The sequence below is a fragment of the Desertimonas flava genome (assembly GCF_003426815.1).
GTDB classification, from domain to species: domain Bacteria; phylum Actinomycetota; class Acidimicrobiia; order Acidimicrobiales; family Ilumatobacteraceae; genus Desertimonas; species Desertimonas flava.
The window spans coordinates 1-109,941 of the sequence record NZ_QKYK01000008.1 but is presented as its reverse complement, the minus strand read 5'-3'; the positions used below and the strand labels follow the sequence as shown (position 1 = coordinate 109,941).

The window sequence follows — 109,941 nt, the reverse complement described above, 5'->3', positions numbered from 1 at the left end:
ACCGGCGTCGGACTCGGTCTGGCCATCGTCAAGAGCATCACCCAGGCGCACGACGGGACCCTCACGCTCGCCGCCCGGCCGTCCGGTGGCTTGCGGGTGACCGTGCGTCTGCCAGCGGCGACAGCCAGTGGTTGACAGGGATCAGCTCACGGGCGCGCCGTTGACGGTGATCGTCGTCGTCTGGGGGATCACCATCGGCTGCTCACGGGTGGCGATCCGGTAGCCGTCGGCGGGGTCCTCGATCTGGCCGGTGATCTCGAACGTCAGCGTGGTGGACGCCCCGGGGGCGAGCGTCACCTGCTGGCGAGCGGTCGACCACTCACCGTCGAGGCCCGCGTCGTAGGACACCGGCGCGCCGTCGCGGGTGGCCGCGCCGATCGTCAGCCCGGAGTACAGCGACACCAACGAGCGGCTCGTGCCGAGAGGAAGCTCCAGTGCGTTGCCGAGGACGACGTCGGGCAGGCCCCCTGCCGGGGCGGTGTTGGTGAGCACGACCGTCGCCGTGCCCGTCACCTGGCCGGTCGCCGGGTCGAACGTGACGTCGTAGGTGACCGACCGATCGAGGTACACGTCGAGCTTGTTGGCGGCCGCGTTGTTGACCACCAGGGCGAGCCCGTCGCCGCCGTTCAGTTCGGGCAGTCCGCCGGCGAGCCCGATCTGCGTGAACAACGCCTGCTCGTCGTCGTTCGCCGCCCAGCCGACGAGGCGACCCTGCTCGACCACGGGACCCAGACCGCTGGCCATCTGCACCGGACTGGGTAGACCACCCGACAGCAGGCGGTCGATCGTCACCTGGGAGACGGCGGCGAGGAGGTCGACGCGCTCCGCTCGATCGTCGATCTCGTACTGCGACTCGAGGAGGAACTCGACGACGTTGTCGGCATTCAGCTCCGTGGCGGTCGCGTCGATGCTCACCGGTCCCGTGAAGCCGAGCAGCACCGACAGCACGTAGGGGTCCATGGCGAACACCCCGTCGATCGGACGGCCGCCGCTCTGCGGGTAGAGCTCGGCGACCACCTGCGCCGTCGCCGGGAAGTCGGGCGACATCGTGATGTTCGACCACGGCACCGATCCGGTGGTGCCGGCGTCGTCGACGAAGCCGTAGCGGCCCCACTGGGCCACCCAGTCCTCGGGGCCGGTGATGCGGCGGGCGGTCGGGTCGGCGCCGCCGAGGTTGAGCTCGGTGGTGCGGCCGAAGCGGCTCACGGTGAGGCGGCCGTCGTCGACGGTGAGCTCGGCGAAGTTGCCCATGAAGCCACCCAGGCCGCGGGCCTCGGCGGGGGTGGTGAACATGATGAGGTAGTGGCGCGTGCCGTCGCCGCCGAGCAGCTGCGGGGCGAGGCGCGCCGTGGTGACTGCGTTGTCGAGCTGCTCGGCGTTCTCGTCGATGTCCTCGCCCAGCAGGCTGAGGCGGTCGCGGACCGGGGCCACCAACCACGGGGAGTCGGAGCCGTCGATCGTCGCGTCGAGCTCGTCGATGCTGGCCTGCACCGCCTCGAGCGGCGCGGCCACGGCCTCGATGGCGGCCAAGTCGAAACGTCCGTCGACGAGGCGCAGCTGTTCGGGGTCGATCTCGGCCAACGCCTCGCCCAGTTGCGTCGACGTGCGCCCGGCAACCTCAGCCAGGTCCGAGACCGCGCCGGCGTTCTGAGCGACGACGGGCACCACCTGGGACGGTCGGGCCCACGGGCGGTCCAGCTCGTTGCTGGCCCTGGTGAACACCTCGCCGGCGGTGGTGAAGCTGACCGCCGCCTCCGCGAACTCGCCCCGGCCCAACTGGTCGATGCCGTCGCGAGCGAGACGTTCGCCGTCGGTCAGCATCGCCCTGGCCCGCACGGCGCCGAGGCCGAAGCCGATGATCGCCAGCGTGGCGAGCACGGCGGCGCCGCCGACGATGCCCCACGCCAGCTTGCGGGTCTGGCGCCTGCGCCGGCGGATGCCGAAGACGAACAGCGCGCAGCCCGTGGCGATGCCGATGACGGCCGACGCCCCGTGGAAGCCTTCGAGCTCGGAGCGGGCCAGGAGGTTGAGCGCCAGCGCGGCGCAGCCGGCGCGAACCACGGCGAGGTCCCGCTTGCGGACCCCCACCCACAGGGAGGCGACGAAACCGACGGCGCCGATGATGGTGAGTGTCGGGTCGATGACTGCGACAGCGGCGATCCCGGTGGCACCGGCCACCGCCCACCAGGGCGCCGACGCCGCGGCCCACGACACGGTGGCCACGGCAAGGCCGACGAGGATGCGGCCGACGACGCGGTCACCCGTGGGATCGACGTCGGAGAAGGCGGCAACGATGCCGCCGGCGAGGGCCACGGCGATGGCCGAGCGCTCGTCGAGCCGCACGGCCCGGCGTACACGTCGTCCCCCCTGCGATGCCATGGTCGATCGATCCTAGATGCACCATGGGCTGTTTCCGGTGATTCCCGATGGCTTCCGAACCCCTACTCCACGCGGGTGGTCGTCCGGGTGCCAGCCTGGGCAACACGTCCGGCGGGGGCTCCACGCGGCAACGGTCGCTGGTCCTGAGGGTCTCGGTCCCGGCGAAACTAGTGGAGCGCTGCCGAGATAGTGCCAGGCACTATCTCGGAAGCCGCCTGCCCGACACTGGCGAGGGTGCGGGCTCGTTCGGCGACGACTGCCAGATCCGGCTCTGACTCGATGCGACGCAGGACCCGTTCGACCGCAGCCTCGCGGACGTCGGGGCGGGCGAAGGCCAACTCCTGCTCGAGCTGCGCCTGCAGCGCACCGGACGCCAGGGCCAGCATCGCGACCTGCAGCGTGCGGCGGGCGTGGGGGCGAGCGATGAACGGGGCGTCGCCGCATTCCATCATGGCCACGTCAATCGCCCAGCCGATCGACGGCGTCGCACCGGCGTCGCCCTCGACCAGTCTTCGATACTCAGGCCGGCTGCCGCTGGTAGCTGCCAGCAACTCGCTGGTCGACAGCCAGCGCGGTGGCAGGGCCCGCCCGACGTACTGCTGGTAGCTCGACCAGCGATACGTGTCGAGCGCGACTTGGGGACGGATGTCGAGGGGGTTGCGATGGATGTACCGCCCGGCGCAAATCATGTACTCCTCGGAGTCCACGTGGAGCGAGTGGAAGCGAGCCCGGAGTAGGGGTCCGTCTCGTCCGACGGCGTCGTTGAAGTGCCGCGTGTACCGAGACCCGACGAGGTGCATGAACGCCGAGAGCACGCCGTCGGGGACGCGGAGCAGCAAGTGGTAGTGGTTCGTCATCAGGCAGTAGGCGAGGACGCTCACCTCGAACCGCTCGGAGGCCTGGTCGACGAGGGCGAGGAAGCGGTGGCCGTCGTTCCTGGTGTTGAAGATGGTCTGGCGGGCGGCTCCCCGGTTCATCACGTGGTACACGCCGGCCGCGTCGAGGCGAGGTGGACGGGGCATGCCGCCATCATGACGATGGGGTGTGACGGCCCGAGATAGTGCCTGGCACTATCTCGGGCGTCAGGCGACGCGGTGTTCGGGCTCCTGGCCGCGGGCGACGAGGCGGGCGTTGGCCACGCCGAGGCGGATGGATCGCGCGAGCGTGTCGGCGGTGAGCCAGGCCACGTGGGGGCTGAGCACGACGTTGTCGAGGCCGACGAGCGGGTTGGTCGGGATGTCGATCGGCTCCTGCTCGAACACGTCGATGCCGGCACCGGCGAGATGGCCCGAACGAAGCAGATCGGCCAACGCCTGCTCGTCGACGACGCCGCCGCGGCCGGTGTTGAGAAGGACGGCGCCGGGACGCATCACGCCGAGGCGGCGGGCGTCGAGCAGGTTGCGTGTCTCGTCGGTGAGCGGCAGGTGCACCGACACCACATCGGCCACGGCGAGCAGCTCGTCGAGCGAGACCGAGTCCGGGCCTTCCGAGCGACGGTGGTGCACGACCGTGGCGCCCATCGCCGCCACATAGCTGCCGAAGCGCTGGGCGATCGCCCCGTAGCCGACGAGGCCGACCACCCGGCCGGCCACCTCGCCGAGACCGTCGGGGATCTCCGCAGCGAGCGGCCAACCGGTGCCGGCGCGCACCTCGCGGTCGAACGCCGGCACCCGGCGCAGGACGGCGAGCAGCAGGCCGAGCGTGTGCTCGGCCACGGCGATGGCGTTCGACCCGGGCAGGTTGGCCACGGCGATGCCGCGGGCCCGGGCGGCGTCGAGGTCGATGGTGTTCACGCCCACGCCGAGCTTCTGGATCAGCTGCAGGTTGGGTGCGGCGTCCATCGCCTCGGCCGTCACCGGCTCGAGCACGTGCAGCAGCGTCTCGGCCGTCGCCATCGCCCGGAACCATGCGTCGTCGTCACCCTCGGGCGTCCACGTCACCCGCACGCCGTCCGTCGACTCCTCGTCGAGCACGTCTCGCAGTCGGGGACCGGCGTTGTAGTGGAGCAGCACGTTCACCGGGCGGACCATATCGAAGGTGTTCGGCCGGAGCAGCGTGTACCATTTGGTACATGAGGTTCGAAGCAGTCCAGGACGTGGCGGCGCCGGCGGCGACCGCCTGGTCGATCTACCGGGACGTCGAGCGATGGCCGGAGTGGACGGACACCGTGACGAGCGTGGAGCTGCTGGACGGGCCGCTCCGCATGGGGGCCCGGGCGCGCATCAGGCAGCCCCGACTGCCGGTGGCCGAGTGGGAGGTGACCGAGCTGGACGAGGGCCGGCGGTTCGAGTGGGTGAGCAGGGCGCCGGGCGTGCGGACCACGGGCATCCACGTGGTGGAAGAGACCGGTCCGGACTCGTGCCGCGTCACGGCGGCGCTCGATCAGCGAGGCCCACTCGGCGTGCTGATCGGCCTGGTCACCTCGCGGCTCACTAAGCGCTACCTCGCGACCGAGGCCGCCGGCCTCAAACGCCGCGCCGAGTCGGCCACGTGACCACGGCTCGCGAGCGGTTGCTCGCGAAGGTCGTCGATCACCTGGCTGCCAACGGCGTGGCCGACGCCAGCCTGCGCGAGATCGCCGCCGCGGTCGGCACGAGCCATCGGATGCTGCTGCACCACTTCGGTTCCCGCGAGGGCTTGCTCGCCGAGGTCGTGCGGGCGGTGGAGGCGTCCCAACGCGCCGCCCTCGCCGAGGTGTTCGCCGGCGCCGACGCCGGCGGGCCCGTCGATGCCCGGCAGCTCTCGGCCCGCTACTGGGACACCCTCGTCGAGGTCGCCCAGCGGTTCGGGGTGCTGTTCTTCGAGCTGTCGGCCCACGCAGCCGTCGGCCGGGCGTACGCCACCACGCTGCGCGAGGACCTCGTCGACGGCTGGCTGCCCGGTGTGACCGAGCTGCTCGGGCGCCTCGGCGTGAAGCCCGACGACGCACCCGCGGCCGCCCGCCTCGCCGTGGCGGCGAGCCGTGGTCTGTTGCTCGACGTGCTCGTCACCGGCGACCGCCAGGCCGTCGACGAGGCTGCCCGGTTGTTCGACCGCCTGTTGTTCAGCCTCACGTGAGCCGCGGGTGGCAGGCTCGGGAGCGATGAGCCACACACCGGATGCCGCCGCTCTGATCGAACTGCTCGGACTCGAGCCGCACCCCGAGGGTGGCTGGTACGCGGAGACGTGGCGAGACGAGGCGAGCACGGCGATCTGGTTCCTGCTCGAGTCCGGCGAGCGATCGCACTGGCACCGCGTGCACGGCGGCGTGGAGATCTGGCACTTCTCTCTCGGCGACCCGCTCGAGCTGGCGATCTCCGACGACGGGGTCGGCGTGCGACGGGACGTCCTCGGCACCGACGTGGCGGCGGGGGAGCGGCCGCAGCTCATCGTGCCGGCGAGCGCCTGGCAGGCGGCCACGCCGCTCCCCGGGGGCGCGGCGGGGTTCTCGCTGGTCGGCTGCACGGTGGCGCCGCCGTTCCGCTTCGAGTCGTTCGAACTGGCGCCGCCAGGATGGGCGCCGGGCGACGAGGAGGACTGATGGGCGACAGCGAGCAACGGACACGGACGATCGCCACGAACGGCGTCGAGCTGTTCGTGCGCGAGGCCGGGCCGGCCGACGGACCGCTGGTGGTGCTCGTGCACGGCTTCCCCGAACTGAGCTACTCGTGGCGGCACCAGATCGCCCCGCTGGCCGCCGCCGGCTACCACGTCGTCGCCCCCGACATGCGTGGCTACGGGGAATCGAGCCGCCCCGAGGCGATCGCCGACTACGACATCTTCCACCTCACCGACGACCTCGTCGGCCTCGTCGACGCCATCGACGGCCCCGACGCCCAGGCCGTGTTCATCGGCCACGACTGGGGCGCCATGGTCGTCTGGCAGTTGAGCCTGCTGCATCCCTCGCGGCTGCGTGGGGTGGCCGCGCTGAGCGTGCCGTTCCAGCGGCGGGCGCTGGCGCCGCCGATCGGCCTGATGCGTGAACGCTTCGCCGGCTCGTTCTTCTACATCGTGTACTTCCAGGAACCGGGTGTGGCCGACGCCGACCTCGACGCCGATCCGGCCACGACGATGCGGCGGCTGTTCGCCCCGAGCGGTGTGCAGCGGGCGGCGTCAGCGCCCGAGGGGGAGTCGTTCGATCCGTCGGCCGACGACGGTCGCGGCTTCGTGGAGCGGATGATCGAGCCCGACGAGTTGCCGGACTGGATCACCGAGGAGGAGGTCGCCGTGTATGCCGACACGTTCCGGCGCACCGGGTTCACCGGCGGCCTCAACTGGTATCGCAACTTCGACCGCAACTGGGAGCTCACGCCGCATCTCGCCGGCGTCGGCGTGTCGGTGCCGTCGTTCTTCATCGGCGGAACGGCCGACCCCGTACTCACCATCACGCCGGTGCGCAAGATGGACGGCTGGCTCGCCGACCATCGCGGGTCGGTGCTGCTCGACGGCGCCGGCCACTGGGTCCAGCAGGAGTGCCCGGCCGAGGTGAACGCCGCCCTGCTCGAGTTCCTCGCCGGGCTGTAGGGCGCCGGCGGATCCCGCCCGGGCCGATCAGTCGGCGATCGGTCGTCGTCGATCAGTCGTCCCCACCCTCGGATGACAGGCCGTAGAACGTGTCGAAGGCGAGCGCCGATGCCTTGGCGGCGTCACCTGCCGCGCAGAGGCGGATCAGCTCGGCGTGGCGCACGACGGACTCGCGTGCGTGGCTCGACGCGAAGCGCAGACGCTCGGCCCGGCGCACCAGGGGAGAGAACTGGTCGAGCACGGCGCTCAACGCCCGGTTGGCGGCGATCGTCACCGGCACGGCGTGCAGCTCGTCGTCGGCGCGCAGGGCGGCATCGACGTCGCCGCGCTCGATGGCCCGCTCGAAGCGCTCGTTGGCGGCGCGCATCTCGTCGACGTCGGCCGTGGTCATCGACGGCACGGCTTCGTGCACGGCGAGCTCGTGCATCGCGGCGACCACGTCGCGGGCTTCACGGCAGGCCCGCTGATCGAGCGGGGCGACGATGGTGGAGCGGCCCGGCTGGGCGATGACGAGCCCGGCCTGGGCGAGGCGCAGCAGCGCCTCGCGAACGGGCGTGCGGCTGACGCCGAGCCACTCGGCCACCTCCAGGTCGCGCAGCTGCTCGCCAGGGCCGAACGTACCGTCGATGATGGCGTCACGCAGGCGCCGGTAGACGTCGTCGCGCAGCAGGCCGCGGTCCAGGGCGGGGGAGTCCGTGGGGATCGGCATCGCCCCCATCTTGCCCGCCGCCGTCTTGTCTCACGCACTCCGGTATGCAATATATTGCACCCGATGGAACTGTCTGACTTCCCGCGCCACCCGTTGCTGTTCGGCCCGTCGCCCGTCCACCCCTTGCCGCGGCTGTCGGCGGCCCTCGGCGGCGGCGTCGAGATCTGGGCCAAGCGGGAGGACTGCAACTCGGGCATCGCCTTCGGGGGCAACAAGGTCCGCAAGCTCGAGTACCTCGTCGCCGAGGCGCTGGCCACGGGCTGCGACACGCTCGTCTCCATCGGCGGCATCCAGTCCAACCACACCCGGCAGGTCACCGGCGTCGCCCGCCACCTCGGCCTCGGCTGCGTGACCGTCCAGGAGCACTGGGTCGAGTGGCCCGACCCTTTGTACGACCAGGTCGGCAACATCCAGCTGACGCGCATCATGGGCGGCGACGTACGCATCGACAGCTCCGGGTTCGACATCGGCATCCGTGACAGCTGGAAGGCGGCCATCGCATCGGTCGAGGACGCCGGCGGCAAGCCGTACGCCATCCCCGCCGGCGCCTCCGACCATCCGCTGGGCGGCCTCGGCTTTGCCAACTGGGCCGTCGAGGTCGCCGAGCAGGAGGCGCAGCTCGGCGTCTTCTTCGACCACGTGATCGTGTGCACCGTGACCGGGTCGAGCCACGCCGGGATGATCGCCGGCTTCGCCCTCGAGGACCGCCGCGACGGGCGCGATCGCCGCGTGATCGGCATCGACGCGTCGGCGACACTCGAGCAGACGACGGAGCAGGTGGCGCGCATCGCCCGTTCGACGGCCGACACGATCGGCGTGGGCCGCCAGCTCGAAACCGGCGAGATCGTGGTGGTGCCGGGATACGCCGGGCCGGCGTACGGGATCCCCGACGACACGACGATCGAGGCGATCCATCTCGCCGCCCGCACCGAGGGGATGCTCACCGACCCGGTGTACGAAGGCAAGTCGATGGCCGGGCTGATCGGCATGGTGCGCAGCGGCGAGATCCCGGCGGGCAGCCGGGTCCTCTACTGCCATCTCGGCGGCCAGCCGGCGCTGCCCGCCTACGCCGGCGCCGCCGGACTCGGCTGACATCGGCTGAACCGAGGACCTCACGGTTGGTAACGGTTGGTGCCGGGCACCAACCGTGAGTCGCGTCGGCGCGCCCTGGGAGTCGATTCTGCGAGGCCCGTGTAGTACCTTCGAGCCCAGAATGAGTTTCCCGACAGCAGAACTTGCCGGGTCGTGGCCGTCCTCGCTGACGACCCGCGTCCCGTACTGGGTGTACACCGACGCCGATCTCTACCAGCGCGAGCTCGACCTCATCTTCTCCGGGCCGTCGTGGAACTACGTGGCCCTCAGCGCCGAGATCCCCGAGCCGGGTGACTTCGTCCGCACGAGCGTCGGCGAGCTCCCGGTGATCGTCACGCGATCGCGTCGCGGGGAGATCCACGTGCTCGTCAACCGGTGCGCCCATCGCGGCGTCGCCTTCTGCCATCAGGCCGCCGGCAACGCCACGACGTTCACCTGCCCGTACCACCAGTGGAGCTACGCATCGGACGGCCGGTTGCTCGGCATCCCCTTCAAGAAGGGCGTCGGTGGCCACGGTGGCATGCCCGCCGACTTCGACAACAGCGCCCACGGGCTCGAACAGCTGCGGGTCACGGAACGCCACGGCGTGGTCTTCGCCACCCGAAGCGCGGAGACGCCGCCGTTCGAGGAGTACCTCGGCACGACGAACATCGGTTGGTTCGACCGCGTCTTCGACGGCCGACCGCTGCGCGTGCTCGGCTACCAGCGCCAGACCGTGCCGGCGAACTGGAAGCTGATGTTCGAGAACATCAAGGACCCGTACCACGCCAGCCTGCTGCACGTCTTCCTCGTCACGTTCGGTCTGTTCCGCGCCGACAACCCGTCGAAGACGCAGATGGACCCCACCGGCCAGCACTCGGTGCTGGTGTCGCAGCGGTCCGAACAGCGCGCCGTCGTCGGCACCGACGACATCGCCCGCGTCCAGCACGACCTCGAGCTACGCGACCCCAGACTCCTCGACCCGGTGCGCGAGTTCCCCGGCAGCGCCACGGTCGTGATGCAGACGGTCTGGCCCAACCTCATCGTGCAGCAGCAGTCCAACACACTGGCGATGCGTCAGCTCGTGCCGCGCGGCGTCGGCAACTTCGAGCTGCACTGGACGTACTTCGGCTACGCCGACGACGACGAGGCCATGCACACCCGCCGCCTGCGCCAGGCCAACCTGATGGGGCCGGCCGGGCTGGTGTCGATCGACGACAGCGAGGTGATGCGGCTGGCCCAGATCGGCGCCGAGGCCGGCGAGGATCACGACGCCCTGCTCGACATGGGCGGCGCCGACCTCGACGACACCGAACACATGGTGACCGAGGTGGCGATCCGGGCCTTCTACGCTCACTACCGGCACGTGATGGGACTGTGATCGACGTGAGCGGGAAGGTGCGGGCGAGGGTGCCCTGGGGGACGTTCGACGCCGAGGAGGTGCGCGCCCTCTACGACGACTACGCCGCCGCGCTCGACGCCGGTGATCACGCCGCCTGGCTCGACCTGTTCATCGACGACGCCAGCTACGTGGTGGTGCCCCTCGAGAACGTCGAACGCGGCCTGCCCCTGGCCACGATCCGCTGCGAGAGCCGCGGCATGCTCGCCGACCGCGTGGACGCCCTCGTCACCACGCAGTTCCTCGCCCGGCGGATCACTCGCCACGTGATCACCGCCGTGCGACCCGTCGGTGGCGGCACTGGTGACCGGCTCGAGACGACGGCGAGCTTCCTGCTCCTCGAGACGATCGAGGGCGCCGACACGCGCGTCCAATGCGCCGGCACCTACGACGACATCGTCGTCGTCACCGCGGCCGGGCTGCGCTTCGCCGGCAAGCGGGCGATCTACGACGCCGGGCTCGTTCCCACGTCGATGGCGGCGCTGCTGTGACCATCACACCGATCGCCTTCGACGACCTGGCCGAGCCCCTCCAGGACGCGCTGCGGGCCCGGTACGAGCGCCTCGGGTATCTGGGCGGCTTCTTCACCCACATGGCGCACCAGCCCGAGGCGCTCGTCCACTTCGATGCCTTCACGGAGTCGCTGAAGCGGTCGCTCGGCCCCGAGCTGGCCGAGACGGTGGCCCTCACCGCCGCCACGCGTCTCGACAACACCTACGAGCGGCACCAGCACGAACGGCTCGCCGTCGCCCTCGGCCTCGGCGCCGAGTGGGTGGCGGCGATCGAACGCCTCGACCCCGAGACGCTCGACGCCCCGCCGGTGGTCGTCGCCACACAGCGCTTCGTGCTCGCCGCCTGCGACGCGCTACGGGGTGCTCCCGAGATAGTGCCTGGCACTATCTCGGGACCGCAGGACCTCGCGGCCGAAGCCCTCGACGCGCTCGTTGCCGCGTCCGACGACGCCACCGCATCCGGCGTCGCCCTGCTCACCGGCCGCTTCGTCGCCCACGCCGTCGTCTCGGCCGCCTGCCGCCTGCAGCCACCCGTCCCGTCGATCTTCGCTGACGAAGGAGTCTCCCAACGATGAGCGATCCTCTCTGGATCACCGAGGCCGACGTCGCTGCCGCGGTCGATCTCACCGACACCCGCGCCGCCGTGCACGCGGCGTTCGCCGCACCCGAAGCCGTGACGCTGGAGAAGACGGCCGTCACGTACGGCGTCGACGGTGCGGCCGGCGGGGGAGAGGCCACCCTGCACGCGCTCGGCGGCGTGACCGGTGGCATCACCGGCACCAAGACGTGGGCCCACACCCCGGGCGGGGCGTCCCCGCTGCTCGTGCTCTGGGATTCCGCGGCCGGCACGCTGCTCGCCGTCGTCGAGGCCTTCGCCCTCGGCCAGTTGCGCACGGCGTCGGTGTCCGCCGTCGCCACCGACGCCATGGCCCCGCCGTCGGCCGACGTGCTGGCCATCGTCGGGACCGGCAAGCAGGCCCTGGCCCAGGTGGCCGCCGTCGCCGCGGTGCGGCCGCTCCGCGAGGTGCGCGCGTTCAGCCCCACGGCCGAGAACCGCCAGCGCTTCTGCCACACCGTCGCCGAACGCCTGCCCGGCGTGCACGTCGTGGACTGCCGCTCGGTCGCCGAGGCCGCCGACGGCGCCGGCGTCGTCACGACCGCCACGCGGGCCACCGACGCGGTACTCGACAACTCGGTGCTCATCGCCGACGCCCACGTCAACGCCATCGGCGCGATCACCCCGGAACGGCGTGAGCTCGCCCCGTCGGTGGTGAAGGTGGCGTCGCTCGTCGTGTCCGACAGCCCGGCGGCCGCCACCACGCTGTCGGCCGAGCTCGATTTCGCCGACGACGTCGTGCCGCTGTCGGCCGTCGTCGCGAGCGGCGCCGCCCGGCCGGCCGGCGTGTCGGTGTTCAAGGCGATGGGCTCGGGCCTGGCTGACGTGGCTGTCGGCGCGCTGGTGCTGGAGCGGGTGCGAGCCGCCGGTGGCGGGCGACCGTTCCCGTCGCCGGTCAAGGCCGCGCCACGACTGTTCCAGCAGCTCGTCGGAGGCGCGGCATGAGCGACCCCCGCCCGTTCTTCACCGACGTCAGCGGCGCGCCCGCACCGGGCGAGCCCGACTACTGGCAGCCGGTCATCTTCCGCGGCGACGAGATCGCCGCCGAGATCGCCCGGCTCTGCGACATCGAGCGCCCCGCCGACGGGCGCCGCTCGTCACTGTTCACCCATCCCCGGGCACCCGAGTCGTCGCCCTCACTGGCCCCCGGCATCCGCGTCTCGCTCGACGTGTTGCTCCCCGGCGAGTCCACCACGCCGAGGCGCCACACGTCGACGCAGGTGGGGTTCGCCATCGCCGGCACCGGCCGTGTGCGCATCGGCGACACCGTCCACGACGTCGGCCGCTACGACGCGTGGAACCACCCGTCGTGGCGGCCCTACACGGTGACCAACACCGGCGACGAGCCGTTCGTGCGCTTCACCTATTCCAACGCCCCGCTGCTCGAGAAGATGAACGTGCATCTCGTCGAGGACCTCGCCGAGATGCCCGAGGCGCGGCCCGACGCATTTCCGGACGGCGCGTCGGAGGACGACGCGGCCGACGCGGCCGACGAGGCTGGCGATGCTCGGCGCACTAGCCCGTTCGGCACGTTCGAGCTCGCCGACCGGGCGATGCTGATGCCCTACGAGACACTGATCAACCCGCCGTCGCTGCCGTCACCTGCGCTGGTGTGGCCCTGGGAGGGCGTGAAGTCCCACCTCGACCAGCTCGAGGCGCTCGGCGACACCTACATCGGACGCCGCCTGTACCTCCTGTACAACCCGCTGACCGGACGCACCAACGGCACCACGCCGTCGTTCTTCGCCACCATCACCATCCGCCCGCCGAGCATCGTCGACCGGCCCCACCGGCACGTGTCGGCGGCGATCAACTACTTCTTCCACGGCAGCGGCTGGAGCCGCGTCGGCGGCAAGCGCTACGAGTGGGGCGCCGGTGACCTGATGCTCACCGCACCGGGCTGGATGATCCACCACCACGCCTCCGACGACGGCGACCGTGTCTACGAGCTGACCATCCAGGACCAGCCGCTCAACATCGCCATGGAGTCGCTGCTCTGGCAGGAGAACCTCAAGCACCCGCCACGCGTGCTGGGCAGCGAGGACGGCTTCGCCACCAATCGCGCGCTTCGGCCGGCGACCGTCGGAACGGCCGGCGGATGATCCCGCTCGCTCCTGCCGCGCTGCGCGGTTCGCTGCCTCCACTCGTCACGCCCTTCCGCGACGGCGCCGTCGACCTCGACACGTACGGCCGCCTCGTCGAGTGGCACGTCGACGCCGGCAGCCACGGCGTCGTCGTGTGCGGTACCACCGGCGAACCGAGCGTCCTCACCCTCGACGAACGCAAGGCCCTCGCCGAGACCGCCATCGCCGCGGCCGCCGGTCGCTGCCAGGTGGTGGTCGCCACCGGCAACCAGTCGCACGCCGAGACCGTCGAGCTCACCACGCACGCCGCGGCCGCCGGTGCCGACGCCGTGCTCGTCGTGACGCCCTACTACATCCGCCCGCCGGCGCGCGGCCTCGTCGCCTACTTCACCGACGTCGCCGGACGCGTCGACATCCCGGTGCTCGTGTACCACATCCCCGGCCGCGCCGCCGTCGGTGTCGACATCGACACGCTCGCCGCCATCGTCGACGCCGCCCCGAACCTCGTCGGCATGAAGCACGCCGTCGCCGACCTCGGCCTGGTCACCGAAGCGCTCGTGCGGTTCGGCCCGGAGTTCCGGGTGCACGTTGGCCTCGAGGAGCTCAGCTACCCGATGCTCGCCCTCGGTGCCAGCGGCATGGTCAACGCCGTCGCCAACATCGTGCCGCACAAGATCGTCGCCCTCTACGAGAGCGTCGTGTCCGGCACGTTCGCCGAGGCCCGTAAGCTGCACCAGGAGCTGTTCGAGCTGAACCGGGCGGTGTTCTACGACACCAACCCGATCCCGGTGAAGTACATGATGTGCCGCCTCGGCGTGCTGCCCAACAACGAGCACCGCCTCCCGATGATGCCGGCGACCGACGACGTCGCTCGCCGCCTCGACGCCGTCCTCGACCGCGCCGGCCTCCTCTGACCGGTCGGATCGCGTCAGGGGTCAGACGGTGACGCCGGCGCCGGCTTTGAGGAGGGCGAGGGCCGTGTTGATCTGGCCGGTCATCGTGTCGGTGGCGTTCTCGTCGCCGCCGATGTGGCTGACGAGGGCCATCTGGAAGATGCCGTCGAACAGGGCGTAGGCGAACGGCGGCGACACGGCCAGGGTCATGCCGTCGAGCTCGGCGTAGCGCGTGAGGATCTTCCAGATCATCTGCTCGAGGGCGGCGTCGATCTCGACGATCGCGTCGCGGAACGACGGGTCGAACAGGCTCTGCGTGCGCAGATCGATCCACAAGCGGTGCTGTTCGGTCTCGTTGAGGAGCGTGTCGGCCATGCGCAGGGCGAAGCCCTCGCGCAGCTCGTCGGCGGTGGTGGCGGTGGCCAGGATGTCGTCGTAACGGGTGACGCACCGCTCGTTGTACTGGCGCACGCCCTGGGCGATCAGGTCGGCCTTGTCCCGGAAGTAGTAGTGCAGGACGCCGTGGGTGAAGCCCGAGTGATAGGCGATGTCGCGCAGGCTCGTGCGGGCATAGCCCAGCTCGGACAGCGTGGCGAGCGCCGACTCGGCCAGCTGGCGCCGGCGTTCGGCGAACTTGTCGGCCTGGCGCCGGGGAACTCGCTCGCCGTCGGTACGTGTCGAGGTGTCGGTGGTCATGGCGCGCCCTCCACGACCGACGCTAGCCGGGTTTCGACGGTATGACGAGCGGGGGGTCGGGATCAGGTGAGCTGGGCGCGCAGGCCGTCGGGGGAGTCCTGGGGCGCCTGGCACGTGAAGTGCTCGCACACGTAGGCCAAGCCGTCGGTGCGGTTCTCCCACAGCGGCGAGTCGTAGCGCTCGCCCCACGCCAGCACGACGTTCGGCCGCCACCGTTCGCGGACCACGGCCACCAGGTCGGGCCGATCGCCGACGACGGCGACCTCCTTGATGCCGCGCGTGCGCAGGGCCAGCGCAGCGAGGGCGTTGCAGAACGCGCTCGCCCCACGCGGCACCATCGGGCCGATCAGCTGCAGGATGCGGTCGGCGTGGTTGGCGTAACGCTGCTCGTCGGTGAGCGCGGCGAGGCGCACGAGGGCCACCGCCGCGGTCGAGTTGGCCGACGGCGTGGCGTTGTCGAACAGATCCTTCTGACGGGCGATCAGGCGCTCACCATCGTCGGGCGTGGTGTAGAGGCCGCCTTCACCCGGATCCCAGAAATGGTCGAGCAGGGTGTCGGCCATGTCCATCGCTTCGTAGATCCAGTTCGCCTCGCCGGTCGCCTCGCCCAGCCTGGTGAAGGCGTCGAGCAGCGTGGCGTGGTCGGCGGCGAGCGCCTGGTGGCGGGCGCGGGGTTGCCCGTCGGCATGCCACACGCGGAACCACCGCCGGTCGCCGTCGCGCAGGTTGTCGAGCAGGAAGCGCCCGGCCTTGGCCGCCGCGTCGATCCACGACTGCTCGCCGAAGAGCGCCCCGGCCTCGGCCAGCGCGGCGATCATCAGCCCGTTCCACTCCGTGAGCACCTTGTCGTCGAGCCCCGGATGCGGACGATGCCAGCGGGCCTCGTAGAGCCGGGCCCGGGCCGCCTCGATGTGCGGCGGGCGGAGGAACTGCCCGCGCTGTTCGAGCCGGGTAGGGATCGATCGGCTGGGCTTGCCCGGTTCGGCGAAGTTGCCCTCGTCGGTGATGCCGTACCAGTCGAGCACGGCGTCGGTGTCGGGGCCGTCCCCGAGCACGGCGCGCACCTCGTCGGGCGTCCAGGTGTGGAACAAGCCCTCGTGGCCGTGGCCGTCGGGGCCGGGTGAATCGGCGTCCTGCGCCGACGAGAACCCGCCGTCGGGCTGGGTCATCTCGCGCAGCACGTAGCCCACGGTCTCGGTGACCACCTGCTTCCAGCGCGACGTGTCGAACCGATCGGCCAGCGCCGACGCCGCCCGGGCGTAGAGGCGCACGAGGAGGGCCTGGTCGTAGAGCATCTTCTCGAAGTGGGGCACGAGCCACTTCTCGTCCACCGAGTAGCGGGCGAAGCCGCCGCCGATGTGGTCGTACATCCCGCCCGACGCCATCGCGTCGAGCGACGTGGTGAGCACGGTGGTGAGCGGGGCGACGGCCGCGTCGGTGGGCGCCCGGTACAGCAGCTCGGTGAGCACCAGGTCGAGGCTCATCGTCGACGGGAACTTCGGCGCCTGGCCGAAGCCGCCCCACGTCTGGTCGAACGCCTTGGCCAGCCCGGCGACGGTCGCCGGGATCAGCTGCTCGGGCGGGTCCTTGTCGCCGGCCTTGGCGCGGGCGCTGCGCGAGATCGTCTCGCGCAGCTTGCCGGTGTTCTTCAGCAGGTCGTCGCGCTTGGTGCGCCATGCCGACGACACCGCGGCGAGCAGCTTCACGAACGTGTCGCGCGGGAAGTACGTGCCGCCGTAGAACGGCTCGCCGGTGGGGGACAGGAAAACGGTCATCGGCCAGCCGCCGCGGCCGGTCATCGCCTGCACGGCATCCATGTAGATGGCGTCGACGTCGGGACGCTCCTCGCGGTCGACCTTGACGTTGACGAACGCGACGTTCATCAGGTTGGCGACCTCGGCGTCCTCGAAGCTCTCGTGGGCCATCACGTGGCACCAGTGACAGGCCGAGTAGCCCACCGACAGCAGGATCGGCACGTCACGCTCGCGCGCCGCGGCGAAGGCCTCGTCGCCCCACGGGTACCAGTCGACGGGGTTGTCGCGATGCTGGCGGAGGTAGGGCGACGTCTCGGTCGCGAGTCGATTCATCGCCGCACGTCTCGTCGGTTCACGTGTTCAGGATGCCGCGGAGTCGCCCGCGGCGGCGGAATCGGCCGCGTGGGCGGCCAGATCGGCGACGGCGGCAGGTGTCCCGGCGGCGCCCGTCGAGTGGAAGCCGCCGTCGACGTGGACGATCTCGCCGGTCGTGGCCGGGAACCAGTCCGACAGCAGTGCCACGCAGGCCTTGCCGACCGGCGTCGGGTCGTTGATGTCCCAGCCGAGCGGCGCCCGGCCGTCCCAGATGTCCTCGAACAGCGAGAATCCAGGGATGCTCTTGGCCGCCATCGTGCGGATCGGCCCGGCGGCGACGAGGTTGCAGCGGATGCCCTTGGGACCGAGCTCGCGAGCGAGGTAGCGGCTGAGGCTCTGCAGCGCCGACTTGGCCACGCCCATCCAGTTGTAGGCGGGGAACGTGACCGAGTTGTCGAAGTCGAGGCCGACGAACGAACCACCCTCGGTCATCAGCGGCACGAAGGCATCGGCCAGCGCCTTGAGCGAGTAGGTGGAGATGTGCAGGGCGACCGACACGTCCTCCCACGTCGCGCCCATGAAGTCGTCACCGAGCAGCGACTGCGGCGCGAAGCCGATCGAGTGCAGCACGCCGTCGACGCGGCCCCAGCGCGACGCCAGATCCTCGCGGACCGCGGTGAGGTGCTCGGGCACGGTGACGTCGAGCTCGAGCACCGGGATGTCGGCGCCGCCCGGCAGCTTGCGGGCCGTGCGCTGGGTGAGGCTGAGGGCCCGCCCGGCCCCGGTGAGCACGACGTCGGCGCCCTCCTCGATGGCGATGCGCGCCGTCGAGAAGGCGATCGAGGCGTCGGTGAGCACCCCGGTGATCACGATCTTCTTGCCAGCCAGCAGCCCGGTCATGGGCGCCGACGCTAGTCGCCGGCCCACCGCTCCGAGATAGTGCCTGGCACTATCTCGGAGTACCTGGACGGCACCTGACCAAGACGATCGGGATTCGGGTCCTTGCGTCTGCAAAGCTCAGCCCATGCGCATCGGCATTCTTGGTGGCACCGGTCCGGCCGGCAGCGGGCTCGCCGCTCGTCTGGCGAGCATCGGCTACGACGCGGTCATCGGCTCTCGATCGAAGTACCGCGCCATGGAGGCCGTCGACTCGCTGGTCGAGCGCTTCCCGACGCTCAGCGACAAGCTGCACTTCGGCGACAACGTGGCGGCCGCCGACTGCGACATCGTCGTCATCGCCACACCCTGGGACTCGGCGGCCACCACCGCCCAGGAGCACGAATCGGCGCTGCGGGGCAAGATCGTCGTGTCGATGGCCAACGCCCTCGTCCGGGTGGGCCACGAGTTCCAGCCGCTCGTCCCGCCGCGCGGGTCGGTCGCGGCCCACGTGCAGGCGGCGGTGCCCGGCTGCCGGGTGGTCGCCGCGTTCCACCATCTGCCGGCCAAGGAGCTCGGCAACCTCGGCGAGCCGATCGACTCCGACGTGCTGATCTGCGGCGACGACGCGGACGCCGTCGAGCGGATCTCGGCCATCGTCTCGGACATCCCGGGCTGCCGCCCGCTCGACGCCGGCGAGCTGTCGAACGCCACGGCCATCGAGGCGTTCACCGCCGTGCTGTTGCAACTGAACGTGCGGTACAAGGCCCGCGTGGCACCCAAGCTCACCGGCATCAAGCGTGACCCGCGGGCCAAGACGCCGCCGCCTGAGACCGCGCCGCAGCCGGCGGACGCCGCCGACAAGGTCGCCGACGACAAGGCCGTTGCGACGTCGGACCCGTCACCGGCCTCGGCCTGACATCGCCCCCGATGATCCACCTCTACGACACCGCCCGCCTGGCAGTCGTCCCGTTCGACCCGCCCGAACACGTCCTGATGTACACGTGCGGCATCACGCCGTACGACGCCACGCACCTCGGCCACGCCGCGACGTTCCTCGCCTACGACGTCCTGCAGCGGCGGCTCATCGACCTCGGCCACCGCGTCACGTGCGTGCGCAACGTCACCGACATCGACGACCCGCTGTTCGCCAAGGCCCGTGAGCTCGGCATCCACTACCTCGATCTGGCCGCCACCGAGGAGGCCCGTTTCGATGCCGACATGGAGGCGCTCAACGCCCTCCCGATCGCCGCCCGCCCCCGGGCATCGTCGGCCATCCCCGACATCCGCGGCTTCATCGGCATGGTGATGGATCGCGGCTACGCCTACCAGGCCGGCGGCTCGGTGTACTTCGACGTCTCGAAGTTCCAGTCGTTCGGCAGCGTCAGCCACTACAGCCGCGACGAGATGCTGGCGTTCGCCCGCGAGCGCGGCGGCGACGTCGACAACCCGAACAAGCGCGACCCGCTCGACTTCGTCCTCTGGCAGCCGTCGGCCCCCGACGAGCCGTCGTGGGACACGCTGTGGGGGCCGGGCCGGCCGGGCTGGCACATCGAGTGCAGCGCCCTCGCCCTGCGCGAGCTGGGCTCCACCATCCACCTCCACGGCGGTGGGGCCGACTTGATCTTCCCCCACCACGAGTCCGAGCGGGCGCAGTCCGAGGCCGCCACCGGCGAGCCGTTCGTGCAGCACTGGATGCACACCGCGCTCATCTCCAAGGACGGCGAAAAGATGTCGAAGAGCCTCGGCAACCTCGTGTTCATCGACGCCCTCCGCAAGGAGTGGGATCCGGCGGCGATCCGCCTCGGCATCATCGGGCACCACTACCGCACCGAGTGGGAGTGGGACGACGACCTGATGGACCGGTCGCTCTCCCAGCTCGAACGGTGGCGGGCGGCGGCCAAGGCCGGCGGCTCGGGCGACGCCGTCGTCGAGGCCGTGCGCGCCCGTCTCGACGACGACCTCGACACGCCGGGCGCCTTCGCCGTCATCGACGAGGCGGCGGCGTCGGGCAACGCCGGCGACGGGGTCGCCGCCGCCGCCGCCCTGCTCGGCATCGTCCTCTGACGATCCGTCGGCATCGTCCTCTGACGATCCGTCGGCGAAGCCTCGAACAGGGTGTTGACACCGTCCGGAACTGGACCGAGTATGGAAGTCGTGACCGTCGACCCGGTTGGCCTCCTCCGACGCCACGGTGTGCACGTGACGGCGCAGCGACTCGCTGTCCTGCGCTCCGTCTCGCGACGCCCCCACGGCACCGCCGAGGACATCGCCGACGACGCCCGGGGTGAGCTCGGGGCGATCTCGCGCCAGGCGGTCTACGACGCCCTCAACGTCCTCGCCGACAACGGCCTGATCCGGCGCATCCAGCCCGCCGGATCGCCCGCACGCTACGAGGACCGCGTTGGCGACAACCACCATCACCTCATCTGCCGCGACTGCGGCCGCACCGTCGACGTCGACTGCGCCGTCGGCAGCGCGCCATGCCTCGACCCCGGTGACGCCTCGGGCTTCATCGTCGACGAGGCCGAGGTCATCTACTGGGGGCGCTGTCCCGACTGCGCCCAGGCCCTGGAAGCCGCACGTCCGTGACCCGTCACGGGCTCGACCACCACGCAACGACGCCACGTTCCGCAACCACACCACCTTGGGGGTAAGCAAATGTCCGAGAGCGAGAACCCAGCCATCGAGGCACCGACGCCGAAGGCGACCCGTCCACACACCATCAAGGACTGGTGGCCCGAACGGCTCGACCTCAACGTGCTCCGCCAACACTCCGAGCGGGGCAACCCGCTCGGAGCCGACTTCGACTACAAGGAGGCGTTGCAGTCGCTCGACTTCGACGCCTTGAAGGCCGATCTGACGGCGGTCATGACCGACTCCCAGGACTGGTGGCCCGCCGACTACGGCCACTACGGCCCGCTCTTCATCCGGCTCAGCTGGCACGCCGCCGGCACCTATCGCATCGCCGACGGTCGGGGCGGCGCGAGCGACGGGTCGCAGCGCTTCGCCCCGCTCAACAGCTGGCCCGACAACGCCAGCCTCGACAAGGCACGCCGCCTCCTGTGGCCGGTCAAGCAGAAGTACGGTCAGAAGGTCTCCTGGGCCGACCTGCTCGTGCTCGCCGGCAACGTCGCCATCGAATCGATGGGACTGCCGACGTTCGGATTCGCCTTCGGGCGTGAGGACGTGTGGGAACCCGAGGAGATCTTCTGGGGGCCTGAGGACACGTGGCTCGGCGACGAGCGCTACAGCGGCGACCGCGAGCTGTCGGGTCCACTCGGCGCTGTGCAGATGGGCCTCATCTACGTCAACCCCGAAGGCCCCAACGGCAACCCCGATCCGCTGGCCTCGGCCCGCGACATCCGCGAGACGTTCGCCCGCATGGCGATGAACGACGAGGAGACCGTCGCCCTCATCGTCGGCGGGCACACGTTCGGCAAGGCCCACGGCGCCCACTCCGCCGACCACATCGGTCCCGAGCCCGAGGGCGCGCCGATCGAGGCCCAGGGCCTCGGCTGGGCCAACCCGTCGGGCACGGGCATCGGTGCCGACGCCGTCACCAGCGGCCTCGAGGGGGCCTGGACCAACGAGCCGACGAAATGGGACAACGGCTTCTTGGACAACCTCTACGGCTACGAGTGGGAGCTCACCGAGAGTCCGGCGGGCGCCAAGCAGTGGACGCCGGTGAACCCCGAGGCCCAGGGGACGGTGCCCGACGCCCACGACCCCGACAAGCGCCACGCGCCGATGATGCTCACCAGCGACATCGCGCTGCGCGTCGACCCGATCTACGCCGAGATCACCAAGCGCTTCCACGAGAACCCCGACCAGCTCGCCGATGCCTTCTCACGGGCCTGGTTCAAGCTGCTGCACCGTGACATGGGCCCGGTCACCCGCTACCTCGGACCGTGGGTGCCCTCCGAGGTCCAGGTGTGGCAGGACCCCGTCCCGGCGGTGGACCACGACCTGATCGGCGACGCCGACATCGCCTCGCTCAAGTCGCGGATCCTCGACTCCGGCCTGACCGTCGCCCAGCTGGTCTCGACGGCCTGGGCAGCCGCGGCGAGCTTCCGCGGCACGGACGGGCGCGGCGGCGCCAACGGCGGACGTCTCCGTCTCGCCCCGCAGAAGGATTGGGAGGTGAACGAGCCGGCCGAGTTGGCCACCGTGCTGTCGGCCCTGGAATCGATCCAGCAGGAGTTCAACGGTGCCCAGTCCGGCAACGTCAAGGTGTCGCTCGCCGACCTGATCGTGCTCGGTGGCTGCGCAGCGGTCGAGAAGGCGGCCAAGGACGCCGGCCACGACGTCACCGTGCCGTTCTCGCCGGGTCGCACCGACGCCTCGCAGGAGCAGACCGACGTCGAATCGTTCGCCGTGCTCGAACCGCGGGCCGACGGCTTCCGCAACTACGTCCGGGCCGGCGAGAAGTTGCCGCCCGAGACGCTGATGCTCGACCGGGCCAACCTCCTCACGCTCACGCCGCCGGAGATGACCGTGCTCGTCGGCGGTCTGCGTGCCCTCGGCGCCAACCACGGCAAGACCGCCCACGGAGTGCTCACCGACCGTCCCGGCCAGCTCACCAACGACTTCTTCGTCAATCTGCTCGACATGGGCACCGTCTGGTCCACGTCGAACACCGAGCACGTCTACGAAGGTCGGAGCCGGGCCTCCGGGGAGGTCACCAGGACGGCGACGGCCGTCGACCTCGTCTTCGGGTCGCACTCCGAGCTCCGTGCGCTCGCCGAGGTGTACGCGTGCGCCGACGCCGGCGACAAGTTCGTCGCCGACTTCGTGAAGGCGTGGACGAAGGTGATGAACCTCGACCGGTTCGACCTGGACTGAACGATCAGACCCCGCATCTGACGGGAGGTGCCAGGCACCTCCCGTCAGACGCAGCCGTCAGCGGGCCGAGCGACATTTCACAAACGCTTCATCCGCCCGACGCAGAGGCGGTCCGAACGGCACTCGGCGCTGGCGTACCATGGCGCGCATGCAGAGGGCGTCGTGAGGGCGTGGTGAGAACGCGATGAAGGCGGAGGGCGCAGGTCTGGCCCAGCAGCGGACCCGTCGCGTCCTCGGGCCGGTCGCCCGCCGCCTCTGGGACATCCAGACCGAGGGCTTCGATCGGCTGCCGGGCGAGGGTCCGGCGATCCTCTGTCCGAACCACATCTCGTTCCTCGACTCCGCCTTCTTGATGCTCAGCGTCCCGCGCAACATCAGCTTCGTCGGCAAGGCCGAGTACATGGACTCGTGGAAGACCAAGTACGTCTTCCCAGCGATGGGCATGATCCCCATCGACCGCAGCGGTGGGTCCCGCTCGCGCGCCGCTCTCGACACCGCCGCCCAGGTGTTGCGCCGCGGCGAGCTGTTCGGCATCTTTCCCGAAGGCACGCGCAGCCGTGACGGCGTGCTGCACAAGGGCCGCACCGGCGCCGCCCGCCTCGCCGTGGAGGAGGGCGTGCCGATCTTCCCGGTGGGCATCGTCGGCACCGACGCCATCCAGCCGCCCGACGCCAAGGCCCCCAAGCTCTTCCGCTCGTGTTCGATCACCGTGGGTCGCCCCATCAAGCCCGAGCGCTACGCCAAGAGCCCCGAGCGCCACCGTGCGCTGCGGTCGATGATCGACGAGGTGATGTTCGAGATCCGCGAGCTCACCGGCCAGGAGTACGTGAACACGTACGCCGGCAAGTCGTCGGACGCCGCCGCCGAGACCCGGCCCACGGCGCAGCCGGCCACGTCGACCGACGTCGCCGAGGCCGAGGCGGCTGGGAGCGACCCGGCGCCGGCGCCGGCGTCGCTCGTCAGCGCCTAGACCACTAGGAGACGTCGTCGAGTCGACAGACCACTAGCGTTCGCCACGGCGCACCCGTTCGTAGACTTCCGGGCGTATGCCTTCGACGATCACGATCACGCTGCCCGACGGAACGGCTCGCGAGTACCCCGAGGGAACCACCGCCGCCGATGTCGCGTCGTCGATCGGCAAGCGCCTCGCCAAGGCGGCGGTCGCCGCGATCGACAACGGTGACGAGATCGACCTCGGCCGCCCCCTTCACGACGGCGATCAGGTCGCCATCGTCACCGAGGACACCGAGGCCGGCCGCCATGTGCTGCGCCACTCCACGGCGCACGTGCTCGCCCAGGCCGTCACCCAGCTGTTCCCGGGCGCCAAGTTCTCGATCGGCCCGGCCATCGAGAACGGCTTCTACTACGACTTCGACCTTCCCGGTGGCAAGACGTTCTCCGAGGACGACCTGGCGGTGATCGAGGCCCGCATGCGCGAGATCATCGCCGCCGACCAGCCGTTCACGCGGTCTGAGGTGAGCCCCGACGAAGCCCTGCGCATCTTCGCCGATCAGCCCTACAAGGTGGAGATCATCGAGCGCGTGAGCAGCGGTGGCGACGAGCTCGACTCGGGCGAGGTCGACGGCTCCTCGGGAGCGATCAGCGTGTACCGCAACACCGGGTCTGGGCAGGGCCCAGGGGGCCCGGTCGACTTCGTCGACCTGTGTCGCGGACCGCACGTGCCGTCCACCGGCCGGCTCGGCCACTTCGCCCTGCAGAAGGTCGCCGGTGCCTACTGGCGCGGCAACGAGAAGGGCCCGATGCTGCAGCGCATCTACGGCACGGCGTGGGAGTCCGATGCGGCCCTCAAGGCCCATCTCGAACAGCTCGCCGAGGCCGAGAAGCGCGACCACCGCAAGCTCGCCACCGAGCTCGACCTGCTCAGCTTCCCGTCCGAGCTGGGCGGCGGCCTCGCCGTCTGGCACCCCAAGGGCGGCATCGTCCGCAAGCTCATCGAGGACTACAGCCGCATGCGCCACGAGCGCGGCGGCTACGAGTTCGTCTTCACGCCGCACCTCACCAAGTCCACGCTCTACGAGACCAGCGGTCACCTCGCCTGGTACGCCGACGGCATGTACCCGCCGATGGAGATGGACAACGGCACGTACTACATGAAGCCGATGAACTGCCCGATGCACTGCTTGATCTTCCGGTCGCGCCAGCGCAGCTACCGGGAGCTGCCGTTGCGGCTGTTCGAGCTCGGCACCGTGTACCGCTACGAGCGCGCCGGCACGCTGCACGGCCTGCTGCGCATCCGCGGCTTCACCCAGGACGACTCGCACATCTACTGCACGGCCGAGCAGCTTCCCGGCGAGATCGGCTCGCTGCTCGACTTCGTGCTGTCGGTGCTGCGGGCCTTCGGCTTCGAGGACTTCACGTTCAACCTGTCCACCAAGGATCCCGACAAGTACGTCGGCAGCGACGAGATCTGGGAGACGGCCACCGACGCCCTGCGGTCGGTGCTCGACGACCGCGGCTTCGAGTACTCCATCAAGGAGGGCGACGCCGCGTTCTACGGTCCCAAGATCGACGTCGACGTCCGCGACGCGATCGGCCGGTCGTGGCAGCTGTCCACCATCCAGTGCGACTTCAACCATCCCGAGCGGTTCGAGCTCGAGTACGTCGGCTCCGACAACCAGCGTCACCGGCCGATCATGGTGCACCGGGCGCTGTTCGGGTCGATCGAGCGCTTCTTCGGTGTGCTGCTCGAGCACTTCGCCGGTGCCTTCCCCACGTGGCTCGCCCCCGTGCAGGTGCGCGTCCTGCCGGTGTCGTCGGCCCATGAGGGCTACGCCGACCAGGTGGCCCGCAGCATCACGGCGGTCGGGGGGCGCGCCGACGTGATTCGCGCCGTCGACCCGCTGGGCAAGCGCATCCGCGCCGCCAAGCTCGAGAAGCTGCCGTACGTGCTCGTGGTCGGCGACGACGACGTCGCCGCGACCACCGTTGGTGTGAACCCGCGCGGGGGAGAGGTCGAGCGCGGCGTCGCGCTCGACGTGTTCGTCAAGCGGTTCGCCGACGAGGTGGCCGAGGCCACCGCCCTGGCCCTCGACGCCGACAACGCCCCCGCCCCCGACGCTCTGCCGGCGTGACGCTCGATCGACTCTGGAACGGGTGGCGGGCGGCCTACGTCGCCGGCCACGGCGTCGACCGCACCCTCGCCGATGCCCTCGACGCGGGCGATGCCGATCTCGCCGCGGCAAGCGTGTTCACGAGGATCCTGCACTCGGGAATGTCCGACGAGGAGGCCAACATCGTGCATCGGGGGGAGCACTGCTTCGTGATCATGAACGCCTTCCCGTACACGTCAGGTCATCTCCTCGTGCTGCCGTACCGTGAGGTTCCCGACCTCGAGGACCTCGACGGCGCCGAGTCGGCCGAGCTGTGGGCGACGGTCACCGATGCCGTCCGCGTCCTCAAGGCGACCTACCGGCCCGAGGGCCTGAACGTGGGGATCAACCTCGGCCAGCCCGCCGGCGGCAGCGTCAGCCAGCACCTCCACGTGCACGTCGTGCCCCGCTGGAGCGGCGACGCCAACTTCATGAGCGCCGTCGCCGACACCCGCACGCTGCCCGAGGCCATCGGGCACAGCGCGGCCCGTGTCCGCGACGCCTGGATAGCGTTCAAGAAGCCATGAGCGAGAGCGAATCAGTCGCACGGAGTGAGAGCGAATCAGTCGCACGGAGCGAGAGCGAATCAGTCGCACGGAGCGAGAGCGAATCAGTCGCACGGAGCGAGAGCGAATCACCTCGACCGGACGCCGGCGTCGACCATCGCGACGCCCTGCCCGAGGACCTCGACGTCTCGGCCTACGTGGGGCCGTACCAGTTCCCCGACAACTCTCGCCGCCGCATCCCGGGACTGCTCTACCTGATCATCGCGGCGGGCTGCGTGCTGTTGTACGTGTTGGCCAACGACACCTGGGCCTTCGTCAACGAGGGCTGGCTGTGGGCCGCGGCCGCCCTTACGGTGACCGCCGTGATCTGCTTCACCTCTGGGTGGAGGATGACGGTGAAGGAGGTCGACGCCCTCGTCGCCGCCCAGCAGGCGCTGGGGTTCCCCGTCGGGCACGCCTCCGCCCAGCAGGTGTGGCGCGGGCTGCGCAGCCGTCCCACGTGGCGGGTGCTGTGCTACTCGATCGAGGATCCGCCGCAGCGGCGAGGCCTGGTGCTCGTCGACGCCGTCGACGGTCGCGTGGTGGAGCAGCTCGTCGAGGACAACCCAGAGACCTGGGGCTGACGCCTCCCGGGGGGGACCGGACGACTGGCTCGTTGAGTGAAAAGGTCAACGAGCCGGGCACGCCCCCCGGCGGAATGGGGTGCGCGCCCGGCTCGGACACAACCGGCCTGGCGGAAGTAGGCCGTGTCGACAACGTCGTGCGTTATCAACAGATGCAAGGTTACCACTTCATCAAGCAGAGCGACCAGTCTTCTTTCCACTTGTCATGAGAATGTCGTACTCGGGGTCAGGAATCGCGCTCCGAGATCCTCCGGATGAGTGAGCCGGCGGAAACGCCCAGGTCACGGAGGGTGTCGAGCGTGGCGATGTCCCATTGGGACGATGGCCGGGCCTCGATGGCGTCGGCCACGGCGGTGGCGTCGGGGGCGCTGCCCACCAGCGTGGCGGCCTGCGCCACCAGTGCATCGAGCTCGCCGACGAGCGATCCGGGTGGCGATTCGGCGGCATCGACGGCTTCGCGGAGCCGGCGGGAGAGGGACCGGAAGGCCACGGCGAGGTCGGCGGGCGTCGTTTTCGGCATGGATCCATCCTGACACTCCCGGCGGAGGGTGGTCGCCGGCCACTATCCTCTTGCCGATGTTCGACGGCAGCTTCCGTGCGCCGATCGAGAAGGCCGTGCGGCCCATCGGCAACGCACTTCGCCGGACCGGTCTCACCCCCGATCACCTGACGATCGTCGGACTCGTCATCGGTGTCGGTGCGGCGCTCGCCGTCGGCTCGGGCCGCCTCCTGCTCGGTCTCATCCTCGTCATCCTCGCCGCCCTGCCCGACCTGCTCGACGGCGCCCTGGCCAAGGCGTCACAGACGTCGAGCCAGCGCGGCGCCTTCTTCGACTCCACCGTCGACCGGGTCACCGACACCGTCCTGCTCGGAGGCGTCGCCTACTACCTGGCCGCCCACCACCAGACGCCCGAGCTCGCCGTGCTGGCGTTCGCCGTCATGGGCTCTTCGTCGCTCATCTCGTACCAGCGGGCCAAGGCCGAGTCGCTCGGGCTCGACGCCAAGGGCGGACTCATGGAGCGGGCCGAGCGGGTCGTGCTGCTCTGCATCGGCCTGCTGTGGGAGCCGCTGCTCGTACCGGTGCTCTGGGTGATGCTCGTGCTCACCGTCATCACGGCCGGCCAGCGGTTCGTCAAGGTGTGGAAGCAGGCGGCGGTCGCTCCGGTGACCCAGGAGCGCATCGACCAGCGCCGCTCGCGCCGCCAGAGCCGGCGGTCGGCGCGCATCGAGGGTCGACACACGCGCGTGCCTCGTCGCCGTGGCTGAAGCGTCGGCCGACGCGTCCGAGCTGTCCGTGCGGTCAGAAGTGAGCGACGAGCGGGACCTGCGCGAACGCCTGGCTGCGGCGATGACCGTCGGCGGCTTTCGTGCCGGCGCCCTCCTGGCCCGGTTCACGCCGGGGTTGTTCGCCGAGGGCCTGGCCGCGCCGATCGGGTTCGGTGCGAGCTTCGCCAACCGAGAGCGCCGGGCGATGCTCGAACGGCACCTCCGCCGGATCAATCCGCAGTGGTCGTCGTGGCGCTTGCGCAACGCCGTGCAGGAGTCGTTCGACTCCTATGCGCGCTACTGGATCGAGAGCCTGCGCCTGCCCAATCTGCCGGCGCGCACGGTCATCGCCGGCCTGGAGGTGGATGGTTACGAAACGTTGGTCGTGCCGGCGCTGGAGCAGGGCAAGGGCGTGATCCTCGCCCTGCCGCACCTCGGCGGTTGGGAATGGGCAGGTCGCTGGCTCGCCGAGCGCGGGCACCGCACCACGGTCGTTGTCGAGAAGGTCGAGCCGCCCGAGCTGTTCGACTGGTTCCGGGACCTGCGCTCGAAGCTCGGCATGACCGTGGTGCCCCTCGGCCCCGACGCCGGCAAGGCGATCCTGCGGGCGCTCGGCGACAACGAGATCGTCTGCCTGCTGAGCGACCGCGACATCTCCGGCGGTGGCGTCGAGGTCGAGTTCTTCGGCGAGCGCACCACGCTGCCCGGCGGCCCCGCCACCCTGGCCGTCCGCACCGGCGCCCCGCTTCTGCCGTGTGCCGTGTACTTCACGCGGCGCTACAACGGCCACTTCGGCCTGGTCCGCCCGCCGATCCCCGTCGAACGCCGCGGCAAGCTGCGCGAGGACGTCGCCCGCATCACCCAGTACCTCGCCGACGAGCTCGAGTACCTCATCCGCCGGGCACCGGAGCAATGGCATCTCTTCCAGCCCAACTGGCCGAGCGACCCGGGTTACGCGGACCGTCACGCCGATGCCTGAGCGATCCACATCCCCAGGGCTCGGCGCACCGGATTTTGTATACGGAGTGCCGTTCGGTCATGGGCTCGTGTGGTTACGCTCTCTGATGTGACCACGAGCCGGTTGGGAGAGTCGCACCAGACGCTGCGTGAGGTGGTGGCCGCCGAGATCCGCGCCATGATCCGCAACGGCGACCTCGCTCCCGGTGAGCGGCTCGTCGAGGATCGTCTTGCCGAACAGCTCGGCGTGTCGCGCAACCCGGTCCGCGAGGCGCTGCGTGCGCTCGAGAGCACGGGCCTCGTCGAGATGCGTCCCCGGCGGGGAGCCCACGTCGTGGCGTTCGAGCCCGAGCGGGCCATCGAGCTGCTCGAGCTGCGCGCCGTGCTCGAGGCGTTCGCCGCCCAGCTGGCCGCCAAGCAGCGCACGGACGAGCAGCTCGCCGAGATCCGCCACTGGTTCGAGACCGGACGCGAGGCCACCGCCGCCAACGACATCGTCAAGGCCGCCCAGGCCCATCGCAGTTTCCACCTCGCCGTCGAGCACGCTGCGGGCAACAGCTACCTCGGCCCGACCGTCGAGCCGCTGCGGGCCCAGACCGAGCTGGTGTTCAGCCGGCTCGTCGATCGCCGCGGCCTCGTCGGCTGGCACGAGCACATCGACATCCTGGCCGCCATCGAGGCCGGTGACGCCGAGGCGGCCGAGCAGGCGACGCGCCGGCACATGAACTCGGTGCTTCACGACCTGCGCACCGCCACCGCCGACATGGACGACGCCGTGCCGGCGCCGCCCGCCGTCACGATCACCGCTGCTCCCACCGACGCCTGACGTCGATGCGGGTCGCGATCGTCGGGGGCGGGATCGCCGGAACGTCGGCGGCCTGGGCGCTGGCCGCCGATCACGACGTCACCCTGCTCGAGTCCGAGGCCGACCTCGGCGCCCACGCCACCGGCCGCTCGGCCGCCACGCTGTCGGAGACGTCGGGCACCCGCGTGATGTGCGCACTGGCCCGAGCCAGCCGGCGGTTCCTCGAGTCGCCACCGGATGGGTTTGCCGAGCACCCGCTCACCGGGCCCCGCGGGCTGCTGTGGATCGGGCGGGACGGCGACGAGGCGGCGCTCGACGAGATCGCCGCAATCGCCGCGTCGGGTGTGGCGCCGACCGCCCGGCGGGTGGACGACGCGGGATGCCTGGAGGTCCTGGCCGAGCTGCGGCCCGGTGCGGTGACCGCCGGGGGAGTGTGGGAACCCGATGCCCGGTCACTCGACGTGGCGGCGCTGCTCGCCGCCTACGCCGCCGGGGCGCGGCAGCGCGGCGCGAACATCCGCCGCCGCGCCGAGGTCGAGTCCCTCCGGCGAACAGCTTCCGGTTGGCAGCTCACCGCCGGTGGCGACACCGTCGAGGCGGACGTGGTGGTGAATGCGGCGGGGGCCTGGGGCGACGTCGTCGCCGCCCGCGCCGGGGTGGCTCCCCTCGGCCTGTGCCCGTTGCGCCGCACGGCGGCCCTGGTGCCCGCGCCCGAGTCGGTGGCGGCCTGGCCGCTGGTGATGGACGTGGCGTCGCGCTGCTACTTCGAGCCCGAGGCCGGCGGGTTGCTCATCTCGCCCGCCGACGAACACCCGAGCGAGCCTGTCGACGCCAGGGCCGAGATGGAGGACGTGGCCTGGGCGCTCGAGATGCTCGCCGAGACCACCACGCTCGAGGTCCGGCACGTGCGCCACGAGTGGGCCGGACTGCGCACGTTCACCGCCGACCGGGCGCCGGCGGTCGGATGGGATCCCGACGCGCCGGGGTTCTTCTGGCTCGTCGGTCAGGGCGGCGCCGGCATCAAGACGGCGCCGGCGCTCGCGGCGGCGGCGGCGGCCGTCGTCGGCGACACCAGCTGGCCCGCCGAGCTCACCGCCCTCGGCGTGACCCCCGACGACCTGTCACCCGCCCGCCTTGGCTGACCTGCGGCCAGCGCGTAACGGTTGGTGCCAGGCACCAACCGTTACGTGGCGGCGTCGACGAGGAGGATCACGGCGGCGGCGGCCGACATCGCCAGCACGGTCGGCCGTGTCCAGCCGTGGTCGAGCCAGCGGTGCGCGAAGCGGCTGACGACCAGCCCGCCGACCAGCCCGGGCAACAGCATCAGCCCGCCGACGAGCTCCGTGCCGCCGAACTCGCCGCTCACGAAGAGGGTGAAGATGCCGAGCGAGGCGCCGAACAGGAAGAACCCGGCGAGCGTCGAGCGCAGCTTGGCTGCCTCCTCGCGCTGGTAGACGAGCGCCATCGGCGGGCCGCCGACGGACGTGAGCGTGCCCATCACCCCCGACAGCGCCCCGGCGCTCACCAACGTCGACGGCGATGGCCGGACGTGCCATCCCGACACGCTGATCGCCACGGCGACGAGCACGATCAGGCTGAGCACGACGGCCAGGGCGTTGTGCGAGAGTCGTGACACGGCGTAGGCACCGGCGATGGAGCCGATCACACGGCCGACCAATGCCCACCGTATGCCGAACCAGTCGAGTGCGCCCCGCTCCGACCATGCCACGTACGCGGCGACCGTGAAGCCGAGCACGAGCACCGAGCCCGGCACGAGATCCTCGTCGAGGATGGCGAGCACCGGGGCGGCGAGCGTGCCGAAGCCGAACCCGATCGACCCCTGAGCGAGCGCGCCGACGGCGACAGCGAGGATGGCGACGACGAACTCGGCCGTCGTCACCTCGGACCGTCGCCGATCAGCTCGCCGACCACGTCGCCGACGTCACTTCGCCGGCGCGGCAGCGGCGCTGCGACTGCGGTAGAGCTGCCACAGCAGGCGGATGGCCACGATGGTCAAGAGCGTGGCGAACAGGATGTTCGACACGTCGTCGCTCATCTTGTCGGCGATCACGCCGCCGATCGCCGCCGTCACGATGCCGGCCAAACCGATGACAAGCGCCGCTTTGAGGTGCGTGTTGCGCTTCGCTCGGTTGCGCCACGTGCCCATGATCGCGGTGGGGATGATCACGAACGCCGAGGTGCCCTTGGCGATCGCCGGTGGCACCTTGAACAGCAGGATCATCGCCGGCACCATCACGATGCCGCCGCCCACACCGAGCAGCCCCGCGAGGATGCCGGTCACGAGACCGACGAGCACGAGCGACAACGCCATGGCGACCGTCATGCCGGTGCGGCCGTCGGCATCGGTGGCGATGAACAGCCGCACGGCCGAGGCCAGCAAGACGATGGCGAACAGCACGCCGAGCGTGCGGTGCGGAAGGATGTCGAGCAGCTTGGTTCCGATCACCGCGCCGGCGATGGCGCCGATCGCCAACCAGATGCCGACGTTCCAGTCGACGTTGTCGTTGACCGCGTAGCTGGCGAGCGACGCGATCGAGATCGGCACGACCGCGGCGAGCGACGTGCCGTGGGCGAGGCGTTGGCTCATGCGCGCGCCCATCACCAGACCGGGGACGATGAGGATGCCGCCGCCCACGCCGAACATGCCGGCCAGGAACCCGGCGAGCACACCGACGACGGCAATCACGCCGAGCCGGATCGGGGCCTCGTCAGCGCTCGGCTCGGCCACGCCGCCGACGCCCGCGCTGGTGGAGGTCGGTCTGGCGGTGGTCATCGGTTGGTACTCCTGGCAGTGGGGGATTCAGCGAACGTGGCAGGCGGCCCAATGACCGGGTGCCTTCTCGACGAACGGCGGCGTTTCGTGCCGACAGACATCTTGCACGAGGGGGCAGCGGGTCTGGAAACGACAGCCCGGCGGCGGATCGATCGGGTTGGGGATCTCACCCTGCAGCACGATGCGTTGACGAGCCCGCTGAATCGGCGGGTCGGGGATCGGCACACTCGACAGAAGCGCCTCTGTATAGGGGTGACGCGGTTCGTCGTACACCGCGTCGGCCGGGGCCAGCTCGACGAGCCGGCCCGCGTAGAGGATGGCGATGCGGTGCGAGATGTGACGGACGACCGACAGATCGTGGGCGATGAAGAGGTAGGCCAGCCCGAACTCGCCTTGCAGATCCTGCAGCAGGTTGACGACCTGGGCCCGCACCGACACGTCGAGTGCCGACACCGGTTCGTCGGCGACGATGAAGTCGGGGTGCAGGGCCAGGGCCCGGGCGATGCCGATGCGCTGACGCTGGCCGCCGGAGAAGGCGTGCGGGTGCCGGTCGGCGGTGTCGACGGGAAGCCCACACCGCTCGAGGAGGGCACCCACCTCCTCGCGTGCCGCGTCGACCGACGAGGCGAGCCCGTGCACCACGAGGGGCTCGGCGACGAGTTGCAGCACCGACATACGCGGGTTCAGCGAGGCGTAGGGATCCTGGAAGACGAGCTGCATGTGCCGCCGGAGGCGCCGGAGCTCCTCGCCACCGACGGTGGTGATGTCGGCGCCGCGGAAGCGGATGCGCCCGGACGTCACCGGGATGCGCCGCAGCACGGTGCGGCCGATGGTCGTCTTGCCCGAGCCGGACTCGCCGACCAGGCCGAGCGTCTCGCCCCGCCGGATGGCGAACGAGACGTCTTCGACGGCGTGCACCCAACGGGTCTGACGCCCCCAGAATCCGCTGCGCCCGACGGGGTACCGCACGGTGAGGTCGTCCACTTCGACAACGGCAGGCGCGTCGTCGTGATCGACGGGAACGCCGGTGCCGATGGTCGCGGTCACGACGCCACCGTCGTCTCGGCCGTGGCGGCGGGATCCTCGGCACCGGTGACGTCGACTGCCTGAGCGGCGTTGCGACCCGCCTCGACGAGGTCGGCGGCGCGGAAGCAGGCGACGGAACGGTCGACATCGCCGGGCGAGGCCTCGGGGCTCTCCGCCGGACGGAAGATCTCGAGCGCCGGCTGCTCGGCGCGGCACCGGGCCTCGACGAGCGTGCACCGGGCGGCGAAGCCACAGCCCTTCGGGGGGCGGCGAAGGTCGGGTGGTGCGCCCTCGATGGCGACGAGGCGATCGAGCAGCACGTCGACACGCGGGGTCGAGCGCAACAGGCCGGCCGAGTACGGATGGGCCGGTTCGGCGTAGAGATCGGCCGCCGACGCGTCCTCGATGATCTTGCCGGCGTACATCACCGCGACGCGGTCGCACACCCCGGCGACGACGCCGAGATCGTGGGTGATCAGCAGCACGGCCAGCTTCAGCCGCTGCTGGAGCTCGGCGACGAGCTCGAGGATCTGGGCCTGGATCGTCACGTCGAGCGCGGTCGTCGGCTCGTCGGCGACGAGCAGTTCGGGCTCGCACGCCAGCGCCATGGCGATGAGCACGCGCTGGCGCATGCCGCCCGACATCTCGAACGGGTACTGGGCGACACGCTGGCGAGGGTTGGCGATGCCCACCATGTCGAGCAGCTCGACCGAGCGCTCGCGTGCTTCCTTGCGGCTCATCGACCGGTGCCGCCGGAGCACCTCGACCATCTGGCTGCCGATCGTGAACACCGGGTCGAGCGACGTCATCGGGTCCTGGAACACCATGGCGATCTCGCTGCCCCGGACCCGCTCGATCGTCTGGCGCACGTCGGGACCGTTGACGAGCGACTGACCCTTCCACCGGACGTCGCCGCCGGCGATCTTGCCGGGCAGCTCGATCATGCCGAGGATCGCCTGGGCCGTGACGCTCTTGCCGGAACCCGACTCGCCGACGAGCCCGACCGTCTCGCCCCTGGCGATGTTCAGGCTGACGTCCCGTACGGCGTGCACGGTGCCGAGCCGGGAGTGGAAGTCGACGCGCAGGTGGTCGATCTCGAGCAACGGCTCACTGCGGTCGATGTCGTTCATCACGCGTCTCCTGCCGTGGCGGCGGCCGACGACACCACGCCGGCGGCGTGGCGCTTCTCGCGCTCGACCGGGTCGGACACGACCCGCAGCCACGAGGCGAGGAAGTTGACGGCGAGCACGATCAGCGTGATGGCGATGCCAGGGATGATGGCGAGGCGGGGAAGTGAGAAGAAGGCGTCGCGCCCGCTGTTGGCCATCACGCCGAGCGACACCGCGGGGAACTGCAGACCGAGGCCGAGGAACGACAGCGTGGCCTCGGCGAGGATGATGCGGGCGAACTCGAGCACCGCCAGCGTGACGAGCGAGGACGTGAGGTTCGGGAGGATGTGCCGGAACATCACCCGCCGGGGCTTGCAGCCGATCATCTCGGCGGCCTCCACGTAGAGACGCTCCTTGGCCGACAGCACGACACCCCGCGTCATGCGGGCGTAGACCATCCAGCCGTTGAAGGCGAGCACGAAGATCAGCGACGACATGCTCGGGCCGAGCACGGCGATCATGATCAGGGCGATGAGGAGGCCGGGAAAGGCCACCTGCACGTCGACCCAGCGCATCAGCCAGCGGTCGACGCGGCCGCCCTTGTACCCGGCGAGCATGCCGAGGGCGACGCCGAAGATGCCGGCGATGGCCACGACGCCGAGGCCGATGAGCAGCGTGGTCCGCGATCCGTACATGAGCCGGGAGAGCACGTCGTAGCCCTGCATGTCGGTGCCGAGCACGTGCGACCACGAGCCGCCGTCCCACACCGGCGGGATGTTCGACGTCGATGGGTTGCCTTCGACCGGCCCGTACGGGGCGAGCAGAGGAGCACTGAAGCCGGCGATGACGACGATGAGGAGGAACACGGCCGACAGCAGTCCGGCCCGGTCGGCTCGCAGCTCGGCGAACAGACCGCGGGTCGCCGCCTGCAATTCGTACGGGCGCCCCTCGAGGGTCTCCTCCTCCTGCACCGCCTCGTCGACGTCGTGCTGATGGGCGGAGTATTCGTCGGTGGCGGTCATCCGAGCCCCCTCATGCCAGCCGGACCCTGGGGTCGATGAGTTTGTAGACGAGGTCGACGGCGATGTTGACGATCACGACCATCACGGCGACGACGAAGACGATCGTCTGGATCAGGTAGAAGTCGCGCTCCTTGATGGCGAGGATCGCGAGGTCGCCGAGCCCGGGCCAGTCGAACACCGCCTCGACGACGAGCGTGTAGCCGGCGAGCGCCCGGATCAGCTCCCAGCCGTACAGCGTGACGAACGGGATCGCCGAGTTGCGCAGGGCGTGCACGCCCACGATGCGCGTGCGGCTCACACCCTTGGCCGTCGCGGCCTTCACGTACTGGCTGTTGAGCTCGTCGATCATCGCCGAGCGCACCACCATCGTGAGGCGGCCGATGCTCGGCAGGGCGAGCGTGAGGGCCGGGAAGATCAGGTGCGTCCAGGGGCCGTTACCGAACTGGACGAGGTTGAAGCGCACGCTCGTCAGCAGCAGGATCACCTGGCCGAGGAAGAACTGCGGCGACGCCAGCCCGATGAGGCTGAGTGTGACGAGCGCCTTGTCGAGCAGCTTGCCGGGCCGCAGGGCGGCGATCGCGCCCAGCGGCACCGACACCAGGAGGGCCACCACCATGCCGGCGCCGACCAGTTGCAGCGTCTTGGGCAAGAACCGGAACACGATGTCGAGGGCGTCGGTGTTGCGGAAGTAGGTGGAGTCGCCGAAGTCGAGCCGCACGGCATCGGCGATGAAGGATCCGAACTGCGAGAAGATCGAGCGGTCGAAGCCGAGGGCGGTGCGCAGTTCGTCGCGCTGCTCCTGCGACGCCGAGAGCGGCAGGATGAAGTTCACCGGGTCGCCGATCATCCGCGTGATCACGAACACGAGCGTGCTCACGCCGATGATCACGATGATCCCCTGGAGGAGGCGTTCGCCCAAGTACCTACCCATGACTCCGTCCCATCAGCTCGTTCCCCGCGAGCACGGCCGTGGTCCCGCAGGGGCGCGCCCTGCCGCCTGCGGGACCACGATCCGAATCACTCGACGACAGCCATCTCCACGACGAGGAGCTTGGCGTCCACCCGTGGCGTCCACGAGATGTTGTCGGCGAGGCCGTAGATGTCCTCGTTGTTCACCAGCCACACGAACAGCGCCTGGTCGTAGGCGAGCTGCATCGCCTCCTCGTAGATGGCCTCACGAGCGTCGGGGTCGAGCTCGGCCCGACCGTCGGCGATCAACGCAGCGAGGGCCTCGTCGCTGTTGGACGAGCCGACTCCACCGGCCTCGTAGTAGGTGGCCAGCTGGCGGTCGGGGTCGAGCAGGTCGTTGGAGCTCGACACGTAGATCGAGTCGGCCCGGTTCTCCCGATCGAACAGCACGTCGAGGTAGGCGCCGAACTCGAGGATCTCGAGCTGGACGTCGAGACCGACGGCGGTCCAGTAGCCGGCGATCGCCTCGAGCAGTTCACGGTCCTTGAGCCAACGCCCCGACTCGCCGACGAGCTCGATCGTCTCACCGGCGACTCCGGCCTCCTCGAGGAGGCGCTTGGCCTCGTCGGGGTCGTAGGGGATCACCTCGAGATTCTCGTTGTGACCGACGATCGACGGCGACAGCAGCTGTCCGTTGTCGGGAGTGGCGAACCCGCCGAACGTGTTCTCGGCGATCGCCTCGCGGTCGACGGCGAGGTTGAGCGCAAGCCGCACGTTGGGATCGGCCGTGATGCCCTCGTCGGCGTCGAGGATGAGGACCGGGTGCTCCTGGCCCTGCACCGAGGCGTACGCCGGCGCTTGTTCGACGTCCTGCGGGGCGAGGTTGGTGATCAGGTCGTAGCGGCCCGACTTGAGGCCGGCGAGGCGCGTGGCGCTGTCGTCGACGAACTCGTAGGTGACCTTGGCGATCGTGCCCGGCTCTCCCCAGTAGTCCTCGTTGACGACGATGGTGATGTCGACGCCCTGGTTGCGGCCGTCGAACTTGTAGGGCCCGGTGCCGATCGGTTCGTCGCTGAGGTCGGCGACCTCGGCCGCGCTGGCCGGGATCTGCTTGAGCCAGTACATGCGGGCGGGCAGCACGCCGTCGGGCCCGTCGGTGGTGATGCGCACCGTCAGCTCGTCGACGGCCTCGGCCCCGGTGATCGTGGCGTAGAAGCCGCTGTTGTCGGTCTCGCCGCGCTCGACGAGGCCGACCATGCGCTCGATCGTCGCCACGACGGAGTCGGCGTTGAACGGTTCGCCGTTGTGGAACGTGACGCCTTCGCGCAACGTGAACTCCCACGTGACGTCGTCGATCTGCGTCGGCAGCGCCGTGGCCAGGCCGGGGGAGAGCTCGCCCTCCGGGGTGCGGGTCAGCAGCGTCTCGTAGATGTTGTCGTTGATCGCCCGCTCGCCGCCGTCGTCGACGATGTGCGGGTCGAGGCTGGTCGGCTCGGAGCCGAGGGCGATCGTGATCTCGGCACCCTCGACCGCTGCCTGGACGTGTGTCGGCGCCGCTCCCGCAGCCCCGATTCCCACCGATGTGACCGTGGTTGCCCCCACTGCGGCCACCGCCGCGAGTACGGTCCGAACTCTCCAACGTGAGCGCATGCGCCCCTCCCTCATGTGTTGATGCTCGCTGCCGCCGCGAATGACGGGACGGCGGGCGAGATGCCCGCCGCACGACCCCCAGAGCGTCCCACGACCGTGTTTCCGTAGCTTTTCGGCCGGGTGAATACTGTATACAGTACACAAGAGTGGTGAGTCAATGGTGAGCGAACGGTGAGGGCGCGGTGAGCACACGGTGAGCACGGGGTCTGCGGGGCCGGCCGACGGCAGTGCCGGTTGGCGCCGTGACACCATCGGGTCGCGGCACCTCAACCTCGGTCAGGCGGTGCTCGACGAGCTCCGCACGGCGATCATCGGCGGGCTGTACCCGCAGGGCGCGCGACTGGTCGAGGAGGAGATCGCCGCCCGCTTCGACGTCTCGCGCAACCCGATCCGCGACGCCCTGCGGACGCTGTCGACCGAGGGCTTCGTCGTCATCGAGCCGCGGCGCGGAGCGCGGGTGGCCACTGTCGACGCCCGCAACGCCCGCGACCTGTTCGAGGTGCGCCGACCGCTCGAAGGACTGGTGGCCGGACTGGCTGCCCTCCGGGCCACGCCCGCCGACGTCGACGCGCTGCGCGACGTGGTGCGCCGCGGTGCGGCGGCCGTCGAAGCCGGGCGCCTGGAGACGTTGCCGGCGCTCAACACCGAGTTCCACGGCGCGCTCGCCGTGGCAGCCGACAACCAACTGCTGGCGGCGATGCTCGGGCGGCTGTCCGACATCATCCGCTGGATCTACGCCTCGCGTATCCGCGAGCGGTCACACCAGTCGTGGGCCGAGCACGCCGACATCGTCGAGGCGATCGCCGCGGGTGACGCGACCACGGCCGAACGCCTCGGCATCGAACACATCACCAGGGCGCTCGGCGCCTACGAGACCGCCGCCGACCGGAGCGCGGCGGCCGAGGAGGCCGCGCCGACGTGACCGAGCCCGTGTACGCCGTGTTCGAGGTGGAGGTCGACGCCGACGCCGGCCCCGACGCCGTCGCCGACTACGACCGCTACCGGGCAGCCGTGCCCGCCTTGATCGAACGCTTCGGCGGTCGCTACCTCGCCCGGGCCGTCCCCGGCCGGGCCCTCGAGGGGGCACCGACACACGGCCGCTGGCACCTCGTCGAGTTCCCGTCGGCCGCCGACGCCGAGGCGTTCTGGACGTGCCCCGACTACCTGGCGCTCAAGCCGCTCCGCGAGGGCGCCGCCTCCGTGCGCGCCGTCCTCCTCGCCCGGTAACAGATGGTGCCCGGCACCATCTGTTACCCATCTGATCAGAAGCCGCGGACGGCGCCGCCGTCGACGCGCACCACGCTGCCCGTCACGAACGAGCTGCGCGCCGAGCACAAGAACGCCACGACGTCGGCGAACTCGGCGGCCGTGCCGAGCCGACCCAGCGGCGTCGCCGCCACGTGCTCGGCCCGCACCTCCTCAGGGGTGAGCCCGGTCGCCGCAGCCTTCGCCGACTCGAAGCGCTCGAGGGCCGGAGTGTCGAACTGACCGGTGACGACGACGTTGACGAGCACCTGCGGCGCCAGCTCGATGGCGAGCGATCTCGCCGCCGCGGCGACGCCGCTGCGCATCACCGACGACAGGGCGAGGTCCGGCGACGCCTCGACGACGGAACGGGCGGTGAGGAAGACGAGTCGTCCCCCGCCTCCTGCGGCGAGATGGGGCGCCGCCGCCCTCGCCACCTCGAGCGCCGGGCGGAGCATCGAGTGGTAGGCCGCATCGTCGCGACCGGCCGTGTCCATGATGCCGCCGGGCGTCCCGCCGCCCGTGTTGACCACGCACACGTCGAGACCACCGAGCGCCGCTACCGCATCGGCGACGAAGCGCTCGCCGGCGCCGGGCTCGGTGAGATCGCCGACCAGCGCGGCCGTTGCGCCAGCGGTGTTGCGCGCCGCAGCCGCCCGCTCGACGGTGCGGCTGGTGACGGCGACCGCCGCCCCCTCCGCCGCCAGCGTGCCGGCCACGGCGAGCCCGAGACCCGACGACGAGCCGAGCACGAGGCAACGTGCCCCGGTGAGTCCGAGATCCATCGATCAGCCTCCGAGCCAGACGGTCCGGCTGACCGTGTAGAAGTCCATCACCGTCGGGCCGAGCTGTTCCCGGTGCGTCGCCGTCCCCGACTGCTTGATGCCGCCGAACGGGGCATTGAACGCGGCGCCGACCGTCGGCCGGTTGACGCGCACCATGCCCGCCTCCACCTCGGCGGCGAAGCGCTGCGCGGCCGTGAGCGATCGGGTGCAGATCGCCGCCGACAGGCCGTACTCGACAGCGTTGGCCGATGCGATCGCCTCGTCGAGCGAGCCGATCCGCTCGACGCCGATCACCGGCCCGAAGACCTCCTGCGTCGCCAGAGCCGAGCCGGGGGCGACGTCGACGAGCACGGTGGGTGGGAAGAACCAGCCGTCGTCGAGGCCCGTCCCTGCCGCCCGCTGCCCACCGGTGACGACGGTCGCGCCGTCGCCCACGGCAGTGGACACCGCGGCACCCATGGCGTCGAGCGCGCTCTCGTCGATGAGCGGGCCCATCGTCACGCCCTCGGTCTCCCCGGCGCCGAGCACGTGGCGCTCGGCCCTGGCGATGACGGCGTCGACGAGCTGGTCGTGGATCGACTCGTGCACGAGGATCCGTCCGGCGCCCGTGCAGGCCTGACCGGTGAGCGAGAACGACGACCGTGCCACCACGTCGGCCGCGGCATCGATGTCGGCGTCCTCGAGCACGACCACGGGGTTCTTGCCGCCGAGCTCCAACTGGAGGCGCTGGCCGAGGCGCGCCGTGTCGTGGATGCGCCGGCCGACGGCGGTCGAGCCGGTGAACGTGATCGCGCCGACGCGCTGGTCGGCCACGAGGTGGGCACCCGCATCGAAGCCGTGCACCACGTTGAGCACGCCGGGTGGCAGGCCGGCGTCGAGGAACGCCGTGGCGAGTCGTTCGCCCATCCACGGCGTCATCGGCGAGGGCTTGAAGACGACGGCGTTGCCGGCGGCGAGCGCCGGGGCGATCTTGCGCGACGCCATGTTGAGCGGGAAGTTCCACGGCGTGATCACGGCGACCACACCGACCGGATCGAGCACCGAGTACACGAGCGGCGTGTCGTCGCTCGGGAACGTCGCCCCCGTCAGGCGATAGGCCTCGCCGGCGTAGAGCTCGAGGTTCTTCGGGGTCCGGCTGGCCTCGTTGCGGGCGTCGGCGAGGGGCTTGCCCTCCTCGGCCACCATCTCGGCGGCGATGTCGCCGGTCCGCTCGGCGAGCAGACGCGAGGCCCGCGTCAGCACATCGGCGCGCGCCGTCGGGGTCGAGCGACGCCACGTGGCGAGGCCGTCGAGCGCGGCATCGACCGCGGCCCGGACATCCTCGGCAGTGCTGGCCGGGGCGACCGATACCAGCTCACTGGATCGGGCCGGGTTGCGGCGTTCGAACGTGGCCCCACCGGTCGCGCCGACGCGCTCGCCGCCGATGATGTTGCTCGCCTCGAACGTCGCCGGCAGGGTGGTCGGCGTCGTCATGCGGGGGGCGCCCAGTTGTCCCACTTGGCGAAGTCTGGCGTGCGGCCGAGGTGCTCCATGAGCGCGGTGATGCCGGCCTGGCAGCAGGCGATGTCCTGGGGCGTGTGGCCGCCCGACACGCCGATCCCGCCGACCACCTCGCCGTCGACCTCGATCGGCCATCCGCCGACGAAGATCGAGAAGCGGCCCTGGTGCATGTTCATGATGCCGAACGCTTCCTGGCCGGGCTGGGCGTTGGTGTAGGTGTGCGTCGGCCGCCGGTGACACGCCGCCGTGAACGCCTTGTTGATGGCGATCTCCACGCTGGTCACCTTGCCGTTGTCGGGCCGCTTGATGGCGATCGGCCAGCCCGCCGCATCGGAGACGCAGATGACGGACGCGACGCCGAGCTCGTCGGCCTTGGCGAGCGCGGCGTCGACGGCGATCTCGGCCTCGGCGAGCGACAGCCGGTGCGACGTGATCATGTGGTGACCTCCCTGGTCGGTGTGGTGGTGTCGATGGTGGTGGTGTCGATGGTGGTGGTGTCGATGGTGGTGGTGTCGACGGTGGTGGTGTCGATGGTCGGGAACGTGGGGATGGTCGTGTGGGGTCCCGGCGTCCCGTTGTGGACCGAGCCGGCGACCAGGCGGTCGTAGGCGTAGCCGCTCACGGCGATGTCGGCGACGGCGACGCCCTGGCTCTCGAAGAGCACCGGCGCGTCGCCCGCCCGGGGGAGGGTGACCGTGCCGGCGGCCACGGCGTGCAGCTCGACGGCGTCCGCCCAGTCGAAGTGACCGGTGCGGGCGGCGGCGATGAGGTCGCCGCACTCGACGCGGGACCCGGCCACGTCGTCGCACACGACCGTCGAGCAGCGGGCGACGAGTTCGCCGGGGATCTCGACACGGTCGTACTTGGTGGCGCCGACGGCGCACACGAGGGTGTCGTCGCCGATCGCGTCGGCCGGGAACAGCGGTGTCGTCGCGTTGGTCACCGTGACGACGACGTGGGCGCCGGCGACGGCGTCGCCCGGCCGATCGACGAGGCGAGCCGGGATGCCCGCGGCGACGGCTCGGGCGGTCAGGCGGGCGGCAGCCGCCGAGCCCGGTCGCGCCGCGATGCGCAGGTCGGTGAGGCCGGGGAGGACCCGGTGGAGCATCTCGACGTGTGGCCAACCCTGGTTGCCGGCGCCGATGACGGCGGCGATCGTGGAGCCGGGCCGGGCGAGGTGGTGCACGGCGAGCGAGGAGATCGCGGGGGTGCGCAGGGCGGTGAGCAGGCCGCCATCCATCGTCGCGAGGAGCGCTCCGGCCGTGTCGAACAGCACGTTGACGAACGTGAAGCGGGGAGCCCCACCGTCCGGATGGGGCGCCGTGGAGTAGACCTTGCCCCCGCAGTAGGGCGGGACCACGGCGGCCATCGCCGAGGCCATGCCGCCGGGGCTGGTCGCTCGGCTGCGCTGCGTGGTCGCCGCCTCGCCGCGGCCCCAGGCGGCGAAGGCGTTCCACACGGCCCGCTCGGCGCCGTCGGCGTCGATCAGGGCCGCGATCGAAGAATCGTCGAGATGCAGCACCAATTGCATACAGTATCCGAAGTGACGACGGCTGCGCCTCTCGACGCCCGACCGCGCTGGGCCGCGTTCGCCCTGGTCTGTCTGGCGTACCTCGCCGTGACGGCGGGGGAGCAGGGCCTGTCTCCGGTGATGCCCGACATCAGCGCCGAGTTCGGCGTCTCCGAAGGGCAGTCGGGCCTCGCCTTCGGATTGCTCGCCCTGTCGATCGCCGTGGCGAACATCGCCGGCGGCGCCCTGCTCGGCAAGCTCGGGGCCCGAACGCTGATGCTCTGTGGCCTCGCCGCCACCGTGGCCGGTGCCGTGCTCGCCGCGATCACCAACGGCTTCGGAGTGCTCGTCGCCGCCCAGGTGCTGCTCGGGGCCGGTGCCGGCTTCTACTTCCCGGCCGGTCTCCAGGCCGTGCCCTACCTGTCGGGTGCCGGGCGACGGGGCCTGGCGATGGGGCTCTACGGCGTGGCCTTCTCGGGCGGCCTGCTCGTCGCCGCCCTGCTCGGCGCGCTGGGCGCCGCCCAGGGCTGGCGGGTGGCGTTCTGGTGCGCCGCCGGCCTCGCCGGCGCGGCGTTCGTGGCCACGCTGACGCTGAGACTGGCCCCAGCCACGGGCGACCCGGTCACCGTGCGGTTCCCCCGCAAGGCGGTTCTCGGCCTGCCCACGTTCATCGGCGGGATCGCGGCGGTGTGCCAGTACGGCGCCATCCCGTTCCTCACCACGTTCGCCGTCGACGAGTGGGGCCTCCGGGCCGGGCAGGCGGCCGCCCTGCTCGCCGTGGGGCGGGTGCTGTCGATCGTCGCCAAGCTGGTGTCCGGCGCCGGCATGGACCGCAGCGGCCCGATCGCCAGCGCGCGCACCACGGGCCTCGTCATCGCCGCCACCGGCGTGCTCTGGGTGCTGCTCCCGGCCGGCGCACCTGCCTACGTGTGCGCGGCGCTGTTCGCCGGGTCGGTCAGCTCGCTCGGGCCGATCTCCAACTTCGTGGCCGTCGACCAGTTCGGCGGCGACGGGCCGTCGCTCGGCGCGTTCCGCTCGGCCCAGATCGGCATCGGCGCCGCCGCCGGCTGGCTCATCGGCCGCATCGGCGAGACCGTCGGCCTGCGCTGGACGCTGCTGGCCGCGTCGGTCAGCCCGCTCCTGCTCGTCGTCCTCCTCCCACGACGCGTGCGCGCCGTCGCCGCCACCGACTGAGATCCGTCGGCCGTCGGTAACAGATGGTGCCTGGCACCATCTGTTACCGACGCGAGTCAGACGCCGACGGCGGCGCCGACGGTGCGGGGGTCGGCGGCGCCGACGATGGCCGCACCGTCACGGGGGACGGCGACGACCTGCTGGGCCGAGGGAAGGCCCCACCGGTGGACCGACACAAAGCGGGGCGCGACGGCGCTCAGCGTCTCGGCGTCGACACCATCCTCGACGCGCACGCCGTCGTCGGTCGGGAGCCACTCCCAGCGGGGCGCGGTGACGAGGTGCCCGGGCCGCCGTTCGCCGTCGGCGATCTGCTGGAGCATCTGGGCGTTCCAGGGCATCTGGTTCTCGCCGCCGGGGGTGCCGCCGAGGAGCATCGGGCGTCCGTCGTCGTCGGCGACGGCCCAGGCGTGGAGTGTCGTCGCCGGTCGGCGGCCGGCGACCGGGAAGTTCGGATGGTCGGGGTCGGACGAGAACCCCCGGCCGGCCCGGTTGGCCAGCACGAGGTCGTAGCCCTCGACCACGATGCCACTCCCGAACCGCGGGTACGAGTTCGAATGGATCACGACGACGGCGTTGCCCTCCCGATCCGCGGCACTGACGATCGAGGTGCCCGACGGATCGGCGAGCGTGGCCCGCCGCCGACCGATCGCCTGGAGCACCCGCCGGTACACGCCGCCGCTGTCCTCGCCGGCGGCGGCACCGGTGACGGCATCGATCAGCGACGGACCGTGAGTCGGCGCCGGTGTGGCCCACAACGTCCGCCCGTCGAGCGCGCCCGACGCGCACGGAACCCACTCGGCGCGGGCCGTGGCGAGGTCGTCAGCCGTCAGCACGCCGCCACGAGCGGCGACGGCCGCCACGACGGCGTCGCCGACCGGTCCGGCCATCAGGCCACCGCCGCGTCGCCCGAACTCCTCGAGCACGTCGGCGAGCCGGTCGAGACGAACGAGCGTGCCCGGGGTGATCGGGGCGTCGCCGGGGAGGTACACGGTGCCCTCGGGGTTCCATCGCCGGAGCAACTCGATGCTGGCGAGGCTCAAGCGATGGTTCACGGCAGCCCACGGGAAGCCCGTCCGAGCGAGGTCGACGGCCGGTGCGGTGAGCCGGGGCAAGCCGAGGTGCCCGCGCTCGGCCAGTGCGGCATGACCGCGCGGCGCCGCCGGCGGACCCACCGACATCGGACCGGTGTCGGACAGCCCTCCGTCCGCAGCCACCGCGGCGAGTCCGGCCGGTGCGCCTCCGATGGCGAGCAGCGCCGTGGGCGACTCCGCCCCGGCGACGACGGCGATGGCGACGAGGTCGCCGCCGAGGCCGCACTTCGATGGCAACAGGACCGTCTCGGCCAGGCCGGCGGCGACGACGGCGTCGAAGGCGTTGCCTCCGTCGCGCAACGCGGCCGCCCCGGCCTGCGCCGCCAGGGGAGCGGCGGCGCACACGACGCCGGAGGCCCCGCGCCCGGTGCACTGCTCGGCCATCACGTCCACGGCATCCCTGCCGTTCCTGGCGTTCCTGGCGTTCCTGCTGTCCCTGGTCTCCCTGGCCGACATCGTGCCCCCGGTCGGCGCCTACGGTCGCGCCGGCGTCGGCACGAGCGAGAAGTGGGTGTGCACGCCGGACCACGCCGACTCGGCGTCGGCGCGTTGCAGCACGATGGTGGCCCGGCCGGGACGGTCGAACGCCGCACCGTCGGCGTCGAAGCCGGTCGACGTCCACGGCACCACGGCTACGGCCTGGAGGCCGTCGGGCGACACCAGCGTGGCCATCTCGTCGACGAGGAACCGGAAGTCGGCGATCGTCGGCCACACCTTCGACCACTGGTCGTCGTGCAGGGCGTCGATGCCGCGCACCACCCCGGCGTAGGTGCCGAAGCCCACCACGTCATCGTCGAACCGGGCTCGGGCCGCCGTCAGCTCGACGGCCGCCACCTCGGCGCCCCAGGCCGCCACCCAATCACGCACGGAGAGATCCACTTGCATCGCCACGCAGAAAGTATACAGTATACGAAAGCGCCGGCGTGGTCGATCGACCTGCCGGACCCGGCCGCTCGACGAAAGGACCACCGTCATGTCTGCGTTGCTCTCCAAGGACGACTTCCGCCTCGCGCTGGAAGACGCCATCAAGGGCCGTGAGGCCAAGAACGCATCGTTCAGCCTGGCATGGGCGAACGGTGAGCTCCAGCGTCATCACTTCGCCCGCTGGGCCGAGAACCATTACCACTACGTCGGCCCGTTCGCCGACTACCTCGGCTACATCTACGCCAACACCCCCGACCACGCCACCGACGCCAAGGACTTCCTCCTCCAGAACATGTACGAGGAGGAGCTGTCCGACATCCGCCACACCGATCTGCTCATCCGCTTCGCCGAGGCCTGCGGCACCACCCGCGAGCGGGTCGTCGACCCCCGCAACATGAACGCCGTCACCCGTGGCCTGCAGGGCTGGTGCTACGCCGTCGCCATGCGCGAGCACTTCGCCGTCGCCACGGCCGCCCTCGTCGTCGGCCTCGAGTCGCAGGTGCCGACCATCTACCGCAAGCAGCTCCCGCCGCTCCTCGACACCTACGGCTTCACCGAGGAGGAGGCCGAGTTCTTCGACCTGCACATCACGTCCGACGAGGTGCACGGCGAGCGCGGTTACCAGATCGTCCTCGACTACGCCGACACCCCGGAGCTGCAGGAGCGTTGCCTCGACCTCGTGCGGGCCGGCGCCGAGATGCGCTTCTCCTACACCAAGGCGCTGTACGACACGTACGTCGCCCCCGACCTCGAAGCCGCCGCGGCCAGCTGAGCCGGCAGTCGCGGACGCGCCGGCCGTGCCGACGATCAAGTTCCTCACCACCAACGCCGCCGTCGACTTCCCCGACGGCGACGACGTCAACCTGCTCCGCGTCGCCATCCGCAACGAGTGCGGCGTGCCGTTCCGTTGCGCGAGCGGCAACTGCGGCACCGACCGGGTGTACGTCACCGAGGGGATGGACAGTCTCAGTCCGCCGCGCCGGCGCGAGCGGGATCGCCTGGGTGAGCTCCTCGATCAGGGATGGCGCCTCGCCTGCCAGACCTACGTCTCCGGCGACTGCGCGCTCACGTGGGATCCGGACCAGAAGCCGCTCGACGAGCGGGCCGTGGACCGGTCGCTGCCCTCGGCGGCGAGCGAGCGGCTGACCAAGCGATGGCTGTCGGAGGACGACACGGCATGACTGACGAGACCGCTGCTCCGGCGTCCACCTGGCATGACGTCGGCGACCTGAGCGAGGTGGAACGCCGACGTCGCACCGTCGTGTCGGTCGGCGACGACGAGATCGTCGTCGTCGCCCACGAGGGTCGCCTGTTCGCCCTCGACAACGTGTGCATCCACCGCCAGCGTGAGCTCAACAAGGGCGTCGTGCTCCGCGACCGCCTCGTCTGTCCCGGCCACCAGTGGGCGTTCGCCCTCGACACCGGCTGGGAAGCGACCAAGCAGCAGTGCCAGCCGGTCTATTCGGTCAGGGTCACCGACGCCGGCCGGGTCGAGGTCGATCTGGCCAGCCGTCGGATCAACCCGGCACCCGTCGAACAGCCGCAGTAGAACGTCCGACCGCGGCGTGCCGCGATGAGTTCGCGCGGTGGGGAGCGTCGTTGCTGGTGCCGCTGCGGTGATCCCCCGGAGCGGGACTGCGACACCCCTGCGAAAGGACACGAACGATGGGCGAGCTGCTGGTCGACTTCATCACCTCTCTGGACGGCTACGCGTCAGGCGACGGATGGCCCGGCTTCTGGGGCCTGGAAGGTCCGGAGTACCTCGCCTGGCTGGGCGAGCAGCCGGAGGTCACCTACCTCATGGGCGCCAACACGTACCGGCTGATGTCCGGCTTCGCCGCCGGCCAGGTGCCCGACGGGCAGGCCGAGTTCCGCCCCGAGGAGGAAGAAAGCGTCGACGGGCTCACCAAGGCGCGCAAGGTGGTGTTCTCCTCGACGCTGGAGGAACCGCTCACGTGGGCCAACAGCACCCTCGTGCGCGGCGACGCCGTCGAGGCCGTGCGGGAGCTGAAGGAGACCGAACCCGGCCTGCTCAGCACGATCGGGAGCCTCAGCCTCGCCCGGTCGCTGCTGCGAGCCGGACTCGTCGATCGCTTCCGCGTCGGCATGTTCCCCGTGATCACCGGCGCCACGGGGGCGGAGCGCATCTACGACGGCTACCCCGATGTGGCCCTCGACATGACCGAGCACCGCACGTTCGACGACCGCATCCAGCTCGTGGAATACCGCCCGCGGGTGCTGGACCATCCGCCCCTCCACGCCGGCCAATGACCGAGCCGGCCCGCAGAGGCGCCGGTGACGAGTGAGACGCGCAAGTACCGGGACTGCGATCGGCCCCTCCTGGGTACACGAATGGCAACGGTGCCGTTCGACCATGTTCCGGAGCAGCCGACTCGCTGCGCCGGGACGTCGGTCACCGAGCTATCTCCGAGAGATGGCAGCCGTGCCGTCCCGCCCGTGAGGATCCGCCGCCTCCGGGCGGGGCGGTCCGTCGGCACCGCGACCGGAGCCACCAAGCAATGGAGGGGCCATGACCCAGACACTCCGTGATGTGATGACGACCGATCTCGTGGCGTGCCCGAGCAGTGCATCGCTCGCCGAAGCCGCACAGCTGATGCGTGACAAGGACATCGGAACCGTGCTCGTCACCACCGACGGCACCCTGCGCGGGATCGTCACCGACCGGGACCTCGTCGTCCGGTGTCTTGCCGAGGCCGCCGACCCGAGCACCGCGGTCGGCAACGTGTTCTCCGGCGAGCTCGTCACCGCCCAGGCCGACGACTCCGTGGAGAGCGCTGTCGAACTGATGCGTTCCCGGGCGCTGCGGCGGCTGCCGGTGGTCGACGGCGATCAGGCGGTCGGGATCGTCTCGCTCGGCGACCTCGCCCGCGAACGCGAGCCGCAGTCGGTGCTCGCCGACATCAGCGCGGCGCCGGCCAACGGCTGACGGTCAGCAGGCCGTCAGCTGGCCCGCCGCTTCCTGGCCGGCTTGCGGCGCTTGCCACTCGCCTCGCCGAGGCTCCGCTCGAGGGCCTCGGCGAGGTCGATGACCTTCTTCGACGGAGCCTCGTCGGACTCCGCCTCGACGATCTCGTCGCCGCGCTCCTTGCGCTCGATGCGATCCCGGAGCTCGTCGGCGTACGTGTCGTCGTACTGCTCGGGCTTCCAATCGGCGGTCAGGGCGTCGATCAGCTGGGTGGCCATGCGCAGTTCCTTGGCCGCCGGCTTCGAGCGACGGGTCGGCAGGTCGTCGATGTCCCGGCGATCGACGATCTCGTCGGCGAAGTGCATCGTCGACATCGCCAACACGCCGTCGAGCGGACGGACGGCCACCAGCGACGGCTTGTTGCGCATCGTCACCGTCCCGATCGCCACCCGCTCGCGGTCCTCCATCGCGGCGAGCAGGAGTTGGTACGGCCGTTTGGCGGCGTCACTCCCCGGAGCGAGCCAGTACGTGCGCTCGTAGTAGATCGGGTCGACATCGTCGAGGGCGACGAAGTCGGTCACCTCGATCGTGCGGGTGGACTCCGGGCGGAGGTCCTCGAGCTCCTTGCGCTCGAACGTCACGTACTTCCCGCGTGACACCTCGAAGCCCATCTCGATGTCGTCCTGCTCCACCTCCTTGCCGGTTTCCTCGGCCACCTTCCGGTAGCGGATCCGCGATCCGGTCTTGGCGTCGAGCTGGTGGAAGTGCACGTCGTGGTCACGAACGGCGGTGAACGCGCGCACCGGCACGTTCACCAAGCCGAAGCCGATCGAGCCGGTCCACACGGGTCTCGCCATGGCCGTTGAGTACCCGCTTCGCCACCGGGCAACCATCTGGCAACCATCTGGTAAGACCCCGGGCGGGACGCCTGGCTCGTCGACGGGCTGGGTACGGAGGCGCCGTGCCAGCGACGGCGGACGAAGGATCGGACTGATGAGGTTGCGGCAGGTCTCCCCGGATGTACCCGGATGGACGCGTCGCCGGTGCGGGCGCGGCTTTCGGTATCTCGCCCATGACGGCACGAGCCTGGGGCCCGACGACATCGCACGCTGCAAGGCGCTCGTCATCCCTCCGGCGTGGACCGAGGTCTGGATCTGCCCGTTCCCGAACGGCCACCTGCAGGCGGTGGGCGTCGATGAGGCGGGGCGGCGGCAGTACCTCTACCACCCGGAGTGGCGCGACCGTCGTGATCGCGAGAAGCACGACCGCGTCGTCGACGTCGCCGGCCGCCTTCCCGCAGCCCGGCGGACGGCCCGCCGGCACCTCGGCGCCGACACGATGACGAAGGACAAGGCGTTGGCCACGGCGTTCCTGCTGCTCGACCTCGGGGTGTTCCGGGTCGGCGGCGAGGAGTACACGGCGCGGTACGGCAGCTACGGGTTGGCGACGGTGGAGAAGCGCCACGTCACGATCGACGGTGACTCGATCATGTTCGACTATCCGGCCAAGTCGTCGCAGCGCCGGCGGGTCACGGTCACCGATCGCCGGCTGAGCGAGGTGGTCGGGGAACTGCTGCGCCGGCGCGGGGGAGGCCCGCAGCTCCTCGCCTACCGAGACGGTCGGCGCTGGCGGGACATCACCTCGCGCGACATCGGCGACTACGTCAAACGTCTCCTCGGAGCCGACGCCACGAGCAAGGACTTCCGGACGTGGCATGCCACGGTGGAAGCGGCTGCCGCGCTCGCCGCGGCGAACGGCGACGGCGCGCCGCGCCGGGCGGTGAAGGAAGCCGCCGACCACGTGGCCGAGGTGCTGGGGGACACGCCTGCCGTGGCGCGGTCCGCGTACATCGACCCGAGGGTGATCGAACACTTCGAGGCCGGTGAGACGATCGACCCGCAGGCGTCGGGCCGTGCGGTGCGTGAGGAGGCGGTCGCCGAGCTGCTCACCGAGTGACCGCGCTCAGAGCGGAACGCTCACGCGGCGAGCCGTTCGTCGAGCGCAGGGCGGAGCTCACGTTCCCAGAAGGACATGAAGCCGGCCTGGTCCGGGCCGATCTGGTGGAAGTACACATGGTCGTAGCCGGCGTCGCCGAACTTCCGGGTCGCGTCGACGAACTCCTCCACGTCGGGACCGCAGGGCACACTCGCCGTGGCGTCCTCCTCGCGCACCGTCTCGACCGCCTGCTCGAAGTGCGTCCACGTCGGCAGGTCCTGGGAGAGCTGCCCGCTGAGGCCGGCGTTGGGCCAGACCCGATGCACCGTCGCCCGGGCGTCGGAGGCGTCCTCGGCCCAACAGACGTGGATCTGCGAGTAGCGCGGCCCCTTCCCGCCGCTCTTGGCGAAGCGGTCGACCGCATCCGGGTCGGGGGAATGGCCCCAGTAGCCGTCACCGATGGCTGCCGCCAGGTCGACGGCAGCATCGCCGAAGCCCGACACGATCACCGGGATGTCCTCGGCGGGCGGATCGAAGAGGCGGGCGTTCTCCACCGTGAAGTAGGTCCCATGGTGGTCGATCGTCTCGCCCGTCCAGAGGCACCGCATCACGACGACCGCCTCCTCGAGCATCTCCCTGCGGATCTCGGGCACCGGCCATCGTTCGCCGGTGATGTGCTCGTTGAGTGCCTCCCCGGTGCCGACGCCGAAGAAGAAGCGTCCCTCGAACAGCAGCGCCGTGGTCGCCGCGGCATGGGCCACCACGGCCGGATGGATGCGCATGATGGGGCAGGTGACGCCGACGCCCACGTCGATCGTCGAGGTGCGAGCGGCGATCGCCCCCAGCACCGTCCAGGCGAACGGGCTGTGGCCCTGCTCGCTCACCCACGGGTGGTAGTGGTCCGAGAGCGACAGGAACGAGAAGCCGAGCTCCTCGGCGCGCACCGCATTGTCCACGAGCAGGGACGGCGCGTGCTCCTCCGATGACAGCGTGTAGCCGAACTGGATCATGCGGTCGCACATACCCGTCGCGCTCGACCCTGATCCGCGACGATCCGGGGCGAGAGAGTCGGCCGTTGAACTGCCCCCGAGCCGGGTACGGCGACGGCGAGCGCTCCCACGACCGGGAGGGCCAGTCGTGGAGAGAGAGAGCGGGGTCTGCCAAGATGCACCTGGTGACATCGGACGAGCAAGGGAAGACGAGCGAGGCGCCCGAAGTCGTCCGGCTCACCGTCCCCGCCGACCCGCGCTATCTCTCTGCGGTCCGCCTCGTCGCTGCCGCCCTGGCCACGGATCTCGACTTCACCGTCGACGACATCGAAGAGCTTCGTATGGCGGTCGACGAGGCCGCCGCCGTGCTCATCTCCAACGCGTCGGACGGCTCGTCGATCCGGCTCGCCTTCACCATCACCCGTGCCGCCCCGGCGTTCCTCGGGGTCGACGGCTCAATCGACGGGGGGCTGTCGACCGACGCCGTCGATCCGTTGGCTCGGCGCATCGTCGCCGCAGTGGTGGATCGATGCACGCTGAACGCCGGCGGCTTCTCGCTCGAGAAGTCGTCGTCGCTCACCCGGGCCTGAGCGAGCGCCAGGTCAGGCGGCGTCGGCGCGCCGCTCACGGAGGGTGGACTCCATCTCCTTCAACGCCGAGCGGAGGAGGCGTGACACCTGGACCTGGCCGATGCCGAGGCGTTCGCCGATCTCGGCCTGTGTGCAGCCCTCGTAGAACCGCCACAACAGGATCATCCGCCTCCGCTCGTCGAGCCGGCGGGCGGCGGCCATCAGCGCCACGCGGTCGGCGGCCGAGGCCACCTCCGGATCGGCGGCGCCGATCACGTCGTCGAGTGTGCTCGTCCCGTCTCCGGTCAACGTCGCCGCCGTGGAGTCGGGCCGGTAGGCACGACGGGCATCGAGCGCCTCGAGCACGTGGTCGACCGGTCGATTCAGGAACTCGGCGATCTCCGACGGCGTCGGCGACCGCCCGAGGCTCTGGTGCAGGGCGTCGGACGCCATGTTCACCGAGGACGTGAGATCCTTCGCCCGGCGCGACACCGACATCCGCCACGTGTGATCGCGGAAGTGCCGGCGCAGCTCGCCGTTCACGCTCGGGATGGCGTAGCGGGGGAAGCTCGACCCATGCTCGGGATCGAAGCGGTCGAGGGCCTTCACCAGGGCGAGGAGGCCTGCCTGGAGGAGATCTTCGTAGGGCTCGCCGCGGTTGGCCAGCCGTGCCGCACAACGTTCGGCGATCCAACGGTGTTCGAGGATCAGCTCGTCGCGCAGCTTCGGGCAGTTGGTGGCCTTGAGCTCGGCAAAGCGCTGGAGGTCCGACGTCGGTGCGGGCTCGGTGATGGTCATGTGGAGAGGGTTCGCCGGACGGCTCGGCCGCAAACATCATTTCCGAAGTTGTCGATCTACCTGGACGTTCACGATCCGTCGGCGATCGAGGTGCGCTCCTGAAGGGCGGCGACGCAGCGGCGGATGATGCGCGACACCTGCATCTGCGAGACACCGACGACGTCGGCGATCTGGTCCTGGAGGAGCTGGTCCACGAAGCGCAGTTCGAACACCCGCCGCTCGGTGTCCGTCAACGTGGCGAGCAGGGCGTCGATCTCCGTCCGGTCGATCGCGACCCGGCTGGTGGGATCGTCGAGCGCGTCGCCGCCACCCGGTGCCGGGGCGCTGTCGAGGTGATCGACGCCGCTCGAGGCACGCGTGCGGGCCGCGGCGAGCGCCTCCAACACCTCGTCCACGGAGGCCCCGAGACGGGCCGCGAGCTCACCGACCGTCGGCGAGCGGCCGAGCCGCTGTTCGAGCTCGGCTCTCGCCGAGCCCACGTCGAGAGCGATGCGGCGGAGCCGGCGAGGGACCCCGACGGGCCAGCCCACCCGTTCACGATGCTGCTTGATGGCCCCTTCGATCGTGGCGCCCGCGAACGTCGAGAACGACACGGCTCGCTCGGGATCGAAGCGCTCGACGGCGCGGACGAGAGCGAGCATGGCGACCTGGTGGAGATCGTCGTCGCCGGTGCCGCCGAACCGCCGGGCGATGTGGTGGGCCAATCCGAGGTGCCGTTCGACGATGACGTTGCGCAGACGGCGGTCACGCGAGCTCAGGTACTCTCGCCACTCCTCGGCGTCGTCGCCGGACGTGGTGGGCGAGCGATCACTGCGCGCCATCGGCGGCGTCACCCCGCGCGGTGCGCGTGCGGTCGGTGTCGAACTCCGCCCACACCGCCTTACCGCCGCCGGCGATCGGGGTCCACCCCCACCGAACCGCGAGCTCACCGACCAGACGGACCCCGAACCCACCGGCGGACGTGCCCTCCCTGCGGATCGGCGGGTCGGCACTGTCGTCTCGGACCTCGACGCGGAGATGACGCCCGTCCGCCGTCAGCAGCACGTGCGGGGCGGATGCCGCGTGCGTGACGGCGTTGGTCACCAGCTCGGACACCGCGATCAACACATCCCGCTGCAGATCGGGATGCGCGCCGACGGCGTCGAGCCAGGAACCGGCGCGATCGCGAGCTTCACCGGGGGCGTGCGCCGACAGGGCGAGGCGGAGGTCGACGACGTGTCCGTCACGGCCGTCGGCGGTCATGATCTGCCCCGCGGCCTGCTCGCTCTCACGGGTGCCGTTGCTCGACATCGAACCCGCGGGGACATCGCACATCCGGCAGCGTACCGATGCCGCGTTCCGCGCACGCTCACGGTCGACCGCCTGGCTCCGAACCGGGCGGGGGCGTGGCGGCCCCGCCGGTGCCGGCCCGTCCTGCGGTGAGGGGGAGGACGAGCCAGAGCGAAATCACCAAGACGGCCCCGGCCCCCGTGAACACCCAGCCGGCCGCGGTGCCGTAGACGTACCGGACCACACACCACAACGCGGCGAGCAACGAGACGGCGAGCAGGGAGACGCCGACGAGCGTGAGCCGGACGCCCCACGCGAGCCGGGCGGTGCGCTCGGTGCGCAGGGCGACCCGGTGGAACACCGTGGGGGTGAGCAGACACACCACGGCACCGAGGGACGCGGCGAGCGCGACGGTGTAGGCCGCGCGCCCGGCATCATCAAGCTGCTCGAAGCGATCCGTGAACGGGGCCGTCAAGAGGAACGCCAGGAGCACCTGGACGCCGGGCAGCACGACTCGCAGCTCCTGGAGCAACCCGTAGTACCGCCTGCGGAGCTCGTCGCGATCCGCCAGATCGTCGAGCTCGCGCAGATCGGCGTCTCGCATCACCGCCACAGCATCACAGACACAGCATCACCGACACAGCATCATCGTCGCAGCTTCGCCTGTCACGGGCCGCCCCGTACCCGAGACCGGCCGTCGGCAGCACAGCGCGCCAGAGAGGTCTACGGTCGCCCGGCACCGGGTATGGTCCTGCCCGATCGGTTGCGGCATCCTCCGCTTCCGTCGTCGAGGAGGCAGAATGGCGGACATGGGGGATCGAGTCACGGTGAGCGATCGGGCCGGTGGCGGGTTCACGCTCGCCGGTGAGCTCGACGCGTTCGGTGCCTCCTTGGCCGACGGTGTCCTCGGCGGACTGCCGTCCGGGCTCGACGGGCACCTCGACGTGTCCGGCCTCACGTTCGTCGACTCGGCCGGACTACGTGTCCTCGTCCGGTTGAGCGAGCGGCTTCGCGCCGACGGCGCCAGCCTTCATCTGCATGACGCCAGTGACGCCCTGCGGCGCCTGATCGAGCTGACCGGGCTCGACACGGCGTTCGTCATGGACTGAGCACCGCGGCCGATGGGTGACGCCGACCAGCGGCTCGTCGACCGGCTCGCCGGGCGTCCCGTCGTCATCGTGTCGCCCGCCCTGCTGGTGAGCGTGACGATCGAGGCCGGACCGGACGGCGGCGACGAGGTCCACGTCCACGCCGCCGGCCAGGGGTACTGGGTCGCCACGATGCTCCACTCGCTGGGCGCCCAACCCATCATGGTGACGACGTGCGGGGGAGAGATGGCCGGAGTGGCGGCCGCGATGGCACGCGACGAGATCGACCTGCGCGTGATCGCCGCCGCCGGTGCCGGTGGCAGCTACATCGACGACCGGCGCAGCGGCACCCGTCGGCGGGTCGCCGAAGAGGCGCCGACCCCACTCGACCGTCACACCGTCGACGACCTGCTGGCGGCGACCGTTGCCGCCGGCCTCGAATCCGGGCTCGTCGTGGTCACCGGATCGAACGGTCACGAGACCGTCAAGCCGTCGTTCTTCACCGCGCTCGCCGGCGGGCTGAAAGCCGTCGGCGTGACGGTGGTGGCCGACCTCTCCGGGCCCGAACTGCTCGCCACCATCGACGGTGGCATCGACGTGCTCAAGATCGCCGACAACGAGCTGTCGGCGCTGGACGGCCTCGGCGGCGTCGCCCCCGACGACCTCGGCGGACGGGCGCAAGCGCTTCGCGAGCGGTCCGGCGCCGACGTCTTCGTCACACTCGCCGACGCCGGTGCGTTCGCGCTGACCACCGAGGGATCGTTCACGGGCAAGGGCCCGACCCTGCGGACGGTGGAGTCGCGGGGAGCCGGTGATTCGTTCACCGCCGCCCTCGCCGGGGCCCGGCAGGCAGGCCTCGACGTGTCCACGCAGTTCCGCCTCGCCCTCGCCGCAGCGGCGACGAACGTCCTGCGTCACGGCCTCGGTTCGGCGACCATGGAAGCGGTGACCTCGCTGCTCGACCGGGTCTCCGTCGAATCCGGCGGTTCACATCGAGCGGATGAGTAGGCGCCCGTCAGGGCGGGTACGAACCGACCATGACACGGATCCTGGTCGCCCTCGATGGCAGCGATGAGTCGATCGCCGCAGCTGAGCAGTCGCGCCGCCTGTTCGGTCCCGACGCCGAGTACCTGGCGATCAACGTCTTCGAGGCGCCGGCGGCCACCACGCCGGTGGTCGGCGACGCCCTCGCGTGGGGTGCCGTCTGGCGGTACGAGGCGTTGGGCGCAACCGAGGAAGACGCCGAGGCCGCCCGCCAGGTTGCGGCGGAGGAGGCCCTCAACGAGGCTCAGCGGGCCGGCCTCGAGCCGACCAAGGGACTCGGCCAGATCGGCGACCCGGCCGCCGCCATCGTCGACGCGGCCGACCGCCATCGCGCCGACGCGATCGTGGTCGGGTGGCACCAGCGCGGCTGGTTGTCGCGCCTCATCGATCCGCCGGTCGGTCCCGAGGTCGCCAAGCGCGCCAACGTGCCCGTCCTGCTCGCCAAGGCGGCGAGCTCGTGAGCATCCGGGACCGGCGGCACAGCGTCTGCCCGCCGAGCGACCCGGGTACGGACTTGCCGTGAAGCTGAGCCCCCATCCCGGAACCGGCGGAGCGCCCGAGATCGATCGCTCGCCGCTCGTGCAGCTGGCCCGCCGCATCGCCCCCTCGCTGACGGTGGCGTCGGTTTCCGAGCCGCTTCCCGTGCCCCAGCGGTGCAACGTCATCGCCGTCGTCGGTTCCGCCGACGAGGCACGCAAGCTCGTCCTCGCCCTCGAGTCGGTGGAGAAGCTGACGAGCGAGGACCGCATCGGTGTCGTCGTCATGTCGGGCGAGAACACCGAGGCCACGGGCGACAGGGTGGACGAGGCGGGCGCCACCGACGGCGTCGGGCCTCGCCTGCTCGTCGGCGGTGGTGTCGGCGCGTTGATCGGTGGTGCCGCAGGCGCCGGACTCGGCCTCGCCATCGACGACGTCGCGCCCGCGGCATCGGCGATCGGTGGCGCTGTGCTGCTCGGGGCGTTCGGCGCCATCTGGGCGGCCTTCGCCGGGATGGGTGGAAGCGACGCGTACCGGCAGACGTTCGTCGTGCCGACCGAGCGCGAGCTGAGCATCGTGTCGTTCCACACCGACGAGATCGCCCGGGCCGACGACGCCTACGACCGCCTGACATCCGCCGAGGGTGAGGGCGTGATGATGCTCGATTCGTCCCTCTCGCGGGACCTTCGCGGCGACGCCTGACTACTGGTCCGGCCCCACGCTGCGGGCGAGCAGCATCGCGGCCAGACCGGTCGCGATCACCAGGCCGGCGCCGAGCAGGATGGCGTTGGGCACCGTGCCGGTCCGGCTGACCCCGAACGCGACTGCCCACATCGCCGTCGTCGCCGCGAGCACGACGGCGAGCCGGTGGAGCCAGCGCCGCGCCGACTCGGTGTCCCACGCCGCGCCCGCAGGGAGCACGGCGGCGAAGGCGGTCGTCACGTGGAACGCTCCGACCGACAGGGCAGCCACCAGCGTCCACCCGGTGACGTCCGCGTCGACCTGCGTGCACCACAGCCAGCCGACCAGGATCACCACCCCGAGACCGGCGGGCGTGTCGGGGTACCCAGCCGCGACCGCTGCGCCGGCGACGACGAGGACGATGAGCAGTCCAGGTGCCGCTCCGCGTGCCGCGGCGACGGCGCCCAGCGGTAGGAGCAGGATGAGGGCGCGCAGCGGGAGCTGCCAGCGGGCCATCGACGCGCCCGGCGGCGGAGTGACCGGCGGTCCGGCCGGCGCCGGGCGGAAGACGTTCCTCATCGGGCCAACCGTGGCGCGGCCGCCCGTCGCGCCAGGTCGCGCAGCACCGTGTCGAGACTGCCGGGCCCCCGCCAGGCGGTGACCGGTACGCCGGCCCGGGCCAACTCGGCGATCTGCACCGATCGCTCGAGGAGTCGGATGCGCCACGCCAGGGCCCTCGCCGTGCCGAAGGCCGCAGCCTGCGGCACGATGTCGTCGGGCAGGGTGTCGACCACGACGAGGCGTGCGTGACGCACCGCCAGTGACGCCACCTGCTCGAGCGCGGCGGGCGAGAGCAAGGGCGACAGCACGATCAGCAGCCCGCCCGGCTCGATGCCCGCCGGCTGTTTCGACCAGCGTCGATCCCGCGTCGCGCCGGCGTCGAGGGTCGACAGCTCGGCGAGGATGCGCAGCAGGTGCGACACCCCGCTCGACACCGGCACGTTGACGAACCGTTGGGTGCCCGATGTGCGCAGGCCGACGCGGTCGCCCCGGCGCAGGAAATGCTCGGCCAGGGCGCCGGCGGCACGCACGGTGCGGTCGAGGCTGCTCGCCTCGCCATCGATGCCCTCGCTCGCCCCGACGTCGCTCGTGGCGTCGACGACGATCTGCACGTTGGTGTCCACGTCGACGTACGTGGCCGCCACGTGCAACATCCCGGTCCGGAGCGACACCGGCCAGTGGACCCGGCGCAGGCGGTCCCCGGTGGTGAACGGCCGGATGGTGGCGAACTCGGTGCCGTCACCCTGGCGGCGCGAGTGGTTGGCGCCGACGAGTCCTTGCGGATCGGGCACGGGCGCAGCGTTGTCGAAAACCGCCGGCAGCGGCAAGGTGTCGAGCGGCAGGGGTGGCAGCGACGCCGGACCGAAGCGGAACGCGCCGAACGAGGACTCGGCCGCGATCAACCCGCCGCCGACCACCCGCCGGCCCCAGCGGTTCGAACGCACGGCCACGGTCACGGTGGCCTCGGCGGTGCCGTCGGCCGCGACCGTGCCGGCACCGGTGTCGGGGTCGGTGTCGAACGCCGGCTCGTACGACAGCGTGAACGCCAGCCGGTCGGCGGCCTCGGTGCCGGTGAGACGAGCCCGCCACACGGTGGCCTCGCCCTCGCGGACGGTCCGGTGGGCGAGGGAGGCGTCGGCACTCGGCCGTCCCGATGGCCGGGTGGCGACCGACCACACGGCGACCACGGCCAACGGGAACGAGATCACCGCCAGCGCCGGGCGACCGGCGACGACGGCGATCACCATGCCCGCGGCGGCACCGATCACGGCGCGCGCGTGGGTCGCCGTCGGACGCCAGCCTCCGCCGGCGAAGCCCGCGGTCACGGCACGCCGGTGGGATCGAGTGGCGCCGGCGATGGCGTCGAGTCCAGCACGTCGTTCACCACCGTGGTGCCCGACGCCGCGCTCATCCACAGCTCGGGCTTGATGGTGATGCGATGGGCCAGGCCGCCGACGGCGACCTCCTTGACGTCCTCGGGCGTGACGTAGTCCCGCCCGGCGATCACCGCCCTCGCCCGGGCCAGCAGCAACAGCGCCAGGGACCCTCGCGGTGATGCACCGACCAGCACGCTGGGGTGGCGACGGGTCGCCGATGCCAGCTCGACGCAGTAGCGCCCCACGGAATCGTCCACGGTGACCGTCTCGACGGCCGCCTGCATCGCCAACACACCTGGACCGTCGGTCACCGCACGGAGTTGCTGCTCCTCCCGACGGCGCTCGACGCGGCGACGCAGGACGTCCCACTCCTCGTCGCGGGTCGGATACCCGAAACTGATCCGGGCGAGGAACCGGTCGAGCTGGGCCTCTGGGAGCGGGTACGTGCCCTCGTACTCGATCGGGTTGCTCGTGGCGATGACGTGGAACGGCGAGTCGAGGGTGAACGTCTGTCCCTCGACGGTCACCTGACGCTCCTGCATCGCCTCCAGCAGGGCCGACTGCGTCTTCGGCGGCGTGCGGTTGATCTCGTCGGCGAGCAGCAGCCCGGCGAAGATCGGGCCGCGCCGGAACTCGAACGTGGACGTTCGTTGATCGAAGATGAACGAACCGGTTAGATCCGCCGGCAGCAGGTCGGGCGTGAACTGGGCCCGCTTGAACGTCAGCCCGAGCGTCTGGGCGAACGAGCGGGCGGCCAGGGTCTTGCCGAGTCCCGGAAGGTCCTCGACCAGCACGTGGCCACCGGCGAGCACCGCGGCCAAGACCTGGCTGAGCGCCGTCCGCTTGCCGACCACCGCCCGCTCCACCTCGTCGAGCACGTCGTTGGCGAGCCGCGATGCCGCCTCCACGTCGATCTCACGGCGGGTCGGCGCGTCGTCGCCCGCCCGCTCAGTGGCGTCCATCTGTTTCGATCCTCCTGACCATCTGGTCGATCTCGGCGTGACGCAGCGGGCGCTCGTCGGCGGCGGCGTCGGCCACAGGGTCGCCGGCATCGCCCGCGGGCCGGGCCGACAGCCCGGCCAACACGCCGCGGAGCGCCGCGGCACGCTTGGGGTCGTCAGGCGCCGCCTCGATCATGCGGAGCAGCTGGTTGGCGCGCGGGTCCTCGAGTGGCCGCGGCGGCGAGCGCATCGGCCGCGGCCACCGCACCGGCTCGGCGGTGGCCAGCAGGTCGACTGCGCAGAACACCGTCGCGGCGAGACCGGCGGCGATCAGTGCCAGCAGCACCGGGCGCGGCCCCATGCCGAGCAGGATCATCGGCACGACGACGACGGCCCAGATCGCCGCGACGCCGGCGAGGCGGGCCATCCACGTGCTCATGGAGTAGGCGCCGGCTCAGCGGCGGCTGCGTCGGTGGTCGCCCGCAGCTGTTGCCGCAGCCGCTCGACGGCGGCCACCGCCGCCTGGCGGTGGTGCTCGGCCAGCGAGTGCCGGGAGAACCGGGCTTCCCGGTACAGCGCTGCCAGGTCACCGATCGCCGTTGCGTCGACCGAGCGCTCCCCGATGACGCGCGCCGTGAACTCGGCCGACGTCTCCGATGCGAGGCGTCCCGTCCCGGTTGCCGCCACCGCCTCCTCGAGAACGATCCAGCAGCGGACGATCGCGTTGCGTGGCGTGCCGCTCGCCAAGCGCTGGTGGAGGTCGTCTGCGACCTCGTCGACCGCGTCGGCGAGGTCCACCTCGGGCAGCGGCACGATCTCTGGCGGCGGGCGCCGACGTCGACGACCGCCGCCGGCGAGCCGGACGAGCCACCGCACGATGAGCACCAGTACGGCAACGGCGCCGATGCCGAGCACGACCATGATGGGCAACGACAGGTCGGGACCGTCACCGGGTTCAGCGGGCTCATCGGGCATCTCCGGGAGCACCTCGGGAACCTCGACCGGCTCGGGCTCGCCGTCGACCCGCTGCTCGGTTCGATCCCGAGGCGGAGCGTCATGCCACAACTCCACGTCGGAGGCGGCTGCCGACCACACCACCACCGTCGCCGCCAGTGCGCCCGCGGCCACGAGGGTCCAGGTCGAGCGCGTCACCGGGCCGAACCTACAACGTCGGTCCCGCCCCGAGAGGGCCGCGCCGGCGGCATCCGCGATCTGAGCGCGCCGGGAAAATAGCGTTCGCATCCGATGACGAGCGCCGGGGGTCTGATCTCGCCTCGCCGCGTGACGGCCGACGCTCGACGTCGGCGCGCGGTCCGGCGTCAGCTCGACGGCGTCGCCAGCGGCTCGTTCCGGGCCGACGTCGAAGGCTTGCGGGCCGTCGCCGTGGTCGTCGTCGTCTTGTTCCACCTCCGCATCGACGTGGTGTCGGGCGGCTACGTGGGCGTCGACGTGTTCTTCGTGGTCTCGGGCTATCTGATCACGCGGCTCCTGCTGCGCGAGCTCGCCGACGACGGTTCGATCTCGCTGCCCGGGTTCTGGGCGCGCCGGGCCCGGCGGCTGCTGCCGGCGTCGGCACTGGTGTTGCTCGTCACCGTCGCCGCCGGTCGGGTGATGCTGTCGCCGCTCGCCATGCGCACGCTCGCCGGCGACGCCGTGGCGGCAGGCGCGTTCGTGTCGAACTTCGTGTTCGCCGGGCGCGAGACCGGCTACTTCGCCGACGCCCCGTCACCGCTCCTGCACTTCTGGTCGCTCGCCGTCGAGGAGCAGTTCTACCTGTTGTGGCCGCTCGTCCTCGTGGCCCTCACACGCCGGCCGCGGCAGTACCGCCGGCTGCTCGCCGTCGTCATCGGCGCGGGCATCCTCATCTCGTTGCTCGCGTCGGTGTGGATGACATCGCACCGGCCCACCGAGGCGTACTACCTCCTGCCGGCCCGGATGGGGGAGTTGCTGTGCGGTGCGGCGGTGGCCCTCGTCGGGCCGGCGTGGCGCACCGTGGCCCCCGGCGTCCGTGCCGTCCTCGGCTGGTTCGGGATCGCAGGCATCGCGGTCGCCGTGTTCGGATACGACGACACCACCCGGTTCCCGGGAACGGCGGCGCTGCTCCCCGTGCTCTCCACGGTGCTCGTGCTGGCGGCCGGTGGGGACGGCGGCCCGGCAACGGGCCCCGTCGTCGCCCTCCGCCACCCCGTCGCCCAGTGGATCGGCAAGCACTCCTACGCCATCTATCTCTGGCACTGGCCGCCGCTCGTCCTCGCCGAGGCCCGCTACGGCGAGCAGCCGCTCGGCGTGCGGGTCGTGATCCTGGCCGGCGCGGTCGGTCTCGCCGTGGCGTCGGTCCGCTTCATCGAGGCGCCCGTCCGGCACTCGTCCTGGTTGGCGGTCCGGCCGGCGCGCGGACTGGCGCTCGGTGCGTCCCTGTGCGCGGCCGCACTTGTCGCCGGCACCGTGGCGGGATCGGGCACGTCGCGTCTCGACGGGGGAGAGGCGGCCGCCGCCCCCGTGCTCGACCTCTCCGTCGTCGCGGCCCCGACCACCGCGACGCCGGTGGCTCCGGTGGGCATCGTCCAGCCCGGCGTCGCCACCGCGCCAGGTCCGACCGTTCCGGACACCACCTCGGCGGTCACCACCCCCACCACCACCCCCACCACTGGGGTCTCCCCGGTCACTCCTGCTGCGCTGGCTGCAGGCGGCACCGCCGACCTCGCCACCCTGGTTGCAGCCAACCGGGCCGTCCTCGACGCCGCCTTGACGGTCGACGACGTGCCGTCGAACCTCCAGCCGTCACTGGCGGCCGCCGGCAACGACAAGGCCTCGATCTACGCCGACGACTGTGTGGCCATCGGGGTCGAGTCCGACCTCACGCCCTGCCGGTACGGCGCGGTCGGTTCCGCCACGTCGGTCGTCCTCTATGGCGACTCGCATGCCGCCCAGTGGTTCCCGGCCCTCGAGGCGATCGCCAACGACCGGGGGTTCGAGCTGGTCGTGCTCACCAAGGGTGGCTGCCCGACCGCGGCGGTGTCGATCCCCACGAACACCCTCTCCCGGACGTGTCCGGTCTGGAGGGACGCGGTGATCGACTTTCTCGCCACCGAACGGCCCGATGCCGTGATCGTGACGGCGTGGGCGGGCTACCCGAACGACGACGACGAGTGGGCCGCCGGCTTCGACGACACGCTCGCGCGGGTGGCCCAGCACACGGCGAACCTCGTCGTCCTCGGCGACAACCCGCCGTCGTCGCGCAACCCGGCCGACTGCCTGTCGGCCCACGTGACCAGTGCGTCGGCGTGCAACTCCGACCGCGCCGACGTGGCCCCCACGAGCCGGCACGAGGTGGAGCGCGCGGTGACCGCGCGGTATGGCGGGCGGTTCGTCGACACCACCGACTGGCTCTGTACGGCGACCGAGTGCCCGGTCATCCTCGGCGACATCCTCCTGTTCCGCGATGCCGATCACCTCACGACGGCTGCTGCGGTGTGGTTCCGGCCGTTGCTCCAGGCCGCCCTCGCCGGGATCGTCTGAACGGCGGGCGCCGCCTACTCGGGAAGCTTGTCGACGACGTCCTTGGCCTTCTCGGCCACGTTCTCGACCTTGTCGGCGTGCTTGGCGCCGACCTTCGACTCGACGGTGTCCGACGCCTTGTCGATGCCCTGTTTCACCTTGGTCTTGTTGCCGCCGATGAGGTTGCGAAGCTTGTCGAGAAAGCCCATTGAGGACTCCTTTCGGTGCGGCGCCCCGGCCCGGACGACTGCACGCGACAGCGCGGCTCCGCTCCGGGGTGTCAGGTTGTCGCCGCCCAGTGTTGCAGGTACGGGCGAGCCCGCCGCGCCGAACGCTGGCGGACGGGCCGCCGGGAGGAGTTGACTGGGAGCATGAGGCGCAGTCTCAACGTCCCCGCCGAGGACTCGATCGACGTCGACATCAGGGTGATCCCGCGGGCGAGCCGCGACGAGGTGGGCGGGGAGCGGGCCGGTCGGCTCGTCGTCCGCACCCGCTCGGCGCCGGTCGACGACCAGGCGAACGAAGCCGTGTGCCGGGCGCTCGCCCATCACTTCGGCGTGCCGCGCCGCCGGGTCGAGCTGGTGTCCGGGCACCGGTCGCGGGACAAGACCGTCCGCGTCAACCAGGTCGTTCGAACCAGCCGCGCCGATCGATTGACGGCTGCCGGCCGGCCGGCCGGTAGCCCTGTCGCCGGCCGCTGACCGAACCCGTCAGGTTCCGTCCGCGCCTGCGGCGCCGGCCGCATCGGCCGCTTCGAGCGACTGGAACAGGGCGATCAGGGTGGCCGCCCGCTCCGACACCGTGCCGACGTCCACGTCGATCATGCGGTTGAGCGCACCGCCCTGCACGACACGTCGCAGGATGTCGACCCAGCACCGCCGTGACCGGTCCGACAACCTCGAGAACACGGGATGGACGATCGCCGCGGCGTACAGCATCTCGTCCTGCTCGGCGAGCAGCTGGGCCACGCGGGGTTGCAGGTCGGGGTCGGTCCGAGCGGCGAGCAGCAGATCGAACCGGACGAGGTTCTCCGGGTGATCGGCGCGCCGCGCCAGCGCCTCGAGCCACCCGTCGTCGGTGGGATCCTCGGTCGCCGCGACCACCGCCGCCACGGCCTCGGTCTGGCGCTCCTGGACCAGTTCCAGGGCGGCGAGGAGCACGTCGTTGCGGGTCCGGAAGTGCCGGAAGAGCCCACCCTGCGAGACTCCGGCGCGATCACAGATCTCGCGAATCGTCGCGCCGTCGACGCCGAGCTCGATGATCGCATCGATCGTCGCCTGGAGGATGAGGGCGACCGTGCGGGCCCGGCGCTCGGCCTGGGTCATCCGGGGGCGCGGTTGGGTCACGGGAGCCCGACGCAGCGGGGGAGGGTGCTCGGGGTAGAACCACCGAAGGCGATCCGCCGCGTCGCCCTGGTGGTTCTACCTGACCTGGCAGTGTCCGGAGCCACTTCCGCCAGTGGTTCCGAACGAGGGCTGCCAAAGATTGCGAGCAACGACACTGTAACTCTTGGTAGGGAGATCCACAACCAATTCCCGCAATTCAAGATGCAACCTCACGCGGCGAGACGCCGGGCGAACTCCGCCAGCGCCTGGAGACGGTCGCGCTCGGCCTCACCTGGAAGCCCGACGGCTTTCCACATGGCGTCTCCGGCGAGGTAGTCGCGGAACAGGTGGATCCACTGGTCGAGCGCCTGGGACGACAGACCGGAGAAGCTGGGGTGCCGCATGATCAGTGGACGCACCGAATCGAAGATCCGATCGACCACCCGGTGGAGGTCGTCGCGCAGCTGATCGTCGCCGCGGGCCCCGAGCAGGGCCTCGAGGAGGGCGGCGTTGCGGGGATGCTGGACCTGGGCGACGAACGCCTCGATGAAGACCACGGGATCGTCGTTGACGCCGAAGCCGTGGGCGCCGACGAACGCCACCGCTTCGTCGATGATGCGGACCACCGTGGCCTCGTGGCGGTGCACTGCCGCCGCGATGAGGTCGATCCGGGTGTCGAAGTGGTGGAACAGCGCGCCCTGCGACACGCCGGCGCGACGGGCGATCTCCTCGGTGGTCGCCCGGGTGTACCCGACTTCCTCGAGGGTGCGCAGCGTCGCCACGATCAAGGCCTCGATCGTCTCAGCGCTGCGCTCGGCCTGTGTCCGCCGGGTGGTCATCCGATGCCCCTGTCTGCCCGCCCGCGAACGTACACGCACGCGTGCGTCAGAACGTGCACGGTGGCGTCGCATCGGATGCCGTGATCCCCGCGTCGGCGGGCGAGCGGTACCCCAGGACGCGATCGCCGAGGCGCACGACGAGCGTTCCCGACGCCACGCCGATGTCGCCCGGCGTCTCCTCGAGGACGAGCGACCAGGTCTCGACGAGATCCCGCACGCCGAAGGTGGTGACCGTCGGCCCTGAGGCCACGACGAGACGGCACTCCGAGGCGGCCACGAAACGGACCGAGTCCCCGCCGTCGGGAAGCTCGATGCGATCCGTCACCTCGCCGGTGAGTGGTGGGACCACGAACACCGTCGAATCGTCTCGGCGCAGCCGAGCACGCGTCGACACCACCGCGCCGAGCACGTCGGCGGGTTGACTCCAGACCACCTCGCCCGTCTCGCGCTTCACGGCGGTCACGGTGTCGTCGGCCGAGCCGCTGACGAGGGCGACGTCGCGGTAGATCTCGACTGCGGTCGCCCCGCCGTCGATCGGCGTCTCCCAGTTCAGCCAGCCCACCACCGAGTCCCACTCGGTGAGGGCCTCGCGGTCGGTCGTGTAGAGCCACGGTCCGTTGCACCGGAGCATGTCGGTCATCGGGTCGAACGGCTCCTCGCCCGACCAGCGCGTGACGCCGGTGTGGTGCTCGACCACCTCGAACGGCCGGGGCGGGGTCCCCGCGGCGGAGACGAGCACGACGATGTCGCGGCAGACGGCCCCGACGTCGAACCCCGGCTCGACGGTCCACCTCGTGGCGCCCGTCGTTCCGTCGACGGCCTCGATCGAGCGGGCCCCGTCGGCGGCCGGCGGTGATTCGACGAGCACGACGCCGTAGTCGTTGACCTCGACGAGGCGGCCCGAACGCGTGAAGTTGGAGGTGCCGCTCTCGGCGTCGACGACCTCCACGTGGGTCTTGTCGCCGAGCACGATCACCTCGTGGGACACCGTGAGCCGCTCGGCCGGCGCCGTGTCGACCGACCACTGCTCCACGCCCGTCACGGGATCGAGCGACCGCAGGCGCCCTTGACCGGGGGCGTCCGGACGGTCGTGTTCGAACAGGTACACCGCTCCGTTGCCGAACCCTAGGGTGCATGTGCGCTGCGATCCTGCGGGCGGCGCACAGGCGATCTCGGTGCTCCAGGTCTCGACCGGCTCGCGGACGGGACCATCGCCCGGTGGCGTCGGCCCGGCGCCGGCGGCGGGCGCAAGGCCACCCAGGGTCGCGACTGCGGCCAGCGTGGCGATCGCCCGGACCGGGATCATTGGAAGCGCAGCACGCGCTCGACCAACCATCCGAGCCGGCCGTCGGCATCGACGAGGCGCCAGGCGCCCTCGGAGTCGGTGACGGTGGCGTCGAGCACCGACATGCAGGTACCCGGGGGCAGCTGTTCGAACCGTGGCCATCCCGTGCCGGGGCCGCCGCGGAAGTTCACGCCCTTGTCGCCGACGATGCAGGCCTGGCCGATCGATGCCGGCGGCCCCGACGCAGGCACCGCCAGCGGATGGGAGACCCGCCAGGACGTCCCGTCGGACACCAACACCAACGACGTCCCCGGATCGTTCTGCATCCAGGTGCATCTCACCGTCGTCCCGGCCGGCGCCGCGCAGGACGGGCTGCCCCAGGCCCCATCGCCGGCCACGCTCACCGTGGTCTCGTAGGTGGCGACCGCCCAGGTGAACGTGTTCGGGTCGGTCTCGCCGGTCTGCAGGGCGGCCGCCGCGGCGGCGTTGTTCGTGGCCACCGCGTTCAGGTACCGGCCGGCGACGGACGTGGGGTCGCTGTCGTCGTCGGCCACGGTGCCGGGCGCGGACGTCGTGGCCGCCGACGTCTCGGCCGGAGGCAGGGGTGCCTGTGTCACGATCGCTCCCTGACCCGGAGGAGGCAGCGGGGCGAGCGTGTCGTTGGCGCCGCCCTCGGTGATCGCGCTGCAGCCGGCGAGCGCACCGATCGCGGCGAGGGCGACCAGTCCCGCGTCAATCCGAAGGCGACGCCGGCGGTCCATCGCCCCGACGGTACCTCCGGGACCGTCGTCGATGGTGGCACGGCCTCCCGCGACGGCGCCTCGGTCACCGGCGGTCAGAGGCGCGGGGGCCGGTCGATCAGCTCGCGGTAGATCGCCACGTACTCGTCGGCGAGATGGCGCATCGAGAAATCGTGGGCCCGGCTCGAGCCGGCGATGCGCAGCCGCTCGCGCAGCGCCGCATCGCTGAGCGTCCGCTGCAGCGCGTCGGCGAGGGCGTGCACGTCGCCCGGCGGGACGAGGATCGAATCGACGCCGTCGGTGGCGACGTTGCGGTAGCCGTCGAGCGAGCTGGCGACGACCGGCGTCCCGGCCGCCATCGCTTCGATGAGCACGACGCCGAACGACTCGCCGTGGAGAGAGGGGGCGCAGAAGACTGTCGCGCCGCGCAGCCGGGCGAACTTCTCGGTGTCGTCGATGCGCCCGAGCCAGCTGATCCGCTCGTCGCCCGTGGTGCGCGCCCTGAGCATGGGCGTGTCGGGACCGTCGCTGGCGATCCACAGCCGGGCCTCGGGTGGCAGCTCGGCAAAGGCGTCGAGCAGCACGGCGAGGCCCTTGCGCTCCTCGTGACGACCGCAGAAGAAGATCGTCGGCGCCACCGCCGGCATCGGCGTGGCCGACTCGATCGACGCGATGTCGACGCCGTTGAACAGCACCCGGTAGCCGTTGCCGCCGAGGTGGGACTCGACCAGATCGAGCGCGTCCTTCGACACGACGACCTTGCAGTCGAGGTTGCGCAGCAGCCGGCGGAGGAACGGGGTGAACACGCGATAGCTGGCCGACGTGCCGGCGGCGTGGAACGTGCCGACCAGCGGCGCGCTGCGCAGCACGACCGAGGTCATCGACGGACCGGGAGCGAGGGGCTCGTGCACGTGGACGACGTCGAACTCCTCGTCGCGCAGGGCGCGGATGGTGCGCAGCGCGGCCGGGGCGTCGGGCGCCAGGGGAGCGATCGAGCCGTTGGCCGCCGTCGGCAGGCTGTTACCGAGCGGCGTGACGAACGATTCGGGCGGGGGTCCGTCGCACGGTCCGAGCACCCGTGCTTCGTGGCCCCGCCGGCGCAGCTCCCTGGCCAAGCCGATCACCTGGGCCTGCACGCCGCCCGGCACCGTGAGGCTGTAGGGCGACACGAGACCGATGCGCAGCACGGAGGGATTGCGCGGCATGGGCGGTGAGGCTAGGCCGTCAGGCCGCTTGGGCGGGCCGGGTCCCGGCTATGTCCACGATCGGGATGGCGGCGAGCCGTACACTGACTCGCCATGATCGCTCTCATCATCATCGGCGTGATCGTGGTGCTGATCGCCGTGTACCTCGTGGCCGCCTACAACGGCCTCATCCGGCGACGCAACCAGATCGAGAACGCCTGGTCCCAGATCGACGTGCAGCTGAAGCGCCGCCTCGATCTCATCCCCAACCTCGTCGAGACCGTCAAGGGCTACGCCGCCCACGAGCAGGCCACGCTCGAGAAGGTCATCCAGGCCCGCAACGCCGCCATCGCCGCGCCCAACACGCCGCACGCCCAGGCCGAGGCCGACAACCAGCTGTCTGGCGCCCTCAAGTCGATCTTCGCCCTCGGCGAGGCCTATCCCGACCTCAAGGCCAACCAGAACTTCCTCCAGTTGCAGGAAGAGCTCACCGCCACCGAGGGTCGTGTCGCCTACGCGCGGCAGTTCTACAACGACAGCGTGCTGGCCTACAACAACAAGCTCCAGCAGTTCCCGACGGTGTTCTACGCCCGGTTGCTGAAGTTCGAGCGTCGCGAGTACTTCGAGGCCGACGAGGCTGCGCGCACCGCTCCCAACGTCAGTTTCTGACCGTGGCTGCCATCCGCTCTCGCCGGCACGGCGAGCCGCTCATCCGGCGCGCCCGCACGCCGCTGCCCTGCGCTGAGGCCCGCTGATGTTCGAACAGATCCGCTCCAACAAACGTCGCTCGGCCGGCCTGGTGGTCGGCTTCGTGCTCGTCGCCATCCTCATCGGCGCGGCGGCCGGCTACCTCGCCGGCTTCGGTCCGTGGGGCATGGCGATCGCGCTCGTCATCGCCGCCATCATGGCGTTCACGTCGTACTGGAAGGCCGACAAGATCGCCCTGGCCGTGTCGCGCGCCAAACCCGCCGACCCCGAGGTGTACCGGCGTCTCTACAACCTCGTGGAAGGGCTGTGCATCGCCAGCGGCCTCCCCCAGCCGGGCATCTACATCGTCGACGACCCGGCGCCCAACGCCTTCGCCACCGGCCGCAACCCCGACCACGCGGCGATCGCCGTCACCACCGGACTCCTCGAGAAGCTCAACCGCGTCGAGCTCGAGGGCGTGATCGCCCACGAGCTGTCGCACATCAAGAACTACGACATCCTCGTCGCCACGCTCGCGGTCACCCTGGTCGGCACCGTGGCGCTGATCACCGACATCGCCATCCGCACGATGTGGTGGAACGGCGGTCGCAACCGCCGCCAGGGCGACCACGACAACGGCAACCCGTTCTTCGCCATCTTCGGCTTCGCCCTGTTGATCCTCGCCCCGATCATCGCCAGGGCGATGCAGGCGGCAATCTCGCGCAAGCGCGAGACCCTGGCCGACGTCTCCGCCTGCCAGCTCACGCGCTACCCCCCGGGGCTGATCTCGGCGCTCGAGAAGCTGCGCGACGACACAACCGTCACGCACTCGGCTAGTACTGCGACCGCTCACATGTGGATCGAACAACCAATGTCCGGCGTCGGCGATCGAGGCCGCCTAGGGTCGGTCCACCGTCTCTTCGACACCCATCCTCCGCTCGAAGAGCGCATCGCACTGCTGAAGGAGCTGTAACCCACCATGAAGGCCCGCCGCCTCATCTCCGCCCGTCTCATCGCCGCCGTCGCCGTCGGCACACTCGCCGTGTCGGCCGGTGTCGCCGGCGCCACCTCCGCGCCGCCCGATTCGGAGCCCGCCGCTGGCGCGTCGTCCGCGGCCCCCGCCACCACGGCCACCACCGACGCGCCCACCACCACCGAGGCGACGACCACCACCGAGGCGCCCACCACCACGGCGGCCCCGGCCGTGACCTACCCGTTGACCGGCGTGGTCGCCCCCGCCGACTACACGCCCCGTCCGGCCCTGATCGTCAAGATCGACAACGTCAACGCCCAGCCCCAGGCCGGGCTCAACGAGGCCGACATCGTCTTCGAGGAGATCGTCGAGGGGGCCACGCGCTTCGCCGCCGTGTTCAACTCCACCGACTCCGATCCCGTCGGGCCGATCCGCTCGGGTCGCGTGCAGGACGTCGCCCTGTTCAGCAGCTACAACGATCCGATCTTCGCCTTCTCCGGTGGCAACGACACGGTCGTCGGCGCCCTTCAGGCCACCGGCTGGACGCTGCTCACCCAGGGGAACGGCATGTTCCGCGACGGCAGCCGGTCGGCCCCGCACAACCTGTTCGGCAACACGTCGGAGTTCTTCGCCCTCGCCGGTGAGTCCGGCGAAGCGGTGCCCCAGTTCGAGTACGGCACCCCGGCCGGTTCGCCGGTGTCGTCGATGAACGTCGACATGGCCGGGCGCAACGTCGAGTGGACGTGGGACGCGGCCCAGGGGCTGTTCCTGCGTTCCGTGAACGGCGACACGCACGACACCACCACGGGCCAGTTCAGCACCAACAACGTGATCGTCCTGGTCGTGCCGTACGGCAACTCGTCCGACGGCAACCCGGAGGCGCAGACCACCGGCACCGGCCCCGCCGTCGTGTACGCCAACGGCCTGAAGACCGAGGGCACCTGGACGCGCGAGGACGCCTCGCAGCCCTTCACACTCACCGACGGCAGCGGCAACCCGATCGTGCTCACGCCCGGCCGCACCGTCGTCGAGCTGGCCGAGACCGGCGCCTCCATCGGCGACACCCCCGCCTGACCCCCCAGAACAACGGGAGGGTATTTACCCCCTCTCGCACCGGAGGGTAAATACCTGACGCTTCGGTGGGGTACATACCCTCCGGTTCGCCGCCCGAGGTGGGTGGATACCCTCCGGACGGCGGCGACCGGGAGCAACGGTACGGTGGCCCCATGAGGGCCGCCACATGGATCCTGCCGATCGTGGCCGGCGCCCTCGTGGCGCCGGCCACGATCGCGTCCGCCACCGTGCCGTCCGGTGACGGCGTGTACCCGCTGACCGGGCTGCCGGTCGACGATCCGGCAACCGCGGGGCGACCGGCACTCGTGGTCACGATCGACAACTGCTGTGGTGACACGGCGTACCGGCAGTCCGGGCTCGACGACGCCGACATCGTCTTCGAGTACGAAGCCGAGGGCACGACCCGACTCGCCGCCGTGTTCAACTCCGGGGGGTCCGACCCCGTGGGGCCGATCCGCAGCGCCCGCACCACCGAGATCGACCTCCTCGCGTCGCTCGGAGGCGTGGTGCTCGCCACGTCGGGCGGCAACGAGGCCGTGGTGTCGGCCCTGGCGGCGACCGATTTCGTCGTGCTCGGCCAGGGCGACGGCATGTTCCGTGACGACGTGTACCCCGCCCCGCACAACCTGTTCGCCAACACGTCCGAGCTGTTCGAGCTCGCCGGCGACGCCGCGCCAGCGACCGCGCCGTTCGACCACGACGTCGCGGTGCCCGCCGGCGAGGCGGCCTCGTTCATCGACATCGCCTTCGCCGCCGTGCCGGTCACGTGGGAGTACGACGTGGAGGCCGAGACGTACTTCCGCCAGCAGCACGGGGCACAGCACACGCTCGGCGACGATTCGTGGGTCAGCACCGACAACGTCGTGGTGCTCGGCGTGGAATACGTATGGAGCGCGGCCGACAGTCGGAGCCCTGAAGCGTTCACCGTCGGGTCGGGCCCGGTCGTCGTGTACCGCAACGGCGTCGCCGTGACAGGGGAGTGGTCCCGGGCGACCCGAACCGATCCGTTCACCCTCACCGACGCCGCCGGGGCGCCGATCACGCTGACCCCCGGCCGCACGTGGGTCGAGCTCGTCGGGCCACTCCCGGCCACCTGACCGGAGGCCTTGGGCGGCGTGAGGCGCTGATCGTCCCAGATTGCGGCACGATCCCGGCCTCACGCGGGCTGTCGGCGGTGGCTGGCGCTGATCGGCCCGGATTCCGGCACGATCCCAGCCTCACGCGCCCGTCTCGACCCATGACGGAGCCGGGCCGCGCAGCACCGCCGCAACCCAGCACCTCCGCCCTCGAGGCAAGCAACCGCACCCGCCACAGAGCCGAACCCGGCCGCGACCGCAACGCCAACGCTTGAGGCGCGGACCGTCGCGGAATCCGGCACGATCTCGACCTCACGCGCGGCTGCGATCGACGATGCGGCAACTGCCGGCCGTCCGGGCGGTTCAGGAGCGCTATCAGACCAGGTGAACCAGAGGAGCGGTCGGTACGATTGTTCCCATGAGTTCGGGCGAATCCAGCAACGCCAGCAGCACCGGCACGTTCCCCGTCAAGCGGGGGCTCGCCGAGATGCTCAAGGGCGGCGTCATCATGGACGTCGTCACGCCCGAGCAGGCCAAGATCGCAGAGGACGCCGGCGCCTGCGCCGTCATGGCCCTCGAGCGTGTGCCCGCCGACATCCGCCGCGACGGCGGCGTCGCCCGTATGAGCGATCCGGAGATGATCGACGGCATCCAGCAGGCCGTGTCGATCCCCGTCATGGCCAAGGCCCGCATCGGTCACTTCGTCGAGGCCCAGATCCTCCAGTCGATGGGCGTCGACTTCGTCGACGAGTCCGAGGTGCTCACCCCGGCCGACGAGTCGCACCACATCGACAAGTGGGCGTTCGACGTGCCGTTCGTCTGTGGAGCCACCAACCTCGGCGAGGCGCTGCGCCGCATCTCCGAGGGCGCGGCGATGATCCGCTCCAAGGGCGAGGCCGGTACCGGCAACATCGTCGAAGCGGTCCGCCACCTTCGCTCGATCCTCGGCGACATCCGCAAGCTCGGCCAGGCCGACTCGGCCGAACTGTTCGACTGGGCCAAGCAGCTGCAGGCGCCCCTCCCGCTCGTGCAGGAAGTCGCCGCCGCCGGCGAGCTTCCCGTCCCGCTGTTCTGCGCCGGCGGCATCGCCACCCCGGCCGACGCGGCGATGGCGATGCAGCTCGGCGCCCAGGCGGTCTTCGTCGGCTCGGGCATCTTCAAGAGCGACGATCCGGCGCCCCGCGCCAAGGCCATCGTCGAGGCCACCACGCACTTCCGCGACGCGGCCATCCTCACCAAGGTGAGTCGCGGCCTCGGTGCCCCGATGACGGGCATCGCCATGGACGAGATCAACGAGACCCAGCGCTTCGCCGGGCGGGGCTGGTAGCCCGCATGCCGCAGTACCCGTCGGAGCCCCCAGGTGGATCCGGTGATCGGCCTGCGTGGCCGGGGAACGCCGACGGTCGGCGTCCTGGCGCTGCAGGGAGCGTTCCGGGCCCACGCTGACCGGCTGCGCGCCCTCGGCGCGTCCGTGCGCGAGGTGCGCACGCCGATCGAACTGCGGATGGTCGACGGCCTGGTGATGCCGGGTGGCGAGTCCACCACGATGTCGAACCTGCTCACGTCGTCCGAGCTGTTCGACCCCATCGCCAAGCGCATCGACGACGGCATGCCCGTGTTCGCCACGTGCGCCGGCATGATCCTGCTGGCCGGAACGATCCGTGATGGGCGTGACGACCAGCGGCACTTCGGGGCGCTCGACATCACGGTCCGGCGCAACGGCTACGGTCGTCAGATCGCCAGCTTCGAGACCGAGCTCGTGGTCGCCGGCCTCGACACCCCATTCCACGGTGTCTTCATCCGCGCCCCGCGGATCGAGGCGGTCGGTGACGGTGTCGAGGTGCTCGCCCGGCACGACGGCGAGCCGGTACTCGTTCGCCACGGCTCCATCGTCGCCGCCAGTTTCCATCCGGAGCTCACCGCCGACGCCCGGCTCCACGGGCAGTTCCTCGGCCTCCTCGAGGGCTCCACACCCACCGATCCCACCCACTCCAGTCACACGGGAAGCACGAACTGACATGTCCGGTCATTCCAAATGGGCAACCATCAAGCACAAGAAGGGCGCCGCCGACAAGGCTCGCGGCAAGCTCTTCGCCAAGCTGGCCCGCCAGATCGAGGTCTCGGCGCGCGCCGGGGGCGGCGACATCGACGCCAACCCGACGCTCCGCACGGCGGTGCAGAAGGCCAGGGGCGCGCAGATGACCAACGACGCCATCGATCGGGCCATCAAGCGCGGTACCGGCGAGGGTGACGGCGGCACGTACGAGTCGATCACCTACGAGGGCTACGCGCCCGGCGGCGTGGCGATGCTCATCGAGGTGCTCACCGACAACCGCAACCGCACCGGCGCCGAGGTTCGTGGTGTGTTCAGCAAGCTCGGCGGGTCGATGGCCGAGCCTGGGTCCGTGTCGTGGCAGTTCGCCCGGCGCGGCCTCATCCAGGTCGACGGCGCGGCTGACGAGGACGAGCTGATGATGGCGGCCATCGACGCCGGCGCCGAGGACGTGGCCCGCGACGGCGACACGTGGACGGTGCGCACCGAGCCGTCGGCGACGTTCGACGTCCGCCAGGCGCTCGAGGACGCCGGGTTCGCCATCGAGTCGGCCGACACGCCGCTCGTCTCGGACAACCTCGTCCCGATCGCCACAGCCGAGGAGGCCCGCAAGGTGTTGCGGATCATCGAGGCGTTCGAGGACAATGACGACGTGCAGGACGTGTTCGCCAACTTCGACATCGCCGACGAGGTGATGGCCGCGCTGGCCGACGACTGATGAGCATCTCGGTCGGCGACACCGCCCCGGCCTTCACGTTGCCGGGCACCGCCCCAGGCGGTGGGGTGGCCGACTACTCCCTGGCCGACTTCCGCGGCCGCCCCGTCGTGCTCGCCTTCTACCCAGGCGACGACACGTCGGTCTGCACGAAGCAGCTCAACGACTACAACGACGGACTCGAGTCGTTCAACGAGCTCGACGCCCAGGTGCTCGGGGTCTCGCCGCAGGGCCTCGAGAGCCACGAGCGCTTCTCCACGAAGTACGGGTTCAAGTTCCCGCTGCTCGCCGACACCGAGAAGGCCGTGGCCCGGGCGTACGGCACCCTCGGTCCCATCGGGTTCCCGCGACGCAGCGTCTTCGTCATCGACGCCGACGGCATCGTGCGCTACGCCCACAAAGCCATCGCCGGGCTCACGTTCCGCCCGGCCACCGAGCTCGTCGCCGTCCTCCGCTCGCTCTGAGCCTCGCCGTAACAGATGGTGCCTGGCACCATCTGTTACCGCACGGGGATACACCCCGCGCTCGGGGTGGTGCGCTAGCCTGCGAACCTGTGTTCGCCGCGTCGCAGTTCCGGGTCCTCGGCATCGACCCCGGCCTGACGCGCTGCGGCTACGCCGTCGTCGACCGGTCCGGTCCCACGGCGATGGCGATGGGCGTCATCCGCACGCCACCGTCCGATGCGCTGCCCCAGCGTCTCGCCGCCCTCCGCAAGGAGCTGGCGTCGCTGATCGCCGAGTACCAACCGCACGCGGTGGCCGTCGAGCACGTGTTCTTCCAGGTCAACGTGCGCACGGCGATGAGCGTCGGCCAAGCCAGTGGGCTCGCCCTCGCCGAGGCCGCCACGGCCGGCTGCGAGGTCGCCCAATACACCCCCAACGAGGTCAAGAGCGCCATCGCCGGCTGGGGCGGAGCGCCGAAGGAGCAGGTGCAGAAGATGGTCCAGGCCCGACTTCGCCTCACGCGTCCACCGCAGCCGGCCGACGCGGCCGACGCCGCCGCCCTCGCGTTGTGCCATCTCGCCACCGCGCCGATGCGAGATCGCGTCCGCAAGGCGGCCGGTCGATGATCGGCTCGCTGCGGGGACAGGTGCTCGAGCGCTGGGGCGACTCCACCGTCCTCATCGACGTCGGAGGGGTCGGCTACGAGGTCGCCGTCACACCGCGAACCCTCGCCGAGCTCGAACCGACGTCGGCGGCGTTCCTCTACATCCACCACCACATCCGTGAGGGCGACCAGGCCCTCTTCGGGTTCCTCGGGCGCGACGAGGTCACGACGTTCAGGACGCTCATCGCCACCCACGGCGTCGGTCCGGCGATGGCGATGGCGATCCTCGCCACCTACCCGCCGGCCGCGCTCGTCGACATCGTCGCCGGCAACGACGTCGGCGCCCTCAAGGCGGTGTCCGGCGTCGGGCCCAAGACGGCCCAGCGCCTGCTCGTCGAACTGCGCGACCGCCTCTCGCTGCCGATGCTCGGCGAGACCGGCGACGGCTCGGCCGGCTCGGTGATGGGCGCTGTGCGCGAGGCGCTCGCCGGTCTCGGCTACAGCCCCGAAGAGATCCGCGACACGGTCCGCGAGCTCGGTGCCGAGTCCACAGCGCCGGCCGGCGACGCGTCCACCGTCTTGCGTGACGCGCTCAAGCTGCTGGGAGCGCGCCGTGCGTGACGAGTTCCTCGAACCCCGCGTCACCAGCGACGGCGAGGAGGCCCTCGAGGCGGGACTGCGGCCCCGGCACCTCGACGAGTTCGTCGGCCAGCGCGAGCTGAAGGAGCACCTGAGCATCGTGCTCGAGGCGGCACGGCGCCGCGACCAGGCGGTCGACCATCTGCTGTTCGCCGGACCGCCGGGACTGGGCAAGACGACGCTGGCCACCATCGTCGCCGCCGAGATGGGGGTCGGCCTGCACGTCACGTCCGGTCCCGCGCTCGAGCGGGCGGGCGACCTCGCGGCGATCCTCACCAAGCTGGGCGAGCGCGACGTGCTGTTCGTCGACGAGATCCACCGCCTCTCCCGCTCGGTCGAGGAGATCCTCTACCCGGCGATGGAGGACTTCCAGCTCGACATCGTGGTGGGCAAGGGGCCGGCGGCGTCGAGCATCCGTCTCACGTTGCCCCCGTTCACGCTCGTCGGCGCCACCACCCGGACGGGCATGATCACCGGTCCGCTCCGCGACCGCTTCGGTCTCGTCGCCCGCCTCGAGTATTACGAGTCCGACGAGCTGCAGGCCATCGTCACCCGCGCGGCCGGCATCCTCGACGTTCGCATCGACACCGACGGCGCCTGGGAGATCGCCCGGCGCTCACGGGGCACGCCGCGCATCGCCAACCGGCTCCTGCGCCGGGTGCGGGACTATGCCGAGGTGCGCGGCGACGGCACCATCGACGCCACCACGGCACGCGATGGGCTGTCGGTGTTCGGGGTCGACGAGCGCGGTCTCGACAAGGCCGACCGAGCGGTGCTGACTGCGCTGTGCCAGCAGTTCCGCGGCGGCCCCGTCGGGCTGTCGACGCTGGCGATCGCCGTCGGCGAACAGACCGAGACGGTCGAGGATGTCTACGAGCCGTTCCTCATCCAGCTCGGACTGATCGCCCGCACCCCTCGCGGCCGGGTAGCGATGCCCGCCGCCTTCGACCACCTCGGCCTCATACCGCCCAAACGCCCCGACGACCAGCCCGGCCTGTTCGGCTGAGGGCGTTACGGTTGGTGCCAGGCACCAACCGTAACGCCCTCAGCGCGAGCTCAGGCGGCGACGACGGCCTGGGCGGCGCTGGCCAGCTGGCGGCGCTCGATCACGTCGTCGACGAGACCGTAGGCGACGGCCTCGCTGCCGCGCACGGTGTAGTCGCGGTCGATGTCGGCGGCGATCTTGGCGATGTCCTGGCCGGTGGACTTGGCGAGGATCTCGACCATGCGGGTGCGCATCTCGACCATCTCGCGCACGGCCAGCTCCATGTCGACCGACTGGCCCTGGGCGCCGCCGTGGGGCTGGTGGATCATGATGCGGGCGTTGGGGAGCGTCGAGCGCTTGCCGGGCGCCCCGGCAGCCAGCAGTACGGCGGCGGCCGACGAGGCCTGCCCGACGCAGATGGTGGCGACGTCCGGCGCGATGTACTGCATCGTGTCGTGGATGGCGAACAGACCGGTCATGTCGCCGCCCGGCGAGTTGATGTAGAGGGAGATGTCCGAGTCGGGGCTCTCCGACTCGAGGTGGATCAGCTGGGCCACGATCAGGTTGGCGACGTTGTCGTCGATCGCCGTGCCGAGGAAGACGATGCGCTGGCCGAGGAGCCGCGAGTAGATGTCGTAGGCCCGCTCACCGCGGGAGCTGGACTCGATGACGGTGGGGATCAGCATGGGGGCATTCTCCTGATGTGCAACTGACGGGTTGCACATAACGGTATCCCGTGTCGGTCCGAGGTGCAACCGCCAGGTTGCGGTATCGTGTGGGGATGGCTGACGTGACTGCATCCGAGCCCACCGTCGTCACGCGCGACATCGAACTCGACCTCCCGGCCGGCGAGCTGTGGGACCTGATCGCCGACGGTGAACGATGGGCCGACTGGCTGGTCGACGAAGCCGCCGTGAAGGTGGCCCCAGGTGCGGGTGGCACGGTGGTCGACGGGGGAGAGGAGCGCACCGTCGGCGTGTCGTCCGTCGACCCGGACGGCAGTGTGCGGTTCGCCTGGTGGCCCACCGATCGGCCCGATCTCGCCTCGTCCGTCGAGCTGACGGTCGTCGAGTCAGTGTCACGCTCGGTCCTGCGCATCGTCGAGGTGTTCCCGCCGGTCGCCACGGCGGCGGCGACGGCCTCGATCGCCTGGGAGGTGCGGGCGTGTTGCGTGTGGATGCGCGCGCGAGCGACGACCCGGGTGTGACCGGGCGGCGTCCGCTCGACGAGCTGTTCGACGCCCTCGCCGACCCCACCCGCCGCGACGTCCTCCAACGACTCGTCCACACCGGGCCGCAGTCGGCGACGGTGCTCGCCGAGGCGTTCCCGTTCACCCGCCAGGCCATCGTGAAGCACCTCAAGGCGCTCGAGGAAGCCGGTCTGGTGGCCGCCGAACGGGCCGGCCGCGAGGTGCACTACCGGGCTACCACAGAGCGCCTTGCCGAGGCCGTGGCCTGGCTGCTCGGCACGAGCGCCGGCTGGGATCGCCGGGCTCGGCGTCTCGCCGGTCTCAGCCCGACCGCACGGGAAGGTGCTGGCTGAGGAACGCCATCGTCTTCGACCAGGCGGCGCGGGCCGCCGCCTCGTCGTGGTACATCGGGGCCGGGTTGTCGAACGCGTGCCCGGCGATCTCGACGTTGACCGCCATGTGTGGGAACGCCGCGGCGGCCTCGGCCAGCGCCTCGATCGAAGCGCCGGGGATGTATGGGTCGGCGCTCCCGAAGTGGAAGAGCGTCGGGCACGTCACCGATGCCAGTTGGTCGAGCAGCGCCGGCACGCCGGAGCCGTAGTAGCTCACGCACGCCGACGGCTCGAAGCGGGCGGCCACCCCGTAGGCGATGGTGCCGCCCAGGCAGAAGCCGAGGACGGCCGGCACGCCCTCGACATCGTCGAGCCCGGCGAGGTGGGTCAGCGCTGCGCCGCAGTCGTCGATCGCCTGGTTCACGTCGAGCTCGGCGACCTTGCCGATCGACGCCTGGGTCCCCTCGGGCGTCGCTTCGGCGACCCAGCCGGGGTGGAAGCGCCAGAAGATGTCGGGGGCACCGACGAGGTAGCCGGCCTCGGCGAGGCGTTCGGCCACCGAGCGGATGTAGGGGCCGACACCGAAGATCTCCTGCACCAGGAGGACCGCCGGTGCGGGCACGATCGCGGGCGTCCAGACGTGAAGGTCCATCGAACCGGCCTCGCCGAACGAGATCGTGTCCACCCGCTGCGTCACCCGATCGGCTGCCATGCGAACGACCGTAGCCTCACCTCCATGCGCCTGGAGGATCTCGACTACCCGCTCGATCCGGGACGGATCGCCCAGGAGCCGATCGAGCCGCGTGACGCCGCCAAGCTGCTCGTCGATCGGGGGGACGCCGACCCCGACCACCTGCACGTGCGCGACCTGCCGTCGCTGCTGCGGGACGGCGACGTGCTGGTGGTCAACGAGACCAAGGTCATCCCGGCCCGGCTTCGCCTCCGTCGTGCGACCGGGGGAGCAAGCGAGGTGTTGCTCCTCGAGCCCCGAGACGCCGAGCGTCGGGAGTGGGAGGCGCTCGTCCGGCCGGCCAGGAAGCTGCCGGCCGGCTCGGTGCTCTACGCGCCGTCCGGCGACGCGGTCGTCGCCATCGGCGAACGGACCGAAGCCGGCGACACATTCACCGTCACGGTGCTCGGCGAGGGCGATGTCCTCGACGTGCTGGCCCGCCACGGCGAGATGCCGTTGCCGCCCTACATCCACACCAAGCTCGACCGGCCCGAGCGATACCAGACGGTCTACGCCGCGACTCCAGGCTCGGCTGCCGCGCCCACAGCAGGCCTGCACCTGACCGACGACGTGTTCGCCGCGATCGCCGATCGCGGCATCGACGTCCGGCGGGTGGAGCTGGTGGTCGGTCTCGACACGTTCGCCCCCGTCACCGAAGCCGACCCGCTCGACCATCGCATGCACAGCGAGCGGTACCGCGTCCCCGCCGAGACCTGGCAGGCCGTGACCGACGCCCGGCGCGTCGTGGCTGTGGGCACGACGTCGGTGCGGGCGCTCGAGAGCGCACGAGCCACGGGGCGCCTCGAGGGTCGCACGGAGCTGTTCCTCCACGCCGGCTCTCCCGTCCAGGTGGTCGACGTGCTGATGACGAACTTCCACATGCCCCGCACGACCCTGCTGATGCTGGTCGAGGCGGTGATCGGCGGGCGCTGGCGCCGGCTCTACGCCGAGGCGATGGCCAACGACTACCGCTTCTTGTCCTTCGGCGACGCGACGCTGCTCGACCGGCACGCCTGATCGAACAGGATCGCGCGAGGCGCTGGCCGTCCCGGAATGCGGCACGATCTCGACCCCACGCCGCCACGTCCCGAGCGAGGAGCCGGCTGCGCGGTGCCGAAGCGTCAGGCGTTGGAGTTGGAGGGCGCCGGCGAGTTGACCGCGGACGCCGCGGCGGACTTGGCCGTCGCGGCGGCTTCGGCGACGTGGGTCGCCGCGGCCGACGCGGCCGACGAGGCGGCTTCGGCGGCGGCGCTGGCCCTCGCCTTGGCCACGTGGGCGGCGTTGCTGGCCCGGTCCCGAGCGGCGGCGAATCCGTTGGCGGCGCCGGACATCACGCGCACCTTGGCGAGGCGCATCGACGTCAGTGCCTTGATCAGCCACCAGCCCGGATCGATCTCGTACCAACGATGCGACAGGCGGGCCGACGTCGGCTTGGCGTGATGGTTGTTGTGCAGCCCCTCACCCGCGGTGAGGAAGGCCAGCCACTGGAGGTTCCCGGCGTTGTTGTCGTAGGGACGGCGGCCGAAGTGGTGGCCGATCGCGTTCACCGCCGCCGAACCTCCCAGGTACATGTTGACGTGGACGAAGGCGGCGAGCAGCCCCACCTGCCAGCCGAAGACGAGGCACAGCAGTGCCACACCGATGCCGAGGCCGACGAGGGCCCGGTCGTACAGGACCCGGTCGAGTCGGTCGGCGGGGAGATCCTTGGCGTAGCGCTCGATGGTCTCGGGGTTGTGGGCCTCGCGCCGGTACATCACCAGGTTCTTCATCTGCACGGTGACCCAGCCGTGGAGCACGGGCGAGTGGGGATCGCCCTCGACGTCGGTGAACGCATGGTGTTTGCGGTGCACGGCGACCCACTGGCGGGGCCGGATCCCCGTGGAGATCCACAACACGAACCGGAAGGCATGAGCCGCTGGCGCGCGCAGTGTGAGCGCTCGGTGAGACAGGGCCCGGTGCAGGTAGACGGTCGTGGCCATGTTGGCGATCAGCGAGATGCCGACGCCGACCACCAGGGCGACAAGGACAGTGCGCATCGCGTCACTGTAGCTGGATCTACCTACCAGTAGGTAGGCGAGTCGCCAAGAGATACGCTCTCGGCGTGCCCCCTGTACCGCGACCGGACGCCACCGGCGACCCGTCGTCGTCCGTGCGAGCGGAGCGGCGCAGCCTCACCGCCACTGCTGCCCATGGCATGCCGGCTCGCAGCACACGGGAGATCATCCTCGACGAGGCGGTCAACTGCTTCGCCCTCAACGGCTACGAGGGCACATCGCTCAACGACATCGCCGCCGGGGTCGGGATCCGCCGGCCGAGCCTCCTGCACCACTTCCCGTCCAAGGAAGCGCTGTACGGCGAGGTGTTCGAACGGCTCCTGTCGGATTGGTTCGAGCGCCTGCACGTCGCCGTCGAGTCACCGACGGTCGGCTGGCCCAAGGTCGAGCTGGTGCTCAGCGCCGGCTTCAAGTACTTCGCCGACAACCCCGAATACGTCCGCCTGGTCCGCCGTGAGGCGATCGACGGCGGCGGTCACCTCGGTATCGATCTGGCCGGGGTGCTGCGCCCGATGTTCGACCAGGCGGTCGACTACTTCCGGCGCGAGATGACCAAGGGGACGTTCCGCGAGCAGGATCCGTCCCAGCTCCTCCTCACCGGCTACGGAGCGCTGCTCAGCTACTTCAGCGACGCCCCGTTCCTCGAAGGGCTGCTCGACATCGACCCGCTCGACCCGCGGGCGCTCGCCCAGCGGCGCGACCACATCCTCGCCTTCTTCCGCTCCGCCCTCGTTCCCTGATCGACCGCCGTCGGTCGCCGCGGCACCGCGGCCCGACATGGCTCGGGACGGCGAGGACTCGCTACGGTGCGCCGATGCCCGACTTCCCCCGTGCCGAGCAATTCGAGCCCGTCGACGCCGAGAGTGACGCCCGATGGCGCAAGTTCGGCAAGCCCGGATCCGGGACGTTCCCGGCGTTCCTCGGCCTCCAGGTCGAAGAGGTCCGCCGCGGCTACTGCCGGCTGCGGCTGCCGTTCAAGCCCGACCTCCTCCAGGCGGCCGGGATCATGCACGGCGGAGCGATCGCCACGCTGCTCGACTCGGCGCTCGTGCCGGCGATCGGCGCGATGCTGCCGCCCAAGAGCCAGTACTCGACCGTCGACCTCCACGTGCAGTTCATCGGCGCCGTCACCGAGGGCGATGCCATCGCCGAAGGATGGGTGGTGCGCCAGGGCAAGCGGACGATCTTCGGCGAGAGCGAGGCGTTCGACACCAGCGGCCGGCTGATCGCCAAGGCCGTGACCACGTTCAGCGTCCGCCTGCCGGGCTGACGGGCGCGGCGAGGACGCACCTCGGGGTCAGCCGTCGGCGTCGCCGCTCGACGTCGGCGCGAAGAGGTCGACGGTGTTGCCATCGGGGTCGAACACCGTGGCGTAGCGCTGACCCCAGAAGGCGTCGAACGGCTCGAGATGACTACGGGCGCCGGCGGCCACGAGTTCGGCATGGACGCGATCGACCTCGGCCGGATCGTCGCACAAGAAGGCCAGGCCGATGCGGCCGTTCGGGTTGCGCGGCCCGGAGGGGTCGAACGCGGCGATCGTCGACTCCGGGTCCCACGCCAGGCGCACGCCGCCGGGCAAGGTCGTCTCGACGTGGGGCTCGTTCTCGGCGCCGTCGGGGATGTCCAGACCGAGGCGTCGGTAGAACGCGAGCGAGGCGGTGAGATCGGCCGTGACGATGCCGACGAGATCGAATCGAGGACTCATGGGCCGAGGCTACGGTGACCGACGCCACGCCGTCTTGAACGATTCGGCCACCGGCACGATCTCAGCCGCGGCAGAGGTGCCTGGCTACGGTGACCGCGTGCACGAGACGTCTGCCCCCACCGCGAGTCCCGCTCCTGCGACCCGGACGCTGTCGGAGACGGCGTCCAAGGAGTTGCTCGCCGGCTACGGCGTGCCGATCGCCGGCGAGCGCGTCGCCGCCACACCCGCCGAGGCCGCCAAGGCCGCGGCCGAGTTGGGTTTCCCGGTGGTCGCCAAGCTCAACGGTGACGCCATCGCCCACAAGACCGAGCGCGGCCTCGTCCGCCTCAACCTCGGTGACGCATCGGCCGTTCAGGTGGCGGCCGACGAGCTGCTGGCTGCCGCCACGCCCGACGACGGCGACGTCGCCGTCCTCGTCGCGCCGATGGTGAAGGGCAATCGGGAGCTGATCGTCGGCGTCCTGCGCGACCCCCAGTTCGGTGCAACGGTGATGCTCGGGGTCGGCGGCATCCTGGCCGAAGCGGTGGCCGACGTCGTGTTCCGCCCGGCACCCGTGTCGCCGGCCACGGCGGCCGGGATGATCGACGACCTCGCCACCCAGGCGCTGCTCGGCCCGTTCCGGGGCGAGGCGGCGGTGGACCGGGACGTGCTCGTGACCACGCTCGTCGGCCTGGGCCAGGCGATCACCGACCGTCCCGACATCGCCAGCATCGACGTCAACCCCCTGATCGTGGGTGCCGACGGCCGGCCCGTCGCCGTCGACGCGCTCGTCGAACTGACGCAGGATTCCAATTCTCAGCCGCCTGTGGTTGCAAAAATGCAACCACAGACGGCTGAGAATCGTGCCAAGCCGACCACCGAGCAGTTCGGGGCGCTGTTCGAGCCGCGGGGCGTGCTGATCGCCGGGGCGTCCACGCATCCCGGCAAGTTCGGGTTCGTGTCCCTGCACAACCTGTTGGCGTCGGGGTACGCCGGCGGCGTCTACGGCACCAACCTGCAGGGCGAGGAGGTGCTCGGGATCCGCACCGTCGCCGACGTGGCCGAGCTGCCCGACGGCGCCATCGACCTCGTGTTCGTCTGCACCCCGGCCTCCGCCAACCCCGACCTGCTGCGGGCGTGCGCGGCGAAGGGTGTGCGGGCGGCGTTCCTGACCTCGGCCGGCTACGGTGAGGCGGGGGAGGAGGGCAGGCGCGCCGAAGCCGACCTGATCGCCCTCGCCGACGAGCTCGGCATCCTGCTCGCCGGCCCCAACGGCCAAGGCGTCGTCAGCACCCCGGCTGCCCTGTGCGCGCAGATCGTGGCGCCGTATCCGCCGGCCGGCCACATCGGCGTGGCCAGCCAGAGTGGCAACTTCGTCTCCAGCTTCCTCAACTACGCGCGGTCCACCGGCGTCGGCATCTCCCGTGCCGTGTCGGCCGGCAACGCCGCCGCGGTGTCGGTTGCCGACTACCTCGACTTCTACGCCGCCGATGACGCCACGCGAGTCGGCCTCGCCTACCTCGAGGGCATCTCCGACGGGCGCGGCCTGTTCGATCAGCTCGCCGGCGCCGCCGCCCGCAAGCCGCTCGTGCTCCTCAAGGGCGGCGCCACCGAAGGAGGCGCACGCGCGGCGGCCAGCCACACCGGCGCCCTCGCCGCCAACGACAAGATCTTCGACGGCGAGTGTCGCGCCGCGGGCATCACCCGCGCCGCCACCGTGGAGGAGGCGTTCGAGGCCGCCGCGACGTTCGCCACGCAGCCGCTGCCGAAGGGGCCCCGCGTCGCCATCCTCACCACGGCCGGGGGATGGGGCGTCGTGACGTCCGACGCCGTCACACGCGATCGCGACCTCGAGCTGCTCGCCCTGCCCGACGACCTGCGTGACGCGATCGACCAGCTGCTGCCGCCGCGGTGGAGCAAGAACAACCCCATTGACTGCGCCGGCGGCGAGACACGTGACACGATTCCCGAGGTGATGCGCCTCGTAGCCGAGCACGACGACGTCGACGCGGTCGTCTATCTCGGTCTCGGCATCCAGTCGAACCAGGCGCGCACGATGCGCGAGGGTCGCTTCTTCCCCGACCACGGCCTCGCCCGCATCGTCGAGTACCACGAGCGTCAGGACACCCGCTTCGCCGAAGCTGCCGCTGCGCTCAGCGACGCCACCGACAAGCCGATCCTCACCGCCACCGAGCTCGCCGTCGCCGATCCCGACAACGCCGGCCCCGCCGCCGTCCGGGCGAGCGGCCGGCTCTGCTATCCGAGCGGCAACCGGGCCGTCACCGCCCTCGGGCACCTCTGGCGCTACGCCCGATACCGCAACTCGATCGCCGGAGCTGAATGAACAGGCCGCGACAGTCGCTCGGGCCGGCGCGGCGCGGAGGGAACCCGCTGGCGACCCTCGCCGTCCTGGTCCTCGTGCCCGCCGCCGCGTTGCTGGGCATCTGGCGACTCACGGCCGGTGACGGGGGAGGCGGCTCGGCCGACGTGTCGTTGCCGCCGACGACGGCGCCGGGATCGCCGCCGCCGGTCGCACCGGCACCGTTGCAGACTCCGCTGTTGTCGTTCCGCCGGGTGCCCGGGCTGATCGCCCGCGAGCTCAACGGCGACGCCTTCGCCCAGCAGGTCGGCGCGTTCGCCGGCACGCTCGACGGCACCTCGTGCCTCGCCGTCGAGGTGGACGGCATCGACGTCGGCGGCCACAACCCCGACCTCGCCGTCATCCCGGCGAGCAACCAGAAGCTGCTCACCGCGGCGGCCGCACTCCACATCCTCGGTCCCGACCACGTGTTCACCACCGAGGTGCGCGCCACCGCCGTGGCGGGCGGGGTCGTCAACGGCGACCTGTACCTCGTGGGTGGCGGCGACCCCCTCCTCACCAGCCCGGAGTGGGACGGCGACATCATCGGCTATCCGATCCCCGACGACGCCACGCGGCTCGACGCCCTCGCCGAGCAGATCGTCGCTGCCGGCGTCACGCAGATCACCGGCGGCGTCGTCGGCGACGGGTCGCGCTACGACGACGAGACGTACTACGAGGAGTGGACGAACGACATCCGCGTCGCCGAGGCCGGGCCGCTGTCGGGACTGATGGCCAACGACGCCCGCACGATGGCGGGCGGGGAATGGACCGTGTCCGAGTCTCCCGCTCGGGGTGCGGCGGCCGAACTCACCCGACTGCTCCAGGCGAGAGGCGTGACGGTGGCCGGCGAGCCCTCGAACGGCACGGCCCCGGCCGAGGCCACCGTCGTCACGTCCATCACGTCGACGCCGCTCACCGGCGTGATCGCCGAGATGCTGTCGACGAGCGACAACAACACCGCCGAGCTGCTGCTCAAGGAGCTCGGCGTCGCGACGGGTGCAGGAGGCTCCCGCACCGCGGGCATCGCCGCGATGACGACGGCACTCCAGGAGCTCGGCATCGACACGGCCCCGTTCGTCATCGCCGACGGCTCGGGGCTGAGCGCAGCCAACCGGGTGACGTGCCGGGCGATCATCCAGGTGCTCCGCATGCATTCGCCGACCGACGCGTTCGGCAGCGCCCTTCCCGTGGCCGGCGAGACGGGCACGCTCGCCGACGACTTCCTCGACACCCCGATGGCCGGGGTGATGCAGGCCAAGACCGGGTCGCTCAGCAACCCGCCGTACAACGACGACATCCCCTCGTCGAAGTCTCTGTCGGGCTACGTGCCGACGGGCAGCGGCACGATCCAGTTCTCGCTCATCCTCAACAGCCCGACGGTCAACTACGCCGAGATCGTCAACAACCAGCCGATCTGGCTGGCCCTCGGCGACATGCTGGCGACCTACTCGTCGGCCGCCTCCGCCCCGCTCGGGCCGGTGGGCGGGTAGGCGGCTCCATGAAGATGGCGATGTTCCCCCTCGGCAACGTGGTGCTGCCGGGCGAGATGATGCCGCTGCGCGTCTTCGAGCCCCGCTACCGCCGGCTCGTGCTCGACTGCCTCGCCGGTGACGGGGCCCCGGAGTTCGCCATCGTGCTCATCGAGCGGGGCAGCGAGGTGGGAGGTGGCGACGAGCGGACATCGATCGGCACCGTCGTCTCGTTGCGCAACGTCGCTCCGCTCGGCGCCGGCCGCTTCAACATCGTCGCAGCGGCCGTCCGGCGCGTCAGCGTGCTCGAATGGCTGCCCGACGATCCGTACCCGATCGCCGACGTGGAGGACTGGCCCGACAAGGGACCGGGCGACGACGACCTCGGGCAGATCGCCGCCCAGCTCGCCACCCTCGCCGAGCGCGTGCCGGTGATCCGCGGCCTGGCCGCCCAGGTCAACCCGCGTGCGGGTCTCAAGGTCGCGCCACGACTGCAGCTGTCGACCGACGTGGTCGCCGCCGGCTATCAGCTCGCCACGGCGGTGCCGCTGGGTGCCGCCGACCGCTTCCAGGTGCTCCAGGCGCCGACGGTTGCGTCGCGCGTCGCCACGCTCGCCGGCGTCTTCGACGACCTCGAGGCGGCCCTGCGCTTCCGCCTCGGTGGCCCGCCGACGGCCGAGTGACCGGCGAGCAGTACCTTTCCGGCATGCAACGTGGGTTGGGCCGCCATCTGATCCCGATCGTGGCGGCGGTCCTCGCCGCCGGCGCGACCACTGCGGGGGCCACCGCGCCACCGGAACCACCGGTCGACCAGACGCTCGATGCCGCCCCGCGTGCCGACGTGGCCCTGCCCGGTCTGCTCGATCCGGCCGACGCAGCCATCCCCGACGATCCCGACGTCCGCATGGGCACGCTGCCCAACGGGCTGCGCTACTACGTCCGTCACAACGAGCAACCGGGCGGCAAGGCCGAGCTGCGCCTGGCGATCCGGGCCGGTTCCGCGAACGAGACCGGTCCCAACTCCGGGGTCGCCCACTTCGTCGAGCACATGCTCTTCAACGGCACCGCCAGGTACCCCGAGAACGAGCTGATCGACGTGCTCAGCCGCTTCGGCGCCCGCTTCGGTGCCGACATCAACGCCTACACGTCCTACGACGAGACGGTGTACATGCTGAGCGTGCCGAACGACGACGAGTCGGTGGACATCGGGCTCGACGTGCTCCACGAGTGGCTGACGGCGGCGTCGTTCGACCCGGCCCAGGTCGAGGCCGAACGGGGCATCGTGACCGACGAGTGGCGCCGCAGCACCCAAGATGTCGGAGGGCGCCTGTTCGACGTGGCCGAGGACCTCTACCTCGCCGGCACCGCGTACGAAGGGCGTAGCCCGATCGGGACGGCGGAGTCGATCGGGGCCGTGCCGGTCGCCGAGCTGCGCCAGTACTACGACGACTGGTACCGACCCGACAACGCGGCCATCGTCGTCACGGGCGACATCGACGCGGAGGCGATCGTCGCCGACATCGAGGGTCGTTTCGCCGACGCGACGCCGCGCACCCCGGAAGCCCCGAAGCCGCCGAACACCTCTTTCGGCATCGACATCGAGCCCGCCTTCGCCCTCCACAGCGACCCCGATCAGACGAGCGTCGACGTCGAGGTGACCCTGCCGCTGCCCGCGTTCGAGGGTTCGGGAACGGCCCGGCTGCGGGCCGACATCCTCGATTCGATGATCTTCGAGTCGCTCATCCGCCGGCTCTCGGCCGATGCGTCGACCGGCGGCGCGCCGTTCGACGACGTGGTGCCGGGCACGAACTCGTTCGTCGACTCGCTCGACGCCCCGGCCCTCTACGCGTTCACCGGGCCGGACCGGGTGGACGAGACCCTTCAGGCGTTGCTCGACGAGTACGAGCGAGCGAGCCGCTTCGGATTCGACCAGACGGAGCTGGACGTCGCCCGGGCGAGCCTGCAGTCCTCGTTCGACTCGATGGCGGCCAGCGCGGAGTCGACCCCCGACGAGGTCTTCGCCGACGATTACGTCGCCAACTTCCTCATCGGCTCGGCGATGCCGTCGACCGCAGAGTTCTACGCCACCGCCACCGACATGCTCGCCGCGATCACTCCCGAGGCACTCGACCTGCGCTTCCGCGCCCGATGGGACAACAGCGCACCGCACGTCATCATCTCCAGCCCGGCCGCGTACGAGGCGGACATGCCGACCGAGGCCGACGTGCTGGCGATGATCGACGATCTCGCCTCGCGCCCGATCGAGCCGCGGGCCACCGGGGCCGAGGCGCCGGCTGCCCTGATGATCGCGCCCGAGCCGGTGGCACCGACGTCGGACGGCGAGGCCACGGGCGGCGACGCCGGCATCTACGAGGCGTTCGAGCTGGTCTTCCCCAACGGTGCGCGCGTCGTCGCCGCGCCCACCGACATCGTCGTCGGTGAGGTGGGGTTCGGCGCCGCCAGTCTCGGCGGCACGTCACTCGTGGCCGACGAGGATGTCATCGACGCCCTCTCGACCGCCGACGTCGTCATGTCGAGCGGGGTGGGTGACGTCAGCCAGAACGAGCTGGAGGCCTACCTGGCCGGCCACAGCGCGGGGATCAGCGCCTGGCTCACCCCGTACACCGACAACCTCGCCGGCCGGGCGTCGTCGTCGGACCTGGAGACCCTCTTCCAACTCGTGCACCTCTACGTCACCGCGCCGCGCTTCGATCCCGTGGCCCTCACCCAGGTGCAGCGGGGCATGCAACCGGTGGTCGACGACGTGTCGACGTCTCCCGGCGCGGCCGGCTCGGACGCCCTCCACGCGGCCCGCTACGGCGACGAGCCGCGCTTCGACGTGGTGCCCACCGGCGCCGACTTCGCCACGCTCGATCTGGCCGGCGTCGAACGGGTGTGGCGAGACCGCTTCGGTGACGTCGGCGACTGGGTCTTCACGTTCGCCGGCGACTTCGATCCCGCCGTGTTGCGCGACCTGGCCGCCCGGTACATCGGCACGCTGCCCGGGTCGCCGGGGGCCGAGCCCGAGGTCGACCTCGACACTCCACCACCCGACGGGGTCGTGCGCGAGGTGGTCCACGCCGGGACCGGCGAGACGGCCAATCTCACGCTGCTGTTCACCAGCCCGGTGCCTGACACCGACGCCTCCCTGGAGGCGACGCTCGACGTCGTGACCCAGGTGGTCGACGCCCGCCTCATCGAGGTCATCCGCGAACGGCTCGGCGAGTCCTACTCGCCGAACGCCTCGATCACCGTACGGAACGATCCCGAGCCGACGATCGTGACCGAGATCGAGGTGAGCGGTGCACCCGATCGGATCGAGGCCGTCGGCGGCCTCGTCATCGCCGAGCTGGCCGACCTGGCGGCCTCCGGCCCGACGGCCGACGAGTTCGACGAGGCCTCCGCCCAGATCGCCGAGGCCTACCGGTTCGTCAACAATGGGACCGTGATCGAGACCCTGCTCGCCGGGGCGCTCGATCCCGAGGGCAACGCCGTCGACTTCATCGAGAAGTTCGACGCACTGCCGGGCGTGGACGCGGCCGACGTTCAGGCGTTCATCGCCACGCATCTGCCGCTCGACCAGTTCATCCAGATCGCCGTCGAGCCGGTGTGACGAGCTTTCCAGGGTCGGGATCGGCCGCTTCTGCACCCTCCAGCTGATAGAAACGTCGGCGTGGCGAACCGATCCGACGACAAGCGCGCCCGTCCCGAGCTCAGCGACCCGTCCATCGGCGGGGTGGTCGATCTCGTCAAGACGTACGCCAAACAGGAGACGATCGAACCCATCAAAGGGGCCGGGAAGTTCCTCGGCTTCGGCATCGGGGGCGCCCTGCTGACCGCGCTTGGCGGCTCGCTCGTGCTGCTCGGTCTGCTGCGCCTGTTCCAGACCGAGATCGAGCGCACCGCCAGCGGGTCGCTCTCGTGGCTCGCCTACGTCATGGTGCTCGTCGTCTGCCTGGCGTTCCTCGCCCTGGCGTACCTGCGCATCGTCAAGCCGGGCTCCGACCGCCCGGCAAACAGTAGGGAGAAGCACTGATGTCCAAGGGTTCCTCGGCCCCCATCACCCGCGACGATCTCGAGCAGGGCTTCGCGGCCGTGCAGACCGGGCTCAAGGGCAAGGTGGAAGACCGCAAGAACACCCTGGTCACGGTCGCCACCGTCGCCGGGGTCGTGCTGCTGCTGCTGGTGTTCTTCTTCGGTCGTCGCTCGGGTCGCCGCAAGACCACGTTCGTCGAGATCCGCCGGGTCTGATCGATGGCCCGCTACCGGCGCCGGGGCCGGATGCTGGCCCTGGCCGCCTACGCCCGGCGCAAGAGCATCAACAAGGGGCTGCTCGGCGACGACGGGCTGTGGCGCGTCGTGTTCTTCGTCATCTACGGCCGCCGCCTCCTTCGCAAGCTGATGGGTTCGGAGCCCCAGCTCCTGTCGGTCGAGAAGCTCGAGCCCAACCAGACGCTGGTCGTCGAGACCGTGCACCCCAAGCGAATCATCCGCAAGGGGAAAGTCCGCAGGTGAACGTCCTGCTGCGCAACCCGCGGCGGACCGTCGAGATCTCCGGTCCGCGCACCGTGTCGGCCCTGCTCGACGAGCTCGGCCTCAGTCGTGAGGCCCACCTGGTGATCCGCAACGGCACGCTCGTTCCGGGAGACGATCGGCTGGACGACGGCGACACCGTCGAGATCCGCCCCGTCATCAGTGGCGGTATGCAGTGATCATGACGCACAACAGCGAGCGCAGCGAGCGTCCCGGAGTACCTGACACCCGGACGGTCCTGAGTTCAGTGAGCGCAGCGAGCGTCCCATGGTCCTCCGGGCCAAGGCGATGGAGGAGCTTGCTCCGACTGAGCCGTTCAAGCGGCCTGCGTGGCCGGGGAACGCAGCAGCAATGAGCAAGTGCAAGGTGTGCAAGGCGCCGGCGATCATCGATCTGCCGCGCCACAACGCCAACTTCTGCGGCGAGCACCTCCAGCAGCTGTGCCGCCGGCAGGTGGAGAAGGCGATCAAGGACTTCCGCATGCTGGAACCGGGGGAGCGGGTGCTCGTCGCGGTCAGCGGCGGCAAGGACAGCCTCGCCGTCTGGGACCTCCTGGTCGACCTCGGTTACCAGGCCGACGGCGTCTATATCGGCCTCGGCATCGGCGAGTACTCCGACGAGAGCGGCGGGTACGCGCAGCGCTTCGCCGACGAGCGCGGCCTCACGCTGCACACGATCGACCTGCGCGACGAGTACGGCTACGACGTGCCGACCGCGGCGAAGGCGACCCGGCGGGTGCCGTGCTCGGCGTGTGGCACGTCGAAGCGCCACCTCTTCGATCGCGCCGCGCACGACGGCGGGTACGCGGTCGTCGCCACGGGGCACAATCTCGACGACGAGGCCGCCGTGCTGTTCGGCAACACGCTGCGCTGGGACATCGACTATCTGGCTCGCCAGCTGCCGGTGCTGCCCGGCGACGAGCACTTCCCCCGCAAGGTGAAGCCGCTCGTGCGCCTGACCGAACGGGAGATGGCCGCATGGTGCATCGTCCGGGGCATCGACTACCAGGTGGAGGAGTGCCCGATGGCGGCCGGTAACCGACACCTCGGGTACAAGGAGACGCTCAACGCCGTCGAGGCCCGCTCGCCGGGCTCGAAGGCGTCGTTCTACCTCAACTTCCTCGACAACATGGCGCCGATCCTGGCCGAGTCGCGTCAGACCGTCGTCGAGGGCCTGGGCCTCTGCGAGCGTTGTGGCGCCCCCACGACGGCGGGAGGGTCGACCGGCCCTGGGGGATCCACGGAGGGCGGAGCCCCCCGTGTGTGTGCGTTCTGCCGCATCGTCGAGAAGTCGGCCGCCCACGAGCCGGTCCCGGTGGAACTGGTGACAACGCAGCGGAACGGCCGGAGACGATGAGCAACGTGCAAGCACACGGCCTGCGTGGCCGGGGAACGCAGCGGAACGGCCGGAGACGATGAGCAACGAATTGCAGCACGGCGACCGGGTCATCCTGCTGGACTCGAAGAAGCGCCGCTATCTCGTCACGCTGAAGGACGGCGGCGAGTTCCACAGCCACAACGGGTTCGTACCCCACGCCGACATCGTCGGGCGCCGCCAGGGAATCGTCGTTCGGTCGACGCGAGGCAGCGAGTACACGGTGCTGCGACCGACGCTCGAGGACGTCGTGATCGAGATGCCCCGCGGCGCCCAGGTGATCTATCCCAAGGACCTGGCGCCGATCTGCATGCTCGCCGACATCGCGCCCGGCCTGCGCGTGTTCGAGACCGGGGTCGGCTCGGGGGCCCTGTCGATGACGATGCTGCGCTACGGCGTGTCGATCGTCGGCTACGAGCTGCGTGAGGACTTCGCGGCACGCGCCCAGCGCAACGTCGCCGAGTTCCTCGGCGAGTCGGCGCTGGAGCGCTACGAGGTGAAGCTGCGCAACAGCTACGAGGGAATCGACCCGGCCGACGCCGGCGTGGGCTTCGACCGGGTGCTGCTCGACCTGCCGGAGCCTTGGCAGGTGGCGCCGCACGCCGAGAAGGTGCTGGTGCCGGGTGGGATCCTCGTGGCGTACACGCCGTCGATCACCCAGGCCGCCCAGACCCGCGAGGCCCTGAAGGGCAAGTGGATCGACGCCCGCACCCTCGAGGTGTTGCACCGCGGGTGGCACATCGAAGGCCAAGCCGTCCGCCCCGACCATCGCATGGTCGCCCACACCGGCTTCCTCACCGCCGCCCGCTACCTCGGCTGAGTTTCGTCCTCGGCGAGCGTCGTCGCTTCGCTCCTCGCTCGCCTGCGGCGAGTTTGTTTGGTGCTCGCTTCGCTCGCACGAAGAATCGAAAGAAGCGGCGGCGGAGCAAGCTCCGCTCGTCGCCGCATCGAAGGGGGAATCCCCCTTCGAGCAACCCCCGACGGCGTCCGCGGGTTGGTCAGCTCGCGACCGGTCCACGCCGGCGCGCGGCGAGGGTGCTGGTCAGGCTTCGATGAAGATGCACTCGCCGGGGCATTCCTCGGCGGACTCGATGACTGCATCGAGCTGACCGTCGGGAATCTCGGCGAGACCCTCGGCACCCTGGGGATTGCCCTTGGCCGTGGCGTAGATCTTGTCGCCTTCTTTGACGTAGGCGAGCCCGTCGTCGAGCAACGTGAACACGTCCGGGGCGATCTCCTCGCAGAGTCCGTCACCCGTGCACAGATCCTGGTCGATCCAGACCTTCATGAATTGGAGATTACCCGGTGACGGTCGTGGAAACATAGATGGCCGGGTGTGGCGCCTGACTCCGCCTCGTCGCCGGGCCTGTGCACGCGGCGCCGACGAACATGCCGCCGCGTCGTCGGGGCACGTGTGTAGGGTCGTGACTTGAGGTATCGGACCCGAGGAGGTACTCGTGGCGGATTCGCTGGAGCAAATCGCCGCACTGACGGCTGAGGTCGATCACCTTCGCGCCCGGCTCGCCGACGCCCCCAAGCGCATGCGTGCACTCGAGGAGCGGTTGCTCGAGACCAAGGGCCAGCTGTCGCAGGCGGTTGCCCGAAACGAGAAGTTGTCCTACACCCTGCGCGAGGCGCGTGACCACATCGCCACGCTGCGCGACGAAGTCGACAAGCTCACCCAGCCTCCTTCGGCGTACGGCGTCGTCGTCGGCAAGAACGACGACGAGACCGTCGACGTGCTCACCAACGGGCGCAAGATGAAGGTGTCGGCGCATCCCGACATCGACCTCGAGACCCTCGAGATCGGCTCCGAGGTCGTCCTCAACGAGAGCTTCAACGTCGTGCTCGCCCGTTCCGCCGAGGTCACCGGCGAGGTGGTCACCATCAAAGAAGTGCTCGAGGACGGCGTGCGGGCCCTGGTGGTGGGCCGGGCCGACGAGGAGCGCATCTGCGAACTGGCCGACGGGGTGCGCGGCATCCACCTGCGCGCCGGCGACACGATGCGGCTCGACCACCGCTCGAACCTGCTGCTCGAGAAGCTGCCTCGACCTGAGGTGGAGGATCTCCTCCTCGAGGAGGTGCCCGACATCTCCTACGAGGACATCGGCGGTCTCGACAACCAGATCGAGCAGATCGCCGACGCCGTCGAGCTGCCGTTCCTCTACGCCGAGCTGTTCGCCGAGCACCGCCTGCCGGCGCCCAAGGGGATCCTCCTGTACGGGCCACCCGGGTGCGGCAAGACGCTCATCGCCAAGGCGGTGGCCAACAGCCTCGCCCGGAAGGTGGCCTCGGCCACCGGCGACGAGAAGGGCCGCAGCTACTTCATCAACATCAAGGGCCCAGAGCTGCTCAACAAGTACGTCGGCGAGACCGAGCGGCAGATCCGCCTGGTGTTCCAGCGGGCCCGTGAGAAGAGCGAGGAAGGCTGGCCCGTCATCGTCTTCTTCGACGAGATGGACTCGATGTTCCGTACCCGGGGCACCGGGGTCAGCTCCGACATGGAGTCCACCATCGTCCCCCAGCTGCTCGCCGAGATCGACGGCGTCGAGGGCTTGCGCAACGTCATCGTCATCGGTGCGACGAACCGCGAGGACCTCATCGACCCGGCCATCCTGCGCCCCGGCCGCCTCGACGTGAAGATCAAGATCGAGCGCCCCAACAGCGAGGCCGCGGCGCAGATCTTCTCGCGCTACCTCACCGACGAGATCCCGATCGCTGAGTCGGAGTCGGTGCCCGAGATGATCACGTCGACGGTCGCCGAGATGTACCGCGAGGACACGGCCAACCGCTTCTTGGAGGTCACCTACGCCAACGGCGACAAGGAAGTCCTGTACTACAAGGACTTCTCGTCGGGGGCGATGATCGAGAACATCGTCCGCCGGGCCAAGAAGCTGGCCATCAAGCGGGTCATCAGCGGCGGTCCCAAGGGCGTGTGCACCGCCGACCTCCTGGCGTCGATCAAGCAGGAGTACAAGGAGCACGAGGACCTGCCGAACACGACGAACCCCGACGACTGGGCCAAGATCTCGGGCAAGAAGGGCGAGCGCATCGTGTTCATCCGCACCCTGGTGAACGAGGGCGCCGCCGACGATCCGGCCGGCGGGCGCGCCATCGAGCGGGTCGCCACCGGCCAGTACCTCTGACGGCGAGGTGCGACCGAGGACCGCGGTGTCCTGCCGAAGCGGCTCACCGTTAGCGGGTGGGTTTCGTCACGGTGCCGACGACGGCGTCTCGGGACTCTCCCCGCGCACGAAGTTCCCGGTCAGCGGAGCGTCCGGGGCACGCACCGCCAGCGTGTCGCCCTCGCACGCGGACTGGAAGGGCTGCTCGGGGTCGAGGAATGGCGGCAGCTCGACAGCGGTCTCGCCCTCGGCCGGTGGTACACCCCAGAGCCAGAGGTCCATCGTGACGAAGTTCTCGCCGGGAGCTTGCGGGTCGTACCCTGCGGCGAGCTCGTCGGACCCGGGGTTCGCCGACCACGCCCACTCACCGTTGCCCGAGAACGCCGAGGGCACCGAGAAGGCAGTTCCCAGCACGCTCCCCTCCGCAACGAGCGCCGTGTCGATCGACCAGACGCCGGTGGCGACGTCGATCTCCATGTGCTGGGTGCCCTGGAAGGCGAGAGCTTCGACCGGGATCCCCAGCCCGTTGAGGAACGCCAAGGCCTGAGCGGCGTAATCGGCCGTGTCGAGGTACCAGTGGCCGCCGATGCACTCCGAGTCACGCACCCCGGTCGTGACGTCGGGGTACGGCTCGACGGGCTCGGGGAGGGAAACAGGTGCGACGGCAACGAGGACGGCGACGGCGGCAGCAGCGAACACGGCCGAACAGTACGACGGGTGCCTCGTCGGATGCGTCGGTTATGCCCACGTTCGGTGCGCCGGCCCCGATAACGTCCGCGTATGGCGCTGCCGAAGGTCTGTGGCATCGAGACCGAGTACGGCATCATCGTGCGCGGGGGAGAGTCCAACCCGGTCTCGGCCTCGTCGCTGTTGATCAATGCCTACATGGCCCGCATCACCGACCGGGGGCGGCAACGCACCGGCTGGGACTTCAACGACGAGCGCCCGGGGAGCGACGCCCGTGGGTTCAACCTCGACGACGTCATGGTGCCCGAACTGGAGACGTCGCTCGTCAACGCCGTGCTCACCAACGGGGCCCGGTACTACGTCGATCACGCCCATCCCGAGATCTCCAACCCCGAGGTCACCACGGCCTACGACGCCGTGCGCTTCGACCGTGCCGCCGAGGAGATCATCCGGGTGTCGGTCGACGCGGCCAACGCGCAACTGGTGCAGGGCACCGCCACCACGCGCGGCAGCGAGATCGTCGTCTACAAGAACAACTCCGACGGCAAGGGCAACAGCTACGGCTGCCACGAGAACTACCTGCTCGCCCGGCAGACACCGTTCGGGCGACTCGCCAGCCAGATCACGCCCCACTTCGTCACGCGCCAGGTGTTCTGCGGCGCCGGCAAGGTCGGCATCGAGATGCCCGGCACCGACCACGACGCCGTGCCGTTCCAGCTCAGCCAGCGGGCCGACTTCTTCGAGGAGGAGATCGGGCTCGAGACCACGCTGAAGCGGCCCATCGTCAACACGCGCGACGAGCCTCACGCCGACGCCCAGAAGTACCGACGACTGCATGTCATCGTCGGCGACGCCAACATGGCCGAGGTTGCCACCTACCTCAAGGTGGGTACCACGCAGATCGTGCTGTCGATGATCGAGGACGACGTTCTCGGCGACGAGTGGCTGCTGGCCCACCCCGTGCCGGCGATCCGCCAGGTGAGCCACGATCCGTCGCTGACGGCGACCATCATGCTGGCCGACGGCCGCCGGGCGACGGCGATCGAGGTGCAGTGGGGGCTCTTCGAAGCGGCCAAGAAATACGAGCAGCACCACGGGCTCGACAGCGTCGGTGCCGACGTCGGCCGCGACGTGCTGACGCGATGGGAACAGGTCCTCACCGGGCTGGAGTCCGATCCCGAGTCGGTCGCGCCGTGGGTCGACTGGGTGGCCAAGCGCCGCCTCGTCGAGGGCTACGCCGCCCGCCACGACCTGTCCGTCGGCGACGCCCGTCTGAAGGCGATCGACCTGCAGTATCACGACCTGCGACCCGACCGCAGCCTCGCCCGCCGCGCCGGGCTGGAGACGATCATCGACCCCGACGACGCGATCGCATCGATGACCGCCCCGCCCACCACGACCCGGGCCTACTTCCGGGGTCGCTGTCTCGACAAGTACGCCGACGCCATCGTCGCCGCCAACTGGGACTCGATGGTGTTCGACGCCGGACGCGAGCCACTCAGCCGGGTTCCGATGATGGAGCCGCTGCGCGGAACCGCAGAGCACGTGGCTAAGTTGATCGACGAGAGCACCACCGCGGCCGAGCTGCTCGCCCGCCTGGGCTCGTAGGAAATGGAGGTGGCGGCCATGGCCGAACGCACGCAGAAGTCCAAGTCGACCGGGCGGACCGAAGAATCCACCGAGGTCGCCGAAACCGCGCCGGCGACCAGCGAAGCCGGCGAGAAGCTCAAGGCCGAGCTCGACGATCTCCTCGACGAGATCGACGGCGTCCTCGAGACCAACGCCGAGGACTTCGTCAAGTCGTACGTGCAAAAGGGCGGCGAGTAAGCGGCATGAGGGCGCGCCACTGACGGTGCGCCCGCCTACGCTGCAGTCACCATGACGATGCCCCATTTCCGGGCCGGGGATGACCCCGGCTCGAGTTTTCCCGAACTGCTCCGCCGCGTCGGACTCAGTCCGTTGGCGCCCGCCGGCGATGTGTCGGCGGCCGGCTCCGTCCCCCACGCCACCACGTGTGTCGCCGTGCGCTTCGCCGACGGCGTGGTGATGGCCGGCGACCGCCGCGCCACGGCGGGGAACCTCATCAGCCACCGCTCGATGGAGAAGGTGCTCGAAGCCGATCGCTACAGCGCCGTCGCCATCGCCGGCGCCGCCGGTCCGGCGATGGAGATGATGCGCCTGTTCGCCCTCCAGCTCGAGCACTACGAGAAGGTCGAGGGCACCCACCTCAGCCTCGAGGGCAAGGCCAACCAGCTCTCGGCGATGATCCGCGGCAACCTGCCGGCGGCGATGTCGGGCCTGGCCGTCGTGCCGATCTTCGGCGGCTACGACCTGCGTCGCCAGACCGGACGCGTGTGGGACTTCGACGTCACCGGCGGTCGCTACGAGGAGAAGAACTTCGTCGCCACCGGTTCGGGCAGCCTTCACGCCGGCACGGTGGTGAAGCTCGGCTGGACCCCCGACATGACCCAGGACGCGGCCGTCGAGCTCGTCTGCCGGGCGCTGTGGGAGGCCGCCGACGCCGACTCGGCGACCGGGGGCCCCGACGCCCTCCGCGGCATCTACCCGGTCGTCGCCGTCATCACGGCCGACGGCTTCACACGGGTGTCCGACGCCGACCTCGCCGCCCGCTACGAAACGATGGCCGCGACCATCAAGGAGCGCCTCTCGTGAGCATGCCTCTCACTGCGTTCCCCGGCCACGCAGGCCGCTTGAACGCCTCGGTCGGAGCAAGCTCCTCCCTCGCCTTGACCGCGAGGAGTGACCGTTCATGAGCATGCCGTTCTACGTCGCGCCGGAACAGGTGATGAAGGACCGGGCCGACTACGCCCGCAAGGGCATCGCCCGCGGTCGCGCCCTCGTCGCCGTCCGCTACGCCGACGGTATCGCGATGGTCGCCGAGAACTCGTCGTCCACGCTGCGCAAGATCTCGGAGATCTACGACCGGATCGCCTTTGCCGGCGTGGGCCGTTACAACGAGTTCGACCAGCTGCGCGTCGCCGGTGTCCGTGCGGCCGACCTCAAGGGCTTCCAGTACAGCCGGGACGACGTCGACGCCCGCAGCCTCGCCAACCAGTACGCCCAGATCCTCGGCCAGATCTTCACGCACGAGATGAAGCCGATGGAGGTCGAGATCCTCGTCGCCGAGGTCGGTCTCACCAGTGAGGGCGACCAGCTGTTCCACATCAACTACGACGGCACCGTGGTGGACGAGCGCGATCACACCGTGCTCGGTGGGGACACGTCGGCCATCGCCACCCGGCTCACTGAGACGCTCGGCGACGCAGCGTTCGACACGCTCGAGCTGGGCGTGGCCGTGCGGGCCGGAGTCGCCGCCCTCGCCGGGCCCGACCGCACCATCCCGGTCGCCGAGCTCGAGGTCGCCGTGTTGGCCCGCGGCGAGGCGCGGCGCTGCTTCCGCCGGATCGACGACGACGCCCTCGCCGCCCTCCTCACGCCGTAGGAATGACCCATGTCAGCGAGCGCAGCGAGCGTCCCGACGTTCGAGCGGGCAGGCGACCGGAGCGCTAGCCGCCGAGGCTTCAGCCGAGCCGGCTTGTCGGGTTGCCGGCGCGGCGGCCTGCGTGGCCACCGAGCTTCAGCGAATCGCTTGAACGGAACGCGGTAATGGCGATCGATCTCAACAGCGACGTGGGGGAGTCCTACGGCGCGTGGACGATCGGTGACGACGAGAGCATCCTGCGCCTCGTCACCAGTGCCAACGTGGCGTGCGGCTTCCACGGCGGCGACCCGTCGACGCTGCGCACGGTGTGCACCACGGCGGTCTCGCACGGGGTGAAGATCGGGGCCCAGGTGAGCTACCCCGACCTCATCGGGTTCGGCCGGCGGTTCCTCGCCATGAGCCACGCCGAGCTGCGTGACGCCGTGCTCTATCAGCTGGGGGCCCTCGACGCCTTCGCCCAGGTCGGGGGCAGCGAGGTGGCCTACCTCAAGCCGCACGGGGCGCTCTACCACGCCACCATCGACGACGAGACCCACGCCGCAGCGGTCGTCGCCGCGGCCGCCGAGTACGACCCGTCACTGGCGATCCTGGGCGCACCCGGCTCGGCGCTGCTCGCCGCGGCCGAGGCGGCCGGGTTGGAGCCCGTTCCCGAGGCGTTCATCGACCGGGCGTACCGCCCTGACGGCCGCCTGGTGGATCGATCCGAGAGCGGGGCGGTCGTCACCGACCTCCACGTGATCGCCGCACGGGCGGTACGCCTCGCCGTCGACCGCGAGGTCGAGACGATCGACGGGACCGTCATCTCGGTGCACGCACGGTCGCTGTGCGTCCACGGCGACACCGTCGACGCCGTCTCGCTGGTCGCCGCGGCACGCGCCGCGCTCGAAGCGGCCGGCGTCGGCATCTACCCGTTCGCCGACTGACCGATCACGCTGGTCCAGTCGACCCTGGCCGTAGTGTCGACCTCATGGAGGTGCGGCGATATGGCCACGCGGCGCTGCTCATCGCGCCGTCCAGCTCTCCGCTCGACCTCGCCATCGCCATCCGGGCGCTGGACGACGAGCGGATCGCCGAGGTCGTGCCGGCCGCCGAGACGGTGCTGGTCACCGTCCACGATCGGGCCGATCTGGCCGAGGTCGAGGCCCTGGTCGCCTCGCTCGCCGTCACCCCGGTGGAACCGCCGGCTGAGGCCGCAGCGGTGGTCGACATCGAGGTCGTGTACGACGGCCCGGACCTCGAGGCGGTGGCGACGGCGTCGAGGCTGACGGTGGACGAGGTGGTCCGTCGCCACACCGCGACCATCTACCGCTGCCGGTTCTGCGGCTTCTCTCCGGGCTTCTCGTACCTCGAAGGCCTCGACCCCTCGCTCGTCCTGCCCCGCCGTTCGGTTCCCCGCACCTCGGTCACCGCCGGCTCGGTTGCCATCGCCGGTGCGTTCGCTGCGGTGTACCCGACGGCCTCGCCGGGTGGCTGGCACCTGCTCGGCCGGACGACCGCCGTGTTGTGGGATGCCGACCATCCGCAGCCGGCGCTCGTGCCGCCCGGCGCGGCGGTGCGGTTCCGCGCCGTGGACGTCCTCCCGACGACCCCGCAGCGTCCTCCCACCCGCCGACGGGACCATCGCGAGGACGCCGCCTCCGTGCTCGCCGTCGCCGCGGCGGGCTGGCGCTCCACCGTCCAGGACGGCGGACGGTCCGGACTCGCTCACCTGGGCGTTCCCCGGGCGGGCGCGGTCGACGAGGCGCAACGACGCCGACTCAATCGCCTCGTCGGCAACCCGGACGGCGCCGCGGTGATCGAGACGCTCGGCGGCCTCGTGTTCGACGTGTTGGCCGCGGTGGTCGTGGCCGACTCGGCGTCCGGGGCCGTGACCACGCTGCCCTCCGGGGCGACGCTGCAAGTGGACCCCGGCCCGGGGGAGACGTGGGCGACGCTCGCCGTTCGCGGTGGCGTCTCGGTTCCCGCCCGGCTCGGCTCACGGAGCTGGGACAGCCTCTCCCAGCTCGGACCTCCGCCGCTACGGGTCGGCGACCGGGTCGCCGTCGGGCCCGACCCGCGCACACCCGTCGGCGAGCTGGCCCCGCCCGCCCCGCTCGACCCCGTCGTCGACGTCACGATCGGGCCGCGAGCCGACTGGTTCACCGACGAGGCGATCGCCACGCTGCTCGGCGCCGAGTGGACCGTCTCCAGCGACCTGTCACGCGTCGGCGTGCGCCTCATCGGCCCGATCCTCGATCGCACCGAGGCGACGATCGGCCGCGAACTGCCGAGCGAAGGGCTCGTCACCGGCGCCATTCAGGTGCCGCCGAGCGGCCAGCCGATCGTCATGCTCGCCGACCATCCGACGACCGGCGGCTACCCGGTGATCGCCGTCGTCGACGACGACCAGCTCGCCAAGGTGGTGCGCCGGCGCCCCGGCGACACGCTGCGGTTTCGCGGCCGTACCTGAGCTTCGCCGCCGTGCACCGCCGAGTGACTCCGGCCGGGGTAGCGTGACGCGGTATGGAGCGCCGGATCTACGGACTCGAGAACGAGTACGGGGTCACGTGCACGCTCCGGGGCCAGCGTCGACTGAGCCCCGACGAGGTGGCCCGCTACCTGTTCCGCCGGGTCGTGTCGTGGGGGCGCAGCTCCAACGTCTTCCTGCAGAACGGCGCCCGCCTGTACCTCGACGTCGGCTCCCACCCCGAGTACGCAACGCCCGAGTGCGACTCGCTCTACGACCTCGTCGTCCACGACAAGGCCGGCGAGCGAATCCTCGAGGGCCTCGTGTCGTCGGCCGAGGAGCGCCTCGCCGAAGAGGCCATCCGTGGCACGGTGTACCTGTTCAAGAACAACACCGACTCGGCGGGCAACAGCTACGGCTGCCACGAGAACTACCTCACCCGGCGTTCCGACGACATCGCCCACTACGCCGAGGTGCTCATCCCGTTCTTCGTCAGCCGGCAGATCTACACCGGCGCCGGCAAGGTGCTCCACACCGCCCGCGGCGCGTCCTACTCGATCGCCCAGCGGGCCGAGCACATCTGGGAGGGCGTCTCGTCGGCCACCACGCGCAGCCGGCCGATCATCAACACCCGCGACGAGCCGCACGCCGACGCCGAGCGCTACCGGCGCCTCCACGTCATCGTCGGCGACTCCAACATGAGCGAGTACACGACGTTCGTGAAGGTCGGCGCGGCAGCCGTCATGCTGCGGATGCTCGAGGACCGCCGGGTGGTGCTGCGGGACATGACGCTCGAGAACCCGATCCGGGCGATCCGCGAGATCAGCCACGACACCACTTGTCGCCGCCTGGTCCGCCTGGCCAACGGCCGTGAGGTGAGCGCCCTCGACATCCAGCGCGAGTACCTCGACCGGGCACTGCGCTACGCCGAGACCCGGGGGCTGCCTCCGCTCGAGCAGCGGGCGCTCGAGATGTGGGAGCACTGCATCTCGACCATCGAGAACGACCCGATGAAGCTCGACCGCGAGGTCGACTGGGTCATCAAGTACAAGCTGCTCGAAGCGTTCCGCGAGCGTCACGGCCTCCCGTTCGGCCACCCGCGAGTCCAGCTCCTCGACTTGCAGTACCACGACGTCTGCCGGCCGCGCAGCCCGTTCTACAAGATGCAGGCCAAAGGCTTCGTGGAGCGGATGTGCACCGACGCCGACATCGAGAACGCCGTCGAGCAGCCGCCGCAGACCACGCGGGCCCGCCTCCGCGGCGAGTTCGTTCGCAAGGCGAAAGAGCGCAAGCGGGATTACACGGTTGACTGGGTGCATCTCAAGCTGAATGACCAGGCGCAGCGGACGGTGCTCTGCAAGGATCCCTTCAAGAGCCGCGACGAACGGGTCGAGAAGCTGATCGATTCGCTGTAGGAACCACACGCCTCATGACTGATCCTTTCGAACCGCCGCAACCACCCGCGGCCGGAGCGGACCCCACCTCTGCCTACCCGCTCGAGCTCGCCGACGCCGAGGCGGCACCGACGGTGATCGACGAGGATGGCGGCGAGTTCGACGACGAGGAGACCGAGGCGGCTGCGGCGTCACGGCGCCGCAAGCGCCGGGCCCGGGGGCTGATCGACTGGATCGTCGTCGTCGGCATCGCCCTCATCGTCGCCTTCGTGGTGCGCACGTACGTGCTCGCTCACTTCGTGGTCGACGGCCACTCGATGGACTACACGCTCCACGACGGCGACCGGGTCTTCGTCAACAAGCTCTCGTATCGGCTCCACGATCCCCGACGGGGTGACGTGGTGGTCCTGCACCAGCGCGCCGTCAACGGCGAGGGCACGAATCGCGACCTGATCAAGCGCGTCATCGCCCTGCCCGGTGAGACGATCGCCATGCGCAACTGCGTCGTGACCATCGACGGCGTCGTGCTCGAGGAGCCCTACCTCGACGACACGGTGGTCACGCCGGGCAACTGCGGGCCGGAGATCGCTCCGACGCTGGTGGAGGACGGTCACGTCTTCGTCATGGGCGACAACCGCCCCGAGTCGCAGGACTCGCGTGCCCTCGGGGCCATCGACGAGGACGATCTCGTCGGCCGGGCGTTCGTCGTGTTCTGGCCCACCAGCAACTGGCGCTGGTTGTAGGTTCGTCCTCACTCCGCATCGCTCGCTGCGCTCGCTCGCTCCGTTGCGGCGAGGGTTGATTGAGCTCGCTTCGCTCGCACTGAAGAGTTGAAAGAGGCGGCGGCGCAGCAAGCTGCGCTGATCGCCGCATCGGAGGGGGAATCCCCCTCCGAGCCACCCCCTTCGGCGCCCCGCTCGTTGGTCGTCTCGCGACCGGTCTCCAACTGCGCGTTTGGGGAATAGGCCTGCGTGTTGGTCGGCTCGCGACGGGTTTCCATCCGCGCGGTGGGCGACTGACCCATCCGAGTGCTGAAGCGCGCCGGAGTGTTGGGGGACCCCCGTCGGGGCGTTCGACACTCGGATGGTTGGTCAGAAGCGGACGGGGGTGGGGTCGGGCGGTTCGGCGGCGATGGCGTCGACCATGACGTCGACGTGATCGCTGAACACGCCGTCGATGCCCATCCGGATCAGCGGGCGCAGCAGGTGCTCGAACTGCAGGTCCCACGCGAAGGCGATGCGCTCGAAGCGGTGGAAGAGCGTGACCAGGCCGCCGTTCCAGTCGGTGTGGTGCATGTTGACGGCGTCGATGCCGAGCTCGGCGAGGTTGGCGGCTCGCCGTTCCGGCCCGTGCTCCAGGCGGTTGAGGCGGGTTGAGTTGACGAGCTTGACGTCGTCGTCGAGGGGCCGGAGCTCGACGAGCTCGCCGACGCCGGGATGACACAGCCAGAGCCGGGGGAGAAGGTCGGGCGCGGCCTCCCGGACGGTGTCGATGACACGGGGCCCGATGCCCGGCTGCTTGAGGTCGAGCGACAGGTGGTAGCCGCTCCCGCAGCGGTCGACGAGCTCGCCCAGCGACGGGATGTGCTCGGGAAGCTCGTCGCGCCGCATCTCGGTGATCGGGCGCTTGCGCAGGCCTCGCTTCACCATGCCGTCGTGGTCGAGCACGGCCACGCCATCGGCCGTGACCCACACGTCGCTCTCCAGGCCGGTGGCCCCGAGCTTGAGGCCCAGGGCGAAGGCGTCGAGGGTGTTCTCCCGGGCGTGGGCCCGGGCGCCACGGTGCCCGAAGCCGATCGGTTCGGGAAGCAACGATGGCAGCCGCTGTTGCACCACGACTCCACACCGTACCGGCCCGCCGATCCGGGCACCGATCGTGGCATTCGCCGATCTGGGCACCGATCGTCGCACGGATGGCACAGACGGTGTCCAGATCGATGCGGGCAGCGCCGTCCTCGTCGGCGGGACCCAGAAATCTTGTCCGTTTCGCTCCCGCACGCGCGCTCCGGGGAGGCATGAAGCTTCACCTCATCGACACGTTTGCCAGCCGGCATCACGCGCTCGTCACGCTCGACGCGTTCGTCGACGCCGGCCTGTCGCGAAGCACCTTCTATCGAGCCGTGCGGGCTCACGACCTCGTCCTCGTCTACCCAGGCGTCGCTCGCCTCGCCGGGTCGGTGGATTCCTCGCTCCAGCGCTGTCATGCCGCCGTCCTCGCCGCCGGCCCGGGAGCGATGGCGTCTCATCGAAGTGCGGCATGGCTGTGGGGCGTTCCGAGGCCGACCGGCGATCCATTCGACGTCATCCTCCCCGGACGCGGGCGGCGGTCATCGGCCCAACTCCACGGGGTGGAGATCCATCGCCCGCGGGATCAGGGTGATCTGAGGCCCAGCCATCGCCACGACATCCCCTGCACGAACATCCTGCGAACGCTGTGTGATCTCGGCGCCGTGGACGAGCCAGGCGTGAACCCAGCGGTCGGCCACGTGCTCACCAACAGCCTCGCCAGCGCCGGCGCTCTCGACCGAGCCGTGTGCTCGCACTCGCGTCAGGGGCGCCACGGCATCGTCGCATTCCGGGCGGCGCTTCGGGACTGGACGATCGACGGGAAGCTGCGCGACAGCGAACTGGAGAAGCGCATGAACCGGCTCCGCCGCCGCTACGGGTTGCCGCCGATGGAGTTCCACGCCGTGATCATCGGCAAGGAGGTCGATTTCCACGTCACCGGCACCCCGATCGTCGTGGAGTGCGACGGGTTCTCCATTCACGGTCGCCGGGAGTCGTTCGAGAAGGATCGACGACGCGACGCTGAGCTGGCGGCCGCGGGATACATCGTGCTGCGGATCACATGGCGGGCGCTCGTCGACCGCCCGAAGTGGGTCGTGTCGGTGATCAACGGGGCCGTCGTCCGGTGGGAGCGTGCCCTCTCCCGGCCGGCATGAGCCACTACCCCCGATCTGGGCACCGATCGTCGCAGATCTGGCACAAACGGTGTCCGGATCGCCGAATGACACGATCGGTGCCCAGATCGTGGGGCGGGCGGCGGGCGGGAGGTCCGTCGTAGACTGCGCGACGTGTTCAACCTGTCCGGGAGCGAGATCGTCGTGATCCTGCTCCTCGCTCTGGTGGTGCTCGGACCCGACAAGCTGCCCGAAGCCATGCGCAAGGCCGGCAAGACGTGGGCCGAGCTGCGCAAGCTCAGCAGCGGCTTCCAAGAGGAGGTCCGCAAGGGGTTCGACGAGCCCACCACCGAGGTCCGTCAGACGGCCGCGGCCATCAAGAAGGCCGCCACGCTGCCCAAGAACCCGGTGAAGGGCGCCGTCAAGTCGCTGCTCGAGCCGCCCAAGACCGCGACGGCTACTGACACGACGGCCACCGACACGACAGCGACTCCGTCGGCGGATGCGGCCGAGGCCGCCGAGGTGGCGGCGACGATCGATGCCGAGGTCGATGCAGCGGCCGTCGTCGCCCAAGCGCCGATCGAGCCGACCGCAGCGACGCCGACCGAGCCGACCGCCGCAGCAACGCCGACCGAGCCGACCGCCGCAGCAACGCCGCCCGAGCCCGCAGCAGCGACGCCGCCCGAGCCCGCAGCAGCGACGCCGACCGAGCCGACCGCAGCGACGCCGCCCGAGCCCGCAGCAGCGA

121 protein-coding genes and 1 pseudogene (1 of these 122 only partly in view) are annotated in these 109,941 nt (G+C 70.8%); 77 read left to right on the top strand and 45 right to left on the bottom strand.

Annotation, left to right across the window (positions count from 1 at the left end; genetic code table 11):
• Nucleotides 1-135, top strand: partial view of a sensor histidine kinase gene (locus tag DN771_RS11920; RefSeq protein WP_116997602.1) — the final stretch only. It extends 984 nt beyond the left edge of the window; 135 of the gene's 1,119 nt are visible here — the last part of the coding sequence; its start codon lies beyond the left edge, outside the window; the stop codon is at nucleotides 133-135.
• Nucleotides 136-141: 6 nt separating this feature from the next.
• Here DN771_RS11920 and DN771_RS11915 read toward each other — a convergent pair whose 3' ends face one another.
• The 3 genes from DN771_RS11915 to DN771_RS11905 all read right to left on the bottom strand — a co-directional run bounded on the left by DN771_RS11915 (nucleotide 142) and on the right by DN771_RS11905 (nucleotide 4,397).
• Nucleotides 142-2,379 (bottom strand): DUF4012 domain-containing protein, encoded by a 2,238-nt coding sequence (locus DN771_RS11915; RefSeq protein WP_162941841.1) that lies wholly within the window; start codon nucleotides 2,377-2,379, stop codon nucleotides 142-144.
• Nucleotides 2,380-2,546: 167 nt separating this feature from the next.
• Entirely contained in the window at nucleotides 2,547-3,401 is an 855-nt protein-coding gene (locus DN771_RS11910) for a transposase (protein ID WP_116997600.1), read from the bottom strand.
• Between the two features lie 60 nt (nucleotides 3,402-3,461).
• On the bottom strand, nucleotides 3,462-4,397 hold the full coding sequence (locus DN771_RS11905) for an NAD(P)-dependent oxidoreductase (protein ID WP_116997725.1): 936 nt from the start codon (nucleotides 4,395-4,397) through the stop codon (nucleotides 3,462-3,464).
• 53 nt (nucleotides 4,398-4,450) lie between these two features.
• On the opposite strand from DN771_RS11905, the gene DN771_RS11900 reads away from it, so the two are divergent.
• From DN771_RS11900 to DN771_RS11885, 4 genes are read left to right on the top strand one after another with little or no spacing between them, the layout of a single operon-like run.
• On the top strand, nucleotides 4,451-4,873 hold the full coding sequence (locus DN771_RS11900) for an SRPBCC family protein (protein ID WP_116997599.1): 423 nt from the start codon (nucleotides 4,451-4,453) through the stop codon (nucleotides 4,871-4,873).
• A complete protein-coding gene (locus DN771_RS11895; RefSeq protein ID WP_116997598.1) occupies nucleotides 4,870-5,436 on the top strand; it encodes a TetR/AcrR family transcriptional regulator in 567 nt (188 codons plus the stop codon). Before DN771_RS11900 ends, DN771_RS11895 begins: the two co-directional genes overlap by 4 nt.
• 25 nt (nucleotides 5,437-5,461) lie before the next feature.
• Complete coding sequence (locus DN771_RS11890) at nucleotides 5,462-5,899, top strand: cupin domain-containing protein (protein ID WP_116997723.1); 438 nt, start codon at nucleotides 5,462-5,464, stop codon at nucleotides 5,897-5,899.
• On the top strand, nucleotides 5,899-6,882 hold the full coding sequence (locus tag DN771_RS11885; protein ID WP_116997597.1) for an alpha/beta fold hydrolase: 984 nt from the start codon (nucleotides 5,899-5,901) through the stop codon (nucleotides 6,880-6,882). The genes DN771_RS11890 and DN771_RS11885 overlap by 1 nt, the downstream gene beginning before the upstream one ends.
• 52 nt (nucleotides 6,883-6,934) lie before the next feature.
• Here the strand turns inward: DN771_RS11885 and DN771_RS11880 are convergent, their stop codons facing one another.
• Nucleotides 6,935-7,591 (bottom strand): GntR family transcriptional regulator, encoded by a 657-nt coding sequence (locus DN771_RS11880; RefSeq protein WP_116997596.1) that lies wholly within the window; start codon nucleotides 7,589-7,591, stop codon nucleotides 6,935-6,937.
• 63 nt (nucleotides 7,592-7,654) lie between these two features.
• On the opposite strand from DN771_RS11880, the gene DN771_RS11875 reads away from it, so the two are divergent.
• The 7 genes from DN771_RS11875 to dapA all read left to right on the top strand — a co-directional run bounded on the left by DN771_RS11875 (nucleotide 7,655) and on the right by dapA (nucleotide 14,187).
• Nucleotides 7,655-8,683, top strand: a complete 1,029-nt coding sequence (locus tag DN771_RS11875) for a 1-aminocyclopropane-1-carboxylate deaminase (RefSeq protein WP_116997595.1) — start codon at nucleotides 7,655-7,657, stop codon at nucleotides 8,681-8,683.
• A gap of 121 nt (nucleotides 8,684-8,804) precedes the next feature.
• Nucleotides 8,805-10,043 (top strand): aromatic ring-hydroxylating dioxygenase subunit alpha, encoded by a 1,239-nt coding sequence (locus tag DN771_RS11870; protein WP_116997594.1) that lies wholly within the window; start codon nucleotides 8,805-8,807, stop codon nucleotides 10,041-10,043.
• Nucleotides 10,044-10,048: 5 nt separating this feature from the next.
• Nucleotides 10,049-10,552, top strand: a complete 504-nt coding sequence (locus DN771_RS11865; RefSeq protein ID WP_162941840.1) for an aromatic-ring-hydroxylating dioxygenase subunit beta — start codon at nucleotides 10,049-10,051, stop codon at nucleotides 10,550-10,552.
• Nucleotides 10,549-11,148, top strand: a complete 600-nt coding sequence (locus tag DN771_RS11860) for a hypothetical protein (RefSeq protein ID WP_116997592.1) — start codon at nucleotides 10,549-10,551, stop codon at nucleotides 11,146-11,148. Before DN771_RS11865 ends, DN771_RS11860 begins: the two co-directional genes overlap by 4 nt.
• Nucleotides 11,145-12,134 (top strand): ornithine cyclodeaminase family protein, encoded by a 990-nt coding sequence (locus tag DN771_RS11855; RefSeq protein ID WP_116997591.1) that lies wholly within the window; start codon nucleotides 11,145-11,147, stop codon nucleotides 12,132-12,134. Before DN771_RS11860 ends, DN771_RS11855 begins: the two co-directional genes overlap by 4 nt.
• Nucleotides 12,131-13,291, top strand: a complete 1,161-nt coding sequence (locus DN771_RS11850) for a cupin domain-containing protein (protein WP_116997590.1) — start codon at nucleotides 12,131-12,133, stop codon at nucleotides 13,289-13,291. The genes DN771_RS11855 and DN771_RS11850 overlap by 4 nt, the downstream gene beginning before the upstream one ends.
• Nucleotides 13,288-14,187, top strand: coding sequence for a 4-hydroxy-tetrahydrodipicolinate synthase (gene dapA / locus DN771_RS11845; protein WP_116997589.1), 900 nt, complete (start codon nucleotides 13,288-13,290; stop codon nucleotides 14,185-14,187). The genes DN771_RS11850 and dapA overlap by 4 nt, the downstream gene beginning before the upstream one ends.
• A 21-nt stretch (nucleotides 14,188-14,208) precedes the next feature.
• Here dapA and DN771_RS11840 read toward each other — a convergent pair whose 3' ends face one another.
• The 3 genes and pseudogenes from DN771_RS11840 to fabI all read right to left on the bottom strand — a co-directional run.
• The gene (locus DN771_RS11840; protein WP_116997588.1) at nucleotides 14,209-14,862 is read right to left on the bottom strand and encodes a TetR/AcrR family transcriptional regulator; all 654 of its coding nucleotides are present in this window, start codon (nucleotides 14,860-14,862) and stop codon (nucleotides 14,209-14,211) included.
• 62 nt (nucleotides 14,863-14,924) lie between these two features.
• On the bottom strand, nucleotides 14,925-16,949 hold the full coding sequence (locus DN771_RS11835; protein WP_116997587.1) for a thioredoxin domain-containing protein: 2,025 nt from the start codon (nucleotides 16,947-16,949) through the stop codon (nucleotides 14,925-14,927).
• A gap of 108 nt (nucleotides 16,950-17,057) precedes the next feature.
• Nucleotides 17,058-17,831: pseudogene (fabI, locus tag DN771_RS11830) on the bottom strand (enoyl-ACP reductase FabI); the annotation flags it as partial.
• 124 nt (nucleotides 17,832-17,955) lie between these two features.
• On the opposite strand from fabI, the gene npdG reads away from it, so the two are divergent.
• The 8 genes from npdG (at nucleotide 17,956) to DN771_RS11790 (ending at nucleotide 26,891) form a co-directional block, all read left to right on the top strand.
• Entirely contained in the window at nucleotides 17,956-18,726 is a 771-nt protein-coding gene (gene npdG, locus DN771_RS11825; protein WP_116997585.1) for an NADPH-dependent F420 reductase, read from the top strand.
• An 11-nt stretch (nucleotides 18,727-18,737) separates the two neighbouring features.
• Complete coding sequence (locus DN771_RS11820; protein ID WP_116997584.1) at nucleotides 18,738-19,874, top strand: cysteine--tRNA ligase; 1,137 nt, start codon at nucleotides 18,738-18,740, stop codon at nucleotides 19,872-19,874.
• A gap of 135 nt (nucleotides 19,875-20,009) precedes the next feature.
• Nucleotides 20,010-20,399, top strand: coding sequence for a Fur family transcriptional regulator (locus tag DN771_RS11815; protein ID WP_276113682.1), 390 nt, complete (start codon nucleotides 20,010-20,012; stop codon nucleotides 20,397-20,399).
• Nucleotides 20,400-20,468: 69 nt separating this feature from the next.
• A complete protein-coding gene (katG, locus tag DN771_RS11810) occupies nucleotides 20,469-22,652 on the top strand; it encodes a catalase/peroxidase HPI (protein ID WP_116997582.1) in 2,184 nt (727 codons plus the stop codon).
• Between the two features lie 184 nt (nucleotides 22,653-22,836).
• Entirely contained in the window at nucleotides 22,837-23,622 is a 786-nt protein-coding gene (locus DN771_RS11805) for a lysophospholipid acyltransferase family protein (protein WP_116997581.1), read from the top strand.
• A gap of 76 nt (nucleotides 23,623-23,698) precedes the next feature.
• Nucleotides 23,699-25,744, top strand: coding sequence for a threonine--tRNA ligase (thrS, locus tag DN771_RS11800; protein WP_116997580.1), 2,046 nt, complete (start codon nucleotides 23,699-23,701; stop codon nucleotides 25,742-25,744).
• Nucleotides 25,741-26,289: an HIT family protein gene (locus tag DN771_RS11795; RefSeq protein WP_227462320.1), complete on the top strand. Its 549-nt coding sequence runs from the start codon at nucleotides 25,741-25,743 to the stop codon at nucleotides 26,287-26,289. The genes thrS and DN771_RS11795 overlap by 4 nt, the downstream gene beginning before the upstream one ends.
• Before the next feature lie 176 nt (nucleotides 26,290-26,465).
• A complete protein-coding gene (locus tag DN771_RS11790) occupies nucleotides 26,466-26,891 on the top strand; it encodes a hypothetical protein (RefSeq protein ID WP_162941839.1) in 426 nt (141 codons plus the stop codon).
• 226 nt (nucleotides 26,892-27,117) lie between these two features.
• Here the strand turns inward: DN771_RS11790 and DN771_RS29470 are convergent, their stop codons facing one another.
• Nucleotides 27,118-27,411 (bottom strand): hypothetical protein, encoded by a 294-nt coding sequence (locus DN771_RS29470; RefSeq protein WP_162941838.1) that lies wholly within the window; start codon nucleotides 27,409-27,411, stop codon nucleotides 27,118-27,120.
• Nucleotides 27,412-27,467: 56 nt separating this feature from the next.
• Between DN771_RS29470 and DN771_RS11785 the strand changes: the two genes are divergently transcribed.
• The 4 genes from DN771_RS11785 to DN771_RS11770 all read left to right on the top strand — a co-directional run bounded on the left by DN771_RS11785 (nucleotide 27,468) and on the right by DN771_RS11770 (nucleotide 31,061).
• Entirely contained in the window at nucleotides 27,468-28,157 is a 690-nt protein-coding gene (locus DN771_RS11785; RefSeq protein ID WP_162941837.1) for a CDP-alcohol phosphatidyltransferase family protein, read from the top strand.
• Entirely contained in the window at nucleotides 28,150-29,136 is a 987-nt protein-coding gene (locus tag DN771_RS11780; protein WP_116997577.1) for a phosphatidylinositol mannoside acyltransferase, read from the top strand. Before DN771_RS11785 ends, DN771_RS11780 begins: the two co-directional genes overlap by 8 nt.
• 87 nt (nucleotides 29,137-29,223) lie before the next feature.
• Complete coding sequence (locus DN771_RS11775) at nucleotides 29,224-29,940, top strand: GntR family transcriptional regulator (RefSeq protein ID WP_116997576.1); 717 nt, start codon at nucleotides 29,224-29,226, stop codon at nucleotides 29,938-29,940.
• Between the two features lie 5 nt (nucleotides 29,941-29,945).
• Nucleotides 29,946-31,061 (top strand): NAD(P)/FAD-dependent oxidoreductase, encoded by a 1,116-nt coding sequence (locus DN771_RS11770; RefSeq protein ID WP_116997575.1) that lies wholly within the window; start codon nucleotides 29,946-29,948, stop codon nucleotides 31,059-31,061.
• A gap of 41 nt (nucleotides 31,062-31,102) precedes the next feature.
• Here the strand turns inward: DN771_RS11770 and DN771_RS11765 are convergent, their stop codons facing one another.
• From DN771_RS11765 to DN771_RS11735, 7 genes are all read right to left on the bottom strand, one after another.
• Nucleotides 31,103-31,819: a sulfite exporter TauE/SafE family protein gene (locus DN771_RS11765; protein WP_116997574.1), complete on the bottom strand. Its 717-nt coding sequence runs from the start codon at nucleotides 31,817-31,819 to the stop codon at nucleotides 31,103-31,105.
• 42 nt (nucleotides 31,820-31,861) lie between these two features.
• Nucleotides 31,862-32,713 (bottom strand): sulfite exporter TauE/SafE family protein, encoded by an 852-nt coding sequence (locus DN771_RS11760; RefSeq protein WP_116997573.1) that lies wholly within the window; start codon nucleotides 32,711-32,713, stop codon nucleotides 31,862-31,864.
• 27 nt (nucleotides 32,714-32,740) lie between these two features.
• Nucleotides 32,741-33,760, bottom strand: coding sequence for an ABC transporter ATP-binding protein (locus DN771_RS11755; protein ID WP_227462319.1), 1,020 nt, complete (start codon nucleotides 33,758-33,760; stop codon nucleotides 32,741-32,743).
• Nucleotides 33,757-34,869 carry an ABC transporter ATP-binding protein gene (locus tag DN771_RS11750; RefSeq protein ID WP_116997572.1) on the bottom strand — a complete coding sequence of 371 codons (1,113 nt, stop codon included), beginning with the start codon at nucleotides 34,867-34,869 and terminating at the stop codon, nucleotides 33,757-33,759. Before DN771_RS11750 ends, DN771_RS11755 begins: the two co-directional genes overlap by 4 nt.
• Nucleotides 34,869-35,870, bottom strand: coding sequence for an ABC transporter permease (locus tag DN771_RS11745; protein WP_116997571.1), 1,002 nt, complete (start codon nucleotides 35,868-35,870; stop codon nucleotides 34,869-34,871). Before DN771_RS11745 ends, DN771_RS11750 begins: the two co-directional genes overlap by 1 nt.
• A 10-nt stretch (nucleotides 35,871-35,880) precedes the next feature.
• Nucleotides 35,881-36,801 carry an ABC transporter permease gene (locus DN771_RS11740; protein WP_116997570.1) on the bottom strand — a complete coding sequence of 307 codons (921 nt, stop codon included), beginning with the start codon at nucleotides 36,799-36,801 and terminating at the stop codon, nucleotides 35,881-35,883.
• 86 nt (nucleotides 36,802-36,887) lie between these two features.
• The gene (locus tag DN771_RS11735; RefSeq protein WP_205528550.1) at nucleotides 36,888-38,357 is read right to left on the bottom strand and encodes an ABC transporter substrate-binding protein; all 1,470 of its coding nucleotides are present in this window, start codon (nucleotides 38,355-38,357) and stop codon (nucleotides 36,888-36,890) included.
• A gap of 265 nt (nucleotides 38,358-38,622) precedes the next feature.
• Between DN771_RS11735 and DN771_RS11730 the strand changes: the two genes are divergently transcribed.
• Nucleotides 38,623-39,351, top strand: a complete 729-nt coding sequence (locus DN771_RS11730; protein WP_116997568.1) for a GntR family transcriptional regulator — start codon at nucleotides 38,623-38,625, stop codon at nucleotides 39,349-39,351.
• Nucleotides 39,348-39,656 (top strand): DUF1330 domain-containing protein, encoded by a 309-nt coding sequence (locus DN771_RS11725; RefSeq protein ID WP_116997567.1) that lies wholly within the window; start codon nucleotides 39,348-39,350, stop codon nucleotides 39,654-39,656. Before DN771_RS11730 ends, DN771_RS11725 begins: the two co-directional genes overlap by 4 nt.
• Before the next feature lie 35 nt (nucleotides 39,657-39,691).
• Here the strand turns inward: DN771_RS11725 and DN771_RS11720 are convergent, their stop codons facing one another.
• From DN771_RS11720 to DN771_RS11705, 4 genes are read right to left on the bottom strand one after another with little or no spacing between them, the layout of a single operon-like run.
• Nucleotides 39,692-40,459, bottom strand: a complete 768-nt coding sequence (locus tag DN771_RS11720) for an SDR family oxidoreductase (protein WP_116997566.1) — start codon at nucleotides 40,457-40,459, stop codon at nucleotides 39,692-39,694.
• 3 nt (nucleotides 40,460-40,462) lie between these two features.
• The gene (locus DN771_RS11715) at nucleotides 40,463-41,956 is read right to left on the bottom strand and encodes an aldehyde dehydrogenase family protein (protein WP_205528549.1); all 1,494 of its coding nucleotides are present in this window, start codon (nucleotides 41,954-41,956) and stop codon (nucleotides 40,463-40,465) included.
• Nucleotides 41,929-42,396: a GlcG/HbpS family heme-binding protein gene (locus DN771_RS11710; RefSeq protein ID WP_116997564.1), complete on the bottom strand. Its 468-nt coding sequence runs from the start codon at nucleotides 42,394-42,396 to the stop codon at nucleotides 41,929-41,931. The genes DN771_RS11715 and DN771_RS11710 overlap by 28 nt, the downstream gene beginning before the upstream one ends.
• Entirely contained in the window at nucleotides 42,393-43,490 is a 1,098-nt protein-coding gene (locus DN771_RS11705) for an ornithine cyclodeaminase family protein (protein WP_116997563.1), read from the bottom strand. Before DN771_RS11705 ends, DN771_RS11710 begins: the two co-directional genes overlap by 4 nt.
• 12 nt (nucleotides 43,491-43,502) lie before the next feature.
• On the opposite strand from DN771_RS11705, the gene DN771_RS11700 reads away from it, so the two are divergent.
• A complete protein-coding gene (locus DN771_RS11700) occupies nucleotides 43,503-44,663 on the top strand; it encodes an MFS transporter (protein ID WP_162941836.1) in 1,161 nt (386 codons plus the stop codon).
• 56 nt (nucleotides 44,664-44,719) lie between these two features.
• Here the strand turns inward: DN771_RS11700 and DN771_RS11695 are convergent, their stop codons facing one another.
• Nucleotides 44,720-46,138: a gamma-glutamyltransferase gene (locus tag DN771_RS11695; RefSeq protein ID WP_227462326.1), complete on the bottom strand. Its 1,419-nt coding sequence runs from the start codon at nucleotides 46,136-46,138 to the stop codon at nucleotides 44,720-44,722.
• 90 nt (nucleotides 46,139-46,228) lie between these two features.
• Nucleotides 46,229-46,639 (bottom strand): YybH family protein, encoded by a 411-nt coding sequence (locus tag DN771_RS11690; protein ID WP_227462325.1) that lies wholly within the window; start codon nucleotides 46,637-46,639, stop codon nucleotides 46,229-46,231.
• Nucleotides 46,640-46,727: 88 nt separating this feature from the next.
• Here DN771_RS11690 and DN771_RS11685 point away from each other — a divergent pair, with 88 nt between their 5' ends.
• The 5 genes from DN771_RS11685 (at nucleotide 46,728) to DN771_RS11665 (ending at nucleotide 49,625) form a co-directional block, all read left to right on the top strand.
• Nucleotides 46,728-47,450 carry an iron-containing redox enzyme family protein gene (locus DN771_RS11685; RefSeq protein WP_116997560.1) on the top strand — a complete coding sequence of 241 codons (723 nt, stop codon included), beginning with the start codon at nucleotides 46,728-46,730 and terminating at the stop codon, nucleotides 47,448-47,450.
• 25 nt (nucleotides 47,451-47,475) lie between these two features.
• Nucleotides 47,476-47,859, top strand: a complete 384-nt coding sequence (locus tag DN771_RS11680; RefSeq protein WP_116997559.1) for a 2Fe-2S iron-sulfur cluster-binding protein — start codon at nucleotides 47,476-47,478, stop codon at nucleotides 47,857-47,859.
• Nucleotides 47,856-48,227 carry a Rieske (2Fe-2S) protein gene (locus DN771_RS11675; protein ID WP_162941833.1) on the top strand — a complete coding sequence of 124 codons (372 nt, stop codon included), beginning with the start codon at nucleotides 47,856-47,858 and terminating at the stop codon, nucleotides 48,225-48,227. Before DN771_RS11680 ends, DN771_RS11675 begins: the two co-directional genes overlap by 4 nt.
• Nucleotides 48,228-48,343: 116 nt before the next feature.
• Nucleotides 48,344-48,949 (top strand): dihydrofolate reductase family protein, encoded by a 606-nt coding sequence (locus DN771_RS11670; RefSeq protein ID WP_116997557.1) that lies wholly within the window; start codon nucleotides 48,344-48,346, stop codon nucleotides 48,947-48,949.
• A gap of 259 nt (nucleotides 48,950-49,208) precedes the next feature.
• Nucleotides 49,209-49,625: a CBS domain-containing protein gene (locus DN771_RS11665; protein ID WP_116997556.1), complete on the top strand. Its 417-nt coding sequence runs from the start codon at nucleotides 49,209-49,211 to the stop codon at nucleotides 49,623-49,625.
• Nucleotides 49,626-49,639: 14 nt separating this feature from the next.
• Here the strand turns inward: DN771_RS11665 and ku are convergent, their stop codons facing one another.
• Entirely contained in the window at nucleotides 49,640-50,461 is an 822-nt protein-coding gene (gene ku, locus DN771_RS11660; RefSeq protein WP_162941832.1) for a non-homologous end joining protein Ku, read from the bottom strand.
• Nucleotides 50,462-50,597: 136 nt separating this feature from the next.
• On the opposite strand from ku, the gene DN771_RS11655 reads away from it, so the two are divergent.
• On the top strand, nucleotides 50,598-51,560 hold the full coding sequence (locus tag DN771_RS11655) for a DNA topoisomerase IB (protein ID WP_205528548.1): 963 nt from the start codon (nucleotides 50,598-50,600) through the stop codon (nucleotides 51,558-51,560).
• A gap of 20 nt (nucleotides 51,561-51,580) precedes the next feature.
• Here DN771_RS11655 and DN771_RS11650 read toward each other — a convergent pair whose 3' ends face one another.
• Nucleotides 51,581-52,549, bottom strand: coding sequence for a TIGR03557 family F420-dependent LLM class oxidoreductase (locus DN771_RS11650; protein WP_116997713.1), 969 nt, complete (start codon nucleotides 52,547-52,549; stop codon nucleotides 51,581-51,583).
• A gap of 164 nt (nucleotides 52,550-52,713) precedes the next feature.
• Between DN771_RS11650 and DN771_RS11645 the strand changes: the two genes are divergently transcribed.
• Nucleotides 52,714-53,118, top strand: coding sequence for an ATP-binding protein (locus DN771_RS11645; protein ID WP_162941831.1), 405 nt, complete (start codon nucleotides 52,714-52,716; stop codon nucleotides 53,116-53,118).
• Between the two features lie 12 nt (nucleotides 53,119-53,130).
• Here the strand turns inward: DN771_RS11645 and DN771_RS11640 are convergent, their stop codons facing one another.
• From DN771_RS11640 to DN771_RS11625, 4 genes are all read right to left on the bottom strand, one after another.
• Entirely contained in the window at nucleotides 53,131-53,895 is a 765-nt protein-coding gene (locus DN771_RS11640) for a sigma-70 family RNA polymerase sigma factor (protein ID WP_116997553.1), read from the bottom strand.
• 68 nt (nucleotides 53,896-53,963) lie between these two features.
• A complete protein-coding gene (locus tag DN771_RS11635) occupies nucleotides 53,964-54,716 on the bottom strand; it encodes a sigma-70 family RNA polymerase sigma factor (protein WP_162941830.1) in 753 nt (250 codons plus the stop codon).
• Nucleotides 54,703-55,209, bottom strand: a complete 507-nt coding sequence (locus DN771_RS11630; protein ID WP_116997551.1) for an ATP-binding protein — start codon at nucleotides 55,207-55,209, stop codon at nucleotides 54,703-54,705. The genes DN771_RS11635 and DN771_RS11630 overlap by 14 nt, the downstream gene beginning before the upstream one ends.
• Nucleotides 55,210-55,243: 34 nt before the next feature.
• Nucleotides 55,244-55,768 carry a DUF6328 family protein gene (locus tag DN771_RS11625; RefSeq protein ID WP_162941829.1) on the bottom strand — a complete coding sequence of 175 codons (525 nt, stop codon included), beginning with the start codon at nucleotides 55,766-55,768 and terminating at the stop codon, nucleotides 55,244-55,246.
• 205 nt (nucleotides 55,769-55,973) lie between these two features.
• Between DN771_RS11625 and DN771_RS11620 the strand changes: the two genes are divergently transcribed.
• The 4 genes from DN771_RS11620 to DN771_RS11605 are packed head-to-tail and all read left to right on the top strand — an operon-like array spanning nucleotide 55,974 to nucleotide 58,475.
• Nucleotides 55,974-56,273, top strand: a complete 300-nt coding sequence (locus DN771_RS11620) for an STAS domain-containing protein (RefSeq protein WP_162941828.1) — start codon at nucleotides 55,974-55,976, stop codon at nucleotides 56,271-56,273.
• 12 nt (nucleotides 56,274-56,285) lie between these two features.
• Nucleotides 56,286-57,260: a PfkB family carbohydrate kinase gene (locus DN771_RS11615; RefSeq protein ID WP_116997548.1), complete on the top strand. Its 975-nt coding sequence runs from the start codon at nucleotides 56,286-56,288 to the stop codon at nucleotides 57,258-57,260.
• A gap of 29 nt (nucleotides 57,261-57,289) precedes the next feature.
• Entirely contained in the window at nucleotides 57,290-57,757 is a 468-nt protein-coding gene (locus DN771_RS11610; RefSeq protein WP_116997547.1) for a universal stress protein, read from the top strand.
• Nucleotides 57,758-57,815: 58 nt separating this feature from the next.
• Nucleotides 57,816-58,475 (top strand): hypothetical protein, encoded by a 660-nt coding sequence (locus DN771_RS11605; RefSeq protein ID WP_116997546.1) that lies wholly within the window; start codon nucleotides 57,816-57,818, stop codon nucleotides 58,473-58,475.
• On the opposite strand, the gene DN771_RS11600 is transcribed toward DN771_RS11605, so the two are convergent.
• Genes DN771_RS11600 through DN771_RS11580 form a run of 5 tightly spaced genes read right to left on the bottom strand, consistent with a single transcriptional unit; the run spans nucleotide 58,476 to nucleotide 62,484 of the window.
• Nucleotides 58,476-59,033 (bottom strand): hypothetical protein, encoded by a 558-nt coding sequence (locus tag DN771_RS11600; protein ID WP_116997545.1) that lies wholly within the window; start codon nucleotides 59,031-59,033, stop codon nucleotides 58,476-58,478.
• Nucleotides 59,030-60,340, bottom strand: a complete 1,311-nt coding sequence (locus DN771_RS11595) for a DUF58 domain-containing protein (RefSeq protein ID WP_116997544.1) — start codon at nucleotides 60,338-60,340, stop codon at nucleotides 59,030-59,032. Before DN771_RS11595 ends, DN771_RS11600 begins: the two co-directional genes overlap by 4 nt.
• Nucleotides 60,337-61,353: an AAA family ATPase gene (locus tag DN771_RS11590; RefSeq protein WP_116997543.1), complete on the bottom strand. Its 1,017-nt coding sequence runs from the start codon at nucleotides 61,351-61,353 to the stop codon at nucleotides 60,337-60,339. The genes DN771_RS11595 and DN771_RS11590 overlap by 4 nt, the downstream gene beginning before the upstream one ends.
• Nucleotides 61,340-61,771 carry a hypothetical protein gene (locus DN771_RS11585; protein WP_116997542.1) on the bottom strand — a complete coding sequence of 144 codons (432 nt, stop codon included), beginning with the start codon at nucleotides 61,769-61,771 and terminating at the stop codon, nucleotides 61,340-61,342. Before DN771_RS11585 ends, DN771_RS11590 begins: the two co-directional genes overlap by 14 nt.
• A complete protein-coding gene (locus DN771_RS11580) occupies nucleotides 61,768-62,484 on the bottom strand; it encodes a DUF4129 domain-containing protein (RefSeq protein ID WP_162941827.1) in 717 nt (238 codons plus the stop codon). Before DN771_RS11580 ends, DN771_RS11585 begins: the two co-directional genes overlap by 4 nt.
• Nucleotides 62,485-62,577: 93 nt before the next feature.
• Between DN771_RS11580 and DN771_RS11575 the strand changes: the two genes are divergently transcribed.
• Nucleotides 62,578-64,851 (top strand): acyltransferase family protein, encoded by a 2,274-nt coding sequence (locus DN771_RS11575; RefSeq protein ID WP_116997540.1) that lies wholly within the window; start codon nucleotides 62,578-62,580, stop codon nucleotides 64,849-64,851.
• Nucleotides 64,852-64,865: 14 nt separating this feature from the next.
• Here DN771_RS11575 and DN771_RS11570 read toward each other — a convergent pair whose 3' ends face one another.
• Entirely contained in the window at nucleotides 64,866-65,039 is a 174-nt protein-coding gene (locus DN771_RS11570) for an antitoxin (protein WP_116997539.1), read from the bottom strand.
• Nucleotides 65,040-65,201: 162 nt separating this feature from the next.
• Here DN771_RS11570 and DN771_RS11565 point away from each other — a divergent pair, with 162 nt between their 5' ends.
• The gene (locus DN771_RS11565) at nucleotides 65,202-65,531 is read left to right on the top strand and encodes a DUF167 domain-containing protein (protein ID WP_116997538.1); all 330 of its coding nucleotides are present in this window, start codon (nucleotides 65,202-65,204) and stop codon (nucleotides 65,529-65,531) included.
• A 9-nt stretch (nucleotides 65,532-65,540) separates the two neighbouring features.
• Here DN771_RS11565 and DN771_RS11560 read toward each other — a convergent pair whose 3' ends face one another.
• The 5 genes from DN771_RS11560 to DN771_RS11540 all read right to left on the bottom strand — a co-directional run bounded on the left by DN771_RS11560 (nucleotide 65,541) and on the right by DN771_RS11540 (nucleotide 70,224).
• Nucleotides 65,541-66,155: a TetR/AcrR family transcriptional regulator gene (locus tag DN771_RS11560; protein ID WP_116997537.1), complete on the bottom strand. Its 615-nt coding sequence runs from the start codon at nucleotides 66,153-66,155 to the stop codon at nucleotides 65,541-65,543.
• A gap of 230 nt (nucleotides 66,156-66,385) precedes the next feature.
• Complete coding sequence (locus DN771_RS11555; protein WP_162941826.1) at nucleotides 66,386-66,994, bottom strand: TetR/AcrR family transcriptional regulator; 609 nt, start codon at nucleotides 66,992-66,994, stop codon at nucleotides 66,386-66,388.
• 46 nt (nucleotides 66,995-67,040) lie between these two features.
• Nucleotides 67,041-68,300, bottom strand: a complete 1,260-nt coding sequence (locus DN771_RS11550) for an outer membrane protein assembly factor BamB family protein (RefSeq protein WP_162941825.1) — start codon at nucleotides 68,298-68,300, stop codon at nucleotides 67,041-67,043.
• Complete coding sequence (locus DN771_RS29465; protein ID WP_162941824.1) at nucleotides 68,297-69,040, bottom strand: SH3 domain-containing protein; 744 nt, start codon at nucleotides 69,038-69,040, stop codon at nucleotides 68,297-68,299. The genes DN771_RS11550 and DN771_RS29465 overlap by 4 nt, the downstream gene beginning before the upstream one ends.
• Nucleotides 69,041-69,114: 74 nt before the next feature.
• A complete protein-coding gene (locus DN771_RS11540) occupies nucleotides 69,115-70,224 on the bottom strand; it encodes a glycosyltransferase family 4 protein (RefSeq protein ID WP_227462318.1) in 1,110 nt (369 codons plus the stop codon).
• A gap of 93 nt (nucleotides 70,225-70,317) precedes the next feature.
• Between DN771_RS11540 and DN771_RS11535 the strand changes: the two genes are divergently transcribed.
• The 11 genes from DN771_RS11535 to ruvB all read left to right on the top strand — a co-directional run bounded on the left by DN771_RS11535 (nucleotide 70,318) and on the right by ruvB (nucleotide 79,473).
• A complete protein-coding gene (locus DN771_RS11535) occupies nucleotides 70,318-70,872 on the top strand; it encodes a LemA family protein (RefSeq protein WP_116997533.1) in 555 nt (184 codons plus the stop codon).
• A gap of 85 nt (nucleotides 70,873-70,957) precedes the next feature.
• Nucleotides 70,958-71,863, top strand: coding sequence for a M48 family metalloprotease (locus tag DN771_RS11530; protein WP_116997532.1), 906 nt, complete (start codon nucleotides 70,958-70,960; stop codon nucleotides 71,861-71,863).
• Between the two features lie 6 nt (nucleotides 71,864-71,869).
• Nucleotides 71,870-72,937, top strand: a complete 1,068-nt coding sequence (locus DN771_RS11525) for a DUF3048 domain-containing protein (protein ID WP_162941823.1) — start codon at nucleotides 71,870-71,872, stop codon at nucleotides 72,935-72,937.
• Nucleotides 72,938-73,089: 152 nt separating this feature from the next.
• Entirely contained in the window at nucleotides 73,090-74,034 is a 945-nt protein-coding gene (locus tag DN771_RS11520; RefSeq protein ID WP_116997530.1) for a DUF3048 domain-containing protein, read from the top strand.
• Nucleotides 74,035-74,431: 397 nt separating this feature from the next.
• Complete coding sequence (gene pdxS / locus DN771_RS11515) at nucleotides 74,432-75,340, top strand: pyridoxal 5'-phosphate synthase lyase subunit PdxS (RefSeq protein WP_116997529.1); 909 nt, start codon at nucleotides 74,432-74,434, stop codon at nucleotides 75,338-75,340.
• A gap of 42 nt (nucleotides 75,341-75,382) precedes the next feature.
• Nucleotides 75,383-76,030, top strand: coding sequence for a pyridoxal 5'-phosphate synthase glutaminase subunit PdxT (gene pdxT, locus DN771_RS11510; protein ID WP_227462317.1), 648 nt, complete (start codon nucleotides 75,383-75,385; stop codon nucleotides 76,028-76,030).
• A gap of 1 nt (nucleotide 76,031) precedes the next feature.
• Nucleotides 76,032-76,784 (top strand): YebC/PmpR family DNA-binding transcriptional regulator, encoded by a 753-nt coding sequence (locus DN771_RS11505; RefSeq protein WP_116997528.1) that lies wholly within the window; start codon nucleotides 76,032-76,034, stop codon nucleotides 76,782-76,784.
• Nucleotides 76,784-77,245: a peroxiredoxin gene (locus tag DN771_RS11500; RefSeq protein WP_116997527.1), complete on the top strand. Its 462-nt coding sequence runs from the start codon at nucleotides 76,784-76,786 to the stop codon at nucleotides 77,243-77,245. The genes DN771_RS11505 and DN771_RS11500 overlap by 1 nt, the downstream gene beginning before the upstream one ends.
• 89 nt (nucleotides 77,246-77,334) lie before the next feature.
• Nucleotides 77,335-77,850 (top strand): crossover junction endodeoxyribonuclease RuvC, encoded by a 516-nt coding sequence (ruvC, locus tag DN771_RS11495; RefSeq protein ID WP_116997526.1) that lies wholly within the window; start codon nucleotides 77,335-77,337, stop codon nucleotides 77,848-77,850.
• On the top strand, nucleotides 77,847-78,449 hold the full coding sequence (ruvA, locus tag DN771_RS11490; protein ID WP_116997525.1) for a Holliday junction branch migration protein RuvA: 603 nt from the start codon (nucleotides 77,847-77,849) through the stop codon (nucleotides 78,447-78,449). Before ruvC ends, ruvA begins: the two co-directional genes overlap by 4 nt.
• Entirely contained in the window at nucleotides 78,442-79,473 is a 1,032-nt protein-coding gene (ruvB, locus tag DN771_RS11485) for a Holliday junction branch migration DNA helicase RuvB (RefSeq protein ID WP_116997524.1), read from the top strand. Before ruvA ends, ruvB begins: the two co-directional genes overlap by 8 nt.
• A gap of 50 nt (nucleotides 79,474-79,523) precedes the next feature.
• Here ruvB and DN771_RS11480 read toward each other — a convergent pair whose 3' ends face one another.
• A complete protein-coding gene (locus DN771_RS11480; RefSeq protein ID WP_205528547.1) occupies nucleotides 79,524-80,177 on the bottom strand; it encodes an ATP-dependent Clp protease proteolytic subunit in 654 nt (217 codons plus the stop codon).
• A 56-nt stretch (nucleotides 80,178-80,233) separates the two neighbouring features.
• Here DN771_RS11480 and DN771_RS30045 point away from each other — a divergent pair, with 56 nt between their 5' ends.
• Both DN771_RS30045 and DN771_RS30040 read left to right on the top strand, forming a co-directional pair.
• The gene (locus DN771_RS30045; RefSeq protein WP_205528546.1) at nucleotides 80,234-80,659 is read left to right on the top strand and encodes an SRPBCC family protein; all 426 of its coding nucleotides are present in this window, start codon (nucleotides 80,234-80,236) and stop codon (nucleotides 80,657-80,659) included.
• Entirely contained in the window at nucleotides 80,656-80,994 is a 339-nt protein-coding gene (locus DN771_RS30040) for an ArsR/SmtB family transcription factor (protein ID WP_205528545.1), read from the top strand. Before DN771_RS30045 ends, DN771_RS30040 begins: the two co-directional genes overlap by 4 nt.
• Here DN771_RS30040 and DN771_RS11470 read toward each other — a convergent pair.
• Nucleotides 80,963-81,685: a dienelactone hydrolase family protein gene (locus DN771_RS11470; RefSeq protein WP_116997521.1), complete on the bottom strand. Its 723-nt coding sequence runs from the start codon at nucleotides 81,683-81,685 to the stop codon at nucleotides 80,963-80,965. The genes DN771_RS30040 and DN771_RS11470 overlap by 32 nt on opposite strands.
• 24 nt (nucleotides 81,686-81,709) lie before the next feature.
• On the opposite strand from DN771_RS11470, the gene queA reads away from it, so the two are divergent.
• Entirely contained in the window at nucleotides 81,710-82,720 is a 1,011-nt protein-coding gene (queA, locus tag DN771_RS11465) for a tRNA preQ1(34) S-adenosylmethionine ribosyltransferase-isomerase QueA (RefSeq protein ID WP_116997520.1), read from the top strand.
• A gap of 104 nt (nucleotides 82,721-82,824) precedes the next feature.
• Here the strand turns inward: queA and DN771_RS11460 are convergent, their stop codons facing one another.
• Nucleotides 82,825-83,739, bottom strand: coding sequence for a fatty acid desaturase (locus DN771_RS11460; RefSeq protein WP_116997519.1), 915 nt, complete (start codon nucleotides 83,737-83,739; stop codon nucleotides 82,825-82,827).
• Nucleotides 83,740-83,804: 65 nt separating this feature from the next.
• Between DN771_RS11460 and DN771_RS11455 the strand changes: the two genes are divergently transcribed.
• Complete coding sequence (locus tag DN771_RS11455) at nucleotides 83,805-84,497, top strand: TetR/AcrR family transcriptional regulator (protein ID WP_162941822.1); 693 nt, start codon at nucleotides 83,805-83,807, stop codon at nucleotides 84,495-84,497.
• A gap of 74 nt (nucleotides 84,498-84,571) precedes the next feature.
• Entirely contained in the window at nucleotides 84,572-85,027 is a 456-nt protein-coding gene (locus tag DN771_RS11450) for a PaaI family thioesterase (protein ID WP_116997517.1), read from the top strand.
• Between the two features lie 27 nt (nucleotides 85,028-85,054).
• Here the strand turns inward: DN771_RS11450 and DN771_RS11445 are convergent, their stop codons facing one another.
• Nucleotides 85,055-85,462, bottom strand: coding sequence for a VOC family protein (locus tag DN771_RS11445; protein WP_116997516.1), 408 nt, complete (start codon nucleotides 85,460-85,462; stop codon nucleotides 85,055-85,057).
• A 97-nt stretch (nucleotides 85,463-85,559) separates the two neighbouring features.
• Between DN771_RS11445 and DN771_RS11440 the strand changes: the two genes are divergently transcribed.
• From DN771_RS11440 to DN771_RS11395, 10 genes are all read left to right on the top strand, one after another.
• Nucleotides 85,560-87,785, top strand: a complete 2,226-nt coding sequence (locus tag DN771_RS11440) for an acetate--CoA ligase family protein (RefSeq protein ID WP_162941821.1) — start codon at nucleotides 85,560-85,562, stop codon at nucleotides 87,783-87,785.
• Nucleotides 87,782-89,293, top strand: coding sequence for a D-alanyl-D-alanine carboxypeptidase/D-alanyl-D-alanine endopeptidase (gene dacB, locus DN771_RS11435; protein ID WP_116997514.1), 1,512 nt, complete (start codon nucleotides 87,782-87,784; stop codon nucleotides 89,291-89,293). The genes DN771_RS11440 and dacB overlap by 4 nt, the downstream gene beginning before the upstream one ends.
• Nucleotides 89,294-89,301: 8 nt before the next feature.
• A complete protein-coding gene (locus DN771_RS11430; protein ID WP_116997513.1) occupies nucleotides 89,302-89,955 on the top strand; it encodes an LON peptidase substrate-binding domain-containing protein in 654 nt (217 codons plus the stop codon).
• Between the two features lie 23 nt (nucleotides 89,956-89,978).
• On the top strand, nucleotides 89,979-92,885 hold the full coding sequence (locus DN771_RS11425; protein ID WP_162941820.1) for a M16 family metallopeptidase: 2,907 nt from the start codon (nucleotides 89,979-89,981) through the stop codon (nucleotides 92,883-92,885).
• A gap of 60 nt (nucleotides 92,886-92,945) precedes the next feature.
• Nucleotides 92,946-93,308, top strand: coding sequence for a hypothetical protein (locus DN771_RS11420; RefSeq protein ID WP_116997511.1), 363 nt, complete (start codon nucleotides 92,946-92,948; stop codon nucleotides 93,306-93,308).
• Nucleotides 93,308-93,523, top strand: a complete 216-nt coding sequence (locus DN771_RS11415) for a hypothetical protein (RefSeq protein WP_116997510.1) — start codon at nucleotides 93,308-93,310, stop codon at nucleotides 93,521-93,523. The genes DN771_RS11420 and DN771_RS11415 overlap by 1 nt, the downstream gene beginning before the upstream one ends.
• Before the next feature lie 3 nt (nucleotides 93,524-93,526).
• Nucleotides 93,527-93,787, top strand: coding sequence for a hypothetical protein (locus DN771_RS11410; RefSeq protein WP_162941819.1), 261 nt, complete (start codon nucleotides 93,527-93,529; stop codon nucleotides 93,785-93,787).
• Nucleotides 93,784-93,984, top strand: coding sequence for a MoaD/ThiS family protein (locus DN771_RS11405; RefSeq protein ID WP_116997508.1), 201 nt, complete (start codon nucleotides 93,784-93,786; stop codon nucleotides 93,982-93,984). The genes DN771_RS11410 and DN771_RS11405 overlap by 4 nt, the downstream gene beginning before the upstream one ends.
• A 172-nt stretch (nucleotides 93,985-94,156) precedes the next feature.
• Complete coding sequence (locus DN771_RS11400) at nucleotides 94,157-95,161, top strand: ATP-binding protein (RefSeq protein WP_116997507.1); 1,005 nt, start codon at nucleotides 94,157-94,159, stop codon at nucleotides 95,159-95,161.
• A gap of 58 nt (nucleotides 95,162-95,219) precedes the next feature.
• The gene (locus DN771_RS11395) at nucleotides 95,220-95,999 is read left to right on the top strand and encodes a tRNA (adenine-N1)-methyltransferase (RefSeq protein ID WP_116997506.1); all 780 of its coding nucleotides are present in this window, start codon (nucleotides 95,220-95,222) and stop codon (nucleotides 95,997-95,999) included.
• Between the two features lie 222 nt (nucleotides 96,000-96,221).
• Here the strand turns inward: DN771_RS11395 and DN771_RS11390 are convergent, their stop codons facing one another.
• On the bottom strand, nucleotides 96,222-96,467 hold the full coding sequence (locus DN771_RS11390) for a ferredoxin (RefSeq protein WP_116997505.1): 246 nt from the start codon (nucleotides 96,465-96,467) through the stop codon (nucleotides 96,222-96,224).
• 169 nt (nucleotides 96,468-96,636) lie between these two features.
• Between DN771_RS11390 and arc the strand changes: the two genes are divergently transcribed.
• Complete coding sequence (arc, locus tag DN771_RS11385; protein ID WP_227462316.1) at nucleotides 96,637-98,325, top strand: proteasome ATPase; 1,689 nt, start codon at nucleotides 96,637-96,639, stop codon at nucleotides 98,323-98,325.
• A gap of 66 nt (nucleotides 98,326-98,391) precedes the next feature.
• On the opposite strand, the gene DN771_RS11380 is transcribed toward arc, so the two are convergent.
• The gene (locus DN771_RS11380) at nucleotides 98,392-99,003 is read right to left on the bottom strand and encodes a hypothetical protein (RefSeq protein WP_116997503.1); all 612 of its coding nucleotides are present in this window, start codon (nucleotides 99,001-99,003) and stop codon (nucleotides 98,392-98,394) included.
• 81 nt (nucleotides 99,004-99,084) lie between these two features.
• On the opposite strand from DN771_RS11380, the gene dop reads away from it, so the two are divergent.
• From dop to lepB, 8 genes are all read left to right on the top strand, one after another.
• Nucleotides 99,085-100,599, top strand: coding sequence for a depupylase/deamidase Dop (gene dop / locus DN771_RS11375; protein WP_116997502.1), 1,515 nt, complete (start codon nucleotides 99,085-99,087; stop codon nucleotides 100,597-100,599).
• A gap of 18 nt (nucleotides 100,600-100,617) precedes the next feature.
• Nucleotides 100,618-100,818 carry a ubiquitin-like protein Pup gene (locus DN771_RS11370; RefSeq protein WP_116997709.1) on the top strand — a complete coding sequence of 67 codons (201 nt, stop codon included), beginning with the start codon at nucleotides 100,618-100,620 and terminating at the stop codon, nucleotides 100,816-100,818.
• Nucleotides 100,819-100,869: 51 nt separating this feature from the next.
• Nucleotides 100,870-101,664, top strand: coding sequence for a proteasome subunit beta (prcB, locus tag DN771_RS11365; protein WP_116997501.1), 795 nt, complete (start codon nucleotides 100,870-100,872; stop codon nucleotides 101,662-101,664).
• Between the two features lie 97 nt (nucleotides 101,665-101,761).
• The gene (prcA, locus tag DN771_RS11360) at nucleotides 101,762-102,454 is read left to right on the top strand and encodes a proteasome subunit alpha (protein ID WP_116997500.1); all 693 of its coding nucleotides are present in this window, start codon (nucleotides 101,762-101,764) and stop codon (nucleotides 102,452-102,454) included.
• A gap of 164 nt (nucleotides 102,455-102,618) precedes the next feature.
• Complete coding sequence (locus tag DN771_RS11355; protein WP_116997499.1) at nucleotides 102,619-103,377, top strand: LamB/YcsF family protein; 759 nt, start codon at nucleotides 102,619-102,621, stop codon at nucleotides 103,375-103,377.
• 44 nt (nucleotides 103,378-103,421) lie between these two features.
• Nucleotides 103,422-104,903, top strand: coding sequence for a 5-oxoprolinase subunit B/C family protein (locus tag DN771_RS11350; RefSeq protein ID WP_116997498.1), 1,482 nt, complete (start codon nucleotides 103,422-103,424; stop codon nucleotides 104,901-104,903).
• Nucleotides 104,904-104,956: 53 nt separating this feature from the next.
• Nucleotides 104,957-106,315 carry a Pup--protein ligase gene (gene pafA / locus DN771_RS11345; RefSeq protein WP_116997497.1) on the top strand — a complete coding sequence of 453 codons (1,359 nt, stop codon included), beginning with the start codon at nucleotides 104,957-104,959 and terminating at the stop codon, nucleotides 106,313-106,315.
• A 14-nt stretch (nucleotides 106,316-106,329) separates the two neighbouring features.
• On the top strand, nucleotides 106,330-107,037 hold the full coding sequence (gene lepB / locus DN771_RS11340) for a signal peptidase I (RefSeq protein WP_116997496.1): 708 nt from the start codon (nucleotides 106,330-106,332) through the stop codon (nucleotides 107,035-107,037).
• 348 nt (nucleotides 107,038-107,385) lie between these two features.
• Here the strand turns inward: lepB and DN771_RS11335 are convergent, their stop codons facing one another.
• Nucleotides 107,386-108,129, bottom strand: coding sequence for a glycerophosphodiester phosphodiesterase (locus DN771_RS11335; RefSeq protein ID WP_162941817.1), 744 nt, complete (start codon nucleotides 108,127-108,129; stop codon nucleotides 107,386-107,388).
• A 179-nt stretch (nucleotides 108,130-108,308) separates the two neighbouring features.
• Here DN771_RS11335 and DN771_RS11330 point away from each other — a divergent pair, with 179 nt between their 5' ends.
• Both DN771_RS11330 and DN771_RS11325 read left to right on the top strand, forming a co-directional pair.
• The gene (locus DN771_RS11330) at nucleotides 108,309-109,235 is read left to right on the top strand and encodes a type IV toxin-antitoxin system AbiEi family antitoxin domain-containing protein (RefSeq protein ID WP_162941816.1); all 927 of its coding nucleotides are present in this window, start codon (nucleotides 108,309-108,311) and stop codon (nucleotides 109,233-109,235) included.
• 132 nt (nucleotides 109,236-109,367) lie between these two features.
• Nucleotides 109,368-109,941: Sec-independent protein translocase subunit TatA/TatB (locus tag DN771_RS11325; RefSeq protein ID WP_116997494.1), on the top strand; the 574-nt coding region annotated here is incomplete at its 3' end.

Excerpts from the sequence above, each read along its gene's own strand:
- DN771_RS11630 (WP_116997551.1), bottom strand. The coding sequence starts at position 55,209 with ATGTGCGATGTCCCCGCGGGTTCGATGTCGAGCAACGGCACCCGTGAG.
- DN771_RS11615 (WP_116997548.1), top strand. The coding sequence starts at position 56,286 with ATGGGTGACGCCGACCAGCGGCTCGTCGACCGGCTCGCCGGGCGTCCC.
- DN771_RS11540 (WP_227462318.1), bottom strand. The coding sequence starts at position 70,224 with ATGCCGCGCAATCCCTCCGTGCTGCGCATCGGTCTCGTGTCGCCCTAC.
- DN771_RS11820 (WP_116997584.1), top strand. The coding sequence starts at position 18,738 with ATGATCCACCTCTACGACACCGCCCGCCTGGCAGTCGTCCCGTTCGAC.
- DN771_RS11650 (WP_116997713.1), bottom strand. The coding sequence starts at position 52,549 with ATGATCCAGTTCGGCTACACGCTGTCATCGGAGGAGCACGCGCCGTCC.
- DN771_RS11710 (WP_116997564.1), bottom strand. The coding sequence starts at position 42,396 with ATGATCACGTCGCACCGGCTGTCGCTCGCCGAGGCCGAGATCGCCGTC.
- DN771_RS11840 (WP_116997588.1), bottom strand. The coding sequence starts at position 14,862 with ATGACCACCGACACCTCGACACGTACCGACGGCGAGCGAGTTCCCCGG.
- DN771_RS11400 (WP_116997507.1), top strand. The coding sequence starts at position 94,157 with ATGAGCAAGTGCAAGGTGTGCAAGGCGCCGGCGATCATCGATCTGCCG.
- DN771_RS11555 (WP_162941826.1), bottom strand. The coding sequence starts at position 66,994 with ATGACCACCCGGCGGACACAGGCCGAGCGCAGCGCTGAGACGATCGAG.
- DN771_RS11720 (WP_116997566.1), bottom strand. The coding sequence starts at position 40,459 with ATGGATCTCGGACTCACCGGGGCACGTTGCCTCGTGCTCGGCTCGTCG.
- DN771_RS11600 (WP_116997545.1), bottom strand. The coding sequence starts at position 59,033 with ATGAGGAACGTCTTCCGCCCGGCGCCGGCCGGACCGCCGGTCACTCCG.
- DN771_RS11410 (WP_162941819.1), top strand. The coding sequence starts at position 93,527 with ATGGCCCGCTACCGGCGCCGGGGCCGGATGCTGGCCCTGGCCGCCTAC.
- DN771_RS11670 (WP_116997557.1), top strand. The coding sequence starts at position 48,344 with ATGGGCGAGCTGCTGGTCGACTTCATCACCTCTCTGGACGGCTACGCG.
- DN771_RS11535 (WP_116997533.1), top strand. The coding sequence starts at position 70,318 with ATGATCGCTCTCATCATCATCGGCGTGATCGTGGTGCTGATCGCCGTG.
- DN771_RS11500 (WP_116997527.1), top strand. The coding sequence starts at position 76,784 with ATGAGCATCTCGGTCGGCGACACCGCCCCGGCCTTCACGTTGCCGGGC.
- prcB (WP_116997501.1), top strand. The coding sequence starts at position 100,870 with ATGACGATGCCCCATTTCCGGGCCGGGGATGACCCCGGCTCGAGTTTT.
- DN771_RS11460 (WP_116997519.1), bottom strand. The coding sequence starts at position 83,739 with ATGCGCACTGTCCTTGTCGCCCTGGTGGTCGGCGTCGGCATCTCGCTG.
- queA (WP_116997520.1), top strand. The coding sequence starts at position 81,710 with ATGCGCCTGGAGGATCTCGACTACCCGCTCGATCCGGGACGGATCGCC.
- DN771_RS11805 (WP_116997581.1), top strand. The coding sequence starts at position 22,837 with ATGAAGGCGGAGGGCGCAGGTCTGGCCCAGCAGCGGACCCGTCGCGTC.
- DN771_RS11900 (WP_116997599.1), top strand. The coding sequence starts at position 4,451 with ATGAGGTTCGAAGCAGTCCAGGACGTGGCGGCGCCGGCGGCGACCGCC.
- DN771_RS11675 (WP_162941833.1), top strand. The coding sequence starts at position 47,856 with ATGACTGACGAGACCGCTGCTCCGGCGTCCACCTGGCATGACGTCGGC.
- dacB (WP_116997514.1), top strand. The coding sequence starts at position 87,782 with ATGAACAGGCCGCGACAGTCGCTCGGGCCGGCGCGGCGCGGAGGGAAC.
- DN771_RS11395 (WP_116997506.1), top strand. The coding sequence starts at position 95,220 with ATGAGCAACGAATTGCAGCACGGCGACCGGGTCATCCTGCTGGACTCG.
- ku (WP_162941832.1), bottom strand. The coding sequence starts at position 50,461 with ATGGCGAGACCCGTGTGGACCGGCTCGATCGGCTTCGGCTTGGTGAAC.
- DN771_RS11745 (WP_116997571.1), bottom strand. The coding sequence starts at position 35,870 with ATGACCGCCACCGACGAATACTCCGCCCATCAGCACGACGTCGACGAG.
- DN771_RS11560 (WP_116997537.1), bottom strand. The coding sequence starts at position 66,155 with ATGACCCAGGCCGAGCGCCGGGCCCGCACGGTCGCCCTCATCCTCCAG.
- DN771_RS11350 (WP_116997498.1), top strand. The coding sequence starts at position 103,422 with ATGGAGGTGCGGCGATATGGCCACGCGGCGCTGCTCATCGCGCCGTCC.
- DN771_RS29470 (WP_162941838.1), bottom strand. The coding sequence starts at position 27,411 with ATGCCGAAAACGACGCCCGCCGACCTCGCCGTGGCCTTCCGGTCCCTC.
- DN771_RS11685 (WP_116997560.1), top strand. The coding sequence starts at position 46,728 with ATGTCTGCGTTGCTCTCCAAGGACGACTTCCGCCTCGCGCTGGAAGAC.
- DN771_RS11870 (WP_116997594.1), top strand. The coding sequence starts at position 8,805 with ATGAGTTTCCCGACAGCAGAACTTGCCGGGTCGTGGCCGTCCTCGCTG.
- DN771_RS11415 (WP_116997510.1), top strand. The coding sequence starts at position 93,308 with ATGTCCAAGGGTTCCTCGGCCCCCATCACCCGCGACGATCTCGAGCAG.
- DN771_RS11520 (WP_116997530.1), top strand. The coding sequence starts at position 73,090 with ATGAGGGCCGCCACATGGATCCTGCCGATCGTGGCCGGCGCCCTCGTG.
- katG (WP_116997582.1), top strand. The coding sequence starts at position 20,469 with ATGTCCGAGAGCGAGAACCCAGCCATCGAGGCACCGACGCCGAAGGCG.
- DN771_RS11665 (WP_116997556.1), top strand. The coding sequence starts at position 49,209 with ATGACCCAGACACTCCGTGATGTGATGACGACCGATCTCGTGGCGTGC.
- DN771_RS11915 (WP_162941841.1), bottom strand. The coding sequence starts at position 2,379 with ATGGCATCGCAGGGGGGACGACGTGTACGCCGGGCCGTGCGGCTCGAC.
- DN771_RS11690 (WP_227462325.1), bottom strand. The coding sequence starts at position 46,639 with ATGCAAGTGGATCTCTCCGTGCGTGATTGGGTGGCGGCCTGGGGCGCC.
- dapA (WP_116997589.1), top strand. The coding sequence starts at position 13,288 with ATGATCCCGCTCGCTCCTGCCGCGCTGCGCGGTTCGCTGCCTCCACTC.
- DN771_RS11590 (WP_116997543.1), bottom strand. The coding sequence starts at position 61,353 with ATGGACGCCACTGAGCGGGCGGGCGACGACGCGCCGACCCGCCGTGAG.
- DN771_RS11880 (WP_116997596.1), bottom strand. The coding sequence starts at position 7,591 with ATGCCGATCCCCACGGACTCCCCCGCCCTGGACCGCGGCCTGCTGCGC.
- DN771_RS11640 (WP_116997553.1), bottom strand. The coding sequence starts at position 53,895 with ATGACCATCACCGAGCCCGCACCGACGTCGGACCTCCAGCGCTTTGCC.
- DN771_RS11620 (WP_162941828.1), top strand. The coding sequence starts at position 55,974 with ATGGGGGATCGAGTCACGGTGAGCGATCGGGCCGGTGGCGGGTTCACG.
- DN771_RS11610 (WP_116997547.1), top strand. The coding sequence starts at position 57,290 with ATGACACGGATCCTGGTCGCCCTCGATGGCAGCGATGAGTCGATCGCC.
- DN771_RS11850 (WP_116997590.1), top strand. The coding sequence starts at position 12,131 with ATGAGCGACCCCCGCCCGTTCTTCACCGACGTCAGCGGCGCGCCCGCA.
- DN771_RS11525 (WP_162941823.1), top strand. The coding sequence starts at position 71,870 with ATGAAGGCCCGCCGCCTCATCTCCGCCCGTCTCATCGCCGCCGTCGCC.
- DN771_RS11875 (WP_116997595.1), top strand. The coding sequence starts at position 7,655 with ATGGAACTGTCTGACTTCCCGCGCCACCCGTTGCTGTTCGGCCCGTCG.
- DN771_RS11585 (WP_116997542.1), bottom strand. The coding sequence starts at position 61,771 with ATGAGCACGTGGATGGCCCGCCTCGCCGGCGTCGCGGCGATCTGGGCC.
- DN771_RS11625 (WP_162941829.1), bottom strand. The coding sequence starts at position 55,768 with ATGCGAGACGCCGATCTGCGCGAGCTCGACGATCTGGCGGATCGCGAC.
- DN771_RS11770 (WP_116997575.1), top strand. The coding sequence starts at position 29,946 with ATGCGGGTCGCGATCGTCGGGGGCGGGATCGCCGGAACGTCGGCGGCC.
- DN771_RS11450 (WP_116997517.1), top strand. The coding sequence starts at position 84,572 with ATGCCCGACTTCCCCCGTGCCGAGCAATTCGAGCCCGTCGACGCCGAG.
- dop (WP_116997502.1), top strand. The coding sequence starts at position 99,085 with ATGGCGCTGCCGAAGGTCTGTGGCATCGAGACCGAGTACGGCATCATC.
- DN771_RS11565 (WP_116997538.1), top strand. The coding sequence starts at position 65,202 with ATGAGGCGCAGTCTCAACGTCCCCGCCGAGGACTCGATCGACGTCGAC.
- DN771_RS11505 (WP_116997528.1), top strand. The coding sequence starts at position 76,032 with ATGTCCGGTCATTCCAAATGGGCAACCATCAAGCACAAGAAGGGCGCC.
- DN771_RS11550 (WP_162941825.1), bottom strand. The coding sequence starts at position 68,300 with ATGATCCCGGTCCGGGCGATCGCCACGCTGGCCGCAGTCGCGACCCTG.
- DN771_RS29465 (WP_162941824.1), bottom strand. The coding sequence starts at position 69,040 with ATGGACCGCCGGCGTCGCCTTCGGATTGACGCGGGACTGGTCGCCCTC.
- DN771_RS11570 (WP_116997539.1), bottom strand. The coding sequence starts at position 65,039 with ATGGGCTTTCTCGACAAGCTTCGCAACCTCATCGGCGGCAACAAGACC.
- DN771_RS11785 (WP_162941837.1), top strand. The coding sequence starts at position 27,468 with ATGTTCGACGGCAGCTTCCGTGCGCCGATCGAGAAGGCCGTGCGGCCC.
- DN771_RS11530 (WP_116997532.1), top strand. The coding sequence starts at position 70,958 with ATGTTCGAACAGATCCGCTCCAACAAACGTCGCTCGGCCGGCCTGGTG.
- DN771_RS11575 (WP_116997540.1), top strand. The coding sequence starts at position 62,578 with ATGACGAGCGCCGGGGGTCTGATCTCGCCTCGCCGCGTGACGGCCGAC.
- DN771_RS11695 (WP_227462326.1), bottom strand. The coding sequence starts at position 46,138 with ATGGCCGAGCAGTGCACCGGGCGCGGGGCCTCCGGCGTCGTGTGCGCC.
- thrS (WP_116997580.1), top strand. The coding sequence starts at position 23,699 with ATGCCTTCGACGATCACGATCACGCTGCCCGACGGAACGGCTCGCGAG.
- DN771_RS11425 (WP_162941820.1), top strand. The coding sequence starts at position 89,979 with ATGCAACGTGGGTTGGGCCGCCATCTGATCCCGATCGTGGCGGCGGTC.
- DN771_RS11445 (WP_116997516.1), bottom strand. The coding sequence starts at position 85,462 with ATGAGTCCTCGATTCGATCTCGTCGGCATCGTCACGGCCGATCTCACC.
- DN771_RS11480 (WP_205528547.1), bottom strand. The coding sequence starts at position 80,177 with ATGTGCAACCCGTCAGTTGCACATCAGGAGAATGCCCCCATGCTGATC.
- DN771_RS11835 (WP_116997587.1), bottom strand. The coding sequence starts at position 16,949 with ATGAATCGACTCGCGACCGAGACGTCGCCCTACCTCCGCCAGCATCGC.
- DN771_RS11885 (WP_116997597.1), top strand. The coding sequence starts at position 5,899 with ATGGGCGACAGCGAGCAACGGACACGGACGATCGCCACGAACGGCGTC.
- DN771_RS11740 (WP_116997570.1), bottom strand. The coding sequence starts at position 36,801 with ATGGGTAGGTACTTGGGCGAACGCCTCCTCCAGGGGATCATCGTGATC.
- DN771_RS11390 (WP_116997505.1), bottom strand. The coding sequence starts at position 96,467 with ATGAAGGTCTGGATCGACCAGGATCTGTGCACGGGTGACGGACTCTGC.
- DN771_RS11635 (WP_162941830.1), bottom strand. The coding sequence starts at position 54,716 with ATGGCGCGCAGTGATCGCTCGCCCACCACGTCCGGCGACGACGCCGAG.
- DN771_RS30045 (WP_205528546.1), top strand. The coding sequence starts at position 80,234 with ATGGCTGACGTGACTGCATCCGAGCCCACCGTCGTCACGCGCGACATC.
- pafA (WP_116997497.1), top strand. The coding sequence starts at position 104,957 with ATGGAGCGCCGGATCTACGGACTCGAGAACGAGTACGGGGTCACGTGC.
- DN771_RS11750 (WP_116997572.1), bottom strand. The coding sequence starts at position 34,869 with ATGAACGACATCGACCGCAGTGAGCCGTTGCTCGAGATCGACCACCTG.
- ruvA (WP_116997525.1), top strand. The coding sequence starts at position 77,847 with ATGATCGGCTCGCTGCGGGGACAGGTGCTCGAGCGCTGGGGCGACTCC.
- DN771_RS11355 (WP_116997499.1), top strand. The coding sequence starts at position 102,619 with ATGGCGATCGATCTCAACAGCGACGTGGGGGAGTCCTACGGCGCGTGG.
- DN771_RS11890 (WP_116997723.1), top strand. The coding sequence starts at position 5,462 with ATGAGCCACACACCGGATGCCGCCGCTCTGATCGAACTGCTCGGACTC.
- npdG (WP_116997585.1), top strand. The coding sequence starts at position 17,956 with ATGCGCATCGGCATTCTTGGTGGCACCGGTCCGGCCGGCAGCGGGCTC.
- prcA (WP_116997500.1), top strand. The coding sequence starts at position 101,762 with ATGAGCATGCCGTTCTACGTCGCGCCGGAACAGGTGATGAAGGACCGG.
- lepB (WP_116997496.1), top strand. The coding sequence starts at position 106,330 with ATGACTGATCCTTTCGAACCGCCGCAACCACCCGCGGCCGGAGCGGAC.
- DN771_RS11760 (WP_116997573.1), bottom strand. The coding sequence starts at position 32,713 with ATGACCACCGCCAGACCGACCTCCACCAGCGCGGGCGTCGGCGGCGTG.
- DN771_RS11855 (WP_116997591.1), top strand. The coding sequence starts at position 11,145 with ATGAGCGATCCTCTCTGGATCACCGAGGCCGACGTCGCTGCCGCGGTC.
- DN771_RS11370 (WP_116997709.1), top strand. The coding sequence starts at position 100,618 with ATGGCCGAACGCACGCAGAAGTCCAAGTCGACCGGGCGGACCGAAGAA.
- DN771_RS11655 (WP_205528548.1), top strand. The coding sequence starts at position 50,598 with ATGAGGTTGCGGCAGGTCTCCCCGGATGTACCCGGATGGACGCGTCGC.
- DN771_RS11430 (WP_116997513.1), top strand. The coding sequence starts at position 89,302 with ATGAAGATGGCGATGTTCCCCCTCGGCAACGTGGTGCTGCCGGGCGAG.
- DN771_RS11705 (WP_116997563.1), bottom strand. The coding sequence starts at position 43,490 with ATGCAATTGGTGCTGCATCTCGACGATTCTTCGATCGCGGCCCTGATC.
- DN771_RS11910 (WP_116997600.1), bottom strand. The coding sequence starts at position 3,401 with ATGCCCCGTCCACCTCGCCTCGACGCGGCCGGCGTGTACCACGTGATG.
- DN771_RS11330 (WP_162941816.1), top strand. The coding sequence starts at position 108,309 with ATGAAGCTTCACCTCATCGACACGTTTGCCAGCCGGCATCACGCGCTC.
- DN771_RS11470 (WP_116997521.1), bottom strand. The coding sequence starts at position 81,685 with ATGGCAGCCGATCGGGTGACGCAGCGGGTGGACACGATCTCGTTCGGC.
- pdxS (WP_116997529.1), top strand. The coding sequence starts at position 74,432 with ATGAGTTCGGGCGAATCCAGCAACGCCAGCAGCACCGGCACGTTCCCC.